The 113,768-nt window shown below is 67.4% G+C and carries 103 protein-coding genes, 2 tRNA genes, 1 other RNA gene and 1 pseudogene (2 of these 107 cut by a window edge); 63 read left to right on the top strand and 44 right to left on the bottom strand.

The genetic code is table 11. From position 1 onward, the window contains the following. The 3 genes from lon to APZ15_RS14555 all read left to right on the top strand — a co-directional run. Positions 1–1,503 carry the 3' portion of an endopeptidase La gene (gene lon, locus APZ15_RS14565; protein WP_011352361.1) on the top strand. Its footprint begins 921 nt before the window's first position, so the window shows 1,503 of its 2,424 coding nt (coding positions 922–2,424); its start codon lies beyond the left edge, outside the window; it ends in the stop codon at positions 1,501–1,503. Positions 1,504–1,707: 204 nt separating this feature from the next. Continuing rightward, a tRNA-Val gene (locus APZ15_RS14560) sits at positions 1,708–1,783 on the top strand. A gap of 23 nt (positions 1,784–1,806) precedes the next feature. Next, positions 1,807–1,883: transfer RNA gene (locus tag APZ15_RS14555), tRNA-Asp, on the top strand. Between the two features lie 228 nt (positions 1,884–2,111). Here APZ15_RS14555 and APZ15_RS14550 read toward each other — a convergent pair. After that, positions 2,112–3,503 carry a DUF1254 domain-containing protein gene (locus APZ15_RS14550; RefSeq protein WP_049096411.1) on the bottom strand — a complete coding sequence of 464 codons (1,392 nt, stop codon included), beginning with the start codon at positions 3,501–3,503 and terminating at the stop codon, positions 2,112–2,114. A 602-nt stretch (positions 3,504–4,105) separates the two neighbouring features. Between APZ15_RS14550 and APZ15_RS14545 the strand changes: the two genes are divergently transcribed. Next, a complete protein-coding gene (locus APZ15_RS14545) occupies positions 4,106–6,040 on the top strand; it encodes a SurA N-terminal domain-containing protein (protein ID WP_027787159.1) in 1,935 nt (644 codons plus the stop codon). 72 nt (positions 6,041–6,112) lie between these two features. Here the strand turns inward: APZ15_RS14545 and APZ15_RS14540 are convergent, their stop codons facing one another. Continuing rightward, complete coding sequence (locus APZ15_RS14540) at positions 6,113–6,787, bottom strand: arylesterase (protein ID WP_027787160.1); 675 nt, start codon at positions 6,785–6,787, stop codon at positions 6,113–6,115. Between APZ15_RS14540 and APZ15_RS14535 the strand changes: the two genes are divergently transcribed. Continuing rightward, complete coding sequence (locus APZ15_RS14535; protein ID WP_021163968.1) at positions 6,786–7,499, top strand: ABC transporter ATP-binding protein; 714 nt, start codon at positions 6,786–6,788, stop codon at positions 7,497–7,499. The genes APZ15_RS14540 and APZ15_RS14535 overlap by 2 nt on opposite strands. A 77-nt stretch (positions 7,500–7,576) precedes the next feature. Here APZ15_RS14535 and pgi read toward each other — a convergent pair whose 3' ends face one another. From pgi to APZ15_RS14520, 3 genes are all read right to left on the bottom strand, one after another. After that, positions 7,577–9,199, bottom strand: coding sequence for a glucose-6-phosphate isomerase (gene pgi, locus APZ15_RS14530; RefSeq protein ID WP_027787161.1), 1,623 nt, complete (start codon positions 9,197–9,199; stop codon positions 7,577–7,579). A 111-nt stretch (positions 9,200–9,310) separates the two neighbouring features. Further along, positions 9,311–10,855, bottom strand: coding sequence for an NAD(P)H-hydrate dehydratase (locus tag APZ15_RS14525; protein WP_027787162.1), 1,545 nt, complete (start codon positions 10,853–10,855; stop codon positions 9,311–9,313). Positions 10,856–10,918: 63 nt separating this feature from the next. Continuing rightward, a complete protein-coding gene (locus APZ15_RS14520) occupies positions 10,919–12,220 on the bottom strand; it encodes an FAD-dependent oxidoreductase (protein ID WP_027787163.1) in 1,302 nt (433 codons plus the stop codon). 331 nt (positions 12,221–12,551) lie between these two features. Between APZ15_RS14520 and purL the strand changes: the two genes are divergently transcribed. Together purL and APZ15_RS14510 are read left to right on the top strand one after the other, a co-directional pair. Beyond that, positions 12,552–16,616 (top strand): phosphoribosylformylglycinamidine synthase, encoded by a 4,065-nt coding sequence (gene purL / locus APZ15_RS14515; RefSeq protein ID WP_027787164.1) that lies wholly within the window; start codon positions 12,552–12,554, stop codon positions 16,614–16,616. 5 nt (positions 16,617–16,621) lie between these two features. Next, a complete protein-coding gene (locus APZ15_RS14510) occupies positions 16,622–17,167 on the top strand; it encodes a GNAT family N-acetyltransferase (protein ID WP_034195869.1) in 546 nt (181 codons plus the stop codon). Between the two features lie 175 nt (positions 17,168–17,342). Here APZ15_RS14510 and APZ15_RS14505 read toward each other — a convergent pair whose 3' ends face one another. From APZ15_RS14505 to APZ15_RS14485, 5 genes are all read right to left on the bottom strand, one after another. After that, on the bottom strand, positions 17,343–18,125 hold the full coding sequence (locus tag APZ15_RS14505) for a peptidylprolyl isomerase (RefSeq protein ID WP_027787166.1): 783 nt from the start codon (positions 18,123–18,125) through the stop codon (positions 17,343–17,345). Between the two features lie 18 nt (positions 18,126–18,143). After that, complete coding sequence (locus APZ15_RS14500) at positions 18,144–18,452, bottom strand: BolA family protein (RefSeq protein WP_027787167.1); 309 nt, start codon at positions 18,450–18,452, stop codon at positions 18,144–18,146. A gap of 1 nt (position 18,453) precedes the next feature. Then, positions 18,454–18,984: a septation protein A gene (locus APZ15_RS14495; protein WP_011352350.1), complete on the bottom strand. Its 531-nt coding sequence runs from the start codon at positions 18,982–18,984 to the stop codon at positions 18,454–18,456. Positions 18,985–19,107: 123 nt separating this feature from the next. Further along, positions 19,108–19,539 carry a peptide-methionine (R)-S-oxide reductase MsrB gene (msrB, locus tag APZ15_RS14490; RefSeq protein WP_021163396.1) on the bottom strand — a complete coding sequence of 144 codons (432 nt, stop codon included), beginning with the start codon at positions 19,537–19,539 and terminating at the stop codon, positions 19,108–19,110. Between the two features lie 44 nt (positions 19,540–19,583). Further along, positions 19,584–21,152, bottom strand: coding sequence for a protein adenylyltransferase SelO (locus APZ15_RS14485; protein ID WP_027787168.1), 1,569 nt, complete (start codon positions 21,150–21,152; stop codon positions 19,584–19,586). 151 nt (positions 21,153–21,303) lie between these two features. Between APZ15_RS14485 and APZ15_RS14480 the strand changes: the two genes are divergently transcribed. From APZ15_RS14480 to APZ15_RS14460, 5 genes are all read left to right on the top strand, one after another. Further along, entirely contained in the window at positions 21,304–22,947 is a 1,644-nt protein-coding gene (locus tag APZ15_RS14480) for a 3-(methylthio)propionyl-CoA ligase (protein ID WP_027787169.1), read from the top strand. Between the two features lie 201 nt (positions 22,948–23,148). Next, the gene (locus APZ15_RS14475) at positions 23,149–25,233 is read left to right on the top strand and encodes a 3-hydroxyacyl-CoA dehydrogenase NAD-binding domain-containing protein (RefSeq protein ID WP_027787170.1); all 2,085 of its coding nucleotides are present in this window, start codon (positions 23,149–23,151) and stop codon (positions 25,231–25,233) included. Positions 25,234–25,273: 40 nt separating this feature from the next. Continuing rightward, positions 25,274–25,906 (top strand): bifunctional nicotinamidase/pyrazinamidase, encoded by a 633-nt coding sequence (gene pncA, locus APZ15_RS14470; RefSeq protein ID WP_027787171.1) that lies wholly within the window; start codon positions 25,274–25,276, stop codon positions 25,904–25,906. 51 nt (positions 25,907–25,957) lie between these two features. Then, entirely contained in the window at positions 25,958–27,136 is a 1,179-nt protein-coding gene (locus APZ15_RS14465; protein WP_027787172.1) for an acetyl-CoA C-acyltransferase, read from the top strand. A 261-nt stretch (positions 27,137–27,397) separates the two neighbouring features. Continuing rightward, on the top strand, positions 27,398–28,798 hold the full coding sequence (locus tag APZ15_RS14460) for a GGDEF domain-containing protein (protein ID WP_027787173.1): 1,401 nt from the start codon (positions 27,398–27,400) through the stop codon (positions 28,796–28,798). Between the two features lie 146 nt (positions 28,799–28,944). On the opposite strand, the gene APZ15_RS14455 is transcribed toward APZ15_RS14460, so the two are convergent. Further along, positions 28,945–31,086: a glucosidase family protein gene (locus tag APZ15_RS14455; protein ID WP_027787174.1), complete on the bottom strand. Its 2,142-nt coding sequence runs from the start codon at positions 31,084–31,086 to the stop codon at positions 28,945–28,947. Between the two features lie 875 nt (positions 31,087–31,961). On the opposite strand from APZ15_RS14455, the gene APZ15_RS14450 reads away from it, so the two are divergent. The 4 genes from APZ15_RS14450 (at position 31,962) to APZ15_RS14435 (ending at position 34,381) form a co-directional block, all read left to right on the top strand. Further along, a complete protein-coding gene (locus APZ15_RS14450; RefSeq protein ID WP_027787175.1) occupies positions 31,962–32,276 on the top strand; it encodes a Dabb family protein in 315 nt (104 codons plus the stop codon). Further along, entirely contained in the window at positions 32,273–32,752 is a 480-nt protein-coding gene (locus tag APZ15_RS14445) for a PaaI family thioesterase (protein ID WP_011352338.1), read from the top strand. Before APZ15_RS14450 ends, APZ15_RS14445 begins: the two co-directional genes overlap by 4 nt. Before the next feature lie 190 nt (positions 32,753–32,942). Next, on the top strand, positions 32,943–33,902 hold the full coding sequence (locus APZ15_RS14440; protein ID WP_021162652.1) for an alpha/beta hydrolase: 960 nt from the start codon (positions 32,943–32,945) through the stop codon (positions 33,900–33,902). A gap of 38 nt (positions 33,903–33,940) precedes the next feature. Continuing rightward, the gene (locus APZ15_RS14435; RefSeq protein ID WP_021162651.1) at positions 33,941–34,381 is read left to right on the top strand and encodes a GNAT family N-acetyltransferase; all 441 of its coding nucleotides are present in this window, start codon (positions 33,941–33,943) and stop codon (positions 34,379–34,381) included. A 20-nt stretch (positions 34,382–34,401) separates the two neighbouring features. On the opposite strand, the gene APZ15_RS14430 is transcribed toward APZ15_RS14435, so the two are convergent. Next, the gene (locus APZ15_RS14430) at positions 34,402–35,247 is read right to left on the bottom strand and encodes an NRDE family protein (protein ID WP_027787176.1); all 846 of its coding nucleotides are present in this window, start codon (positions 35,245–35,247) and stop codon (positions 34,402–34,404) included. Positions 35,248–35,323: 76 nt separating this feature from the next. Beyond that, positions 35,324–36,346, bottom strand: a complete 1,023-nt coding sequence (gene ygfZ, locus APZ15_RS14425; protein ID WP_027787177.1) for a CAF17-like 4Fe-4S cluster assembly/insertion protein YgfZ — start codon at positions 36,344–36,346, stop codon at positions 35,324–35,326. A 77-nt stretch (positions 36,347–36,423) separates the two neighbouring features. Here ygfZ and mltG point away from each other — a divergent pair, with 77 nt between their 5' ends. The 9 genes from mltG to APZ15_RS14380 all read left to right on the top strand — a co-directional run bounded on the left by mltG (position 36,424) and on the right by APZ15_RS14380 (position 45,024). Beyond that, on the top strand, positions 36,424–37,443 hold the full coding sequence (gene mltG / locus APZ15_RS14420) for an endolytic transglycosylase MltG (protein WP_027787178.1): 1,020 nt from the start codon (positions 36,424–36,426) through the stop codon (positions 37,441–37,443). Continuing rightward, positions 37,443–38,063 carry a dTMP kinase gene (gene tmk / locus APZ15_RS14415; protein ID WP_027787179.1) on the top strand — a complete coding sequence of 207 codons (621 nt, stop codon included), beginning with the start codon at positions 37,443–37,445 and terminating at the stop codon, positions 38,061–38,063. Before mltG ends, tmk begins: the two co-directional genes overlap by 1 nt. 18 nt (positions 38,064–38,081) lie before the next feature. Continuing rightward, positions 38,082–39,110: a DNA polymerase III subunit delta' gene (locus tag APZ15_RS14410; RefSeq protein ID WP_027787180.1), complete on the top strand. Its 1,029-nt coding sequence runs from the start codon at positions 38,082–38,084 to the stop codon at positions 39,108–39,110. A 141-nt stretch (positions 39,111–39,251) separates the two neighbouring features. Continuing rightward, positions 39,252–40,031, top strand: a complete 780-nt coding sequence (locus APZ15_RS14405) for a TatD family hydrolase (RefSeq protein ID WP_027787181.1) — start codon at positions 39,252–39,254, stop codon at positions 40,029–40,031. A 43-nt stretch (positions 40,032–40,074) separates the two neighbouring features. Further along, the gene (locus APZ15_RS14400) at positions 40,075–40,785 is read left to right on the top strand and encodes an ankyrin repeat domain-containing protein (RefSeq protein ID WP_027787182.1); all 711 of its coding nucleotides are present in this window, start codon (positions 40,075–40,077) and stop codon (positions 40,783–40,785) included. A gap of 119 nt (positions 40,786–40,904) precedes the next feature. Beyond that, on the top strand, positions 40,905–41,261 hold the full coding sequence (locus tag APZ15_RS14395) for a Rap1a/Tai family immunity protein (RefSeq protein ID WP_006485939.1): 357 nt from the start codon (positions 40,905–40,907) through the stop codon (positions 41,259–41,261). An 89-nt stretch (positions 41,262–41,350) separates the two neighbouring features. Further along, positions 41,351–42,523: a mechanosensitive ion channel family protein gene (locus APZ15_RS14390; RefSeq protein WP_027787183.1), complete on the top strand. Its 1,173-nt coding sequence runs from the start codon at positions 41,351–41,353 to the stop codon at positions 42,521–42,523. A 22-nt stretch (positions 42,524–42,545) separates the two neighbouring features. Next, positions 42,546–43,721, top strand: coding sequence for an AAA family ATPase (locus tag APZ15_RS14385; RefSeq protein ID WP_027787184.1), 1,176 nt, complete (start codon positions 42,546–42,548; stop codon positions 43,719–43,721). Positions 43,722–43,959: 238 nt separating this feature from the next. Continuing rightward, positions 43,960–45,024 carry a glycosyltransferase family 4 protein gene (locus tag APZ15_RS14380; RefSeq protein WP_027787185.1) on the top strand — a complete coding sequence of 355 codons (1,065 nt, stop codon included), beginning with the start codon at positions 43,960–43,962 and terminating at the stop codon, positions 45,022–45,024. A gap of 97 nt (positions 45,025–45,121) precedes the next feature. On the opposite strand, the gene APZ15_RS14375 is transcribed toward APZ15_RS14380, so the two are convergent. The 3 genes from APZ15_RS14375 to APZ15_RS14365 form a co-directional block, all read right to left on the bottom strand. Next, positions 45,122–45,709: a BPSL1445 family SYLF domain-containing lipoprotein gene (locus APZ15_RS14375; protein ID WP_011352325.1), complete on the bottom strand. Its 588-nt coding sequence runs from the start codon at positions 45,707–45,709 to the stop codon at positions 45,122–45,124. 234 nt (positions 45,710–45,943) lie between these two features. Next, a complete protein-coding gene (locus APZ15_RS14370; RefSeq protein ID WP_027787186.1) occupies positions 45,944–46,402 on the bottom strand; it encodes a membrane protein in 459 nt (152 codons plus the stop codon). Between the two features lie 259 nt (positions 46,403–46,661). Next, entirely contained in the window at positions 46,662–46,952 is a 291-nt protein-coding gene (locus tag APZ15_RS14365) for a PsiF family protein (RefSeq protein ID WP_011549641.1), read from the bottom strand. 271 nt (positions 46,953–47,223) lie between these two features. On the opposite strand from APZ15_RS14365, the gene APZ15_RS14360 reads away from it, so the two are divergent. After that, positions 47,224–48,246, top strand: a complete 1,023-nt coding sequence (locus tag APZ15_RS14360) for an asparaginase (protein ID WP_027787187.1) — start codon at positions 47,224–47,226, stop codon at positions 48,244–48,246. Positions 48,247–48,351: 105 nt separating this feature from the next. Here the strand turns inward: APZ15_RS14360 and lysM are convergent, their stop codons facing one another. The 4 genes from lysM to gcl form a co-directional block, all read right to left on the bottom strand. Continuing rightward, positions 48,352–48,822: a peptidoglycan-binding protein LysM gene (lysM, locus tag APZ15_RS14355; protein WP_021162125.1), complete on the bottom strand. Its 471-nt coding sequence runs from the start codon at positions 48,820–48,822 to the stop codon at positions 48,352–48,354. Between the two features lie 483 nt (positions 48,823–49,305). Then, on the bottom strand, positions 49,306–50,196 hold the full coding sequence (locus tag APZ15_RS14350; RefSeq protein WP_027787188.1) for a 2-hydroxy-3-oxopropionate reductase: 891 nt from the start codon (positions 50,194–50,196) through the stop codon (positions 49,306–49,308). A 41-nt stretch (positions 50,197–50,237) separates the two neighbouring features. Beyond that, positions 50,238–51,047, bottom strand: coding sequence for a hydroxypyruvate isomerase (hyi, locus tag APZ15_RS14345; RefSeq protein ID WP_011657073.1), 810 nt, complete (start codon positions 51,045–51,047; stop codon positions 50,238–50,240). Between the two features lie 43 nt (positions 51,048–51,090). Further along, positions 51,091–52,866, bottom strand: a complete 1,776-nt coding sequence (gene gcl / locus APZ15_RS14340) for a glyoxylate carboligase (protein ID WP_027787189.1) — start codon at positions 52,864–52,866, stop codon at positions 51,091–51,093. A 172-nt stretch (positions 52,867–53,038) separates the two neighbouring features. Between gcl and APZ15_RS14335 the strand changes: the two genes are divergently transcribed. The 10 genes from APZ15_RS14335 (at position 53,039) to APZ15_RS14290 (ending at position 60,662) form a co-directional block, all read left to right on the top strand. Further along, positions 53,039–53,950, top strand: a complete 912-nt coding sequence (locus tag APZ15_RS14335) for a substrate binding domain-containing protein (RefSeq protein WP_027787190.1) — start codon at positions 53,039–53,041, stop codon at positions 53,948–53,950. Between the two features lie 163 nt (positions 53,951–54,113). Beyond that, the gene (locus APZ15_RS14330; RefSeq protein WP_027787191.1) at positions 54,114–54,755 is read left to right on the top strand and encodes an RNA polymerase sigma factor; all 642 of its coding nucleotides are present in this window, start codon (positions 54,114–54,116) and stop codon (positions 54,753–54,755) included. Further along, positions 54,745–55,641 (top strand): anti-sigma factor family protein, encoded by an 897-nt coding sequence (locus tag APZ15_RS14325; RefSeq protein WP_027787192.1) that lies wholly within the window; start codon positions 54,745–54,747, stop codon positions 55,639–55,641. Before APZ15_RS14330 ends, APZ15_RS14325 begins: the two co-directional genes overlap by 11 nt. A 242-nt stretch (positions 55,642–55,883) precedes the next feature. Next, positions 55,884–56,258 carry a 30S ribosomal protein S6 gene (gene rpsF / locus APZ15_RS14320; protein WP_006402295.1) on the top strand — a complete coding sequence of 125 codons (375 nt, stop codon included), beginning with the start codon at positions 55,884–55,886 and terminating at the stop codon, positions 56,256–56,258. A 40-nt stretch (positions 56,259–56,298) separates the two neighbouring features. After that, the gene (gene priB / locus APZ15_RS14315) at positions 56,299–56,598 is read left to right on the top strand and encodes a primosomal replication protein N (protein ID WP_011657069.1); all 300 of its coding nucleotides are present in this window, start codon (positions 56,299–56,301) and stop codon (positions 56,596–56,598) included. Between the two features lie 4 nt (positions 56,599–56,602). Beyond that, positions 56,603–56,878, top strand: a complete 276-nt coding sequence (gene rpsR, locus APZ15_RS14310; protein WP_006486248.1) for a 30S ribosomal protein S18 — start codon at positions 56,603–56,605, stop codon at positions 56,876–56,878. A gap of 27 nt (positions 56,879–56,905) precedes the next feature. Further along, a complete protein-coding gene (gene rplI, locus APZ15_RS14305) occupies positions 56,906–57,358 on the top strand; it encodes a 50S ribosomal protein L9 (protein WP_021156519.1) in 453 nt (150 codons plus the stop codon). A 135-nt stretch (positions 57,359–57,493) separates the two neighbouring features. Further along, positions 57,494–58,876, top strand: a complete 1,383-nt coding sequence (locus APZ15_RS14300; protein ID WP_006486249.1) for a replicative DNA helicase — start codon at positions 57,494–57,496, stop codon at positions 58,874–58,876. A gap of 138 nt (positions 58,877–59,014) precedes the next feature. Further along, the gene (locus tag APZ15_RS14295; protein WP_006478627.1) at positions 59,015–59,641 is read left to right on the top strand and encodes a DUF47 domain-containing protein; all 627 of its coding nucleotides are present in this window, start codon (positions 59,015–59,017) and stop codon (positions 59,639–59,641) included. A gap of 10 nt (positions 59,642–59,651) precedes the next feature. Continuing rightward, complete coding sequence (locus APZ15_RS14290; protein WP_027787193.1) at positions 59,652–60,662, top strand: inorganic phosphate transporter; 1,011 nt, start codon at positions 59,652–59,654, stop codon at positions 60,660–60,662. Between the two features lie 137 nt (positions 60,663–60,799). On the opposite strand, the gene APZ15_RS14285 is transcribed toward APZ15_RS14290, so the two are convergent. Together APZ15_RS14285 and APZ15_RS14280 are read right to left on the bottom strand one after the other, a co-directional pair. Further along, positions 60,800–61,900 (bottom strand): C40 family peptidase, encoded by a 1,101-nt coding sequence (locus tag APZ15_RS14285; RefSeq protein WP_027787194.1) that lies wholly within the window; start codon positions 61,898–61,900, stop codon positions 60,800–60,802. Positions 61,901–62,139: 239 nt separating this feature from the next. After that, positions 62,140–63,942, bottom strand: coding sequence for a PhoH family protein (locus APZ15_RS14280; protein ID WP_027787195.1), 1,803 nt, complete (start codon positions 63,940–63,942; stop codon positions 62,140–62,142). On the opposite strand from APZ15_RS14280, the pseudogene APZ15_RS42600 reads away from it, so the two are divergent. Beyond that, positions 63,838–64,082: pseudogene (locus APZ15_RS42600) on the top strand (hypothetical protein); the annotation flags it as partial. The gene APZ15_RS14280 and the pseudogene APZ15_RS42600 sit on opposite strands and share 105 nt — an antisense overlap. A 192-nt stretch (positions 64,083–64,274) precedes the next feature. Here APZ15_RS42600 and APZ15_RS14275 read toward each other — a convergent pair. The 9 genes from APZ15_RS14275 to APZ15_RS14235 all read right to left on the bottom strand — a co-directional run bounded on the left by APZ15_RS14275 (position 64,275) and on the right by APZ15_RS14235 (position 72,636). After that, a complete protein-coding gene (locus APZ15_RS14275) occupies positions 64,275–64,736 on the bottom strand; it encodes a peroxiredoxin (protein ID WP_006756046.1) in 462 nt (153 codons plus the stop codon). A gap of 108 nt (positions 64,737–64,844) precedes the next feature. After that, the gene (locus APZ15_RS14270; RefSeq protein WP_027787196.1) at positions 64,845–65,741 is read right to left on the bottom strand and encodes a polysaccharide deacetylase family protein; all 897 of its coding nucleotides are present in this window, start codon (positions 65,739–65,741) and stop codon (positions 64,845–64,847) included. A 13-nt stretch (positions 65,742–65,754) separates the two neighbouring features. Further along, positions 65,755–66,810 (bottom strand): bifunctional UDP-4-keto-pentose/UDP-xylose synthase, encoded by a 1,056-nt coding sequence (locus APZ15_RS14265; RefSeq protein WP_006482864.1) that lies wholly within the window; start codon positions 66,808–66,810, stop codon positions 65,755–65,757. Next, entirely contained in the window at positions 66,807–67,754 is a 948-nt protein-coding gene (locus APZ15_RS14260) for a formyltransferase (RefSeq protein WP_027787197.1), read from the bottom strand. The genes APZ15_RS14265 and APZ15_RS14260 overlap by 4 nt, the downstream gene beginning before the upstream one ends. Beyond that, positions 67,751–68,788, bottom strand: a complete 1,038-nt coding sequence (locus APZ15_RS14255; protein ID WP_027787198.1) for a glycosyltransferase — start codon at positions 68,786–68,788, stop codon at positions 67,751–67,753. The genes APZ15_RS14260 and APZ15_RS14255 overlap by 4 nt, the downstream gene beginning before the upstream one ends. Before the next feature lie 6 nt (positions 68,789–68,794). Next, on the bottom strand, positions 68,795–69,946 hold the full coding sequence (locus APZ15_RS14250; protein ID WP_027787199.1) for a DegT/DnrJ/EryC1/StrS family aminotransferase: 1,152 nt from the start codon (positions 69,944–69,946) through the stop codon (positions 68,795–68,797). A gap of 130 nt (positions 69,947–70,076) precedes the next feature. Beyond that, a complete protein-coding gene (locus APZ15_RS14245) occupies positions 70,077–70,448 on the bottom strand; it encodes an EamA family transporter (RefSeq protein WP_027787200.1) in 372 nt (123 codons plus the stop codon). Between the two features lie 13 nt (positions 70,449–70,461). Next, on the bottom strand, positions 70,462–72,138 hold the full coding sequence (locus tag APZ15_RS14240) for a glycosyltransferase family 39 protein (RefSeq protein ID WP_027787201.1): 1,677 nt from the start codon (positions 72,136–72,138) through the stop codon (positions 70,462–70,464). A 123-nt stretch (positions 72,139–72,261) separates the two neighbouring features. After that, entirely contained in the window at positions 72,262–72,636 is a 375-nt protein-coding gene (locus APZ15_RS14235) for an Mth938-like domain-containing protein (protein ID WP_027787202.1), read from the bottom strand. A 315-nt stretch (positions 72,637–72,951) separates the two neighbouring features. On the opposite strand from APZ15_RS14235, the gene APZ15_RS14230 reads away from it, so the two are divergent. The 6 genes from APZ15_RS14230 to APZ15_RS14205 all read left to right on the top strand — a co-directional run bounded on the left by APZ15_RS14230 (position 72,952) and on the right by APZ15_RS14205 (position 79,325). After that, positions 72,952–74,190 carry a pyridoxal phosphate-dependent aminotransferase gene (locus APZ15_RS14230; protein ID WP_027787203.1) on the top strand — a complete coding sequence of 413 codons (1,239 nt, stop codon included), beginning with the start codon at positions 72,952–72,954 and terminating at the stop codon, positions 74,188–74,190. Positions 74,191–74,242: 52 nt separating this feature from the next. Continuing rightward, positions 74,243–75,571 (top strand): homoserine dehydrogenase, encoded by a 1,329-nt coding sequence (locus APZ15_RS14225; protein WP_021156505.1) that lies wholly within the window; start codon positions 74,243–74,245, stop codon positions 75,569–75,571. Positions 75,572–75,585: 14 nt separating this feature from the next. Then, positions 75,586–77,037: a threonine synthase gene (gene thrC, locus APZ15_RS14220; protein WP_027787204.1), complete on the top strand. Its 1,452-nt coding sequence runs from the start codon at positions 75,586–75,588 to the stop codon at positions 77,035–77,037. Positions 77,038–77,313: 276 nt separating this feature from the next. Further along, positions 77,314–78,561 carry a molybdopterin molybdotransferase MoeA gene (locus tag APZ15_RS14215; RefSeq protein WP_027787205.1) on the top strand — a complete coding sequence of 416 codons (1,248 nt, stop codon included), beginning with the start codon at positions 77,314–77,316 and terminating at the stop codon, positions 78,559–78,561. A gap of 19 nt (positions 78,562–78,580) precedes the next feature. Next, positions 78,581–78,838: a molybdopterin converting factor subunit 1 gene (gene moaD / locus APZ15_RS14210; protein WP_011352296.1), complete on the top strand. Its 258-nt coding sequence runs from the start codon at positions 78,581–78,583 to the stop codon at positions 78,836–78,838. Between the two features lie 10 nt (positions 78,839–78,848). Continuing rightward, positions 78,849–79,325 (top strand): molybdenum cofactor biosynthesis protein MoaE, encoded by a 477-nt coding sequence (locus tag APZ15_RS14205; RefSeq protein WP_027787206.1) that lies wholly within the window; start codon positions 78,849–78,851, stop codon positions 79,323–79,325. A gap of 79 nt (positions 79,326–79,404) precedes the next feature. On the opposite strand, the gene APZ15_RS14200 is transcribed toward APZ15_RS14205, so the two are convergent. After that, the gene (locus APZ15_RS14200) at positions 79,405–79,965 is read right to left on the bottom strand and encodes a group III truncated hemoglobin (RefSeq protein ID WP_027787207.1); all 561 of its coding nucleotides are present in this window, start codon (positions 79,963–79,965) and stop codon (positions 79,405–79,407) included. A gap of 254 nt (positions 79,966–80,219) precedes the next feature. Here APZ15_RS14200 and APZ15_RS14195 point away from each other — a divergent pair, with 254 nt between their 5' ends. Both APZ15_RS14195 and clpB read left to right on the top strand, forming a co-directional pair. After that, positions 80,220–80,738, top strand: coding sequence for an Rrf2 family transcriptional regulator (locus APZ15_RS14195; RefSeq protein ID WP_027787208.1), 519 nt, complete (start codon positions 80,220–80,222; stop codon positions 80,736–80,738). 157 nt (positions 80,739–80,895) lie between these two features. Beyond that, positions 80,896–83,493 (top strand): ATP-dependent chaperone ClpB, encoded by a 2,598-nt coding sequence (gene clpB / locus APZ15_RS14190; protein WP_027787209.1) that lies wholly within the window; start codon positions 80,896–80,898, stop codon positions 83,491–83,493. 128 nt (positions 83,494–83,621) lie between these two features. Here clpB and APZ15_RS14185 read toward each other — a convergent pair whose 3' ends face one another. Next, positions 83,622–84,053: a YidB family protein gene (locus tag APZ15_RS14185; protein WP_027787210.1), complete on the bottom strand. Its 432-nt coding sequence runs from the start codon at positions 84,051–84,053 to the stop codon at positions 83,622–83,624. An 88-nt stretch (positions 84,054–84,141) separates the two neighbouring features. Next, the gene (locus APZ15_RS14180; RefSeq protein ID WP_027787211.1) at positions 84,142–84,753 is read right to left on the bottom strand and encodes a ComEA family DNA-binding protein; all 612 of its coding nucleotides are present in this window, start codon (positions 84,751–84,753) and stop codon (positions 84,142–84,144) included. A 290-nt stretch (positions 84,754–85,043) separates the two neighbouring features. Here APZ15_RS14180 and APZ15_RS14175 point away from each other — a divergent pair, with 290 nt between their 5' ends. Both APZ15_RS14175 and APZ15_RS14170 read left to right on the top strand, forming a co-directional pair. Then, on the top strand, positions 85,044–85,505 hold the full coding sequence (locus APZ15_RS14175; protein WP_027787212.1) for a MerR family transcriptional regulator: 462 nt from the start codon (positions 85,044–85,046) through the stop codon (positions 85,503–85,505). Next, the gene (locus APZ15_RS14170) at positions 85,489–85,923 is read left to right on the top strand and encodes a carboxymuconolactone decarboxylase family protein (protein WP_027787213.1); all 435 of its coding nucleotides are present in this window, start codon (positions 85,489–85,491) and stop codon (positions 85,921–85,923) included. The genes APZ15_RS14175 and APZ15_RS14170 overlap by 17 nt, the downstream gene beginning before the upstream one ends. Positions 85,924–85,948: 25 nt before the next feature. Here the strand turns inward: APZ15_RS14170 and APZ15_RS14165 are convergent, their stop codons facing one another. After that, positions 85,949–87,862 (bottom strand): sigma-54-dependent Fis family transcriptional regulator, encoded by a 1,914-nt coding sequence (locus tag APZ15_RS14165; RefSeq protein ID WP_027787214.1) that lies wholly within the window; start codon positions 87,860–87,862, stop codon positions 85,949–85,951. A 536-nt stretch (positions 87,863–88,398) separates the two neighbouring features. Between APZ15_RS14165 and APZ15_RS14160 the strand changes: the two genes are divergently transcribed. The 6 genes from APZ15_RS14160 (at position 88,399) to lipA (ending at position 94,501) form a co-directional block, all read left to right on the top strand. After that, the gene (locus APZ15_RS14160; RefSeq protein ID WP_027787215.1) at positions 88,399–89,457 is read left to right on the top strand and encodes an ATP-NAD kinase family protein; all 1,059 of its coding nucleotides are present in this window, start codon (positions 88,399–88,401) and stop codon (positions 89,455–89,457) included. Between the two features lie 59 nt (positions 89,458–89,516). Further along, the gene (locus tag APZ15_RS14155) at positions 89,517–90,293 is read left to right on the top strand and encodes an SDR family NAD(P)-dependent oxidoreductase (protein WP_027787216.1); all 777 of its coding nucleotides are present in this window, start codon (positions 89,517–89,519) and stop codon (positions 90,291–90,293) included. Positions 90,294–90,370: 77 nt separating this feature from the next. Next, positions 90,371–91,354, top strand: a complete 984-nt coding sequence (locus tag APZ15_RS14150) for a thiamine pyrophosphate-dependent dehydrogenase E1 component subunit alpha (RefSeq protein WP_021156490.1) — start codon at positions 90,371–90,373, stop codon at positions 91,352–91,354. A gap of 54 nt (positions 91,355–91,408) precedes the next feature. Beyond that, positions 91,409–92,413 (top strand): alpha-ketoacid dehydrogenase subunit beta, encoded by a 1,005-nt coding sequence (locus tag APZ15_RS14145; protein ID WP_027787217.1) that lies wholly within the window; start codon positions 91,409–91,411, stop codon positions 92,411–92,413. A 4-nt stretch (positions 92,414–92,417) separates the two neighbouring features. Continuing rightward, positions 92,418–93,533 (top strand): acetoin dehydrogenase dihydrolipoyllysine-residue acetyltransferase subunit, encoded by a 1,116-nt coding sequence (locus tag APZ15_RS14140; protein WP_027787218.1) that lies wholly within the window; start codon positions 92,418–92,420, stop codon positions 93,531–93,533. A gap of 2 nt (positions 93,534–93,535) precedes the next feature. After that, the gene (gene lipA / locus APZ15_RS14135; protein ID WP_027787219.1) at positions 93,536–94,501 is read left to right on the top strand and encodes a lipoyl synthase; all 966 of its coding nucleotides are present in this window, start codon (positions 93,536–93,538) and stop codon (positions 94,499–94,501) included. Between the two features lie 11 nt (positions 94,502–94,512). On the opposite strand, the gene APZ15_RS14130 is transcribed toward lipA, so the two are convergent. The 8 genes from APZ15_RS14130 to trxA form a co-directional block, all read right to left on the bottom strand. After that, positions 94,513–95,868: an MATE family efflux transporter gene (locus tag APZ15_RS14130; RefSeq protein ID WP_027787220.1), complete on the bottom strand. Its 1,356-nt coding sequence runs from the start codon at positions 95,866–95,868 to the stop codon at positions 94,513–94,515. A gap of 2 nt (positions 95,869–95,870) precedes the next feature. After that, positions 95,871–97,703, bottom strand: coding sequence for an ArnT family glycosyltransferase (locus APZ15_RS14125; RefSeq protein ID WP_027787221.1), 1,833 nt, complete (start codon positions 97,701–97,703; stop codon positions 95,871–95,873). Between the two features lie 144 nt (positions 97,704–97,847). Continuing rightward, on the bottom strand, positions 97,848–98,108 hold the full coding sequence (locus tag APZ15_RS14120) for a type B 50S ribosomal protein L31 (RefSeq protein ID WP_021156486.1): 261 nt from the start codon (positions 98,106–98,108) through the stop codon (positions 97,848–97,850). Between the two features lie 157 nt (positions 98,109–98,265). Beyond that, on the bottom strand, positions 98,266–99,099 hold the full coding sequence (locus APZ15_RS14115) for a M90 family metallopeptidase (RefSeq protein WP_027787222.1): 834 nt from the start codon (positions 99,097–99,099) through the stop codon (positions 98,266–98,268). Between the two features lie 38 nt (positions 99,100–99,137). Then, complete coding sequence (locus APZ15_RS14110) at positions 99,138–100,694, bottom strand: MFS transporter (protein WP_027787223.1); 1,557 nt, start codon at positions 100,692–100,694, stop codon at positions 99,138–99,140. Continuing rightward, positions 100,691–101,191: a MerR family transcriptional regulator gene (locus APZ15_RS14105; protein ID WP_027787224.1), complete on the bottom strand. Its 501-nt coding sequence runs from the start codon at positions 101,189–101,191 to the stop codon at positions 100,691–100,693. The genes APZ15_RS14110 and APZ15_RS14105 overlap by 4 nt, the downstream gene beginning before the upstream one ends. A gap of 133 nt (positions 101,192–101,324) precedes the next feature. After that, positions 101,325–102,587, bottom strand: coding sequence for a transcription termination factor Rho (rho, locus tag APZ15_RS14100; protein WP_006478662.1), 1,263 nt, complete (start codon positions 102,585–102,587; stop codon positions 101,325–101,327). Between the two features lie 193 nt (positions 102,588–102,780). Continuing rightward, positions 102,781–103,107 carry a thioredoxin TrxA gene (gene trxA, locus APZ15_RS14095; protein ID WP_006402348.1) on the bottom strand — a complete coding sequence of 109 codons (327 nt, stop codon included), beginning with the start codon at positions 103,105–103,107 and terminating at the stop codon, positions 102,781–102,783. A gap of 400 nt (positions 103,108–103,507) precedes the next feature. Here trxA and ffs point away from each other — a divergent pair. The 10 genes from ffs (at position 103,508) to APZ15_RS14050 (ending at position 113,075) form a co-directional block, all read left to right on the top strand. Continuing rightward, positions 103,508–103,606: signal recognition particle sRNA small type (gene ffs / locus APZ15_RS38460), an RNA gene on the top strand. A 127-nt stretch (positions 103,607–103,733) separates the two neighbouring features. Beyond that, positions 103,734–106,091 (top strand): DNA polymerase III subunit gamma/tau, encoded by a 2,358-nt coding sequence (locus APZ15_RS14090; protein WP_027787225.1) that lies wholly within the window; start codon positions 103,734–103,736, stop codon positions 106,089–106,091. Between the two features lie 92 nt (positions 106,092–106,183). Then, on the top strand, positions 106,184–106,510 hold the full coding sequence (locus APZ15_RS14085; protein WP_006482124.1) for a YbaB/EbfC family nucleoid-associated protein: 327 nt from the start codon (positions 106,184–106,186) through the stop codon (positions 106,508–106,510). A 31-nt stretch (positions 106,511–106,541) separates the two neighbouring features. Continuing rightward, positions 106,542–107,138 carry a recombination mediator RecR gene (gene recR / locus APZ15_RS14080; protein ID WP_006478665.1) on the top strand — a complete coding sequence of 199 codons (597 nt, stop codon included), beginning with the start codon at positions 106,542–106,544 and terminating at the stop codon, positions 107,136–107,138. Between the two features lie 48 nt (positions 107,139–107,186). Continuing rightward, positions 107,187–108,392 carry a CaiB/BaiF CoA transferase family protein gene (locus APZ15_RS14075; protein WP_027787226.1) on the top strand — a complete coding sequence of 402 codons (1,206 nt, stop codon included), beginning with the start codon at positions 107,187–107,189 and terminating at the stop codon, positions 108,390–108,392. Between the two features lie 222 nt (positions 108,393–108,614). Further along, positions 108,615–109,376, top strand: coding sequence for a 5'/3'-nucleotidase SurE (gene surE, locus APZ15_RS14070; RefSeq protein ID WP_027787227.1), 762 nt, complete (start codon positions 108,615–108,617; stop codon positions 109,374–109,376). After that, positions 109,373–110,305, top strand: a complete 933-nt coding sequence (locus tag APZ15_RS14065; protein ID WP_027787228.1) for a protein-L-isoaspartate(D-aspartate) O-methyltransferase — start codon at positions 109,373–109,375, stop codon at positions 110,303–110,305. Before surE ends, APZ15_RS14065 begins: the two co-directional genes overlap by 4 nt. Before the next feature lie 5 nt (positions 110,306–110,310). After that, positions 110,311–111,195, top strand: coding sequence for a peptidoglycan DD-metalloendopeptidase family protein (locus APZ15_RS14060; RefSeq protein WP_027787229.1), 885 nt, complete (start codon positions 110,311–110,313; stop codon positions 111,193–111,195). 11 nt (positions 111,196–111,206) lie between these two features. Then, complete coding sequence (rpoS, locus tag APZ15_RS14055; RefSeq protein ID WP_027787230.1) at positions 111,207–112,295, top strand: RNA polymerase sigma factor RpoS; 1,089 nt, start codon at positions 111,207–111,209, stop codon at positions 112,293–112,295. Positions 112,296–112,298: 3 nt separating this feature from the next. Beyond that, positions 112,299–113,075 (top strand): 3'-5' exonuclease, encoded by a 777-nt coding sequence (locus APZ15_RS14050; protein WP_021163110.1) that lies wholly within the window; start codon positions 112,299–112,301, stop codon positions 113,073–113,075. A 30-nt stretch (positions 113,076–113,105) separates the two neighbouring features. On the opposite strand, the gene APZ15_RS14045 is transcribed toward APZ15_RS14050, so the two are convergent. Further along, on the bottom strand, positions 113,106–113,768 hold the 3' portion of the coding sequence (locus APZ15_RS14045) for an endonuclease/exonuclease/phosphatase family protein (protein ID WP_027787231.1). 192 nt of this gene lie beyond the right edge of the window; only the last 663 of its 855 coding nucleotides appear in the window; its start codon lies beyond the right edge, outside the window — the gene reads right to left on this strand; the stop codon is at positions 113,106–113,108.

Here is a 113,768-nt window from a genome sequence, read left to right as displayed (position 1 = left end):
AAGAGCAAGGTCAACAACGACCTGTCGAACGCCGAGCAGGTGCTCGACGAAGATCACTTCGGCCTCGAGAAGGTGAAGGAACGCATCCTCGAGTATCTCGCGGTGCAACAGCGCGTGGACAAGGTCAAGGCGCCGATCCTGTGCCTCGTCGGGCCCCCGGGCGTCGGCAAGACCTCGCTCGGCCAGTCGATCGCCCGTGCGACGAACCGCAAGTTCGTCCGGATGGCGCTCGGCGGCGTGCGTGACGAAGCCGAGATCCGCGGCCACCGTCGTACGTATATCGGTTCGATGCCGGGCAAGATCCTGCAGAGCCTCACGAAGGTCGGCGTGCGCAATCCGCTCTTCCTGCTCGACGAAGTCGACAAGATGGGCATGGATTTCCGCGGCGATCCGTCGTCGGCGCTGCTCGAGGTGCTCGATCCGGAACAGAACCACACGTTCGCCGACCACTACATCGAAGTCGACTTCGACCTGTCGGACGTGATGTTCGTCGCGACGTCGAACTCGCTGAACATCCCGCCGCCGCTGCTCGACCGGATGGAAGTGATCCGTCTGTCGGGCTACACGGAAGACGAGAAGGTCAGCATTGCCCAGCGTTACCTGCTGCCGAAGCAGAAGAAGAACAACGGGCTGAAGGAAGGCGAGATCGAGGTCACCGAGCAGGCGATCCGCGACATCATCCGCTACTACACGCGCGAAGCCGGTGTGCGTTCGCTCGAGCGGGAAGTGTCGAAGATTTGCCGCAAGGTCGTGAAGATGCTGCTGCTGAAGAAGGCATCGGGCGCGATCAAGGTCGACGGCGAGAACCTCGATACCTTCCTCGGCGTGCGCAAGTACGACTTCGGCCTCGCGGCGAAGGAAAACCAGGTCGGTCAGGTGACGGGCCTCGCGTGGACGGAAGTCGGTGGCGATCTGCTGACGATCGAAGCCGCGGTGATGCCGGGCAAGGGCAACGTGATCCGCACGGGTTCGCTCGGCGACGTGATGAAGGAGTCGGTCGAGGCGGCACGTTCGGTCGTGCGCTCGCGTTCGCGGCGTCTGGGCATCAAGGACGAAGCGTTCGAGAAGCAGGACATCCACATCCACGTGCCGGAAGGTGCGACGCCGAAGGACGGTCCGTCCGCCGGGGGTGCGATGACGACCGCGCTGGTGTCGGTGCTGACGGGTATCCCGGTGCGTGCCGATGTCGCGATGACGGGCGAAATCACGCTGCGTGGTGAAGTCCTGCCGATCGGCGGCCTGAAGGAGAAGCTGCTCGCAGCGCATCGCGGTGGCATCAAGCTCGTGCTGATCCCGGAAGAGAACGTCAAGGATCTCGCCGAGATTCCGGACAACGTGAAGAACGCGATCGAGATCGTGCCGGTCCGCTGGATCGACAAGGTGCTTGAACTCGCGCTCGAGCGTTCGCCGACCCCGCTGCCGCCGGAAGAAGAGGCGAAGGCGGCGGCACCGGTCGCCGATGCGGCGAAGGATGCCGGCTCGACGGAATTCGTCAAGCACTGAGCATCGGAGCGCCGTTCTTTCTGACGGTTGTTCACGAAACCCGCGGCCTGGCCGCGGGTTTTTTTATGCGTCCCGGAATCGTATGCGCGAGCGTGGAAAATATTCGCGTCGGGGCTTTGCAAAATGATCGGGGATGAATTAAACTTGCGGGCTCGCTGGTTGTTGATGCCGAAACGCAGATCGCAGCCAGAACGAATCGGAAACGGGTGCTTAGCTCAGCTGGTAGAGCGGCGCCCTTACAAGGCGTAGGTCGGGGGTTCGAACCCCTCAGCACCCACCAGTTTCCAGATTCAGCCAGACCAAGGAGCGGTAGTTCAGTCGGTTAGAATACCGGCCTGTCACGCCGGGGGTCGCGGGTTCGAGTCCCGTCCGCTCCGCCAAACAAACAACAATGCCCGCCTCGTGCGGGCATTGTTGTTTTTGCGTTCGGTTTGCGCCAGATCCCGGGCGCAAACCGAACGCAAAAACGGCGGGGGAAATCGTCTGCGCGGCCTCCGGGGCGCGCCGCCGTCAGAACGGAAAACCCGCGACCGCTTGAACGCGGTCGCGGGTTTTTCATGCTTTCTCGCCGCAGAGGCGCCGGTTTTTCCGGCTCGCGCGGGGCGGTATTACTGAACGCGTATTACCGGCGGCAACTTGTAGGTTCCGTTCAGGAGCGGGGCGTCCGGCAAGTAGGTGCGCAGCGTCAGATTGAACGCGCCGGCAGGAGCCGGCAGCCAGTTGCTGGCGGGTACGCCCGCGGGTCGCACATGGCTGATGGTGAGCACGAGCGAGCCGTCGTTCGCGAACTGAAAGTTCGACGCCGGATAGGACAGCGCATAGATTCGATCGGGATTCGGATAAAAGAAAGCCTGAGCCTGGTTCGTGCCGGCGTACAGCGTCAATGACCAGAAGGCGCGAGCCGGAGGAAGCTGTCCCGCCGGGAACGTCATCTGATAGACGCCGTTGCCGTCGTAATTCGCCCCCGACGTGTTCGCCGCTCCCGTACTGGTGTAGTAGATCGCTTCGCTGCCGGGCAGCGCACCGAGGCCGTTCAGCGCAACGCGCGCCCGTAGCGTGTATTGGGTTCCATAGTTGCCGACGTTGGCCGGGCCGCCTGTCCAGCCATTTGCGTCGGTACTCGTCTGGGCAGCGGCTTGCTGCGTTCCGCCGCCCGTCAGACTCGCCAGCGCCTCTGCCGCGCCTGCGTCGATCGATGCGACGTCGGCAGACGACGCGTTGAAAGTCTGCGCCGGGCCTATACCTGTCACGTCGAGTGCGTTCGTCGCCTCGGCCGTATCCTGCGGCGTCGGCGGACTCTTTTTCAAGAGCCGGTTCACGTACTGAAAATAAGATGGCCAGTTGGCATAACCGGGCGGCTTTTGCGTGTCCACGCTGTCCCACGCAGCGGCACCGGTTCCAGCGGGGCGCGACACGACCAGTTGATTCTGAACGGCCCACGCGGCGGGGTAATCGTTCGCATCGCTCACGTAAGTCCGCGCCAACGCCCACACCGCGTTGGTCGACGAACGGAGCACGGTGACGCCTGCCGGGGCCGTTCCCTGCCAGTTCGGCCCCACGACCCAAAAGACCTTCGCGACACCGTTGTCGGCGCTCGTGCCGCGAATCGCGAAGTTGTTCGTATAGGCGTCCATCAGCGCGAGGGAAAAGTAGCGGGTGCCGCTGGCAGGCGTGTCGATCTGAACGGGGCCGGCGTCCAGTTGAAGCATGGCGACGGAATACAGCGTGTCGTGATTGGGCTTCGTCACCGAGGTGGACGAAGCGTCGGACAGCTGGCGACTGTGCACAAACGTATTCGGCGCAAGGCCCTGAGCGATGTAGCTCTGTCGGGTTGCGTAGAACTGGTACAGCGGAATCGTGAATAGCGTGGCACTGTTTGCGGCATTTTTCGTCGCGACGGGCGAAACGCCCGAGCTATCGACACTTTCCCCATTGCAGCCCGCCAGAAGGCCGACCGAGGCAGCGAATGCGACGAGGCGCGCGTGGTGAAGAAAACTCATCGAGTGGTGCGGTAGGGTTGAATGGTCGAATGGGCCGCACCCGTTCATCGTTTCGTCGACGAGCGTGGCACGGATTGCACGGCGCGAAAAGCGTATCCGGCTTGCGATGCGGCACGAACGATCTATTTTCGATATGCAAAGTCCGACGACTCGTTAGGGCGGTGTCGACCGATCGGCATCGTGCGGTTGATTCTTGTCGCCTTTCCGGTCGTCACGTTTCTCGCGGCCCATGCCGGGACGTACATCCCGGGCTTGTGCCGTGTGCTCCCGTGTCGGGCGCCTTCCGTTGGCTCGATTCGCGGCCCCGGCGGTGCCGTGCGGTCGTCGGCGCGAATGACGCCAGCCCCGCATTAGGCAAGCCGCTCCGCGAACGAGTGATCGTGTGCTGCCGCGAGCCTGGGCGGCCGCGGTGGGGGCGATCATTGGGCGAGCTGCTTTCCGAACTTCGCGAGGAGAGGCGGGTGACGGTGCGTGGTCGGTTCTGAAAGACGGGTATTTTTGCCTGTACTCCCGGTGGCGATCGCCGCGGGCGCCGCCGCTTTTCTCCCGTTCCACCCCGTATGTTGTAATATCGGGCGTTTTGTCCAATTTTCCCGTCACGCATGCTCGATTTCTTCCGTAATCACCAGCGCCTGATGATGGCGCTCCTGCTCCTGATCGTGTTGCCGGGGCTGGGTTTCGTCGGGATCCAAGGCTTCCGCGGCTTCTTCGACGATAGTGCGAACGTCGCGGCAGTCAACGGGCACAAGATCACGCGGGTCGAATTCGACGGCGCGTTCCGCCAGCAGATCGACCAGGCGCGCCAGGCACTCGGCGGGCAGTTCGACATCAAGATGTTCGATACGCCCGAGCACCGCAAGCAGGTGCTCGACGGCCTGATCCAGCAACGCGTGCTGGCCGACGAGACCCAACGTCTGCACCTGACCGCATCGGACAACGCCGTGCGCGACGCATTGATGAGCGATCCGATGATCGCGTCGCTGAAGAAGCCCGACGGGTCGATCGACGTCGAGCGCTATGCGCAGCTGCTGTCGTTCCAGGGGATGACGCCCGAGCAGTATCAGGAGCGCGTGCGCTACAGCCTCGCGCTGCAGCAGATTCCGGCCAGCATCGTGTCGAGCGCGTTCACGCCGAAGAGCCTCGCGCAACGTCTGTCCGAACTCGCCGCGCAGCAGCGCGAAGTGCAGGCGCTCGTGCTGAAGACGAGCGACTTCGCCGCAAAGGTCCAGCCGACCGACGCGCAGCTCACCGCGTACTACGACGCGCACAAGCAGAGCTTCGCGACGCCGGAGACCGCGACGATCCAGTACCTCGTCTATTCGCCGGCGGCAGCGGCCGCGAGCGCGCAGCCGACCGACGCGGACATCAAGAAGTTCTACGACGACAACCCGACGCACTTCCGCACCGAAGCGCAGGTGCGCGTGAGCCACATCTTCATCGCCGCACCGGGCAGCGCAAGCGCGGCCGACAAGACTGCAGCGAAGACGAAGGCCGAGCAACTGCTTGCCGACGTGAAGGCGCACCCGGACCAGTTCGCGCAGATCGCGCAGAAGGACTCGCAGGATGCGCCGTCGGCCGCGAAGGGCGGCGACCTCGGTTTCATCACGCGCGGTTCGACGGCGGGCGGCAAGGCGTTCGACGATGCCGCGTTCGCGCTCAAGCAAGGCGATGTGAGCGGTGTCGTGCAGTCGGATCTGGGCTTCCACATCCTGAAGGCAACGGAAGTGAAGCCGGCGGCTGTCAAGCCGTTCGCGGAAGTGAAGGACCAGATCGCAGTCGACCTGAAGCAGCAGTACGCATCGAAGGCGTTCACGGACAACGCGGAAGGCTTCACGTCCACCGTCTACGAAAAAGCGAAGACGCTGCAGCCGGCTGCGGACAAGTACAAGCTGACGATCCAGACGGCTACCGTCACGCCGACGCCGAATCCGCAGTTGCCGCCGACGAGCCCGCTGAACAATCCGAAGTTCCTGGCCGCCGTGTTCGCAAACGACTCGGTGAAGAACCAGAACAACACGCAGGCGATCGACGTCGGCAACAACACGCTGATCTCGGCGCGTGTGACCGACTACAAGCCGGCTGCCGTGCCCGCGCTCGACGCGATCAAGGACGTCGTGCGCCAGAAGGTGGTCGCCGAGCAGGCTGCCGAACTCGCGAAGAAGGACGGCGCGGCGAAGCTGGCCGAACTGCAGAAGTCGAAGTCGACCGACGGGTTCGCGGCCGCGCAGAAGGTATCGCGTACGCAGTCGCAGGGCCTGACGCCGGCTGCGCTGAGCGCCGTCTACAAGGTCGATGCGAAGACGCTGCCGGCCTACGTCGGTGTCGATCTCGGCGCGGACGGCTATGCGATCTATCGCGTGAACGCGGTGATCCCGGGTTCGGCGGTCGATCCGCAGCAACTGGCGGCCGCGCAGCAGCAGATGGCGCAGGTCGACGCGCAGAGCGAAGGCGAAGCGTATCTCGCCGCGCTGCGCGATCGCTCGAAGGTGAAGCTGTACGGCTCGACGGCCAGCCAGTCGCCGGACGGCGACAACTGAGCATCGTTTCGCCCGCAACAAAAAGCCCCGCTTCACGCGGGGCTTTTTGCTTTCCGGCGGGGCGAGGCGGCGTCAGCCGCGCGGCTTGCCGAGCAGCGGTTTCAGCGCCGGCCAGACGTTGTCGAGCAGAATGCCCTGGGCCTGCTGCGCTGGATGCATCTGGTCGGCCTGGAACATCTCGGGCTTGTTCTCGATGCCGGCCAGCAGGAACGGCACGAGCGGCACGCCGAGATCCTTCGACAGCCGCGTATAGACGGCGTGGAACTTCTGCGTGTAGTCCGGGCCGTAGTTGGGCGGCACGTACATGCCGACCAGCACGACCCTGGCCCGCGCTTGCCGCGCACCGGCGATGATGTCGCGCAGGTTCTGTTCGGTCGTCGCGAGCGGCACGCCGCGCAGCGCATCGTTCGAGCCGAGCTCGACGACGACGATCGACGGCTTGAGCCGCTGCAGCACCGCAGGCAGCCGCGCGCGGCCGCCGCTGGTGGTGTCGCCGCTGACGCTGGCGTTCGCGACGCTATAATCGATTCGCTCGGTCGTGAGCCGTTGCCGCAGCAACGCCACCCAGCCGGTGTCGCGCGGCAGCCCGTATTCGGCCGACAGGCTGTCGCCGAGCACGACGATCACGGGCTGGCCCGATGTCGCGGCCGGTGTCGTCGCGGCGCGTGCGGGCACGGCGGCGGCCAGCAGCGTACCCAGCAGCGCGGCGATCGCCGCGCGTCTTTTCCAGCGAAATGTCGTGTCCATGTTCAAGATTACCGATCCGATCATCGAAGTCCATGACGTGTGCAAGCGGGTCGCCGACGCAACCGGCGAGCTGACGATCCTCGACGGCATCACGCTCGCCGTGCGGCCGGGCAGCAGTCTCGCGATCGTCGGTGCGTCGGGGTCAGGTAAATCGACGCTGCTCGGCCTGCTTGCGGGGTTGGACAGCGCGACGAGCGGCACGGTTCGCCTGCTCGGTCGCGCGCTCGACCAGCTCGACGAGGACGCGCGCGCGGCGCTGCGCAACGGCGCAGTCGGGTTCGTATTCCAGTCGTTCCAGTTGATGCCGCACCTGACGGCGCTCGAGAACGTGATGCTGCCGCTCGAACTGCAGGGCGGCATCAGTGCGCGCGATGCCGCCGATCGCGCCCGGGCGCTGCTCGTGCAGGTCGGTCTCGGCGAGCGCACCGCGCATTATCCGAAGCTGTTGTCCGGCGGCGAGCAGCAGCGCGTCGCGCTTGCGCGCGCATTCGTCACGCGCCCGGCGATCCTCTTCGCCGACGAGCCGACCGGCAGCCTCGATGCGGCCACGGGCCATGCGGTCATTGACCTGATGTTCGAACTGAACCGCACGAACGGTGCAACGCTCGTGCTCGTCACGCACGATGCCGAACTGGCACGCCGCTGCGCGACGACGGTGACGCTCGACGCCGGGCGCATCGTCGAGCCGCGCGCGGCGCAGCGCAACGGCTGAATGCTTTTGCCGGCCGCGCGGCGTGCGCCGAGCGGCCGGCATGGGCATGACGCCGCTGCGTCAGTGCCTCAAACGCCTCAGCGCTTCAACGCCGCGCGGGCGCGCTCGATCAGCGCGGTGGTCGACGAGTCGTGCTTCGCCGGATCGACCGACTCGGCCGACAGGTCGGCTTCCACCACCTTGCCGAGAATCTTGCCGAGCTCGACGCCCCACTGGTCGAACGGATTGATGTCCCACACCGTTGCCTGCACGAGCACCTTGTGTTCGTACAGCGCGATCAGCGCGCCGAGCGTGCGCGGCGTCAGCGCATCGACGAGCAGCGTCGTCGTCGGGCGGTTGCCCGGGAACGTCAGGTGCGGCGCGAGCGCCTCCTTGCCCGGCCCCGCGACCTTGCGTGCTTCCTCCAGCGTGCGGCCGAGCATCAGTGCCTCGCTCTGCGCGAAGCAGTTCGCGAGCAGCTTCGGGTGGTGGCTCGCGAGCGGATGCTCGGGCGTCAGCACCGCGATGAAGTCGATCGGCACGATCGTCGGCCCCTGGTGCAGCATCTGGAAGAACGCATGCTGGCCGTTGGTGCCCGGCTCGCCCCACGTGACGGCCGACGTCGGGTAGTCGACGAAGGTGCCGTCCAGGCGCGCGGATTTGCCGTTGCTTTCCATTTCGAGCTGCTGCAGGTACGACGGCAGGTAGTGCAGCGCTTCCGAATACGGCGCGACGAGATAGCTCTGCGAACCGAAGAAATTCCGGTACCAGATGCCGATCAGGCCGAGCAGCACGGGCAGGTTGCGCTCGAGCGGCGCCTCGCGGAAATGACGGTCCATGTCGTTCGCGCCGGCCAGCAGCTCGTCGAACTGCTCGGGGCCGATCGCGATCATGATCGACAGCCCGACCGCCGACCACAGCGAATAGCGGCCGCCGACCCAGTCCCACATTTCAAACACGTTGTCCGCGGCGATGCCGAACTTCACGACTTCGGCCGGGTTTGCCGACACGCCGACGAAGTGCTTTGCAAGCGCGTCCTCGGGGCAGCCGCGCGCGACGAACCAGTCGCGCAGCGAGCGTGCGTTCGTCATCGTCTCGAGCGTCGTGAAGGTCTTCGACACGATGATCGCGAGCGTTTCCTCGGGATCGACCTGTTCGAGCACGCGTGCGAGATCGGCGCCGTCGACGTTCGACACGAAGTGCGTGGCAATTTCGGGCGTCGCGACGTGGTGCAGCGCGTGCACGACCATCTTCGGCCCGAGATCGGAGCCGCCGATGCCGATGTTGATCACGTGGCGGATGCGTTTGCCGGTGTAGCCCGTCCAGGTGCCGCTGCGCACGGCGCGAGCGAACGTCGCCATCTTCGCGCGCTCGGCGCTCACCTGCGCGTGGAACGGCGCTTGCGGATCGGTCGCGCGCAGCGCGGTGTGCAGGGCGGCACGGCCTTCGGTCGGGTTCACGATTTCGCCCGCGAACATCGCGTCGCGGCGCGCCTCGACACCCGCGTCGCGCGCGAGCTGGACGAGCAGGCGCAGCGTTTCGTCGTTGATGCGGTTCTTCGAGAAATCGGCCGCGAGACCGCCGCCCGGAATCGTGAAGCGTTCGGCGCGGGTCGGCGCGTGGTCGTGTTCCGGCGCGAACCAGTCGCGCAGACGGGCGTGACGGATCTGTTCGAAGTGGGATTGAAGGGCAGTCCAGGCGGGGAGCGAATTCAGCGTCATGGCGGTTCGAGTGAAGCGTGAATCGGGAGGAATGCCGCGCCGGCTCATCGGGATCGGAAGGCCGGCGGACGAGAGGGCCCGCCGTGCGGCGGGGCAGTCAGTATAGCGGCGTTATGTGTCGGCGCGCGGCGACGCATAAAAAAGGCGATTGACCAGCGTGCGGACCATCGGCGCGAGTTCGCCTGCCGTGAGTCCGGCCGGGCCGGTTCCGTTCGCGGTCAGCGTGTCGGCCGCGAGGCCGTGCAGGTAGACGCCTGCCAGCGCCGCTTCGTACGGCGCGACGCGTTGCGCGAGCAGCGCGCCGATCAGGCCGCCGAGCACGTCGCCGGTGCCGCCCGTGGCGAGCGCCGCGTTGCCGGTCGGGTTGATCGTCATGCGGCCGTCGGGCGCCGCAATCACCGTGCCCGAGCCTTTCAGCACGACGATGGCCGCATAACGTGACGCGAGCGCCTGCGCGGCCACGAGGCGGTCGCGCTGAATCGCCGCCGTGTCGCAGCCGAGCAGCCGCGCGGCCTCGAGCGGATGCGGCGTCAGCACGCACGGATAACCGCGCGCACCGCGCGTGGCGACGGCGGCCGCGAGATCCGCATGCGTCGCGACGAGGTTCAGCGCGTCGGCATCGAGCAGCGTTGCGGCGTCGTGGGCAAGCACGTCGCGCACGAGCGTCGCCGCGGCCTCGCGCGTGCCCAGCCCGCAGCCTGCGGCGATGGCGGTCATCGCGCCGGGGTCGAGGGTGTCGGCCGCGTGCAGCATCAGTTCGGGGAACGGCGGATCGTACGGCGGCGCGCCGGTGCCGAGGAAGCCGACATGCACCTTGCCGGCACCGGCGAACAGCGCGGCGCGCGCGGCCAGGATCGGCGCGCCGCACATGCCGGTGTCGCCGCCGAGTACCGCGAGGCTGCCGTACGTGCCCTTGTGGGACGCGAATGCGCGCGCGGGCAGGGCGGCGGCGAACCGCGCGGGCGCGTTCAGTACGATGGCCGGCGCGGCGGGTGGCGCGACGTCGAGCGATTCGACGTCGATTGCGCCGGCGAGATCCCGGCCTTCGCCGGTGTAGAGGCCCGGCTTCGCGCCGATGAAAGTGAGCGTGTGGGTGGCGGCGACGGCGACGCCCGCGCCGACGATCTGGCCCGTATCGCTGTCGAGGCCGCTCGGCACGTCCAGCGCAAGCACGCGGCCGCCGCTGCGCGCATGCGCGGCGATGCGCGCGGCCTGCTCGGCGAACGCACCGTCGAGCGCGCGGCCGAGACCGATGCCGAACAGTCCGTCGACCACCCACGCATAGCCGTCCAGCGAAGCAGGCGGCGTGGCCGACAGCGGCACGCCGGCGGCGCGCGCGAGGCCGAGCGCCCATTGCGCGTCGTCGGGCTTCACCGGCACCGGCATCCACGCCTGGGTCGCGACGCCGAGCTGCTGGAGGTGCGCGGCGGCAACGAGCGCGTCGCCGCCGTTGTTGCCCGGGCCGACCGCGAACCACACGGGGCGGTCGTCGCCGGCCGCGCGTTCGGACAGCCAGCGCGCGGCGGCGGCGCCGGCGCGACCCATCAGCGTATGCGGCGGCAGCGCCGCGGCTGCGTCGGCTTCGGCCGCGCGCAGGTCGGCGACGCGCAGCAGCGCGATCGGAGCGGAATCGGGAAGCGGAAGGGTAACGGTCATCGCGGGGTCATCGCCGGGTCGCGGCGGCTGGCAAGGCGGCCGCCGGGGACGGGCCCGCGGCGGTCAGGTCGTGAAGCGCCCGGCGCTTAGCGCGGCGAGCGTGTCGGCGCGCCAGTGCTGCACGTCGCCGCCCAGGTAGTCGGTCACCACTTTAGCAGACCCGCATGCGAGCCCCCAGCCGGCCGGGCCGTGCCCGAAATTGACGAATACACGCGGATGCGGGGTCGGACCGACGACCGGCAGGCCGTCCGGCGACAGCAGTTGCGTGCCTTGCCAGGACAGCGCGGCCGAGATCCTCGCGGCACCGGGCACCCAGTCGTGGACGGCCTGGCCGAGCAACGCGAGCGCGGCCTCGGACAGCGGCTCGGCGAGCGGCTTAGCGGTGTCGGGCAGGCTCTGCAGCACGGCGCCGCCGCCGACGCGCAGCCGCTGGTGGGTGCGCGTGATCGAGATGCGCTTGATCGAATCGATGACGTTCAGGTGCGGCGCATGTTCTTCGTAGGCGACCGGCGCGGTCAGCGCATGGACCCGCACCGGGTGCAGCGGCAGGCGCCAGCCGAGGCGGTCGAGCAGCGGCAGGCTGCCGGCGCCGGCGGCGACCACGATCGCATCGGCGGAAATCACGTCGACGTCGCGGGCGTTCGACGCGTGGCGGTCGCCGGGCGGGACGAGCTCGACCGCGGCGCGGCCGTTGTCGACGCGGATCGCGGCGACTTCCGCGCCGAAGCGGAACTGCACGCCGTGCTCGTCGAGCGTCTGCTTGACCAGTTTCGCGAACAGCGGGCAATTCCCGGTGCGCTCGGTCTCGAGCAGCACGCCGCCGGCGAAACCGGGCTCGGCCGGCACCGACGGCTCGAGTGCCGCGCATTCGTCTGCGGAGAGCACGCGGTACGGCTGGTCGAGCGTGCGCAGCAGGTCGAGCGCGGGCTGCATCGCTTCCCAGTCGCGCGGATCGCGCACGACGTGCAGGATGCCGGGCTTCTGCTCGAACTCGAGCTCGAGGCGCGTCTCGATGTCGGCGAGCGCGTCGCGCGACGCGTCGATCAGCGGCCGCAGCCGCGTGTACTGCGCGGCGAACGCGTCGGGCTCGCGCAGCCTGCCGAGCTGCTTGACGAAGCGCCGTACGCCGCCGTTGAAGCCGGGCTTGTAGACGATGCCGCTGTCGCGCGGCTGGCGCTGGCGCATGAAGGTCGGGCCGAACCAGACGTCGAGCGGGCTCGGCAGCAGCGCGCCGCCGTCGCCGTAGGTCGCACCCTGCGCGACGGTCGCGTGGCGTTCGACCACGCATACGCGATGGCCGGCCGCGCGCAACTGGTAGGCGGTGGCGACGCCGCTGATTCCGCCGCCGATGACGATGACATCCATGGATTGCTTCGATGACGGGCGGCGCGCAGGCGCTGCCCGGTGAGAATTCGCTGAGGGCCCGGGCCCGGTGAACCCGGAATGATAGCGCCAAAATCGCGGGAGCCGGCGCCGGGGTGGCACGGGCCGTGCCGCCGAGCCGCGGCCGCCGGCTGCCGCGCCCGCGCGGGGCGGCCCGGCGGGCAGGCCGTGCGCGGTGGACATCGCGGCACCGATGCGGTGCATGCGGGTTGCCGATCGGCCGGTCTTGGGCGACCGACTTCCGGGTATAATTACGGCCTTCCTTTCGCCCCACGTCGCCACCTCGCGCGACTCATCGACGTCAGTCCAGCCCATGGCTCACTTCTCGTGTTTTCCCGGCGCTTCGGCCCTCTCCGATTTCCGTCAAACCCGTCTGCTCGACACGCTCAGGCAAATCGACGCCAACATCGTCGCGGTGCGCGGGCAGTTCCTGCACTTCGTCAATGCGGCCGAGCCGCTGTCGGCCGACGACAGCGCGCGTATCGACGCGCTGATGCACTACGGCGCGCCGTTCGAGCCGGCGGCCGAGAAGGGCACGACCGAGACCTTCGTCGTGCTGCCGCGTTTCGGCACGGTTTCGCCGTGGGCGAGCAAGGCGACCGACATCGCCCAGCACTGCGGCCTCACGCACGTGCGCCGCATCGAGCGCGGCGTCGAATTCACGGTCACGCTGAAGTCGGGCCTGCTCGGCGGCAAGAAGGCGCTGTCGGACGACGCGCGCGCGGCCGTCGCGGCCGCGCTGCATGACCGGATGACCGAAAGCGTGGTCGCGGCGCGCGACGACGCGCAGCACCTGTTCGACGAACTGCCGGCCAAGCCGCTCTCGACCGTCGACGTGCTGGGTATCGGCCGCGGCGCGCTCGAGCGCGCGAACGTCGAGCTGGGCCTCGCGCTCGCCGACGACGAGATCGACTACCTGGTCGACGCGTTCCGCAAGCTCGAACGCAACCCGACCGACGTCGAACTGATGATGTTCGCGCAGGCGAACAGCGAACACTGCCGCCACAAGATCTTCAATGCGCAGTGGACCATCGACGGCGAAGCGCAGGACATGTCGCTGTTCGCGATGATCCGCAACACCGAGAAGCTGAGCCCGCAGGGCACGATCGTCGCCTATTCGGACAACTCGTCGATCATGGTCGGCGCCGAAGCCGAACGCTGGTTCCCGCGCAACGCAGGCGCGGCCGGCGAGCCGGGCGAGCGCTACGGCCGCCACACCGAGCTCACGCACACGCTGATGAAGGTCGAGACGCACAACCACCCGACGGCGATCTCGCCGTTCCCGGGGGCGGCGACCGGCGCGGGCGGCGAGATCCGCGACGAAGGCGCGACGGGCCGCGGCGCGCGTCCGAAGGCCGGCCTGACGGGCTTCACCGTGTCGAACCTCGACCTGCCGGACGCCCGCCAGCCGTGGGAAAACGCGCGCGACGCCGCGCAGCCCGTCGGCGAGCGCAACCCGAACGACGCGCACGGCCCGTACGGCCGTCCGGATCGCATCGCGTCGCCGCTGCAGATCATGATCGACGGCCCGCTCGGCGGCGCCGCGTTCAACAACGAATTCGGCCGCCCGAACCTCGGCGGCTACTTCCGCGTGTACGAGCAGAACGTCGGCGGGAAGGTGCATGGTTATCACAAGCCGATCATGATCGCGGGCGGCCTCGGCAACATCGCGGATCAGCATACGCACAAGCACGACGTGCCGGCCGGCTCGCTGCTGATCCAGATCGGCGGCCCCGGCATGCGGATCGGGATGGGCGGCGGCGCCGCGAGCTCGATGGCGACCGGCGCGAACACGGCCGAGCTCGACTTCGACTCGGTGCAGCGCGGCAACCCGGAAATCGAACGTCGCGCACAGGAAGTGATCAACGGCTGCTGGCAGCTCGGCGCGGAAAACCCGATCCTGAGCATCCACGACGTCGGCGCGGGCGGCCTGTCGAACGCGTTCCCCGAGATCGTCGACGGCGCGGGCAAGGGCGCGCGCTTCGAGCTGCGCAAGGTCGCGCTCGAGGAATCGGGCCTGTCGCCGCGCGAAATCTGGTCGAACGAAGCGCAGGAGCGCTACGTGCTGGCGATCGCGCCGGCCGACCTGCCGCGTTTCGAGGCGATCTGCGCGCGTGAACGCTGCCCGTTCGCGGTGGTCGGTGTCGCGACCGACGAACGCCAGCTGAAGCTCGTCGACGACGAAGCGACGGGCGCCGACGAATACCCGGTCGACATGCCGATGGAAGTACTGCTCGGCAAGCCGCCGCGCATGCATCGCGACGTCACGCGCGTGACGACCGAGCGCGCGCCGGTCGACGTGACGGGCATCGCGCTGTCGGAAGTCGCGATCGACGTGCTGAAGCACCCGACGGTCGGCAGCAAGTCGTTCCTGATCACGATCGGCGACCGCTCGGTCGGCGGCACGTCGGTGCGCGACCAGATGGTCGGCCCGTGGCAGGTGCCGGTGGCCGACTGCGCGGTCACCGCGCTCGACTACGCGGGTTTCAAGGGCGAGGCGATGACGATGGCCGAGCGCACGCCGCTCGCGGTGATCGACGCGCCCGCATCGGGCCGCATGGCGGTCGGCGAGGCGATCACGAACATCGCGAGCGCGCCGATCGCGTCGCTCGACAAGCTGAAGCTGTCGGCGAACTGGATGGCCGCGTGCGGCACGGCCGGCGAGGACGCCGCGCTGTTCGACACGGTCAAGGCGATCGGCATGGAGCTGTGCCCGGCACTCGGGATCGGCATCCCGGTCGGCAAGGACTCGCTGTCGATGAAGACGAAGTGGGACGAGCAGGGCGTCGCGAAGGAAGTGGTGTCGCCGGTGTCGCTGATCATCTCCGCGTTCGCGCCGGTCGAGGACGTGCGCCGTCACCTGACGCCGCAACTGCGCCGCATCGCCGATGCGGGCGACAGCGTGCTGATCGCGATCGATCTCGGCCGCGGCAAGAACCGGATGGGCGGCAGCATCTTCGCGCAGGTCACGCAGCAGGTCGGCGACACGACGCCGGACGTCGACGATGCGGAAGACCTGAAGCGTTTCTTCAACGCGATCCAGTCGCTCAATGCGCAAGACAAGCTGCTCGCGTACCACGACCGCTCGGACGGCGGCCTGTGGGCGACGGTGTGCGAAATGGCGTTCGCGGGGCACGCGGGCGTGTCGCTGAACGTCGACATGCTGACGCTCGACCCGAATCACGAATCCGACTACGGCGACGCGAAGGACTGGGCGAAGCAGACGAGCGGCCGCCGCGAGGATCGCACGCTGCGCGCGCTGTTCTCCGAGGAACTGGGCGCTGTCGTGCAGGTGCGCGCGACCGACCGCGACGCGGTGCTGGGCGCGCTGCGCGAGTTCGGCCTGTCGGCGTGCTCGCACGTGATCGGCTCGGTCAACGATCGCGACGTGATCGAGGTGTACCGCGACGCGAAGAAGATTTTCGACGCACCGCGCGCCGAACTCCATCGTGCGTGGAGCGAAGTGAGCTGGCGCATCGCGCGCCTGCGCGACAACCCCGCGTGCGCGGATGCCGAATACGACGCGCTGCTGGACGTGGCCGACCCGGGCATCTCGCCGGTGCTGAGCTTCGATCCGGCCGACGACATCGCGGCGCCGTTCATCGCGACGGGCGCACGGCCGCGCGTCGCGATCCTGCGCGAGCAGGGCGTGAACTCGCATCTCGAAACGGCCTACGCGTTCGACCGCGCGGGCTTCGATGCGCACGACGTGCACATGAGCGACCTGCTGGCCGGCCGCGCGAATCTCGCCGATTTCGCGGGTGCGGTCGCATGCGGCGGCTTCTCGTACGGCGACGTGCTGGGCGCGGGCGAAGGCTGGGCGAAGACGATCCGCTTCAACGCGAATCTCGCCGACATGTTCTCGGCGTTCTTCGCGCGTCCCGACACGTTCGCGCTCGGCATCTGCAACGGCTGCCAGATGCTGTCGAGCATCTCGTCGATGATCCCGGGTGCGGAAGCCTGGCCGAAGTTCACGCGCAACAAGTCCGAGCAGTTCGAGGCGCGTTTCTCGTTCGTCGAAGTCGAGAAATCGCCGTCGATCTTCTTCGCGGGGATGGAAGGCTCGCGGATTCCGGTCGCGGTCGCGCACGGCGAAGGTTATGCGGACTTCTCGCAACAGGGCGACATCGACCGCGTCGCGGTCGCGATGCGCTTCGTCGACCACCGCGGCGAAGCAACCGAGCGTTATCCGTTCAACCCGAACGGCTCGCCGGCCGGCATCACGTCGGTCACGACGGCCGACGGCCGCTTCTCGGTGCTGATGCCGCACATGGAGCGCGTGCATCGTACGGTCGCGATGAGCTGGCACCCGGAAAGCTGGGGTGAAGCGAGCCCGTGGATGCGCGTGTTCCGCAACGCGCGCCGCTGGATCGGCTGATCGGGATGATGTTCGACCCGAACGCGCCGGTCGAGGTCGTCACGCTGCGCGACGAGCGCGCGAGCGAGGCCGACGCGATCGGCCGCGTGATCGTCGCCGCGTTCGCAGGCGAGCCGGAAGGCGGGCAGTTCGAACGACGGATCGTCGACACGTTGCGTGCGGACGGTGCGTTGAGCGTCTCGCTCGTCGCGGAACGCGACGGCCGCCTGATCGGGCACGTCGCGTTCTCGCCGGTGTCGATCGGCGGCGAGGCGCCCGGCAGCCGGGGCTGGTACGGGCTCGCGCCGCTCGCGGTGCTGCCCGACTGCCAGCGGCAGAGCATCGGCACGGGGCTGGTGCGCACGGGGCTCGACGCGTTGCGCCGCCTCGGTGCGCGCGGCTGCGTCCTGCTCGGGGAGCCCGCGTACTACACGCGTTTCGGCTTTGCGCCGTCCGGCGACATCGTGTTCCCGGGCGTACCGCCCGAGTATTTCCTTGCGCTGTCGCTCGACGACTCGGCGCCGCGGCCGTCAGGCGACGTTCGCTATCACGACGTGTTCCATCCCGCCTAAGTCTGCGGCGCGAGCCGATCAGGCATATGGCAAAGGCCGCTCTTCGGAGCGGCCTTTTCTTTGGTGGGAACGCCGCACATCGTGATGCGCTGGCGGCCTGCCTGCGGGCACTGCGGGCAACAAAAAAGCCGCTCCAGGGAGCGGCTTTTCGATGCGCGAGCGGCGAGCGCCTGCGTTACTGGATCTTTGCCTGCTGGCGCAGACCTTCCTCGAACGCCTGCAGCTTCTGCTGCACGAGCTGCTGCGCGATCTGTGCCTTCACCTGATCGAGCGGCGGCGGCGCGATGTCGCGGATGTCGTCGACGCGGATGATGTGCCAGCCGAACTGCGTCTTCACCGGCGTGTCGGTCATCTGGCCTTTCTGCAGCTTCTGCGCGGCCGCCGCGAATTCCGGCACGTACGCCTTCGGGTCGGACCAGTCGAGATCGCCGCCGTTCTTGCCCGAGCCCGGATCCTTCGAGAACTGCTTCGCGAGATCCTCGAACTTCGCGCCGGCCTTGATCTTCGCGATCAGGTCCTTCGCCTGCTGCTCGTCGCTGACGAGGATGTGGTGCAGGTGGTATTCGCGGTTGCCGCCGGCGCCCTTGACGAGGTCGTCGTAGCGCGCCTTCACTTCGGCGTCGGTCGGCTGGTTCTTCTTCAGGAAACTCTCGATCATCGAACGCAGCACGACGGTCTGCTGCGCGACGGCGACCTGCGCCTTCACGTCCGGACGGTTCGGGATGCCTTCACGGATTGCTTCCTGCATCAGGATTTCGCGGTTCACGAGTTCCTGGCGCACGGCCTGCTGCAGCTGCGGGCTGTCGGTCTGGCCTTGCTGCACGAGCTGGGCGACCATCGCGTCCGCGCGCGACTTCGGAATCGGCGTGCCGTTGACGACGGCGATGTTCTGGGCAAATGCCGGTGCCGCTGCGAAAGCAGCCGCCGCGACCCACAGGCGGGGGGATTTCAGGATCATCGGGAATTCCTAATGAGACTAGATTGAAGATTCGTTGAATTCTTCGGGCGTGTAAGCCACGATCGCGAGCGCGTGAATGCCGCGCTGCATCGCATCAGCGAGCGCATCATACACCAGCCGGTGCCGCGCGACGCGCGGCTTGCCCGCGAACGCGGCCGACACGATCGTGACCGTGAAGTGGCCGCCGGCGGCCGCGCCGGCGTGGCCCGCGTGCTGCGCGCTGTCGTCGCGCACGGTGAGCGACAGCGGGGCGAGCGCTGCGGTGAGGCGCGCCTCGATCAGCGCGATGCGTTCGTCGGGCGACGCGTGGAGAAAGGCGTCCGTCATGTCACTCGTCCTTCAGGTATTTCGTGAGCCACAGGCTCTGCAGGATGATGAATACGACCATCGCGCCCGTCGTGCCGAACAGCTTGAAGTTCACCCATTGCGACTCGGTGAAGTTGTGCACCACGTACAGGTTCGCGACGCCGAGCACCGCGAAGAACAGCGCCCACGCGACGTTCAGTTTGTCCCACACGGGGTGCGGCAGCGTGAGCTGCTTGCCCATCATCTTCTCGATCAGGTTGTTGCCGAACGCATAGCGCGCGGCGAGCAGCCCGATCGCAAACAGCCAGTACAGCACAGTCGGTTTCCATTGAATGAATTTCTCGTCGTGCAGGACGAGGGTGGCACCACCGAAAACGACGATCACGCCCAGGCTGACCCACAGCATCGTGTCGACCTTCCGGTGCCGGAAGGCGACCCACGCGACCTGGGCCAGCGTCGCGACGATCGCGACGGCGGTGGCGGTAAAGATGCCCCAGACCTTGAAGGCGGCAAAAAACAGGATGATCGGAAACAGATCGAACAGGAATTTCATGGCGCTCGCAGCTGCGTGAAAGGCCGCTTGCGCGGCCTTTCACCGTTGTAGGGACCCGCCAGGCACCGCCGGAGCGGATCGGGGCGGCGGCGCGGGGTGCCCCGCCGATCCGCCCGGCGCCGCTCATTCGTTTTCGGGTCGGGACTCGAAGTTTAACGCAGCCGAATTGATGCAGTAGCGCAAACCGGTCTTGTCGCGCGGGCCGTCCTCGAAGACGTGGCCGAGATGCGCGCCGCAGTGGTTGCAGCGGACCTCGACGCGCACCATCCCGTGCGAGTAGTCGACCTTCTCGTCGATCACCTCGCCGTTGAGCGGCTTGAAGTAGCTGGGCCAGCCGCAGCCCGAGTGGAACTTGGAGCCGGATTCGAACAATGGCGTGCTGCAGACGACGCACTTGTAGATGCCGGCGTCTTCGGTGTCGGTGTATTCGCCGGTGAACGCACGCTCGGTTGCCGCGTGCTGCGTGACTTCGTACTGCATCGGCGTGAGCCGCCGGCGCAGCTCGGCGTCGTCCTTCTGGTACGGGAAGGTCTTGTCGTCGGAATCGTGGGACATGGGGTTCTCCTGATCGGTCGGTCGATACGCGCGGGTTGCGGGCCTCAGGACGAGCAGCTCACTTCGAGCGACCCGGCCCAGTCGGGCGGCAACGCCGCGTACGCTTCATGCTCCGGTTGTTCGTCGAACGGCCGGCGCAGGATCTGCGCGAGCCGCTCGACCTCCGAAAAATCCTTTTCCTTCGCGCGCCGGATCGCGACTTCGGCCAGATGGTTGCGCAACACGTATTTCGGGTTCGCGCGATTCATCGCGGCCGCGCGTGTCGCGTCGTCGCGCGTTTCCTCGGACAGCCGCGCGCGGTAGAGGTTCGCCCACGCATCGAACGCGTCGCGGTCGATGAACAGGTCGCGCACGGGGGCGTCGCGGCTCGCGTCGTGCTTCGAGACCTGTGCGAGCCGGCGGAACGTCAGCGTGAAATCCGCGTGGCTCGCATGCATCGTCTCGAGCAGCTTGTTCGCGAGGTCGGCATCGTTCTCGCGCTCGAGCTCGAGGCCGAGCTTCGCGCGCATCGCGCGCTCGAGCGCGGGGCCGAAACGTTCCGGGAACTTCGCGAGCACGGCCTGCGCGTCGTCCACCGCGCGCTCGGCGCGCGCATCGTCGTCGGCGATGCCGTGCTGCAGCCCGATCAGCGGCAGCAGCGCCTGCGCGAGGCAGTAGCAGTTCCAGTGCGCGATGCGCGGCTGCATCCGGTACGCGTAGCGGCCGTTCGTATCCGAGTGGTTGCAGATGTGGTTCGCATCGAACGCATCGGCGAAACCGAACGGGCCGTAGTCGATCGTCACGCCGAGGATCGACATGTTGTCGGTGTTCATCACGCCGTGGCAGAAGCCGACGGCCTGCCACTGCGCGACGAGATCCGCCGTGCGCAGCGTCGCCGCTTCGAGCAGCGCGAGGTACGGATCGTCGGCGTGGCGGCAATCCGGATAGAAGCGGTCGATCACGTGATCGGCGAGCTGGCGCAGCAGGTCGGGGCGATCGTTCGAGAAGAAGTGTTCGAAGTGGCCGAAGCGCACGAAGCTCTCCGACACGCGCGTGACGACGGCCGACGTCTCGATTTCCTCGCGCACCACCGGCTGGTCGGAACCGATCACCGTCAGGGCGCGCGTGGTCGGGATGCCGAGGTGATGCATCGCTTCCGAGCACAGGAATTCGCGGATCGACGAGCGCAGCACCGCGCGGCCGTCGCCCATCCGCGAATACGGCGTGCGGCCGCTGCCTTTCAGCTGCAATTCGTAGCGGCGGCCGTCGGTGCCGGTGCGCTCGCCGATCGTCAGCGCGCGGCCGTCGCCGAGCTGGCCCGCCCACACGCCGAACTGGTGGCCGGAATACACCGATGCGTACGGCATCGCGTGCGCGGGCCAGTCGCGCGTCGGGTTGCCGGCGAACAGCTCGGCGAAGCCGGGCTGCGCGGCGAGCGACGGCGGCAGGTCGAGCAGGTGCGCGACTTCGCCGGAAAAGCCGACGACGTACGGCGCGGCAAGCGGCGCGGCCGGCAGCCGCGTATGAAACGCGTCGCCGAGCGCGACGAACGCGCCGGCGGCGGGCGCGCCGAGCGTGGCGGCGAGGTCGGGGAGGGTGTCAGCCGTATCGGCTGCGCTTCGGGAAAACGACATGTTGAGCGCCTCTGGGTAAGCCGATATTGTAAGGCGGCGCCGCGCCGCCCGCATGGCGGCCCGCGCGCCATGCGCGACGCCCGTCCGGGGCCGCTGACGGGCGCGCCGCAGAGGCTGGTCACCGATTCGCATCCTCACGGAGAACAAGACGATGGGTAAGCCGTTGCTGGGCCAGATGATGGACATGCCGTTGCTGGTGTCCTCGCTGATTTCTCATGCCGCGCGACATGCCGGCGACACGGAGATCGTATCGAGGCGCGTGGAAGGCGATCTGCATCGCTACACGTACCGCGATTGCGAACGCCGCGCGAAGCAACTGGCGCAGGCGCTCGCGCGGCTCGGCGTCGAAACCGGCGATCGCGTCGGCACGCTGGCGTGGAACGGCTACCGGCATCTGGAAGCGTATTACGGGATCGGCGGCATGGGGGCCGTGTGCCACACGATCAACCCGCGCCTGTTCCCCGAGCAGATCGCGTACATCGTCAATCACGCGGAAGACCGCTACGTCTTCTTCGACCTCAATTTCGCCCCGCTCGTCGATGCGATCGCGCCGCAGTGCCCGCACGTGAAGGGCTGGGTCGCGATGACGGACGCCGCACATCTGCCGTCCGGCACGACGCCGTTCCTGTGCTACGAAACGCTTGTCGAAGCGGAGGACGGCCGCTACGACTGGCCGCGCCTCGACGAGCAGCAGGCGTCGGGGCTCTGCTACACGTCGGGCACGACCGGCAACCCGAAGGGCGTGCTGTATTCGCACCGCTCGACCGTGCTGCACGCGTACGGTGCCGCGTTGCCGGACGCGATGAACCTGTCCGCGATGGACGCGGTGCTGCCCGTCGTGCCGATGTTCCACGTCAACGCGTGGGGGCTGCCGTACGCGGTGCCGCTCACGGGCGGCAAGCTCGTGCTGCCCGGCAAGGATCTCGACGGGAAATCGCTGTACGAGCTGATGGAAGCCGAGCGCGTGACGTTCTCCGCGGGCGTGCCGACCGTGTGGCTCGGCCTGCTCAACTACATGCGCGAGGCCGGTGTGCGCTTCTCGACGCTGAACCGCACGGTGATCGGCGGCTCCGCGTGCCCGCCCGCGATGCTGCGCACCTTCGAGGACGAATACGGCGTGCGCGTGATCCATGCCTGGGGGATGACCGAACTGTCGCCGCTCGGCACGCTCGCGAAGCTCAACTGGGCGCAGTCGCAGCGGCCGCTCGACGCGCAGCGCAAGCTGCTCGAGAAGCAGGGGCGCGTGATCTGCGGCGTCGACATGCGCATCGTCGGCGAGGACGGCCACGAGCTGCCGTGGGACGGCGTCGCGTTCGGCGAGCTGCAGGTGCGCGGCCCGTGGGTGATCGACCACTACTTTCGCGGCGACACGTCGCCGCTGTCGGACGGCTGGTTTCCGACCGGCGACGTCGCGACGATCGACCCCGACGGCTTCCTGCAGATCACCGACCGCAGCAAGGACGTGATCAAGTCGGGCGGCGAGTGGATCAGCTCGATCGACATCGAGAACGTCGCGATCGCGCACCCGGGCGTGGCCGAGGCCGCCTGCATCGCCTGTGCGCACCCGAAATGGACCGAGCGCCCGCTGCTCGTCGTGGTGCCGCGCGAAGGGGCGAACCTGAACCGTGACGCGCTGCTCGCGTTCTACGAAGGCAAAGTCGCGAAATGGTGGATTCCCGACGACGTCGTGTTCGTCGACTCGCTGCCGCACACCGCGACCGGCAAGCTGCAGAAGCTGAAGCTGCGCGAGACATTCCGCGATTACGTGTTGCCGACGGCGGCCGGCGGGTCGTAACGCGAGCCGTAACGTCTGCGCCCGGGCCGCAAGCGGCTCGCGAAACGGTCGCCCGATCCGTCCCCGGATCGGCAGCAAAATTCAAATTGAACGACCGTGCTTTTTCGTTGTATGCTGCCTGCGTTCAACCGGACATGCGGCTGTTCGACCGCGCACAATGAAGCGCAGCCACCCCGGCGCGCGATGCATGGAGGCAGGCAGATGGCAGTGGATTACTCGACTCGCGACGGCGTGGCCGTCCTTACGCTCAACAATCCGCCCGTCAACGGGCTCGGCCTGTCGACCCGTCAGGGCGTCATGGACGCGCTCGATCGCGCCGCGCAGGACCCGTCGGTCACGGCCATCGTGCTGACCGGCGCAGGACGCGCATTCTCGGGCGGCGCCGACATCACCGAATTCAATACGCCGAAGGCGCTCCAGGAGCCGACGCTGCACACCGTGATCCGCGCGGTGGAGGCGAGCGCGAAGCCCGTCGTCGCGGCGCTGCACAGCGTCGTGATGGGCGGCGGCCTCGAGCTCGCGCTCGGCGCGCATTACCGTGTCGCGGCACCCGGCGCGCAGGTCGCGCTGCCCGAGGTGAAGCTCGGCCTGCTGCCGGGCGCGGGCGGCACGCAGCGCCTGCCGCGTGCGGTGGGGCTCGAAACCGCGCTGAACATGATCGTGTCGGGCGCGCCCGTGCCGTCGGAGCAGCTCGCGAAGAGCGGTCTGTTCGACGAGATGGCCGACGGCGACCTGCTCGACGCGGCCGTCGCGTTCGCGCGCAAGGCCGGTGCGCAGAAGGGGCCGCATCCGCGCGTGCGCGATCGCAAGATCGTCCACGCGAACGCCGCGGGCTTCATCCAGTTCGCGCGCAACTCGGCCCGGGCCGCCGCACCGAATTTCCCCGCGCCGCACAAGTGCATCGACGCGATCGAGGCCGGCGTGCTGCACGGCTTCGACAAGGGCAGCATCGCCGAGCGCGAGGGTTTCGTCGCGCTGATGATGACGCCGGAAAGCCGCGCGCTGCGGCATGCGTTTTTCGGTGAGCGCGCGGCGAGCAAGATTCCCGACGTGCCGTCCGATACGCCGCTGCGCGAGATTCGCCGTGTCGGCGTGATCGGCGCGGGCACGATGGGCGGCGGCATCGCGATGAACTTCGTGAATGCAGGGCTGCCCGTCACGCTGCTCGAAACGAAACAGGAAGCGCTCGAGCGCGGCGTCGCGACGATCCGCAAGAACTACGACGCACAGGTGAAGAAGGGCAAGCTCACGCAGGAGAAGCTCGACGCGCGCATGGCGCTGATCACGCCGACGCTGTCCTACGACGACCTGAAGGATGCCGACCTGATCGTCGAGGCCGTGTTCGAGGAACTCGGCGTGAAGGAGCAGGTGTTCAGGAAGCTCGACGAAGTCGCGAAGGCGGGCGCGATCCTCGCGTCGAACACGTCGACGCTCGACGTCGACAAGATCGCTGCATTCACGAAGCGTCCGCAGGACGTCGTCGGCATGCACTTCTTCAGCCCGGCGAACGTGATGAAGCTGCTCGAGGTCGTGCGCGGCGCGCAGACCGCGAAGGACGTGCTCGCCACCGTGATGGCCGTGGCGAAGAAGATCCGCAAGACGGCGGTCGTGTCGGGCGTGTGCGACGGCTTCATCGGCAACCGGATGATCGAGCAGTACATCCGCCAGGCGCTCTTCATGCTCGAGGAAGGCGCGCTGCCCGCGCAGGTCGATCGCGCGATCGAGAAATTCGGTTTCGCGATGGGTCCGTTCCGGATGAGCGACCTCGCCGGCAACGACATCGGCTGGGCGATCCGCAAGCGCCGCTATGTCGAGCAGCCCGGCCTGCAGTACTCAAAGATCGCCGACCGCCTGTGCGAGCAGGGCCGCTTCGGCCAGAAGACGGGCGCCGGCTGGTACGACTACGTGCCGGGCGAGCGCAAGGCAAAGCCGTCGTCGCTCGTCGACGAGATGGTCGTCGCGTATTCGAAGGAGCGCGGCGTCGAGCGGCGCAAGATCGGCGACGACGAGATCGTCGAGCGGCTCGTGTTCGCGCTGGTGAACGAAGGCGCGAAGATCCTCGAGGAGAAGATCGCGTCGAAGGCGTCCGACATCGACATGGTCTACCTGACCGGCTATGGCTTCCCGCTGTGGCGCGGCGGCCCGATGCTGTACGCGGACGTGGTCGGCCTCTACAACGTCGAGCGCGCGATTCGCCGCTACGCGGCCGCGCCGAACGGCGACGCATGGCAGCTCGCGCCGTCGATCGCCGAGCTCGCGAAGGCCGGCCGCGGGTTCAACGGCTGACGCGCCGGATCGCGGCGCGACGAACACCCGGAGAAACGCAATGAGACACACCGACGACGTACTGCTCGTGATCGACGTGCAATACGACTTCATGCCGGGCGGCGCGCTCGCGGTGCCCGACGGCGATGCGGTCGTGCCGGTGATCAACGCGCTGGCGCGGCGCTTCGACCAGGTCGTGCTGACGCAGGACTGGCACCCGCGCGAGCACGTGTCGTTCGCGGCGAACCATCCGGGCCGCGAACCGTTCTCCACGCTCGCGCTGCCGTACGGCGAGCAGGTGCTGTGGCCCGTGCACTGCGTGCAGGACACCGACGGCGCGGCGCTGCATCGCGACCTCGACATCCCGCATGCGCGGCTCGTCATCCGCAAGGGCGGCGACGCGCAGGTCGACAGCTATTCCGCATTCGTCGAAGCGGATCGCACGACGCGCACGGGGCTCGCGGGCTATCTGCGCGAGCTCGGCGCGAAGCGCGTGTGGTGCTGCGGGCTCGCGACCGACTATTGCGTCGCGTGGTCGGCGCTCGACGCGCGTGCGGCCGGTTTCGACGCCGCGGTGATCAACGATGCGTGCCGCGCGATCGACCTGAACGGGTCGCTCGCCCACGCATGGCAACAGATGCAGGCAGCGGGCGTCGCGCATGTGACGTCCGCGGGCGCGCGCCCGGCGGCGTAGCGCATTTCCCCATTCGATGCAGGACATGAAGCAGGACCGAAGGAGACTCGCATGACCGAAGCCGTAATCGTATCGACCGCCCGCACGCCGCTGGCGAAATCCTGGCGCGGTGCTTTCAACATGACGCACGGCGCGACGCTCGGCGGCCACGTGGTCGCGGCCGCGCTCGAACGCGCGAAGCTCGACCCCGCGCGCGTCGAGGACGTGATCATGGGGTGCGCGAACCCCGAAGGCGCGACCGGCGCGAACATCGCTCGGCAGATCGCCTTGCGCGCGGGGCTGCCCGTGAGCGTGCCGGGGATGACGGTGAACCGCTTCTGCTCGTCGGGGCTGCAGACCATCGCGCTGGCCGCGCAGCGGATCATCGCGGGCGAAGGCGAGGTGTACGTCGCGGGCGGCGTCGAATCGATCTCGTGCGTGCAGAACGAGATGAACCACCACATGATCCAGGAAGGCTGGCTCGCGCAGCACAAGCCCGAGATCTACTGGAACATGCTGCAGACGGCCGAGAACGTCGCGAAGCGCTACGGCATCTCGAAGGAGCGGCAGGACGAGTACGGCGTGCAGTCGCAACTGCGTGCCGCGGCCGCGCAGGAAGCCGGACGCTTTCGCGACGAGATCGTGCCGATCACGGTGCTCGCGGGCATCGCCGACAAGGCCACGGGCCGTCTGTTCACGAAGGAAGTGACGGTATCGGCCGACGAAGGGATCCGCCCGGACACGACGCTCGAAGGCGTGTCGAAGATCCGGTCGGCCGTGCCGGGCGGCGTGATCACCGCCGGCAACGCCAGCCAGTTCTCGGACGGCGCGTCGGCTTGCGTCGTCATGAGCGCCGACGCCGCGCAGCGCGAAGGGCTGCAGCCGCTCGGCGTCTTCCGCGGTTTCGCGGTGGCGGGCTGCGAGCCGGACGAGATGGGCATCGGCCCCGTGTTCGCGGTGCCCAAGCTGCTGAAGCAGGCGGGGCTGAAGGTCGACGATATCGGCCTGTGGGAACTGAACGAAGCGTTCGCGGTGCAGGTGCTGTACTGCCGCGACACGCTCGGTATTCCTGAGGATCGCCTGAACGTGAACGGCGGCGCGATCGCGGTCGGCCATCCGTACGGCGTGTCGGGCGCGCGCCTGACGGGCCACGCGCTGATCGAAGGCAAGCGGCGCGGCGTGAAGTACGTGGTCGTCACGATGTGCATCGGCGGCGGGCAGGGCGCGGCCGGCCTGTTCGAAATCCTCTGATCTTTGGCGGGTGGCGGCCGCGGCTTCGCTTCGGCGAGGCAGGCGGCCGCGATGCGAATCGGCGCGACTGAACCGCCATTCGAAACAATCGGGAAGCAAAAGGCGTGCGCCGGGCAATGCCGTTTCCCCTTACTTGTCAAACAATTTGCCCCACCTATACTTGCTCTGACATTTGCCTTTCGGCACGATGGGCCGGATCGTGCGTCGCACGATCCGTGCCGCGAAGGTTCGAACCAACGCAGCAGACCGACCGGGGACCGAATGAGTACGACCTATGCAGCCGGGGAACCGCCGCGCGTCGTCAGCGCGGCCGCGAGGCTCTACGCGAAATGCCTGCTGGTCGGATTCGCGTTGCTGCCCGCCTATCTGATCGCCTATCTGTGGTTCTTCAGCGACCCGCACGCGGTGTTCGAGAACCACGCGTTCCATGAAATCGCGATCGCGGCCGCGACCCTCGAGGGCGGGTTCGTTACCTACGTGACGTGGGTGTGCTACCGGTCATCCGGCGAACCGCTGCTGCGCTGGCTGACACTCGGCTTTCTCGGCTTCGCGATGATCTACGCGCTGCACGGTGCGTTCACCGGGATGGCGCATCACAATATCTGGCTGTTCCTGCTGTACGGACCCGCGTCGCGGCTCGTGATGTCGATCCTGCTGCTCACGGGCCTGCTGTCCTATGCCCGTCCGCCCGATCGCTTCGACAAGCGCACGAGCGTGCGCACGTGGCTGCCGTGGATCGTGTTCTTCGTGATCGTCAACGTCGTCGTGGCGTACATCGCGTATTCGCCGGTCGCGGGCGCGCCGGGCACGCGGCTGTCGATGGAAGGCGGCGCGCTCGTGTTCTCGCTGCTGAACGTCGCCGTGCTGCTCGCGCGCCGGATCCGCTCGCCGCTGATGGTGATCTACGGCGTGTCGATCATGGCGTTCGCGCTGTCGTCGCTGGCGTTCATTCTCGGCAAGCCGTGGAATCACATGTGGTGGCTCGCGCACGCGATTTTCGCGGGCGGCTTCTTCCTGCTCAGCTACGGCGTCGTGCAGGCGCTGCAGACGACGCGCTCGTTCTCGGCGATCTACAGCCAGGAAGACCTGATGAGCCGGCTGTCGGAATCGATGGCGCGCACCGAGAGCGCGCTGCAGGAATTGCGGCGCACGAACCAGAAGCTCGAATACATGGCCGCGACCGATCCGATGACGGGCGCGTCGAACCGCCGGCAGTTCATCGCGCAGGTCGAGCGCGAGATGGTGCGGGCCGAGCGCGACGGCACGCCGTTCTGCCTGCTCGCACTCGATCTCGACAATTTCAAGAACATCAACGATGCGTACGGGCACCAGATCGGCGACGAGGTGCTGCGCGGCGTCGTGCGTCAGTGCCTCGACGCGATCCGGCCGGCCGGCGGGCTCGCGCGGGTCGGCGGCGAGGAGTTCATGGCGCTGCTGCCCGAGATGCCGCTCGAAGGCGCGCGGATGACGGCCGAGCGCGTGCGCTCGTCGATCGCGAGCTCGCCGTTCGGGCTCGATTTCAAGCGCGTGCAGGTGACGGTCAGCGTCGGCGTCGCGCAATACGGGGTCGACGGCAGCACGGTCGACGCGTTGCTGCGCGTGGTCGACGAACGGTTGTACCAGGCGAAGCGGGAAGGGCGAAACCGCGTCGTGTCGCGGTGACGCGCGGTGGCGCGGCACACGGGACGTTCGGCAACGCGGCCGTGCCGAAAGCGTGTCGATCGTTTCGGTTTCCGCCCAAGCCCCGGGCGAGGTAACGTACCCGGGGCTTCGGCATGCCCGGTCGGCATGCGACGGGCGATACGCAGCTAGCGCGATGCCAGGGCCGCCGCGTTTTCCGGCTGCGCATCCTGCATCTGCCGCGACGCCTGCCACCAGTACTTGCCCGCGCGCTGCTGCGGATCGCGGATCGCGAGATACGTCGTACTCCAGAGCTGTGCCGCGTTGGCTTCGGTCGCATCGGCGCTGCGCGTGCCGAACGCGTCGGTCTGGTACTTGCCGTTCACGTAGGACCACGTCCACATCTCCGACGTCCGCATGTCGCGCCCGTTCGAGATCACCTGCCAGATCGTCTGCCGCGCCTGCGCGAGCAGCGTGCGGGTCGCGGCCGACAGGTCCTGGCGCGCGAGCTGGCGATCGAGCCCGGCCACCCACATCGCCTGCTGCCACGACCAGATCACCGTGCCGTGATACGCGGAACTCGTGAATTTCGGCCACAGTGCCTGGCTCGCATACGCAGGGTTCGCGATCAGCATGCCGGCATCGGTCACGAGCCCGGTCGGGAACGGCCGCGTGACGTCGGCGACGATCCGCTGGAGCTGGTCGTCCGGCGGTGTGCCGAACAGCAACGCGAAGCCGCCGTCGGAGTTCATCACCGGAATCGGGTTGCCCTGCTGATCGAGCGACAGCGCGTAAAAGGCCAGCGGTGCGCCAGGCGCGGCACCGGCCGGCACGCCGGCGGACGGTGCATAGGCCGACACGTCGGCGGTCGCCTGCGCGGCCGGCACGCTGACCTGGAACAGTGGCGGCGCCTGCGTTTCCCACGTGGCCGCCTGGTTCGCGGTGTTGGCGAGCGTCGCGCGCTGTCCGGCATCCAGGTACGGATCGAGCAGGCCGCGCGTGAGGAACGCGTTCGCCGCGCGCAACGCGGCCGGCACGAGCACCGCGTTCACGTCGTACGGGTAGACGCCGCCGCCGAGCCCGTCGGTGCTGTCGCGCCAGTTGCCGACGATCTCGCCGGGCCGCAGGTGGATCAGGTTCGCGACCGACGGCTGCTGCGCGAACGGCTGCGCGGTGGTCGCGACATGCAGCAGGTTGACGACCAGGCGGGCGCCGTTGGTCTGCCCGTCGCTGCCGCGCTGGGCCAGATACGCAGCCGCACGCGCCTGGCCGCGCGTATCGTCGATCAGCCACGCGGCCGCGATCGGCGCGAGCAGGTAGTCGCTGTCGATCATCTTGTAGTCGTAGGTCGGCGTCGGATCGTTCGGCTTCCCGTTCTTCTGGTTGTCGACGAGTGCGAACTCGCCGATGCCTTCCTCGTGCGCGACCTTGCCGTCGGCCGACAGCCGGCTCAGCACCGACGACAGGCCGGCCTCGATCGCCGCGGGTTCGAGCACGGGCATCAGCATGCGAACCGAGATCAGCGTGTCGCGGCCGAAGTAGGTGTCGTACTGCCACGAGCCCGCCAGCAGCTTGTCGTGGAAGCTCAGGAATTCGAGCACGTTCTGGCTCACGGGGTCGGGGTTCACCGACGGCGCGAGCAGATCGTCGCGCGTGATCGGCGACAACGGCGTCTCGCCCGAAAGCGCATCGACATGCAGCCGCAGCGTGTGCGAGCCCGCCGGTGCGCTCAGGACGAGCTTGCCGCCCGCAGCCGGCACGATGCTGCCACCGTCGCGCAACGTGATGCGCAGCGAATAGCCGGGCGCGCCGTCGATCCGGTCGCGTTGCCATTGCGCGGCGCTGCCCTGGACCGTCGGCGCGGCGAGAATCTGTTGCGGAATCGTTGCGCCGCCGTTGAAGTCGCGCAGGAAGCGCACGTTGCTGAGCACGCCCTGGCGGATCGTCAGCGTGCCGGTGTCCACCGACACGTCGGCGCCGATGCCGTACAGCGGGCGGCCGTGCGCGTCGGGTGCCGACAGCGCGGACGGCGGTGTGTCGAGGCTCCAGTTCACCGGCTGCGGGGTGTCGTCGAACCACAGCCCCGTGCCGCTGTTGCCGGCGGGGAAGACCACGAGCAGGCGCGGTTTCGTCGATGAACGCACCAGCAGGTGCGCGGCGACCTTGTCCTGCCGGTAGAACGCGTTGATCTGGCCGCCGGCGTCCATGCGGAACGACAGCGCGGCGTTGTTCGACGGCGGGCTGTTCGATTCGACGTCGTCGTCGTTGCAGGCCGCGAGCAGGCCGGCGCAGATGATTCCGAGGCACAGCGACTTCACAAGGCGATGCATGTTGATGTCCCTCCTGATGACTGGCGATTTTTTATCGGGATGGTCGAATGAACGGATCTGTTGTCCGTTTGGTACCGTGTCGCGGGCATTCAAGTGAATGCCGGGTGTTAATCAGGATGTGATGCTGTTGCGGTGAGTGAATCGAGCAGGAAATCGGCAAACAGGCGATAAATGCCGAAAGCTGAAACGGCAAGGGACGCCGCCCCGACGTGAAGCGAGAAAAGGCAAGGCGGACGGCGTTCGTACAGGTGCGTGCCGGCTTGTGTGCGGCGGGAGAAAATCAATCGTAAGCCGCTGTAGGGGATTCTAAATTTTCGGAAGAATCGAAGTCAATCACGTTTTCCTGATTTCAGGCGGTTTTGCGAAAAGGCGATCGTAACTATTACTCATTGAATCGGTAAATTATGCGATTTAATGAAGGCGGGTATTGGAATCCGGATATTCGGTGAATAAATAATCGGCAATGACGTTTCATTTTGCCGATTGCTGCCGTGCCGGAATTGAATCATCGAGTTTGCGCGGGCGATTGCCGAGGCATGCAGGCCTGCGCCGAAGCGGCGCGCGCGAAGCCGGGCAAGCCGCGTTCCCGCGATTCAATGGAAGGCTGCGCGATCGTTCCATCGGAGCCTTCAAGTTTGGTAGGCTTGGCGATTGCCGCCGCTTGCGCGGATCGCGCCGTCGGTGAGCGGACACGGTGAAAATGCGCGTATCGTCGCCGGAAAGGCCGGACGACAGCCGATTCGATACGCGTTTTTTCCCCCGTTGCCGCGACCGCGTGCAAGCGAAGCGGGCAGACGACCGGCCGGGTATCACCCGGCCGGCCACGAAGCGGGCCGAGCCCGCATCGTGAACACCAACGAACAGGAGCAACCGAAGTGATCCGTCATATCGTCATGTGGAAGTTGAAAGAATCGGCCGAAGGCGCGACGCGCGCGCAGAACGCGCTGAAGCTGAAGGAAAAGCTCGAAGGCTGTCGCGACCTCGTGCCGGGCACGCTGCAGATCGACGTCGGCGTGGCAACGCCCGGCCTCGACGCGACCGCCGACATCGTGCTCGTGTCCGATTTCGCGGACAAGGCCGCGCTCGATGCCTACCAGGTGCACCCGGTTCACCAGGAAGTGAAGAAATTCGTCGTCGCGGTGGCCGAGTCGCGCGAATGCGTCGACTACATCGTCGACAGCGCACGATGAGCGACGCGGCAACCCCGACGGACGGCCCGTCGATCGAAAGCCCGTTCGTCGACCTGCTCGGCGTGCAGCTCGTGTCCGCGAAGGACGGGGCGAGCGAGCTCGTGCTGCCGCTCGAAGAGCGGCACATGAACACGTGGAGCATCGCGCACGGCGGCGTGACGATGACGCTCGCGGACATCGCTCTCGCGATGGCCGCGCGCAGCCTGACCGACGACGGCGTCGGCGTCGTGACGGTCGAGATGAAGGTGAACTTCATGCAGCCGGGGCGCGGCGAGTTGCGCGCTTACGGGCGCGTGATGCATCGCTCGACGACGATGGCCTACTGCGAAGGCGAAGTGCGCGACAGCGACGGCAATTTCGTCGCGAAGGCGCTCGGCACGTTCAAGTACATGCGGCGGCTCGCGGTGGGCCGCGACATCAAGCGGCAACGCTCGCGCACGGCGCCGGACGCCCAGCCCGGCCCGAGCGACGCGTAAGCGCCGGAACGCACGGCCCTGCCGCTTTGCCGGCAGGGCCGTTTTGTTTTTCATGGCGCAGGTGTGCCGTCGAACGCGTTCACGGCAGGCCGAGAGAGGGCCGGGATTGCGCACCGCGCCTGCACGACGAGGGCGTGGCATCATGTGACGCTTGTCCGTTCACGGCGTCGCACCGGCGCCGTCCTTATCGATGCCGCTGAATCCGAAGATCGCCCAGGTGCTCGACATGATCGAGCGCGCGAAACGTCCGTCCTACCATCACCAGACGCCGCAGCAGGCGCGCGCCGCGTACGAGAAGAGCGCGCCGATCCTCGACGTCGCACCGGCGCCGATGCATTCGGTCGAGGAGTGCGTGGTCCCGACGCGCGATGGCCGCACGATCGGCGCGCGGCTGTACCTGCCGGTCGCGCCGAGCCTCGCGGAGCCGCTGCCTGCGCTCGTGTACTACCACGGCGGCGGTTTCACGGTGGGCAGCGTCGATACCCACGACGCGTTGTGCCGGATGTTCGCGCACGACGCGCAGTGTGCGGTGCTGTCGGTCGGCTACCGGCTCGCGCCGGAGCACCGGTTCCCGACCGCGGTGAACGACGCCGACGACGCGTTGCAATGGCTGCATCGCGAGGCCGCCACGTTCGGCATCGATGCCGAGCGGCTGGCCGTCGGCGGCGACAGCGCGGGCGGTACGCTCGCGACCGTCTGCGCGGTGCTCGCACGCGATGCGGGCATTCGCCTCGCGCTGCAGATGCTGATCTATCCGGGCGTGACGGGCTACCAGGACACCGGATCGCACGCACGGCTCGCGAATGGCTACTTGCTGACGCAGGACACGATCCAGTGGTTCTTCACGCAATACGTGCGCGATCGGGCGGACCGCGACGACTGGCGTTTCGCGCCGCTCGACGGCACGCGCGATGCGCCGTCGTTCGCGGGCGTCGCGCCGGCGTGGATCGCGACGGCCGAATACGATCCGCTAAGCGACGAGGGGGCCGCGTATGCGGAGAAGTTGCGTGCGGCGGGCAATGCGGTCACGCTGGTCTGCTATCCGGGGATGATCCACGAATTCTTCAAGATGGGCGGCTACATCCCCGAGGTGCGGGCCGCGCATGCCGACGCGGTCGCGGCACTGAAGGCCGCATTCGACGACGTTTGACCGCATTTGACGGCGCGCGCGCCGCGTGGAGGGCTGCGATGACGGACGGCGTGGTGGAAACGGGCGACTGGGCGGTGCTGGGCGGCGACGCCGCGCGGATCCGCGACGCGGTGTTCGTGCGCGAGCAGCAGATTCCGCCGGAATGGGAGCTCGACGACGACGATCCGCTGTCGCTCCATGCGGTGGCGTACCGGGTCGACGCCGCGACCGGCGTGCGCCGCGCGGTCGCGACGGGGCGGCTGCTGCCGTCGGGCACGATCGGCCGCGTCGCGGTGCTGGCCGATGCACGCGGCCAGGGCGTCGGGTCGGCCGTATTGGACGCGCTGCTGGACGCGGCGCGGCGCCGCGGCGAAATCGTCGTGCGGCTCTATGCGCAGGATTCGGCCGTGTCGTTCTACTTGCGGCACGGCTTCACGGCGGTCGGTGAACCGTTCGTCGAAGCTGGCGTGCCGCACGTCGAGATGGCGCGCGCGCCGTAGCACGGCGCCCGCACGCGTGCTCAGCGCGGCGGGGTCGCGTCGAGGTCGAACGTGAACGCGCGCTCGAACGAACCCGGCCGCACGGTACGGTGCGAACCGTCGTCGTCGCAGCGCTCCTTGATCTCGACCGTGAGCCGCACGCCTTCCTTCATCGTGACGCGCAGCGCGGTCGTGCCGCGCGTGCCGTATTCGGGCGTCTCGATGAACGCGGCCGACAGCGCACGCTCGCGCTCGATCGGAATGCCGGTGTGCGGCAGCGCGTCGTCGGCCGCGACATGCGGGTCGCGCATCAACGCGATCAGGTCGTCGAGCGACGGGGTCGGATTATCGGTAAGCAGCGTGCCGAGTTCCGCGCGTTTGCGCACCACTTTCGGCCAGGGCGTATCGAGCCGCGCATTCGACAGCGCATGCACGCCGGGCGCGATCGCGACGGGGGCGGCGACACGGCTTTCGCCTTCGGGCGCACGATTGCAGAACCACGCGAGTTCGCGCCGCCTCCAGTCGCCGACGAGCAGGTTGAAGCCGTTGTAGACGGCCGCATGCTCGGCCAGCTGCCCGAGATAGTCGAGCGGCGCAACGGACGGGCCGCCGAGGAAATCGGACACGAGCTTGCCGCGGGTCGGCGCGCCGGCGCGGATGTCGAACGGCGCGCGGTAGTTCGTCAGCGCGGCGAACCGGCCGTCGCGCGAGACGCCGAGCCACGTGCCGCCCGCTTCGAGATCGCGGCCGGCCAGTACGCCCGGGACATCTTCCCACCACGAAACCGGCGCGCTCGTCCGGCGAAAGAACTCGTCGCGGTTGGCGGTGAGGGTAAAGACGGGACCGGCGGCGGCATCGGGCTGCCAGTCGAAGGCAATCAGACACATCGGGCGAATCTCTCGCAGGAAACATCGGGCGCCGGCTGCGACTCGCGAGCCGGCGCGCGAACGGGTTGTCAGTGCGTCACGCTTCCGTCGGCCATGCGTACGGCAGCGCGTCGAACGCGAGCACCGGGCCGTCGGCCGAACCGAGGTGCACCGTGCCGTTGTCGAGCGCGGCGAGCTTGATCTCGACGAGCGCGTCGATGCCGCCCGCGGGCGCGGCCGCCGCGTTGACGATCATCCCGCACGGCTGGCCGGGATCGTCGCTGTGGAACAGCTCGACGCCGGCATGCACGGTATCGGTCTCGCCGGCGACGTGCGCGAGCGCCGTGCGGCGCTTGATCGTGCCGCGGTACTGGCTGCGTGCGACGATTTCCTGGCCCGGGTAGCATCCCTTGCGAAAGTTAACGGCGCCGATCACGTCGAAGTTGACCATCTGCGGCACGAACTGTTCGACGGCAGGCTGCGTGATGCGCGGTTCGCCCGCGCGGATGTCGAGCCAGTCCCATACGGCCGGCGACACGACCGGCAGCGTACCGCCGAGCGCGTCGACTTCCGCACGCGGGCCGATCCACAGATAGCGCTTGCGGCCTGCTGCATCGGGCACGCGGATCAGCGTGCCGGCCGGGCCGTCGACCTTCACGTGCACGCCGTCCGGCAGCGCGTCGAAGATGCCCGACAGCACGTCGCGCACGTCGCCCGCGAAGCCGACCACCGCGAGCGTGTCGCTCGCGTCCGTCAGTTTCGCCTTCGCGCGCAGCACGAACATCGACAGCCGCTTCTGCACGGCGGGCTGCACGTCCTTCGACACCAGCAGGCGCACGGCGTGGCCGGCGCGCCACGCGAGGAACGACCCGAGGAGGCGCCCCTTCGGCGAGCAATAGCCGGACAGCCGCGCGCTCGCGGCGTCGAGATGCTCGATGTCGTTGGTGAGCTGGCTGTGCAGGAACGTCGCGGCGTCGTCGCCGGCCACGTCGATCACGCCGAACTGCGGCAGCGGCATGCAGGCGCCCGGCGCGTCGAAATCGGCGGCGGACGGGCGGGGAAAAACGGGGAGCGAGGCAGATGCGGCCTGGGCAGCCGGTGAAGCGAACGGTGTGCTCATGGAATGAGGGAACAGTCAACCCTGACTTTGACGAAGGCGAGCAAGTATTATATGGGTCTTACCTGAGTCACGTTTCCATGTCCCTACTGAAGAAATGCGCCGCGACGATCGTGGCGCTGGCCGTCGTTGTGGCCGCTGCCGGCGCGGGCGGCGGGTATTACTGGGCGACCCGGCCACTGCTGCTGGGTTCCGCATCGCTCGACGTCACGATCAAGCCGCGCAGCAGCGTGAAGAGCGTCGCGCTGCAGCTCAGGCGCGGCGGCGTGCCGGTCGAGCCGCTCGGCTTCGTCGCGATGACGCGCGTGCTCGGGCTGTCGAGCCGGCTCAAGTCCGGCAACTACGAATTCAAGACCGGCATCACGCCGTACGAGGTACTCCAGAAGATCGCGCGCGGCGACGTGAACGAATACGTCGCGACGGTCATCGAAGGCTGGACCTTCAAGCGGATGCGCGCGGAACTCGATGCGAACCCCGATCTTGCCCACTCGACGGCCGGCATGAGCGACGCCGAGTTGCTGCGCGCGATCGGCGCGTCGGACAACGCGGTGCAACGCGGCAGCGGCGAGGGGCTGTTCTTCCCCGATACCTACCTGTTCGACAAGGGCACGAGCGACCTGAACATCTATCGGCGCGCATACCATCTGATGCAGACGCGTCTCGACGAGGCCTGGGCCGCGCGCGTGCCGGGCCTGCCGTACAAGACGCCTTACGAAGCGCTGACGATCGCGTCGATCGTCGAGAAGGAAACGGGCCATGCGGCCGATCGCGCGTTCGTCGCGGCCGTGTTCGCGAACCGGCTGCGCATCGGCATGCCGCTGCAGACCGATCCGTCGGTGATCTACGGGCTCGGCGACGCGTACGACGGCCGCCTGCGCAAGCGCGACCTGCAGGCCGACACTCCTTACAATACCTACACCCGACGCGGGCTGCCGCCGACGCCGATCGCGTTGCCGGGCGTCGCCGCGCTGCAGGCGGCGATCAATCCGGCCCAGACGAGCGCGCTCTATTTCGTCGCGAAAGGCGATGGCACGAGCGTGTTCTCGGACACGCTCGGCGACCACAACAAGGCCGTGGACAAGTACATACGAGGTCAATAATGGCGAGCGGTAAATTCATCACGTTCGAAGGCATCGACGGGGCGGGGAAGACCACCCACCTGCAATGGTTCTGCGAACGCCTCCAGGGCAAGCTGGCCGCGGCCGGCCGGCAGGTCGTCGTCACCCGCGAGCCGGGCGGCACGCAGCTCGGCGAGAAACTGCGCGAGATCCTGCTGAACCAGCCGATGGATCTCGAGACGGAAGCGCTGCTGATGTTCGCCGCGCGTCGCGAGCATCTCGCGCTCGTGATCGAGCCGGCGCTCGCGCGCGGCGACTGGGTCGTGTCCGATCGCTTCACCGATGCGACGTTCGCGTACCAGGGCGGCGGCCGCGGGCTGCCGCGCGACAAGCTCGAGACGCTCGAGCGCTGGGTGCAGGGCGGCTTCCAGCCCGACCTGACGGTGCTGTTCGACGTCGCGCCCCAGGTCGCGAGCGAGCGGCGCGGCGCCGCGCGCATGCCCGACAAGTTCGAAAGCGAGTCCGACGCGTTCTTCGCGCGCACGCGCGGCGAATACCTGCGGCGTGCGGAAGAGGCGCCGCACCGTTTCGCGATCGTCGACGCGACGCGGACGATTCCCGAGATTCGCCAGCAGCTCGAGCGCGTGCTCGCCGCGCTGTAATTGCAAGGAACGCACCACATGATCTATCCGTGGCAGACCGACGACTGGAACCGCCTGCAGCAACTGCGTGCGCAATGGCCACACGCGCTGCTGCTGCACGGCCAGGCCGGGATCGGCAAGCTGCAGTTCGCGCAGCATCTCGCGCAGGGCTTCCTGTGCGAATCGCCGCAGCCGAACGGCGAGCCGTGCGGCGCCTGTGCGGCCTGCACGTGGTTCTCGCAGGGCAACCATCCGGACTACCGGATCGTGCTGCCCGAGGCGCTGGCGGGCGAGGCGCCGGGCGCCGCGGACGACCCGAAAGCGGCCGACGCGGACGAAGGCGGCAAGAAGACCCGTGCGCCGAGCAAGGAAATCAAGATCGAGCAGGTGCGCGCGCTGCTCGATTTCTGCGGGGTCGGTTCGCACCGCGGCGGCGCGCGCGTCGTCGTGCTGTATCCGGCCGAGGCGCTCAACGTCGCCGCGTCGAACGCGCTGCTCAAAACGCTGGAGGAGCCGCCGTCCGGCGTCGTGTTCCTGCTCGTGTCGGCGCGTATCGACCGCCTGCTGCCGACGATCATCAGCCGCTGCCGGCAGTGGCCGATGACCGTGCCGGCGCCCGACGCGGCCGCGGCCTGGCTCGCGGCGCAGGGCGTCGAGCATGCGGACGCGCTGCTCGCCGAGGCCGGCGGCGCGCCGCTCGCCGCGCTGGCGCTCGCGAGCGACGAGAACCGCCCGCTGCGCGACTACACGCTCGGGCAGCTCGCGGCCGGTGCGGCATGCGACCCGTTCGCGTGCGGCGAGACGCTGCAGAAACTGCCGGTGCCGCTGGTGCTCGGCTGGCTGCAGCGCTGGCTGTACGACCTGCTCGCGCAGCGGATGGCGGGCGCGCCGCGCTACTTCCCGATGCATGCGGCGGCGCTCGCGCGGTGCGCGGAAGCGGTCGATGCGAACGCGCTCGCGCGTTTCATGAAGGCCGTGACGCGGCAGCGGACGGTCGAGAACCATCCGCTCAACGCGCGGCTCGTATTCGAGGAATTGTTTCTCGGGTACCGGGAAATCTTCGCGTGATCCGGCATTGTTTCCCGTGGGTTGCGAAACGATGACCGGCTCACGCCGCGACACGACCGTGGCCGGCCGGCCCGCGAACGCCGCCCGTTGCCGCATGCCGGCGCGCGCATGAGCGCACGCCTTACGAATTCAGGAAACACGATGTTCGTCGACTCTCACTGCCATATCAATTTCAAGGGCCTGGCCGACCGCCTGCCGGCCGTCCTCGAGAACATGCGCGAGCACGACGTCACGCACGCACTGTGCGTGTCCGTCGATTTCGAGACGCTGTCGGAGGTCCTTGCGATCGCGGACGCGCACGACAACGTCTATGCGTCGGTCGGCGTGCATCCCGATCACGAGGACGCGCGCGAGCCGACACTCGCGGAGCTCGTCGAGCTGGCCGCGCACCCGAAGGTCGTCGCGATCGGCGAAACGGGCCTCGACTACTACCGCCTCGAAGGCCGCTCGATCGCCGACATGGAGTGGCAGCGCGAACGCTTTCGCACGCACATTCGCGCGGCGACCGCGACGATGAAGCCGCTGATCATCCACACGCGCTCGTCGTCGGAGGACACGCTGCGGATCATGGCCGAGGAGCGCGCGGACGTGCCGGGCGGCGTGATGCACTGCTTCACCGAGCCGTGGCCGGTGGCCGAGCAGGCGCTCGCGCAGAACTTCCATATCTCGCTGTCGGGCATCGTCACGTTCAAGAACGCGACCGACGTGCAGGACGTCGCGCGGCGCGTGCCGCTCGACCGGCTGCTGATCGAGACCGACTCGCCGTACCTCGCGCCGGTGCCGTATCGCGGCAAGCCGAATGAACCTGCGTACGTCAGCCATGTCGGACGCTTTATCGCGTCCGAGCGCGGGATCGCCGTCGAGGCACTGGCCGACGCGACGACGCAGAACTTTTTCCGGCTGTTCAAGATCGCCCGCTAACGACGGGCGCGCAGCCGACAACCCAGGGAAGGAGCCCACAACAATGACGAAGCCGACCAACCATCTGCCGAAACGTGCACTCGTTGCCGCCGCGCTCGTCGCGAGCGGCCTGTTCGCGGCAGCCGGCGCGCATGCCGAATCGCTCGACGCGATCGTCAAGGCCGTCAAGTTCGACGACATCGCCGACATCGGCAAGCAGCTCAAGAGCGGCAAGCTCGACCCGAACACGATCGCGCCGAATGGCGACCCGCTGATCGTGATCGCCGCGCGCGAGAAGTCCGACAAGGTCGCGGCGGCGCTCGCCACGACGCCGAACGTCGACCTCGAGAAGGAAGACAAGGCCGGCGAAACCGCGCTGATGCTCGCCTCGCTGAACGGCGACCTCGGCCTTGCGAAGCTGCTGGTCGACAAGGGCGCGGAAGTCAGCAAGAAGGGCTGGGCGCCGCTGCACTACGCGGCCACCAACGGCCAGGACGCGGTCGTGAAGCTGCTGCTCGACCACGACGCGTATATCGATACCGCATCGCCGAACGGCACGACGCCGCTGATGATGGCCGCACGCGGCAACCATGCGTCGACGGTGACGCTGCTGCTCGACCAGGGCGCCGATCCGCAGGTGAAGAACCAGCTCGGCATCACCGCGCTCGAATTCGCGAAGCACTACAACGCGCCGGACGCGATCGAGATCCTGAGCAAGCGGACGACGCGCATCGGGGCGTCGACGCCGGCAGACGCGCAAAAGAGTGCAAAATAACGGTTTTCGGTGCGGCAGGCGGTGCCCGCCCGGCCGGATGCCGGCCGGAGCAGGGCATCCCGGCGCCGCGCCGGCCAGGGCAGCAGGCGGTCTCGGGCCGCATTGACATAAGGAACACCATGTTGCGCGCAATGTTTTGTGCCGCGGCGTTTGCCGTGCCGTTGTCGGCGGCGGCTTTCACGGGCGCGGATCTCGACCGGCTGTGCGCGAAGACGGACGTCAAGTCGCGGGCGTCGTGCGCGGCCTACATCGAAGGCGCCGCCGACGGCGTCTACAACACCATCGATGCGATCGGCGGCACGACGGGGCCGCGGGTCGGCCAGTATTTCTGCCTGCCGCCCGACATCCGGGCGCAGCAGATGACCGACGCGGTGCGCAAGTACATCGCGGAAAATCCGAAGCTGGCCGACTACAACGCGAGCACCGCGGTGTCGCTCGGTCTCGGCAAGGCGTTTCCCTGCAGGAGCGGCAACTGACCTGACGCCGTGTGCGGGCACGCGCGTGGCCCGGACGTCGCCGACGCATCCAGGACGAGGCATGCACGCCTCATCACCCAAGGGCGCCGATGATTTCAATCGAGGAACTGCAGCGCATCGCCGATGCGCCGCTGCATTCGTGGCTCGGCACGCTGGCCGTGTCGGTCATCGTCATGCTGGTCGTCACGGTCGTGCACCGCCTCGGCGCACGCATCGTCAAGCGCCTCGCGCAGCCGTATCCGCTGATGAGCGCGATCCTGCGCTACATCGACAAGTCGTCGCTCGTCGTGCTGGCGCTGCTGGCGCTCGAGTTCGTGTGGGTCCAGGCGGACGACGGCATGTCGTTCGTGCGCGGCATGCGCACCGCGGCCGCGGTCGGCTCGATCGTGTCGCTCACGTGGCTGCTGGTGCGGCTCGCGGCGGGCGTCGGCGACGCGATCATCCAGGCGCATCCGATCGATACGGCCGACAACCTCCAGGCGCGGCGCATCCATACGCAGGCCAAGGTGCTCGTGCGGACCGTGATGGTGCTGATCGTGATCATCGGCACCGGCGCCGCGCTGATGACGTTCCCGAACGTGCGCCAGGTGGGCGCGAGCCTGCTGGCGTCGGCCGGCGTCGCGGGCCTGGTCGCCGGTATCGCCGCGCGGCCGGTGCTCGGCAACCTGATCGCCGGGCTGCAGATCGCGCTCACGCAGCCGATCCGGCTCGATGACGTGGTCGTGATCCAGGGCGAGTGGGGGCGCATCGAGGAAATCACCGGTTCGTTCGTGTCGGTGCGGCTGTGGGACCAGCGGCGCCTCGTCGTGCCGCTGCAATGGATCATCGAGAACCCGTTCACGAACTGGACGCGCAGCAGCTCGGAGATCATCGGCACGGTTTACCTGTCGGTCGATTACCGTACGCCGCTCGCACCGCTGCGCGAGGAGCTCGCGCGGCTCGTCCATGCGGCGCCCGAGTGGGACGGCCGCGTGCAGGTGCTGCAGGTGACCGACGCGACGGAGCGCACGATGCAGTTGCGCGCGCTCGTCAGCGCGGCCGACGCGTCGTCGTGCTGGGACCTGCGTTGCCGCGTGCGCGAAGGGTTGATCGCCTATCTGCAGGACCGCTATCCGCAATGCCTGCCGCGCAGCCGGATGGAACTGTATCCGCACGATTCCGCGCCGGATGCGCCGAATCCCGAACGGCCGCACGCGCGCGCCCCTGCCGCCAGTACGGCGGCCAACACCGCGGCCGACCCGCAGGCCGTCGAAGGCCGCTGAACGCGGCTCTCCCGCCATCGTCATGACCGTGCTGAAAACGCTTGCCATCGCCAATTACCGCTCGCTGCGCGAGCTGATCGTGCCGCTCGCGGCGCTCAACGTCGTCACGGGGCCGAACGGCAGCGGCAAGTCGAGCGTGTACCGCGCGCTGCGACTGCTCGCCGACACTGCACAGGGGCGGGTGATCCCGTCCCTCGCGCGCGAAGGCGGGTTGCCGTCGACGCTGTGGGCCGGCCCCGAGCGCTTCTCGCGGGCGATGCTGGACGGCGACGCGCCGGTTACCGGTACGGTGCGCAAGGGGCCCGTGAGCCTGAAGCTCGGTTTCGCCTGCGACGATTTCGGTTATTCGATCGATCTCGGCATGCCGATTCCGAGCCGCTCGCAGTTCTCGCTCGATCCGGTCGTCAAGCGCGAGTGCATCTGGGGCGGCGCGGTGCTGCGTCCGTCGACGCTGCTGGTCGACCGGCAGGGCGCGCAGATCCGTGCGCGCACCGCGACCGGCGTCTGGCAGACGATTCCGCAGCCGGTGGCGAGCTTCGACAGCATGATGACCGAGTTCGCCGATCCGACCGGTGCGCCGGAAATGATCGCGGTGCGCGAACGGATCCGCTCGTGGCGCTTCTACGACCATTTCCGCACCGATGCGCAGGCACCCGCGCGGCAATCGCACGTCGGCACCCATACGCCGGTGCTCGCGGACGACGGCGCCGATCTGGCCGCCGCGCTGCAGACGATTCGCGAAATCGGCGACGGCGCGGCACTCGATGCGGCGATCGACGACGCATTTCCGGGCGCGTCGGTTGAGATCGACAATCCGGGCGGCCGTGGCCGCTTCGACGTGCTGATGCGCCAGCCGGGGCTGCTGCGGCCGCTCGCGGCGGCCGAGCTGTCGGACGGCACGCTGCGTTACCTGCTGCTCGCGGCGGCACTGCTGACACCGCGGCCGCCGGCGCTGATGGTGCTGAACGAACCCGAAACCAGCCTGCACCCCGATCTGCTGCCGGCGCTCGGCCGCCTGATCGCGCAGGCGGCGCAGCGTTCGCAGGTGCTGGTCGTGTCGCACGCGGCGCGGCTCATCGCGACGCTCGAGCGCGAGGCCGGCTGCGAATCGCTGGTGCTCGACAAGCAGCTCGGCGCGACGGGGCTCGTCGACGCGGGCACGCGCGACCTGCCGCCATGGAAGTGGCCGTCGCGCTGACGGGCGGCGCGGCGTGCGTTCGGGCGCGATCGTCGTGTCGGGGGCCATATCGGCATGGCAGGCGGAATGTATCCTGCCTGTAACAACACCCATAAAATGAAAGACGGGCGGTTCCGGGCAACCGGATCGCGAATAATGAGGAGATATCCGGCGGGCGCTGCATCGGGGCGAGCCGCGCGCGAAAGCGCAAGGGCCCGCCGGCCGTGCCGCAACGGACAGGACACAGGAGACGTGGACCATGAGAATTGCCCAGATCGCGCCGCTGACCGAATCGGTGCCGCCGAAGCTGTACGGCGGCACGGAGCGCGTCGTGTCCTACATCACCGAGGCGCTCGTCGAGCTCGGTCATGACGTGACGCTGTTCGCCAGCGGCGATTCGACGACGCGGGCGAAGCTCGAGCCGGTCTGGCCGCGTGCACTGCGGCTCGACTCGTCGATCCGCGACCGGGTCGCGCCGCACATGCTGCTGATGGAGACGGTCGCGCGCCGCGCGAAGGACTTCGACGTGCTTCATTTCCACATGGATTACTACTCGTTCTCGGTCTTCAACCGGCAGGAAACGCCTTACGTGACGACGCTGCACGGCCGGCTCGACCTGCCCGAGCAGCAACCGGTGTTCGACACGTTCAACACGGCGCCGGTGATCTCGATTTCGAACTCGCAGCGCCAGCCGCTGCCGCAGGCGAAATGGCTGACGACCGTCTACCACGGGCTGCCCGATACGCTGTACATGCCGCAGCCCGTCGAGCCGCGCTATCTCGCGTTCCTCGGCCGCATCTCGCCGGAAAAGCGCGTCGACACGGCGATCCGCATCGCCCGTCAGTGCGGGTTGCCGATCAGGATCGCCGCGAAGGTCGATGCGGCCGACCAGGAATACTTCGAGCGCGAGATCAAGCCGCTTTTCGCGTTGCCGCACGTCGAATACATCGGCGAGATCGCCGATCACCAGAAGGCCGAGTTCCTGTCGGGCGCGCATGCGCTGGTGTTTCCGATCGACTGGCCGGAGCCGTTCGGCCTCGTGATGATCGAGGCGATGTCGTGCGGCACGCCGGTGATCGCGTTCAATCGCGGCGCGGTGCCCGAAGTGGTGGACGAGGGCGTGTCGGGTTTCATCGTCGAGGATGAAATCAGCGCGGTGGCCGCCGTGAACCGGCTGCACCTGCTGCCGCGCGCGCGCGTGCGGCAGCGCTTCGAGGCGCGCTTCACGTCGCGCCGCATGGCGCAGCAGTATGTCGACGTCTACCAGTCGGTGATCCGCGCACAGAAACGCTCGCGCTTCAAGGTCATCGACTCGACGACCTGACGCGCGTCGCGCGCGGATAAAAAAAACGGCGATGCCCGCGAGGACATCGCCGTTTGTGCGTGGCCCGCGCGCGGTGCGCACGGGCGGCACGCGAGCGTCAGATCTTCAGCTTCGAGACCTTCGTGCCGTTGATCGACACGTCGCCCATCAGGCCCGCGTTCGTCAGCACGACGACCTGGACCGGTGCGGTGGCCGTGGTCGTGTCGACCGCGCCGTTCGCGCCCATCTTCACGAGCGCGACCGACGCGCCGGCGCCGGCGGCCCAGCCGTCCGAGCCGCGGAATTCGTCGAGCGCTTCCTGCGTCATGAACAGGAACACGATCGCCTTCGACTGCGCACCGGCCTGCAGGCCGACCGACAGCGACGACGTGTTGTAGTAGCCGACCGTGCTGCCGCCGACGCGCAGTGCGCCGTTGCCGGACTGGCCGCCGACGATGAAGCCGGCCTGGATCACGTCCGGGAAGACAAGCACGCCGCGCGACTTCGCGACGAGTTCCCGCGAACCCTTGACCGTGGAGTACATGCGCGACAGCGTGGCGTCGACGCTCGAGTCGATTGCCTGGCGCTTCGACGCGTTGGTCGCGGCGTTGTCCGGCTTGTCCGGGGTGGTGGTGCAACCGGTGAGCGCGAGGCTACCGACGATGAGCGCAGCGGCGGCTTTCAGCACAAGATTCCGTTTTTGCATCGTTCTTCTCCATCGGATGACGTTCGGAGTGAGTCTCGCTCAGGGAGCGGATCACGTCGGCAGTTATATCACAATGGATTACACCCCCTTTTCGTCCGCGCAACAAAAAGCGTCAAATCGCGCGAGGGTGTCGCGGCGTGCCAACGGACGATCAGGCGCCCGCGCGCCGCCGGGGGCGGGGCGGCATGCGGGCGCAGCGGTCGATCGTGCGGTGGGTGGCGCCTGCGGCGCGCATCAGTGCGTGACGGGCGGAACGGGTGGAGCCGGCGGCTTGATCGGCGGGCGGCGCAGCACGCGGCGGATCAGCGCGATCACGACGCCGCACGCGAACAGGAACGCGGCCGGCACGACCCAGTAGCCGACGAACGCATGCCACAGGTAGCCCGCGAGCGTATTGCGGCGCAGCACGTATTCGTCGCGGGCCGCCTGCTGGCGCGGCGCGTTGGCGGCGAGCACGTCGGCCGGGCAGCCGGCCGCGCGCGCCTCGTCAGGATCCCCGTGGCACTTCGCGGCGGCGCCGGCGGCCTGCTGCGCATCGGTGAGCTGCCAGGTGGTCAGCGCGAGCTGCAGGTCCGCCTTGTTGTAGGCCATTTCCTCGCGGATCTCGCGGACGGCGACGATCGCGACGGGCACGGCCCAGAACACGATCACGATCAGCCAGCGGCGGAACCAGCGGTGTTGTCTCCATGCCATCCATGCCTCCGTTTGACGCGCGTGCGCGTCCGTCTCGAGGGCGGCCCGATGGCGCTTCTTGTACTTGGATGGGCCGCGTTGCAGCCATCATAGAAGAAATCGCGGCGAATTGCCGCACCATGTGGCGGCGCCGGCACGGCGGGCCGGGAAAGCGGGGCGGGAGAGGTCGGGGCCGGGCGCGTCGATGCGCGTGCAACGAAAACAAAAATGCCGCGCCCGCCGAAGCGGTGCGCGGCATTCGATACGGGAGCGCCGGAACTCAGGCTGCCGGCTGATTGCTCAGGCAGCTCTTCATGAACGCCTTGCGGTCGTCGCCCTTCTTGCCGGTGGCCTGCGTGTTGCATGCCTTCATCTTTTCCTGCTGCGTCATCGCCTTCGCGGGCTTCGCCGACAGGCAGTCCTTCATGAACGCCTTGCGTTCATCGCCCGTCTTGCCGGCTGCCTGGGTGTTGCAGGCCTTCATCTTGTCCTGCTGGCTGTTCGCCGCGAATGCGGGGGAAGCCAGCATGCCGCCGAGAAGCACTGCGGCTACGAGCGATTGGATTTTCATTTCGACACTCCCATGGGGTGAATTGCGTTTTATCGACGCCGTCACGACGCACCGCACGATGAGCATGGGGCCGCATCGCGCGGGGCGATCCGATTATGGCCAATCAATGTGAAAACACCAAAACGGCACTTCCTATAACGTTGCAGATACCACGTCCGTTGACGGCGCACCCGGCCGGACGATCGGGGCAAACCATGATGTGCGGCGGCCGGCCCCGGCCGCCGTGCCGGAACCTGCCGGATACCGGCCGCAAGCCTTTACAATCGCGGCCATGAATACTCCGAATCCCGCATCCCCTTCGTCCGCGGCGGCCCTGCCGCGCATCGCCGTGCTCGCCACCGGCGGCACGATTGCCGGCGCCGCGCCCGACGCGGCCAGCACGGCCGGCTACCAGGCCGGCGCGCTCGGCGTCAATTTCCTGGTCGACGCGGTGCCGGCGCTCGCGTCCGTCGCGCGCATCGACGCCGAGCAAGTCGCCAGCATCGACAGCAAGGATCTCGCGCTGCCGCTGTGGAACACGCTCGCCGCGCGGATCGACGCGCTGATGGCCGACCCGGCGGTCGACGGTATCGTGATCACCCACGGTACCGACACGCTCGAGGAAACCGCGTATGCGCTGCACCTGGTCGTCAGGGGCGACAAGCCCGTTGTGCTGACGGCCGCGATGCGGCCGGCGACCGCGCTGTCGTCCGACGGCCCGCTGAACCTGCTGAATGCGGTGACGGTGGCCGCGCATCCGTCCGCGCGCGGGCAGGGCGTGCTGGTCGCGTTCAACAACCGGATCCACGGCGCGCGCGACGTGGTGAAGACGAGCACCTATGCGGTCGACGCGTTCCAGTCGCCGGAACTCGGTGCACTCGGCTGGGTGCAGGACGGCCGGGTCGAATTCGCGCGCCACGTCACGCGTTCGCGCGACGCGCAACTGGCGATCGCGGCAACCTGGCCGCCGGTCGAGGTCGTTGCGAGCTACGCGGGCGTGACGCGCACGGCCGTCGACGCGCTCGTCGCGGCCGGCGTACGCGGTCTCGTCGTCGCCGGCACCGGCAACGGCTCGATCCATGCGACGCTGCAGGCGGCGCTCGCCGAGGCGGTGAACGCGGGCGTGGCGGTGGTGCGCGCGTCGCGCGTCGGGTCGGGGCACGTGATGCGCAACGGCGCCGCGAGCGACGATGCACTCGGTTTCGTGAGCGCGGGTTCGCTGCACCCGTTCAAGGCGCGCGTGCTGCTGATGCTCGCGCTCGCGAACGGCATTCACGATCGCGACGCATTGCAACGCGCGTTCGATACGCTGTGATTCGATGACGCGATGACCGACACGCGCCGATTGCACGGCGCGCGTCGCCCATGAAAAAGGCAGGCCGAGCGGCCTGCCTTTTTTGCGTCAGTGCTGCACGAATGCTCAGGACTGCGGCGGAATCACGAGCTTCTGGCCCGGGTAGATCCGGTCCGGGCTCGACAGCATCGGCTTGTTCGCCTCGAAGATCGCCGGGTACTTGTTCGCGTCGCCATATACTTCCTTGGCGATCGCCGACAGCGTGTCGCCCGGCTTCACGTCGTGGTACTGCACTTCCGGATCGTCCGGTTGCAGATCGTCGTCGTTGACGCCCGCGACGCCCTGCACGTTGCCGGCCGCGACCTTGACCTTCGCTTTCGTGTCGAGGTCGGCGACGCTGCCCGACAGCGTCACGGTGCGCGATGCGCCGTCGAACGCCACGGTCAGGTTCGACGTATCGAGACCCTGCGTGTTGATGTAGTTCTTGATGGCATCGGCCGCGGTCTGGTTTGCGGCATTCGGATCTTCCGCTGCTTGCGCGTCGGCATGACCCAGCAGTTTTTCACCCGCCTCTTTGATAAACGAAAGAAGACCCATCGTTGCACTCCTTGGGTGGTTGAAAAGAAAACGCGCCGTGAAGTGGCGAAAAAAACACCGCGCTGGGCGCGGTCACCGGAAGTGACCGCAAGCGCGGCGGTTTTCTCGAAAGGCGTGGCGAAAGTGTAGGCGTTCATCGCGACGATTGCATGAAAAATCGCACGCTCGAACGTAAAGAAATGTAATACGCGAAATCCGACAGGCGGACACCCGACGACGACGTCTGACCGACCAAGGCTTCCCCGGCGTCGCCGGGTGCCGCTGCGGACCCCACCACGCCGCTCTCAGCCCAGAGCGGCGTTTTTCGCCCCGTCCCGCATGCCGTCGGCAGTGCAGGGCGGGGCGCCCCACCGTGATGCGCGCGTGTCTCGCGCATCGATGCGACCGGCCGTGCCGGTCGCGTGTGTCATTCGCGTGTCCGTCATCGCGACGGACCGCGCGTTACTGCATCATCGGAAGCAAGCCGCGCCAGGCGGCATGCGTTCAGCCCGCCGTCTTCTCGATCTCGAAGTTCGACATGATCTCGAGCGCGCGCACGAGTGCCGAGTGATCCCATGCCTTGCCGCCGTGCGATGCGCACACGCTGAACAGCTGCTGCGCGCTCGCGGTATGCGGCAGCGCGAGGCCGAGCTTGCGTGCGCCGTCGAGCGCGAGGTTCAGGTCCTTCTGGTGCAGCTCGATGCGAAAGCCCGGATCGAACGTGCGCTTCGTCATCCGCGCGCCGTGCACTTCGAGGATGCGCGACGCGGCGAAGCCGCCCATCAGCGCCTGGCGCACGCGCTCCGGATCCGCGCCCGAACGTGCGGCGAACAACAGCGCTTCGCCGACGGCTTCGATGTTCAGCGCGACGATGATCTGGTTCGCGACCTTGCAGGTCTGGCCCGCGCCGTTGTCGCCGACGAGCGTGATGTTCTTGCCCATCTTCTCGAACAGCGGCTTCGCGCGCTCAAATGCCGCCTCCGGGCCGCCGACCATGATCGTCAGCGTCGCTTCGCGGGCGCCGACTTCGCCGCCGGACACCGGCGCGTCGAGGTAGTCGCAACCGAGCGCGTTGATCTGCTTCGCGAATTCCTGCGTGTCGAGCGGCGAGATCGAGCTCATGTCGATCACGAGCTTGCCGGCCGTCAGGCCCTTCGCGACGCCGTCGTCGGCGAACAGCACGTCACGCACGTCCGGCGTATCCGGCACCATCGAGATGATGATGTCCGCGTTCCGTGCGACTTCGGTCGAATTCGCGACGACCTTCGCGCTCGTGCGCAGGTCGTCGGGAATCGGGAACGCGCCGTTCACGACGAGCTGGTGGTCACCCTTGAGCAGGTTGCGCGCCATGTGCGCGCCCATGATGCCGAGGCCGATGAAACCGATGGTTGCCATGTGAAAGTCTCCTATAGGGGCGTATGCGGAAAGGGCGGATCTCAGGCGGCGCGACGCGCCGAGCCCGGTGCGCAGCCGGCGACGCTTTGCAGCCAGCCGAGGCCTTCCGTCGTGGTGGTGCGGGGCTTGTATTCGCAGCCGACGTAGCCGGCATAGCCGAGCCGGTCGAGCAGCGCGAACAGGAATGCGTAGTTGATCTCGCCCGTGCCCGGCTCGTTGCGGCCCGGGTTGTCCGCGAGCTGGACGTGGCCGATCGATGCGAGGTTGCGTTCGATCGTCGCGGCCAGTTCGCCTTCCATGCGCTGCATGTGATAGATGTCGTACTGCAGGAACAGGTTGTCCGAGCCGACCGCGCGGATCACGTCGAGCCCTTCCGACGAGCGGTTCAGCGCGAAACCCGGGATGTCGAAGCTGTTGCACGGCTCGACGAGCAGGCGGATGCCTTCGCGCTTCAGCGCGTCGGCGGCAAAGCGCAGGTTGTCGACGATCGTGACGAAAGTCTTGTCGCGCGCCGTGCTCGCCGACGGAATCCCGACGAGGCAGTTCAGCTGCGGCACCTTCAGCGCCTTCGCGTACTCGATCGCGCGGCCGACACCTTCCTGGAACTCGCCGACGCGATCGGGCAGGCACGCGATGCCGCGCTCGCCCTGGTCCCAGTTGCCGGCGGGCAGGTTGTGCAGCACGAGGCGCAGGCGATGCGTCTCGAGCCGTTCGGCGAGTTCCTCTTTCGCGTACGGGTACGGGAACAGGAACTCGACGGCGTCGAAGCCCGCATCGGCGGCCGCCTTGAAGCGGTCGAGGAACGGCACTTCGTTGAACAGCATGGTCAGGTTTGCAGCAAACTTCGGCATGAGCTAAGCCTCTTCGGTCGGTCAGTCAAAAATGTCGTGCGGTTCAGTCGAGCATCGAGATCGCGGTCGGTGCGTGCTCGGCCTTTTCGGCGAGATCCTCGAATTCGTTGATCGCGTCGATTTCGGTACCCATCGAGATGTTCGTCACGCGCTCGAGGATCACTTCGACGACCACCGGCACGCTGAATTCTTCCGCGAGCGTTTGCGCCTGGCGCAGCGCCGGCTCGATCTCTTCCGGCTTGAACACGCGCAGCGCCTTGCAGCCGAGGCCTTCCGCGACGGCCACGTGGTCGACGCCATAGCCGTTCAGTTCCGGCGCATTCACGTTGTCGAACGCGAGCTGCACGCAGTAGTCCATGTCGAACGCACGCTGCGCCTGACGGATCAGGCCGAGGTACGAGTTGTTCACGACGACGTGCACGTACGGCAGCTTGAATTGCGCGCCGGCTGCGAGTTCCTCGATCATGAACTGGAAGTCGTAGTCGCCGGACAGCGCGACGATCGGGCGGCTCGGGTCGGCGGCACGCACGCCGAGCGCGGCGGGGATCGTCCAGCCGAGCGGGCCCGCCTGGCCGCAGTTGATCCAGTTGCGTGCCTTGAACACGTGCAGGAACTGCGCGGCGGCGATCTGCGACAGGCCGATCGTGCTGACGTAGCAGGTATCGCGGCCGAACACCTTGTTCATCTCTTCGTACACACGCTGCGGCTTGACCGGCACGTTGTCGAAGTGCGTCTTGCGCTGCAGCGTGCGCTTGCGTGCCTGGCAGTCGGCAACCCATGCGCTGCGATCCTTCAGCTTGCCGGCGGCCTTCCATTCCTGCGCGACCGCGACGAACAGTTCCAGCGCGGCCCTGGCGTCCGACACGATGCCGAGATCCGGGCCGAACACGCGGCCGATCTGCGTCGGCTCGATGTCGACGTGCACGAACTTGCGGCCCTTCGTATAGACCTCGACGCTGCCCGTGTGACGGTTCGCCCAGCGGTTGCCGATGCCCAGCACGAAGTCCGAGGCGAGCAGCGTCGCGTTGCCGTAGCGGTGCGACGTCTGCAGGCCGACCATGCCGGCCATCAGCGGGTGGTCGTCCGGAATCGCGCCCCACGACATCAGCGTCGGGATCACCGGCACGCCGATCGTTTCGGCGAACTGGACGAGCAGGTCTTCCGCCGCCGCGTTGAGCACGCCGCCGCCCGACACGATCAGCGGCTTGTCCGCGTCGTTGAGCATTGCGAGCGCCTTCTCGATCTGCGCGCGGGTGGCCGCGGGCTTGTAGACCGGCAGCGGTTCATAGGTGTCGATGTCGAACTCGATTTCGGCGAGCTGCACGTCGATCGGCAGGTCGACCAGCACCGGGCCCGGGCGGCCCGAGCGCATCAGGTGGAATGCCTGCTGGAACACGCGCGGCACCAGCGCCGGTTCGCGCACGGTGACGGCCCACTTGGTGACGGGCTTCGCGATCGATTCGATGTCGACGGCCTGGAAGTCTTCCTTGTACAGGCGGGCACGCGGTGCCTGGCCCGTGATCGCGAGGATCGGGATCGAGTCGGCGGATGCGGAATAGAGACCGGTGATCATGTCGGTGCCGGCCGGGCCCGACGTGCCGATGCACACGCCGATGTTGCCCGGGGCCGCACGCGTGAAGCCTTCGGCCATGTGCGACGCGCCTTCGACGTGGCGGGCCAGCACGTGGCTGATGCCGCCGGACTTGCGCATCGCCGAGTAGAACGGGTTGATCGCCGCACCCGGCACGCCGAACGCGGTCTGGATGCCTTCCTTCTCGAGCACGAGCACAGCTGCGTCGACGGCTCTCATCTTGGCCATGAATGTCTCCTTGAATGGGTTGGATCTTGCGAATGGGTCTGTTGGGGACACTTTAGGGATGCAGGAAAGGTTTGATAAGATCCGCCGAAGTCGCTTTTTTCGAAACTAAAAGTATGGAATGACGGCCGGGCGGGGCTTTCCGCCGGAGCCGGAACAGAGACGGAGACGGGAGATGGATCGCTTCAAGCAGATCGAGACGTTCGTGCGCGTGGCCGATGCCGGCAGCCTCGCGGCGGCGGCGCTCGAGGAGGGCGTGTCGCCGGTCGTGCTCGGGCGGCGCATCGACGCGCTCGAGAAGCGGCTCGGCGTGAAGCTGATGTACCGCTCGACGCGGCGGCTGGTGGTCAGCGAGGAGGGCGCGGCGTTCCTCGAGCGCTGCCGCGGGCTGCTGTCCGAATGGGACCAGGCCGAGAACGAACTGGCCGCCGGGCGGCGCGCGGTCAGCGGGCACCTGATCGTGTCGGCGCCGGCCGCATTCGGGCGCAAGCACGTCGCGCCGCACGCGCCGGGCTTTCTGGCCGACAAGCCCGAGATGCAGCTGTCGTTCAACCTGACCGACCGCGTCGTCGATCTCGTGCGCGAAGGCTACGACCTGTCGATCCGGATCGGCGGTGCCGTCGATCCGAACTTCGTCGCGGTGAAGCTCGCGTCGAACCGGCGCGTCGTGTGCGGCACGCCCGAGTATTTCCGCCAGCACGGCCGGCCGAAGTCGCTCGACGACCTGCTCAGGCACAACTGCCTGGCGTTCAACCTGCAGGGCGGGCAGAACCGCGGCTGGTATTTCCAGCGCCATGGCAAGATCGCGACGATGCGCGTGGCCGGCAACCTCGACTGCAACGACGGCGAGCTGCTGCACCGCTGGGTGGCCGAGGGGCTCGGGCTGGGCTGGCGCTCGACGTGGGAAATCGCCGCGCAGCTCGAGACGGGCGAGCTCGAGACCGTGCTCGACGAATACGCGCTGCCCGATTACGACATCCTCGCGGTCTATCCGCAGCAGCGCTACGTGCCGGCGCGCGTGCGCTATTTCATCGACTACCTGCGCGCCGCGTATGCGCGCCCCGGTTACTGGAGCACCACGCCGTAACGGCAGGCGGGAGGCCCGGCGATTTTTTTACGCTTCATGCGCCCGGCGCGGGAATAAACTCGACGCAGCAACGGTATGGTCATCGAGCACGCACGTTGCCGGTCTGTCCGGGCGCCGTGCGCGGAACGGGCGCGGCATCGGCCGCCGGGACCAGGGAGGCCATGTGGGGCAAGCCGGACAGGCGGTCGAAGAACGGGTGGCAGACGACGCGGTCGCGCGCGGCGAGCGGTTTCGCGCGCTCGTGCTGCCGCATCTCGACGCCGCGTACAACCTCGCACGCTGGCTGAGCGGTAACGCCGGTGATGCGGACGACGTCGTCCAGGACGCGTGCATGCGTGCGTTGCGCTTCGTCGATTCGTGTCGCGGCGACAACGCGCGGCCGTGGCTGCTGACGATCGTGCGCCACACCTGGTACACGGAGTGGCGGCGCCGCACGCATGCGCACGAGGTCGCGCTGCCCGACACGCTGGACGACACCGACGTGCCCGACGACTGGCAGCCCGCCACCGACGACCCGCTCGCGCACCTGCTGCGCGGCGAGAACGTGCGGCTCGTGAACGCGGCGCTCGCGAAGCTGCCGCCCGAATACCGCGAGGTGCTGGTGCTGCGCGAGATGGAGGACCTGAGCTACCGCGAGATCGCGGCGATCGCGGATGTGCCGGTCGGCACGGTGATGTCGCGGCTCGCACGCGGCCGGCGCAAGCTCGCCGCGCTGCTGGGCGGCCCGCCGGCACCGGCGGCCGAAGGCAGGCCGGGCCGTACGCCGGCAGGCGGAACCGCATCGGAGGCTATCGATGGACTGTAACGAAGCGCGAGCGTTGCTGGACGCGGACGTCGACCGCGAGCTGTCGGCGCCCGACGCGTTGCGGGTCCAGCAGCATGTCGAAGGGTGCGACGTGTGTCGCCAGGAACGCGAACGGATCGTCACGCTGGTGCAGGCCGTGCGTCAGGCCGACTATCACCGTGCGCCGGATGCGTTGCGGGCGAGCATTCTTGCGAGCCTGCCTGCCGCGGCCGACGCGCCTGCCCGCGAGCAGGCGCGGGCGGAGCCGCAATCCGGATCCCGATCGCAGCCGCAGCGGCGGCCGCGCGGGCGTAACGGGTTGTCCTGGTTGCCGGGGCTTGGCGGGGCGGCACGCCCGGCCACGGCCGGCGCCGGGCCGCGCTTCGCGGCATTGCCCGGCCTCGGCTGGGGCGTCGCGTTGCTGGTGGCGCTTGCCGCGGCCGGCGGGATGGTGGTGTCCGCGCGTCACGCCGACACCGATCGCACGATCGACGAACTCGTGTCGAGCCACGTGCGTGCCGACCTGTCGGCACGCGACATCGACGTGATCTCGACCGACCGGCACACGGTCAAGCCGTGGTTCAACGGCCGGCTCGACTATGCGCCGCCGGTCGAGGATCTCGCGGCGAACGGCTTCGCGCTGGTCGGCGGCCGGCTCGACTACGTCGGACGCCGCCGTGTCGCGGTGCTAGTCTACCGTTACCGGCAGCACGTGATCGACGTCTATGTGCGGCCGGCCGGGGAAGGGCCGGGGGCGCCGTACTCGACCGTGTCGCAGGGTTATGCGCTCGACCGCTGGGATGCGGCCGGGATGACGTGGTGGGCCGTGACCGACGCCGAGCCGTCGGCACTTGCGGCGTTCAGGACCGCGCTCGACGCGCGGCTGGCCGGCACGCGCAGCGAATGACGCCACGACGGCGGGCTGCGGGCCCGCCGCACGCTTGCGTTCCGACCCTGACCGGGGAAAAGGCCGAAGAACGGTCCGGCTGTCCGGTCTCGCCCCTTCAAGTCTTTGAAAACATGGCCGAATCCGCGCGCCAATCGTCGATTGGTCTTGCATGCGCCCCGTATCCGGGTTAGAATCTTCGGCTTCTCACTTGCCACACCGGTTCAGACGCCCGGGTGGCTTTAATCCACAAGGAGTGTGTAATGCGTCATTACGAAATCGTATTCATCGTGCACCCCGATCAGAGCGAGCAAGTGCCCGCGATGATCGAGCGTTACAAGACCACGATCACGTCGCACGGCGGCCAGATCCACCGTGTCGAAGACTGGGGCCGTCGCCAACTGGCCTACATGATCGAGAAACTCGCGAAGGCTCACTACGTCTGCATGAACATCGAGTGCGACCAGACGACGCTCGACGAACTCGAACACGCGTTCAAGTTCAACGACGCCGTGCTGCGCCACCTCATCGTCAAGATGAAGAAGGCCGAAACCGGCCCGTCGCCGATGATGAAGGAAGTTCAGCGCGAAGAAGCCAAGAAGGCGGCTGCAGCTCAGCCGACCGAAGCGCAGGCTTAAGTTCGTCATTCATTAAGCCATCAAGGAGCGCGCCACTCACGTGAACAGGTTGCAATTGACGGCAAGCGTCGTCGAACGCGCACCGGTGCGATATACGCCGGCAGGTGTTCCGATCGCAAGCGCCACATTGCATCACCGCACGGAAGTCGTCGAAGCAGGCATTCCCCGTCAGGTCGAAATGACGATCGAGGCGGTGGCGGCCGGTGAGGCGAGCGGCAGGCTGGAAAGCCGTGAAATGGGCGTCGAAACGCTGTTCACGGGCTTCCTGGCAAAGAAAAGCCGCAACGCGAGAACCTTGGTGTTTCACATCACAGCATTGCAGGACATTGGAAAGGACTGAAATCATGCCCCGCCCGACTGGTAAGAAATTCGACAAGCGTCGTCAGCAACAAAACCCGCTCTTCAAGCGCAAGAAGTTCTGCCGTTTCACGGCCGCAGGCGTCGAGCAGATCGACTACAAGGACACGGAAACGCTGAAGGACTTCATCGGCGAAAACGGCAAGATCACGCCGGCGCGTCTGACGGGTACGAAGGCGCACTATCAGCGTCAGCTCGACACGGCAATCAAGCGTGCGCGTTTCCTCGCGCTGCTGCCGTACACCGATCAGCACAAGGCGTAACTCGGCGACGCCATAAGGAGAATTCGAATGCAAATCATTCTGTTGGAAAAAGTCGCCAATCTGGGCAACCTCGGCGACATCGTCAAGGTCAAGGACGGTTACGCTCGCAACTTCCTGATCCCGAACCGCAAGGCTCGCCGTGCAACGAAGGAAGCGATCGCCGAATTCGAAGTGCGCCGCGCTGAACTCGAAAAGATCGCCGCTGAAAAGCTGGCAGCATCGCAGGCAGTCGGCGAGAAGCTGAACGGCCAGTCGTTCGAAATCACGCAGAAGTCGGGCGTTGACGGCCGTCTGTTCGGCTCGGTCACGAACGGCGACGTCGCGGAACTGCTGAAGAAGGCAGGTTTCGAAGTCGAGAAGCTGCAAGTTCGCATGCCGGAAGGCCCGCTGAAGATGATCGGCGAGCACAACGTCCAGGTCGCGCTGCACACGGACGTCGTCGTCGACGTCACGATCAACGTGATCGGCGACCACGCGTAAGCGTATGCAAGCTTTCCGGGCGGCTTCCGTCGTCCGGACAAGGGCAGGCGCCCGGGCAACCGGGGCCTGCCTTTTTTATTGCCCGATCGCCGGAGCGGTAGCGCTGCCGTGATCTATTCGCGATAATCCCAACCCATGAACGCGCCGCAAGATCCCCAAATCGAATCGCTGAAAGTCCCGCCGCATTCGGTCGAAGCCGAACAGTCGGTGCTCGGCGGCCTGTTGCTCGACAACGCGGCATGGGACCGGATTGCCGACTTCCTGTCGCAGGGCGATTTCTATCGCTACGATCACCGGATCATCTACGAGCACATCGGCCGGCTGATCGCGTCGACGCGCCCGGCCGACGTCGTGACCGTGTACGAAGCGCTGACCACGTCCGGCAAGGCCGACGACGTCGGCGGCCTCGCGTACCTGAACGCCCTCGCGCAGAACACGCCGAGCGCCGCGAACATCCGCCGTTATGCGGAAATCGTGCGCGACCGTGCGGTGCTGCGCCGGCTCGTGTCGGTTGCCGACGAAATCTCGGCCGATGCGTTCAACCCGCAGGGCAAGGAAGTCCGCCAGCTGCTCGACGAGGCCGAGTCGAAGGTGTTCTCGATCGCCGAAGAGGGCGCGCGGGGCAATCAGGGCTTCCTCGAGATCGGCCCGCTGCTCACGCAGGTCGTCGAGCGCATCGATACGCTGTACCACACCGCGAACCCGAGCGACGTCACGGGCACGCCGACGGGCTTCGTCGACCTCGACCGGATGACCTCCGGGATGCACGGCGGCGAACTGATCATCGTCGCGGGACGACCGTCGATGGGTAAGACCGCCTTTTCGATGAACATCGGCGAATACGTCGCGGTCGAGTACGGCCTGCCGGTCGCGGTGTTCTCGATGGAAATGCCGGGCACCCAGCTCGTGATGCGTATGCTCGGCTCGATCGGCCGGCTCGACCAGCACCGGATGCGTACCGGCCGCCTGACGGACGAGGATTGGCCGAAGCTGACGCACGCGGTGCAGAAGATGAGCGAGGCGCAGCTCTTCATCGACGAGACGGGCGGCCTGAACCCGATGGAATTGCGCTCGCGCGCACGGCGTCTGGCGCGGCAGTGCGGCAAGCTCGGCCTGATCATCGTCGACTACCTGCAGCTGATGTCGGGTTCGTCGCAGGGCGAGAACCGCGCGACCGAAATCTCGGAAATCTCGCGATCGCTGAAGAGTCTCGCGAAGGAACTCGACGTGCCGGTGATCGCGCTGTCGCAGTTGAACCGCGGCCTCGAACAGCGCCCGAACAAGCGTCCGGTGATGTCCGATTTGCGCGAATCGGGCGCAATCGAGCAGGATGCGGACGTGATCCTGTTCATTTACCGTGACGAAGTTTACAACCCGGACAGCCCCGACAAAGGCACGGCCGAAATCATCATCGGCAAGCAACGTAACGGCCCGATCGGCCCCGTTCGACTCACGTTCCTGGGGCAATACACGAAGTTCGACAATTTTGCGGGGGCGCAGACTTTCTACGGCGAGTAGCGCCGGTTGTAAAGCCCTAAATCGCCAAACGTTGTATCCAATCCCGGCGTGCGCATGTGCGCGCGTCGCGGCGCGACCGAAAACGGTACAATGTCGCCCGTTTTCGTGACAGTAGTTTGACAATCTCTCAGGAATCCCATGTTCGGTCGATTCATGCCCACCGAGGGCAAGTTCTTTGAACTCTTCAACGCGCACGCGAAGCACATCGTTTCCGGTGGCCGCGAGCTCGAACTGCTGATCGACAATCTCGCCGACGCCGAGATTCACAAGCAAAACGTGCAAATTGCCGAGAAGGCCGCTGACAAGCTCACGCACGAGGCGATCGATCTGCTGCACAAGACTTTCATCACGCCGCTCGATCGCGACGAGATCCACAAGCTGATCACGACGATGGACGACATCCTCGACCTGATGGAAGACGTCGCGACCGCCGTGTCGCTGTACGACGTGCAGTCCGTCACGTCCGAGGCGAGCCAGCTCGCGCACATCGTCACGCAGTCCGCCCAGCACGTGCAGCAGGCGGTCGGGTTGCTTTCCGACATGAAGCAGTCCGCGCAGATCCTCAAGCAGTGCGAGGAGATCGACCGCTGGGAATCGGAGGCCGATCGCGTGCTGCGCGCGGCGATGTCGAAGCTGTTCCGCGAGGAAGACGACGTGAAGACGCTCATCAAGCTGAAGGCGATCTACGAGCTGCTCGAAGAGATCACCGACAAGTGCGAGGACGTCGCGAACATCATCGAAGGCATCGTGCTGGAAAACGCCTGAGCGGACCACGATGCATTCGATACAACTCGCCCTCTGGATGGTCGCGACGCTGGTGCTCGTCGCGCTCGTATTCGACTTCATGAACGGCTTTCACGACGCGGCGAACTCGATCGCCACCGTCGTGTCCACCGGGGTGCTGAAGCCCCAGCAAGCCGTGGTGTTCGCGGCGGCGTTCAACGTCATCGCGTATTTCATCTTCCACCTGAAAGTCGCGCAGACCGTCGGTAAAGGCACCATCGATCCCGAGATCGTCGACCACTATGTGGTGTTCGGCGCGCTGGTCGGTGCGATCGGCTGGAACGTGATCACGTGGTACTACGGGATCCCGTCGAGTTCGTCGCATGCGCTGATCGGCGGCCTCGTCGGCGCGGCGCTCGCCAAGTCGGGCTGGGCTTCGCTGAACATCGACGGATTGCTGAAGACCATCGCGTTCATCTTCATTTCGCCGCTGCTCGGCTTCATTCTCGGTTCGCTGTTCATGCTCGGCGTGTCGTGGCTGTATTTCCGAACCGCGCCCAGCAAGGTCGACCGGCGTTTCCGCCGGCTGCAGCTGCTGTCGGCCGGGCTGTACAGCCTGGGCCACGGCGGCAACGACGCGCAGAAGACGATCGGCATCATCTGGATGCTGCTGATCGCATCGGGCTATGCATCGGCGACCGCCGATGCGCCGCCCGCGTGGGTGATCGGCGCGTGCTACCTGTCGATGGGTCTCGGCACGCTGTTCGGCGGCTGGCGCATCGTGCGCACGATGGGCCAGAAGATTACGAAGCTCAAGCCGGTCGGCGGTTTCTGCGCGGAAACCGGTGGCGCGATGACGCTGTTCCTCGCATCGTTCCTCGGCATTCCGGTGTCGACCACGCACACGATCACCGGCGCGATCGTCGGCGTCGGCGCGACGCAGAAGCTGTCGGCCGTGCGCTGGGGTGTGGCCGGCAACATCGTGTGGGCGTGGGTGCTCACGCTGCCGGCGGCCGCGCTGTTCGCGGCCGGTGGATGGTGGCTCGGCCACCAGATCTTCTGATCGACCGCACTGTCGAACGGACATGAAATGCGCCGCAAGCCGAAAGGCTGCGGCGCATTTTCCTTTTTGGGCAGCGGAAATATGCGGCGAATGGCGGGTTTGTAGTCGCGCGTGATCGCAGGCGAACGCGAAGCGGGCTAGTAACTTCCGTTCGCGAACCGGGCAATCGGATCGTCTGCGCTGGCTGTGCGCGGGCTGACGGGGGCAGATTGCGTCGACGCGCGCAATACCTGCACGGGGGCTGGTTCGGTGCCGCGCGGTGACGTCGCCGCGACGGCGGGTGGCGGCTCCGCATCGAAGGCGGCAGCCTGGGCGGCCGTCAGTGCCGTCGTCGGAATCTGGGTGCCGACCTCGGCCGGACCGGCTGGCGCTGCATTCGCGGTCATGGTGGCGGCGGCTGTGCCCGTGCCGTCGCTCACGGAAGTTGCCTGCTGCTGAGCCGTCTGCATGCGCGCCGGCGGAGGTTCATACGGATCGGCCGCCGCGGCTGCGGGCGCGACCGCGGCGGTCGACACGGCCTGCGCGGCCGGCATGACCGGGGCAGGCGCCCGGGTCACGGCGGCTTGCGACTGCGTATAGGCCGGCTGCCGCGGCGCGGCGGCAGTCACGACGACAGGGGCGGGCGCAACGACCGGCGCGCTGCGCGGCTCGTCGCGCTTTGCCTCGTAGGTCGGCGCATCGAACGGCGTAGGTGCCCCGCGCGGCGGCGCGACGCGGCGAATGCCGTCGAAACGCTTGGCCCAGTACGGGTTCGTCAGATAGTCGAGCCGCACGGTGCCGCCCGTCGACGGTGCGTTGACGAAGCGCAGCTTGCCGACGTAGATGCCGACGTGCGAATGCGGCCGTCCGGTCGTGTTGAAGAAGATCAGGTCGCCCGGCGCGATCTGGTCGGGCTCGACCGATATGCCGCGGCCGCTCATGTCGGCGGTCGTGCGCGGCAGGTTCACGTCCGCTGCGCGGCCGATCACGTAGCGCACGAGCCCGCTGCAGTCGAAGCCGCTCGTCGGCGTGTTGCCGCCCCAGCGATACGGGACGCCGACGAGGCTCATCGCCTGGATCGAAATTTCTTCCTGGCCGACGCTGTGATCGACGAACTTCGGGAAATTGGCGGGGGCGGGGAATGCGCGCGGCGTCGTGATCTTCATGCCCGACGCGGGGCGCGATGCCGACTGCGGCGGCACGCTGGAGCAGGCCGCAAGCAGTGAAACGACAGCAACGGGAACCCAGATTCGAAGCATGACAAGGCGGGCGAGCGCGGGACGCTCGCGAATCGTATGACAACAGACAGACCCGATGGTAGACGTTCCGGCGGGGCTTAAGCAACCGTTCCTGAGAATTTACTTGAAGTTTCGCGCGTAAGTGCGGCTGTTGCGTAACGATGCATGACCAACGTTTCAGACCCCAAAAATAAAAACGGCGCTCCGGAAACGGAGCGCCGCGATGCGTCGACAGCCGGCCGACGGGCCGGCCTGTCGCGTTACAGGATGTCCGACGCGTAGTCGGCGAGTCGCGAGCGTTCGCCGCGCGCGAGCGTCACGTGGCCGCTGTGGCCCCAGCCCTTGAAGCGGTCGACGACGTACGTGAGCCCCGAGCTGCCTTCGGTCAGGTAAGGCGTGTCGATCTGCGCGATGTTGCCGAGGCACACGATCTTCGTGCCCGGGCCCGCGCGCGTGACGAGCGTCTTCATCTGCTTCGGCGTCAGGTTCTGCGCCTCGTCGATGATCAGGTACTTGTCGACGAACGTGCGGCCGCGCATGAAGTTCATGCTCTTCACCTTCAGGCGTGAACGGATCAGTTCCTGCGTCGCGGCACGCCCCCATTCGCCGGCGGCGTCGTCGGTCTTCTGCAGCACTTCGAGGTTGTCGTCGAATGCGCCCATCCACGGCTGCATCTTCTCTTCCTCGGTACCGGGCAGGAAGCCGATGTCCTCGCCGACGGGCACGGTCGCGCGCGTCACGATGATCTCGTTGTAGCGCTTGTCGTCGAGCACCTGCGCGAGGCCGGCCGCGAGCGCGACGAGCGTCTTGCCGGTACCGGCCTGGCCGAGCAGCGTGACGAAGTCGATCTCCGGGTTCATCAGCAGGTTCAGCGCGAAATTCTGCTCGCGGTTGCGCGCGGTGATGCCCCACACGTTGTTCTTGTGGTGGCTGTAGTCGCGCAGCGTTTGCAGCAGCGCCGTCTTGCCGTTCAGTTCGCGGACGATCGCATGGAACGTCGGCTCGCCGTTCTGCGGCTCGAGATAGACGAACTCGTTGACGAGCATCGACGCGACGAGCGGGCCCGTCACGCGGTAGTACGTGGTGCCCGTCTTCGTGTCCTGCCAGCTCTCCATGCCCTTCGCATGCTTGGTCCAGAAATCCTGCGGCAGCTCGCGCACGCCGTTGTACAGGAGATCCGAATCCTCGAGCACCTGGTCGTTGAAGTAGTCTTCAGCGGGTAGGCCGAGCGCATGCGCCTTGATCCGCATGTTGATGTCTTTCGACACCAGCACGACCTGACGGTCCGGCCGGTCGCGCTGCAGCGCGCGCACGACGCCGAGGATCTGGTTGTCGGCCTTGCCTTCGGGCAAGCCTTCGACGGGCGCGATGTCGGTGAGCTTCGTCTGGAAGTACAGGCGGCCGACCGCCTCGCGGCTGCCGAGGCGTGACAGCGGAATGCCGGCCGTGATCGGGCCCGCGTCGGCGACCAGCGCGTCGAGCGTGCGGCTGACCTGGCGTGCGTTGCGCGCGACTTCGGACATCCCCTTCTTGTGGTTGTCGAGTTCCTCGAGCGTCATCATCGGCAGATAGACGTCGTGTTCCTCGAAGCGGAAGAGGCTGCTCGGGTCGTGCATCAGCACGTTGGTGTCGAGCACGAACAGTTTCTGCTGTTCGGCTTCGGCGGCCTTGCGGCTGCGCGATTTCGTCGCAGCGCCCGTGTCGCGCGCGGGTGCCGCGGCCGGTTTGCCGGCGGCCGGCTTGTCGTTGCGCGCGACGACCGGCGCCGCGGGTTCGGCGGGTGTCGGCATCGGTTGCAACAGTGCGGCCGTCTGTTTGGTCTTGCGACCGCGCGCGGGTGCGCTCGCGGTTTCCTGCGCCGAAGACGCGACGGCGCGCAGCGGCGCGGCCGTGTTCGCGGCTTCGATCATCGGTTGGGCCACGCTCGCCGGACCGTAGTCACCGGCTGTGGATGCGTCCCCTTCGGCGGATTTCTTCGCGGCTTTCGCGGGCCGCGCTTTCACCTTGTATTCGTCGGGCGGCAGCAGGCTGCCGAGCTTGCTGGGGGGAGTAGGCAAAGGCATGGTGTCCCTCGGGAGGAATCGTGTCGCATGGCGTGCGCCGCTGATCGCATCCTGCGTGACGTAGACGCATGCAGTTTGCGCGCGGTGGCGCACAGGAAGTTCGTCTAGCCGGTTCGCCTAAGTGTCGATCAGCTCCTTGACGGGGTGAGGGCCGGACCGAGGGCCGGCGCGCAATCCATAAAAAAAGCCGCTGCCCCGTCGACAGGGACATGCGGCTCGGCTGATACGGTCGTGATGCGCGTCAAGTGCCGGAAAGCATCGCATCGAGCACCGGCGCAGCTACGAGAAATATGGGGCGAACTGGCATTCATTGCGGCCCAATATAACGCGCCTCAAAGCGCTTGTACAGCACTTAGCACGTCGTCCACATGGCCCGGTACCTTGATGCCGCGCCATGCCTGGCGAAGCACGCCGTCGGCGTCGATCAGGAACGTCGAGCGCTCGATTCCGCGCACTTCCTTGCCATACATTTTCTTCATCTTGATGACATCGAACAGCGCGCACAGCGCTTCGTCGGCATCGGAAATCAGCGGGAACGGCAGTTCGAGCTTTGCCTTGAAGTTGTCATGCGAGCGCAGGCTGTCGCGCGACACGCCGATGACTTCCGCACCGGCTTTCTTGAACTTCGGATAGAGATCGCGGAACTGCAGCCCTTCGGTCGTGCAGCCCGGCGTGTTGTCCTTCGGATAGAAGTACAGCACGAGTTTCTTGCCCTTCAGGTCGGACAGCGAAATGTCGCCGCCCGTGGCCGGTGCGGTGAAATCGGGAACTTGACGGTCAACTTCGACGGACACGTGTTTCTCCTGTTGTTATGGAAAGGCGCCGCTGCGGCGGCGCGGTTCGGCGGGGCGTCGCGGCAGCGCGCCGCATGGGCGGCGCGGGCGACGCCGGCGCGCGCGAACTCAGTCGGGCTGGACGATCAGTTCGCCGGAGCGGCCGGGAATTTCGCCCCACGTGACAGGGTACGATGGCAGCGAGTCGCGGTCCAGCGTCGCGTGGTAGTCGCCCATCGTCGCAAACGTGTGGCCTTGCGCGCGCCAGCCGGCGAGCAGTTGCTCGAACACGGGCGCGAGCTTCTGGCCTTCCAGTTCCGCATGCAGCGTGAACACCTGGTCGTGCGGATTGGTTTCGGTGAACTTGAGGATGTGCGCGGCGACGTTGCGCGTGTCGACGCCGTCGATGCCGAGCACTTCGTCGAGCGTCGGCAGCGTGGTCGGCATCTGCACGTGCGACAGCGTGCGGCCGTCGACGACGGGGAGGTACGGCGAATGGCCGCGGCCGTCGGATGCGTAGCGCATCCCCCATGCGTCGATCTGCTCGAACGCGGAATCGTTCATCTGCCAGCCGGCCGCGCCGTGCGTGACGGGCGGCGCGCCGAAGATCTCGATGAAGCGCGCGTGACTCTTCTGCATTTCACGCGCGGTCCAGTCGCGATCGCGCGCACGGACGTTGTCCTGCCAGTACACGTGATCCCACGTGTGGATCCCGCATTCGAAGCCGGCCTCGTGGATCGCGCGCATGTCGGCGATCGCGCGGCGGCCGATGTCGGGGCCCGGCAGCAGCACGCCGTACATCAGCTGCTTCACGCCGTAGTGTTCGACCACCGACGTGCGCGACACCTTCTTCAGGAAGCCGGGGCGGAACACGCGCCGCAGCGCCCAGCCCGTGTGATCGGGTCCGAGGCTGAAGAGGAAGGTCGCGCGCGCACTGAAGCGGTCGAAGATCCGCGCGAGGTTCGGCACGCCTTCGCGCGTGCCGCGCAGCGTGTCGACGTCGATCTTGAGGACGATGCGAGCCAAGCGAACGTCCCGCTCAGCCTTGCTGCTCGACGAGCGCGCGCGCGTCGGCGACGTGGCCGCGATACGCTTCGAAGATGTTGCGCAGCGCGTCGTCGAACGTGGCCTGCGGTGCCCAGCCGAGCTCCTGCATCGTGTTGTCGATCTTCGGCACGCGGTTCTGCACGTCCTGGTAGCCGTTGCCGTAGTACGCGCCGGACGTCGTCTCGACGAGCTTCACCTGCTTGGCCGAATCGGCGTATTCGGGGAATTCCGCCGCCAGTTCGAGCATCTTGTGCGCGAGTTCGCGAACCGAGAAGTTGTTCTTCGGATTCCCGATGTTGTAGATCTTGCCCGACGCGACGCCGTCCTTGTTCTCGATGATCTTCATCAGCGCGCTGATGCCGTCGCCGATGTCGGTGAACGCGCGCTTCTGCGAGCCGCCGTCGACGAGGCTGATGTTTTCGCCGCGCACGATGTGGCCGAGGAACTGCGTGACGACGCGCGAGCTGCCTTCCTTCGGCGTGTAGATCGAGTCGAGGCCCGGGCCGATCCAGTTGAACGGGCGGAACAGCGTGAAGTTCAGGCCTTCCATCCCGTAGCCCCAGATCACGCGGTCCATCAGCTGCTTCGAGCACGCGTAGATCCAGCGCGGCTTGTTGATCGGGCCGTAGGTGAGGGCCGATGCATCCGGGTCGAACTGCTCGTCCGAGCACATGCCGTAGACCTCGGAGGTCGACGGGAACACGAGGTGCTTGCCGTACTTGACGGCCGAACGCACGATCGGCAGGTTCGCCTCGAAGTCGAGTTCGAACACGCGCAGCGGTTGCTGGACATAAGTGGCGGGCGTCGCGATCGCGACGAGCGGCAGGATCACGTCGCACTTCTTCACGTGATACTCGACCCACTCCTTGTTGATCGTGATGTCGCCTTCGAAGAAATGCATCCGCTCGTGGTTGACGAGGTCGCCAAGCCGATCGGTCTGCATGTCCATGCCGAACACTTCCCAATCGGTGGTTTCAAGAATGCGCTTCGACAGGTGATGGCCGATGAAGCCGTTCACACCCAGGATCAGGACTTTTTTTGCTTTCATGAATGACGGGAAGAATGAATGAACTGCGCGAATTCCGCGGGCGTCACGACGGTTTCGCTGCCGTCGCGCTGCTGCCACAGCTCGAGAATGGATAGAGCGCGGCTGTCGCCGCAGACGCCGAATAGCGCATTATCGCTTACGTGCAGGCCGGGCGGCAAATCTGCCGCGGCGGCCGCTGCCGCGCTGCCGGGCGCCGCGAGGCGCGCGCGCGCGATCACGAAACGCGTGCCGTCGACGTCCGTGAACGCGCCCGGATACGGGGGCGCGACCGCGCGCACCAGGTTGTAGACCTGCGCGGCCGGCTTCGTCCAGTCGACGCGGCCGTCTTCGGGCTTGCGCCCGCCGTAGTAGCTGCCGGTCGCGAGATCGTTCGGCAGGTGCGGCGCCTCGCCCGCGAGGAGCGCGGGCAGTACGCGCCAGAGCGTCTGCTCGGCGGCCACCGTGACCTTGTCGAACACCTGCGTGGCCGTGTCGTCCGGCAGGATCGGCACCGCGGTCTGGGCGATGATCGCGCCCGCGTCGGGCTTCGCGGCCATCTCGTGCAGCGTCGCGCCGGTTTCGGTCTCGCCGTTCAGCACGGCCCAGTTGGTCGGTACCCGACCCCGGTATTTCGGCAGCAGCGAACCGTGCATGTTGTACGCGCCGCGCGGCGCGATCGCGAGCAGGTCCACCGGCAGCATGTGACGGTAGTAGAACGAGAAGATGAAATCGGGCTGCGCGTCGGACACCGCGCGGCGCAGCGCCGGATCGGCGGGATCGGCCGGCGTGACGACCGGGATCCCGTGCTCGGCGGCGACCGATGCGACGCTGCCGAACCAGATGTTCTCGTTCGGGTTGTCCTCGTGCGTGACGACGAGCGCGACGTCGACGCCGCGCGCGAGCAGCACCTGCAGGCAGCGCACGCCGACGTTGTGATACGCGAAGACGACTGCGCGCGGTTTCATTGCCCGGCTCCCGTGCGGTTCGTGCCGGCCGGCACCGGCGGCACGCCGTCGTGCTGCTCGAGCACGGCCTGGATCAGGTAGCGCGGCCGCGCGCGCACCTGCTGGTAGATGCGGCCGACGTACTCGCCGAGCAGGCCGAGCGCGAAGATGATCACGCCGAGCAGGAAGAACGTGATCGCGAACAGCGTGAACACGCCTTGCACTTCCGCGCCGACGATGAAGCGTCGCACGAGCAGCAGCACGAACAGCGCGGCGGAACCGAGCGACAGGATCACGCCGATGAACGAGAGCCACTGCAGCGGCACGACCGAGAAGCCCGTCACGAGGTCGAAGTTCAGCCGGATCAGGCTGTACAGCGAGTACTTCGATTCGCCGGCGAAGCGCTCCTCGTGCGCGACCTCGATTTCGGTCGGCTTCTGCGCGAACGTATAGGCAAGCGCGGGGATGAACGTGTTGACTTCGCCGCACACGTTGATCGTATCGATGATGCGGCGGCTGTACGCGCGCAGCATGCAGCCCTGGTCGGTCATCTTGATGCGCGTGATGCGCTCGCGCAGCCGGTTCATCATCTGCGACGCCTTGCGTCGCCACAGGCTGTCCTGGCGCTGCTTGCGGATCGAGCCGACGTAGTCGTAGCCCTCGCGCATCTTCGCGATCAGCTTGCCGATTTCCTCGGGCGGGTTCTGCAGGTCGGCGTCGAGCGTGATGACGATCTCGCCGCGCGATTGCGCGAAGCCGGCGAGGATCGCCATGTGCTGGCCGTAGTTGCCGTTGAGCAGCACGATGCGCGTCGTGTCGGGACGCACGTGGAACTGATCGGCGAGCATCGCGGCCGAGCGGTCGCGGCTGCCGTCGTTGATCAGGATCACTTCGTATGACGTGTCGAGTGCGTCGAGCGCCGGATACAGCCGCGCGAACAGCGCGGCGAGGCCGTCTTCCTCGTTGTACACGGGGATGATGACCGATACTTCGGGACGGCCTGCGTCCAGGTGCCCGGCGCCCGGATGCCCGGCGCGTGCTTCAAGGTGACTCATGTACGCTTAATTTCCGTATTGTTCGCAAATCTGGTTGATGGCGTCGACCACGCGACGCACATCGCCTTCCGTCATCTGCGTGAAGAGCGGCAGCGTGACGGTCGACGCGCCGTACCGTTCGGCGTGGGGGAACATGCCCTCCTTGAAGCCGCGCGCACGGTACAGCGTGAAAAGATGGATCGCCGGGTAGTGGATGCCCGTGCCGATGCCGCGTTCCTTCATCTGCGCCATGAACTCGGCGCGGGTGATCGTCAGCCGCTCGAGCGGCAGCGTGATCAGGAACATGTGCCAGTTGCCGTTCTCGAATTCGGCGACCGGCAGGCCGACGCCGAGCTTCACGGCCGCGCTGCCGTCGAATGCGGCGAAATACGCGCGGGCGAGCGCGCGGCGCTGGGCGGTGAAGCGTTCGAGGTGCGGCAGCTGGCCCAGGCCGACGCGCGCGGCGACGTCGGTCAGGTTGTACTTGCCGCCGAGCACGTCGCAGTCCATTCCGTCGAAGCCCGTGCGCGTGATGCCCTGCAGCCGGTACTTCTGCGCGAGCGTCGCTTCTTCCTCGTTGTTCAGCACGAGCGCGCCGCCTTCGATCGTCGTGAGGTTCTTGTTCGCGTGGAAGCTGAACGACACGATGTCGCCGATCGCGCCAATGCGCTTGCCGTTCCACGTCGAACCGAACGCCTGCGCGGCGTCCTCGATCACGCGCAGCTTGTGTGCGCGCGCGATCGCGTACAGGCGGTCCATGTCGACCGGCAGGCCGGACAGGAACACCGGGATGATCGCCTTCGTGCGCGGCGTGATCGCCTGCTCGAGCTTGTCGAGGTCGATGTTGCGCGTGACGGGATCGATGTCGGCGAACACGGGCGTCGCGCCGGTCTCGAGGATCACGTTGCTGGTCGAGACCCACGACGCCGGCGTCGTGATCACCTCGTCGCCGGGGCCGACGCCCGCGATGCGCAGGCCGATCTCGAGCGTGCAGGTGCCCGAGTTGAACGCGCGGACGGGACGGCCGCCGCAGTATTCGGACAGCGCCGCTTCGAATTTCTGGCTTTGCGGGCCCGTGGTGATCCAGCCCGAACGCAGCACTTCGACGACGCCCTGGATGGTTTCCTCATCGATCTCGGGGCGGGTGAACGGCAGAAACGGAGCGGTAGTCTGGCTCATGTACGCTTTGGCCTGTAATGGCGTGTAATAAAAGGGTCGGGCGATCCCGGCCGAAACCGGCATTAAACACCGGTTGGCGGAAACGCACCGTGATTTTTTGTAGGCGGACGCTTAACGCGGCGGGGCATGCTCAGCTTCGCGCGAGCACCAGCACGCCGATCAGGATGATGCCGATGCCGACGAGCCGCTGGACCGACAGCACCTCGCCGAACAGGTACCAGGCCGCGAACGCGTTGACGACGTAGCCGAGCGACAGCATCGGGTACGCGATCGACACGTCGACCCGCGACAGCCCGAGGATCCAGACCACGACGCTCAGCACGTAGCAGCCGAGGCCGCCGATGATCGGCAGCTGGGTGGCGATCTTCAGCCCGACCGGGATGATGTTCGCACGGCTGAACTCGAAGTGCCCGACGGCGTTGACGCCGGCCTTCAGCAGCAGTTGCGCAACGGCGTTGAGCATCACGCCGGTGACGATGCAGACGAGCGAAACGGGATTCATGCGATGGGCGTCCTTACGATTGCGGTTTCTCGACGATCACGCGACGGTTGTCGCGCGCAATCACGCGCATCGGCACGCCTTGCTTGACCAGGGCGTCGTACTGGCCGGGCGGCATGATCGCGAGCGCATGGGTTTCCTGCTTCCAGCGCGTGATCCATTCGTCGACGGTCGGAATCCACTTGTTCGGCTCCATCGAGATGCCGAACCCGAGCTCGTCCTGGCGCTGGACCATGATCGTCGTGTGGCCCATGTAGAACGGGAACGTGTGATCGAGCATCTCGATCGAGTAGAACGGCGTGTCGGGCGGCAGTTTCGCCAGCTCGGCGCGCACCGTCGGCGCGAGCAGCGCGCCCGAGCTGTAGCGGCCGAACTCGTCGTGCCCGGTGCCGCCGATCGTGCCGAAGGCGAGCCACGCGGCGCCGAACGCGGCTAGCGCGGCGGCGACGCCCGCGCGGCGGTTCAGCCAGGCGGCCGCGAGCGTCAGCGCGGCCGCGACCGCGAGGCCCGCGTACAGCCACATCTGGAACGCGCGGTACAGCGCGTTCGGCGTGCGGGCATCGCCCTGGTACGCGAGGAAGATGATCCCGAACGCCGCGGCGACGAAGAACACGAGGTAGCCGAGCAGGTGGCGGCGGAACCGGTCGGCGGTCATCAGCGGCAGGTACGCGCCGATGATCAGCGCGAGCGCCGGCGCGACCGGCAGCACGTACGAGATCAGCTTCGAATGCGACGCGCTGAAGAACAGGAAGATGAATGCGCTCCAGATCAGCAGCACGAGCATCGGCGAGAAGCCGTTCGGCTGGCGCGGCATCCGCAGCGCATGGCGGATGCTCTGCCACGCAACCGACAGCCACGGCAGGAAGCCGACCAGCAGCACGGGCACGAAGTAGTAGAGCGGGCCCGGACGGTTCTGTTCCGGGGTCAGGTACCGGCGGAACTGCTGGACGATGAAGAAGAAGTTGAAGAATTCGGGGTTGCGCTGCTGGACGAGCACGAACCACGGCGTGACGATCGCGAAGAAGATCACGAGGCCGCTCACCAGGTACAGGCGCTTCCAGAGCGCCCAGTCGCGCGCGATCAGCGTATAGAGCACGAGCACGGCGCCGGGCAGGATCAGGCCGACGAGGCCCTTCGACAGCACCGCGAAGGCCATCGCGGCCCAGCACGCCCACATCCAGCCGCGCGCCGCGGCCGGGCGCAGCCCGGGCCGCTGCGCGAGCAGCAGCGAGCACAGCGACAGCGCCATCCAGAACGCAAGGCCCATGTCGAGCGCGTTGAAGTGGCCCATCAGGTTCCAGTACGGCGACGCCGCGAGCACGACGGCGGCGAGGAAGCCCGACAGCGGGTTGAACAGGCGCGCGCCCGTGAAGCCGACCAGCAGCACGCCGGCGAAGCTCGCGAGGGCCGTGTAGAGGCGCGCCTGCCATTCGCCGATGCCGAACCACGCGAACGTGAGCGCGTTCATCCAGGTCTGCAGCGGCGGCTTCTCGAAGTACTTGTAGCCGTTGTAGCGCGGCGTGATCCAGTCGCCGGTGACAAACATCTCGCGCGCCATTTCCGCGTAGCGGCCTTCGTCGCTCGGGATCAGGTGGCGCAGCCCGAGCGGCGCGAACCAGACGATCGCGAGCGCGACGACGAGGAGGACGAGCGTGATGCGGTTGAGCGGTAGCCTCGACGGCGTATCGTTCATGGATTTTCAGCCTGTTGGTTGTTGTGACGAGCCGCCGGCGGGTTGCGCCGGGGGCGGGCGGCCTGGCCGGGCCGATCCGGGGATCGACCCGCTGCGCCGGCCCGAGTTTTACCGCATCGGGGATTAACGTTCAATTAAGAGCGCGGCGGCGACTTTGCGGCCTTCGGCCATCAGGATGTTGTAGGTGCGGCAGGCAGCCTGGAAATCCATCGTCTCGACGCCGATCCGCTTGGCCGTGAGCGCCGCGACGAGCCGCGGGTGCGGGAAGCGCAGCCGTGCGCCGCTGCCGAAGATGACGAGTTCGGGCGTCGGGTCGAGCAGCATCGCGAAATGCTCGGGCGCGAGCGCGTCGAACGACGACACCGGCCACATCTGGACCGGCGCGCCGGGCAGCACGATGACGCTCGTTTCATGGCGTTCGAGATTGACGTCGACATAATCGGGGCCGTAGCCGGTGACGGTGTTGAGCGCGCCGCTCGTGTCCTGGTGCAGTTTCAAATCGGTATTCCGCGGTTCCGTAGGGGAATGTGTCGCAGGGCCACAGGGGCCCGGAGGGCCGGTTTCGCTTGCCCGGGCACGCGGGACGCCTGACGGCGTGGGCCCGGCGCGGCTATGGTGCATTGCGAAAGTCGGCCAAAATCCGCTAAATTATAACTTTTTGGTCGCCCCCGGGCGCCACTTGCGTCGCGCGTCGCCACAAGCCGCGCCCGACCGCCCGCTTTTCCCCAGTCTAGACAGCGCGCACAGACCGGCCGCTTTCCAGTTTTGATCCCGTCCCCCCGGCCGCAAGGCCAACCCAGGAACCGTGTCGTCGTGAAACCGATTCAGAAGTCGAACAAGCTGCTCAACGTCTGCTACGACATCCGTGGCCCGGTGCTCGAGCACGCGAAGCGCCTCGAGGAAGAAGGCCACCGCATCATCAAGCTGAACATCGGCAACCTCGCGCCGTTCGGTTTCGATGCGCCGGACGAGATCATCCAGGACATGATCCGCAACCTGCCGACGTCGTCCGGCTATTCGGATTCGAAGGGCGTGTTCTCGGCGCGCAAGGCCGTGATGCACTACACGCAGGAAAAGGGCGTCGTGGGCGTCGGCCTCGACGACATCTACATCGGCAACGGCGCGTCCGAGCTGATCGTGATGGCGACCCAGGCGCTCCTGAACGACGGCGACGAGGTGCTGCTGCCCGCGCCCGACTACCCGCTGTGGACGGCGGCGGTCAGCCTGTCGGGCGGCACGCCGGTGCATTACATCTGCGACGAGCAGAACGCGTGGATGCCCGATCTCGACGACATCCGCCGCAAGATCACGCCGAACACGAAGGCGATCGTCGTGATCAACCCGAACAACCCGACGGGCGCGCTTTATTCGGACGAATTGCTGCTCGAACTGCTCGAGATCGCGCGCCAGCACGGGCTGATCGTGTTCGCCGACGAGGTGTACGACAAGATCGTCTACGACGGCCTCGAGCATACGGCGCTGGGTTCGCTGTCGGAGGACGTGATCACCGTCACGTTCAACAGCCTGTCGAAGAGCTATCGCTCGTGCGGCTACCGCGCGGGCTGGATGGCCGTGTCGGGCCTCGGCGGCGACAACCGCCGGCGCGCGAAGGATTACCTCGAGGGGCTCGGCATCCTGTCGTCGATGCGGCTGTGCGCGAACGTGCCCGGGCAGTTCGCGATCCAGACGGCGCTCGGCGGCTACCAGAGCATCAACGAGCTGATCATGCCGAGCGGGCGCCTGTACAAACAGCGCGAACTCGCGTACGACATGCTCACGTCGATCCCGGGCGTGACCTGCGTGAAGCCGCAGGCCGCGCTGTACATGTTCCCGCGCCTCGACCCGAAGCTTTATCCGATCCAGAACGACCAGCAGTTCATTCTCGACCTGTTGCTCGAGGAGCGCGTACTGCTCGTGCAGGGCACGGGCTTCAACTGGACGACGCCGGACCACTTCCGCGTGGTCTTCCTGCCGAATCTCGACGACCTGACCGATTCGATCAACCGGATCGCACGCTTCCTCGACGGCTACCGCAAGCGCCATTCGGCCTGAGCGGCAGGACCACACGGCACTCACTACTTCTTACTCATCGATCACACGCAGCATGGAACCGATCAAAGTTGGCCTGTTGGGCTTCGGCACGGTGGGCAGCGGCACCTTCACGGTGCTGGGCCGCAACCAGGAAGAAATCAAGCGACGCGCGGGGCGCGGCATCGAGGTGACGCGCATTGCGGTGCGCAACCCGGCCAAGGCGCTGGCTGCGCTCGGCGGCGATGCCGGCGCTGCGCAGATCACCGACGATTTCAACGCGGTCGTCGATGATCCGTCGATCGCAATCGTCGCCGAGATGATCGGCGGCACGGGCATCGCGCGCGACCTCGTGCTGCGCGCGATCGCGAACGGCAAGCATGTCGTGACGGCCAACAAGGCGCTGCTCGCGGTGCACGGCACCGAGATCTTCGAGGCCGCACGCGCGAAGGGCGTGATGGTCGCGTTCGAGGCGGCCGTCGCCGGCGGCATCCCGATCATCAAGGCGCTGCGCGAGGGCCTGACCGCGAACCGCATCCAGTACATCGCAGGCATCATCAACGGCACGACCAACTACATCCTGTCGGAAATGCGCGATCGCGGGCTCGACTTCGCGACCGCGCTGAAGGCCGCGCAGGAGCTCGGCTACGCGGAAGCCGATCCGACCTTCGACATCGAAGGCGTCGACGCCGCGCACAAGGCGACCATCATGAGTGCGATCGCGTTCGGCGTGCCGGTTCAGTTCGACCGCGCATACGTCGAGGGCATCAGCAAGCTCGACGCGACCGACATCCGCTACGCGGAAGAACTCGGCTACCGGATCAAGCTGCTCGGCATCGCGCGCCGCGCCGCAAACGGCATCGAGCTGCGCGTGCACCCGACGCTGATCCCGGAAAAGCGCCTGCTCGCGAACGTCGAGGGCGCGATGAACGCGGTCGTCGTGCATGGCGATGCGGTCGGCACGACGCTGTATTACGGCAAGGGCGCGGGCGCGGAGCCGACCGCGTCGGCCGTGGTCGCGGATCTCGTCGACGTCACGCGCCTGCACACGGCGGACCCAGAGCATCGCGTGCCGCATCTCGCGTTCCAGCCGGACAGCCTGTCGAACACGCCGATCCTGCCGATCGAGGAAGTGACGAGCGGCTACTACCTGCGCCTGCGCGTCGCCGACCAGACGGGCGTGCTGGCCGACATCACGCGCATCCTCGCCGCATCGGGCATCTCGATCGACGCGCTGCTGCAGAAGGAATCGGAGCAGATCGACGGCGCGAACGGCGAGACCGACATCATCCTGATCACGCACGAGACGGTCGAGAAGAACGTCAACGCGGCGATCGCGCAGATCGAGAGCCTCTCGACGGTGGTCTCGAAGGTAACGAAGCTGCGCATGGAAGCGCTGAACTGAGGACGGAAGGCGACATGAACTACATCTCCACGCGCGGCGCCGGCATCGGCGAGCGCCACACGTTCTCCGACATCCTGCTCGGCGGCCTCGCGAAGGACGGCGGGCTGTACCTGCCGTCCGAATATCCGAAGGTGTCGGCCGACGAGCTCGCGCGCTGGCGCACGCTGTCGTATGCGGATCTCGCGTTCGAGATTCTGTCGAAGTTCTGCGACGACGTGCCGGCCGACGACCTGCGCGCGATCACGCGCCGCACGTACACGGCCGACGTGTACCGCAACACGCGCCATGGCGAGAACGCGTCCGACATCACGCCGCTGAAGACGCTCGGCACCGAGAACGGCGCGGCGCTGTCGCTGCTCGAACTGTCGAACGGCCCGACGCTCGCGTTCAAGGACATGGCGATGCAGCTGCTCGGCAGCCTGTTCGAGTACACGCTCGCGAAGCACGGGCAGACGCTGAACATTCTCGGCGCGACGTCCGGCGACACGGGCAGCGCGGCCGAATACGCGATGCGCGGCAAGGCCGGCGTGCGCGTGTTCATGCTGTCGCCGCACAAGAAGATGAGCGCGTTCCAGACGGCCCAGATGTTCAGCCTGCAGGATCCGAACATCTTCAACCTCGCGGTCGAAGGCGTGTTCGACGACTGCCAGGACATCGTGAAGGCGGTGTCGAACGATCACGCGTTCAAGGCGCGGCAGAAGATCGGCACGGTCAACTCGATCAACTGGGCGCGCGTCGTCGCGCAGGTCGTGTACTACTTCAAGGGCTACTTCGCGGCGACGCAGTCCAACGACGAGCGCGTGTCGTTCACGGTGCCGTCGGGCAACTTCGGCAACGTCTGCGCGGGCCACATCGCGCGGATGATGGGCCTGCCGATCGCGAAGCTCGTGGTCGCGACCAACGAGAACGACGTGCTCGACGAGTTCTTCCGCACGGGCGCGTATCGCGTGCGCAGCGCCGAGAACACCTATCACACGAGCAGCCCGAGCATGGACATCTCGAAGGCATCGAACTTCGAGCGCTTCGTGTTCGACCTGCTCGGCCGCGATCCGGCGCGCGTGATGCAGCTGTTCCGCGACGTCGAGGAGAAAGGCGGCTTCGATCTCGCGGCGAGCGGCGATTTCGCACGGGTCGCCGAGTTCGGTTTCGTGTCGGGCCGCAGCAGCCACACGGACCGCATCGCGACGATCCGCGACGTGTTCTCGCGTTACGACACGATGATCGATACGCACACGGCCGACGGCGTGAAGGTCGCGCGCGAGCATCTCGACGCGGGCGTGCCGATGGTCGTGCTCGAGACCGCACAGCCGATCAAGTTCGGCGAGACGATTCGCGAGGCACTCGATCGCGAAGCCGAGCGTCCGGCCGCATTCGACGGGCTCGAGGCGCTGCCGCAGCGTTTCGAGGTCGTGAAGGCCGACGCGCAGCAGGTGAAGGACTTCATCGCCGCCCATACGGGCGCATGACGCATGGCCGGGCCGCGGGCCCGGCTGTGCAGGACGGCCGGAATGCCGATTCGTCGAACGGATCGGGGTTCCGGCCGTTTCGTTTGGCGGTGCCGCTCCGTGCAGGCGTTCGGCATCCCGCCGCGCGGCTGCCGTCAAACCGGCATCGCGCGTGAAACAAGTGCCAGACCCGCGCGCTCGCGCGAATCACAGTTTCCGCATGTCCGCCATATCGCGCGCCCGCGCGACGGCGTCGCTACAATGGCGTATTGCATCCAACGATCCCCGATTCCATCGATGTCGAACCCCAATCCCGCGGCGCCGCGCGCGCCGATGCTGTCGACCGCCGAGGCGCTCGCCGCGCTGCTCGACGCCGCGAAGCCGTTGCCCGGCGTCGAAACCGTCGCCACGCTCGATGCGCTCGGCCGCGTGCTGGCGGCCGACGTGAGCTCGCCGCTCGACGTGCCGCCGATGCATACGAGCGCGATGGACGGCTATGCGGTGCGCGTCGCCGACCTGCTGCATGGCGAGCGGCGTTTGCCGGTGTCGCAGCGCATTCCGGCCGGCCATCCGGCCGCGCCGCTCGCAGCCGGCACGGCCGCGCGGATCTTCACCGGCGCGACGGTGCCGCCCGGCGCCGACGCTGTCGTGATGCAGGAGCAGGCGTCGGCCGACGGCGACGCGGTCGAGATCCTGCACACGCCGAAGGCCGGCGAATGGATCACCGCGCAGGGCGCGGATATCCGGCAGGGCTCGGTGATCCTGCCGGCCGGCACGCGGCTCACGCCGCAGGCGCTCGGTCTTGCCGCATCGGTCGGCTGCGCGCAGTTGCCGGTCGCGCGGCGGATTCGCGTCGCGGTGTTCTTCACCGGCGACGAACTGACGATGCCGGGCGAGCCGCTGAAGCCCGGCGCGATCTACAACTCGAACCGCTTCACGCTGCGCGGGCTGCTGGAGCGGCTCGGCTGCCACGTGACCGACTACGGGATCGTGCCCGATTCGCTCGCCGCGACGCGCGACACGCTGCGCGCGGCCGCGCGCGATCACGACGTGATCCTGACGAGCGGCGGCGTGTCGGTCGGCGACGAGGATCACGTGAAGCCGGCCGTCGAGGCCGAAGGGCGGCTCGCGCTGTGGCAGATCGCGATGAAGCCCGGCAAGCCGCTTGCCTACGGCGCGGTGCGCCGTGGCGACGATCGCCCCGATGCGCACTTCATCGGGCTGCCCGGCAACCCGGTATCGAGTTTCGTCACGTTCCTGCTGTTCGTGCGGCCGTTCCTGCTGCGCCTGTCCGGCGTGCGCGACGTCGCGCCGCGCGCGCTGTCGCTGCGCGCCGACTTCTCGCAAGGCAAGGGCGACCGCCGCAACGAATTCCTGCGTGCCCGCGTGAACGCCGCCGGCGGCCTCGACCTGTTCCCGAACCAGAGTTCGGCGGTGCTGACGTCGACGGTGTGGGGCGACGGCCTGATCGACAATCCGCCGCAGCACGCGATCAGCGCCGGCGAGACCGTGCGTTTCATTCCGTTTTCCGAACTGCTGTCGTAACGCGACGGCTTCCCGAACCATGAAGATTCAGCTGAAATTTTTTGCAAGCGTACGCGAGGCACTGGGTGTTGCCGACGAGCAGGCCGACGTGCCGGACAGCGTCACGACCGTGGGCGACGTGCGCGCATGGCTGCGCGTGCGCGGCGGGGCATGGGCCGAGACGCTCGCGGAAGGGCGCGCGCTGCGCATGGCGTGCAATCACGAGATGACCGATCCCGATACGCGGCTCACCGAAGGCTGCGAAGTGGCGTTCTTTCCGCCGGTGACGGGCGGTTGAGGCACCGGCGATGGCAACGGTACGAATCCAGACCGACGACTTCGACCTGAACGCCGAGGTCGCGGCATTGCGTGCGCGCAACCCGAAGATCGGCGCGGTCGCGTGCTTCGTCGGCACGGTGCGCGATCTGAACGAAGGTGATGCGGTTGCCGCGATGGAACTCGAGCACTATCCGGGGATGACCGAGAAGGCGCTCGAGAAGATTGCGGCCGAGGCCGGCCTGCGCTGGCCGGGCATCGACGTCGCGATCGTGCATCGCGTCGGCAGGCTTCTGCCGCTCGACCAGATCGTGATGGTCGCCACGGTTGCGTCGCACCGCGGCGACGCGTTCGCGTCGTGCGAGTTCGTGATGGACTACCTGAAGACCGAAGCGCCGTTCTGGAAGAAGGAAACCACGCCGGACGGCGAGCGCTGGGTCGACGCGCGCAGCACCGACGATGCCGCGCTCGCGCGCTGGGGGATCGAATCGGGCAATACGCGGCGCTGAGCGCGGCGTCGGCATCGTGCGGCAAGGTGCTGCATGCGCGCAAGCGCCGCGCGTGACGGCAACCCGTGATGGCAATCCGTTACGCGTCCGGATCGGTGCTGCGCCCGATGATCTTCGTTGGAAACGGCTCGCCGCGGGCACGCGACGGCAACGCGTGCGGATCGTCGTCCCCGCCGCGGCGGCGCGGTGCGATCGCGTCGAGCAGCGCCTGCTGCTCGGGCGGAATCCGGTAATCCCAGCCGAAGCGGCTCAACTGCAGGCTCTGTGCGATCCGCAGCGCCGGCTCCATGAAGCGGACCGCCGCGGGCGGTGCGTAGCGCGCCTCGACGGTCTTCAGGAACAGCGACAGCCAGCGGCTGAAATGGGCCGGCTCGATCCCGTCGAGCGGCTGGTGCGCCTGCTGCACGTTGCCGCGATAGCCCTTGGTGCCGAGCACGAGGCTCGACCAGAACGTGACCATCTTCGGCAGGTGGTCGTCCCAGCGGCCGGCCAGCTTTGCGTCGAACACGGGCCCGAGCAGCGGATCGGTGCGCACGCGGTCGTAGAACGCGTAGACGAGATCGCGGATGTTCTCTTCGGTCGGCTCGGCGTCGCGAGGGCGGGCCGGTGCGGTATCGGGCGAGGCGGGCAGGACGGTCATGGCAAAAAGGGGGCCGGGAGAGACAGACAACGACGGGGCGGCGGCGCGGGCATCGTGCAGGACGCCGGCCGGATTTTGACGCAAAATAGCGACCAACGACCCCTGAAAAACGTGTAGATGTCACGCATCTTATTGCGCGCGCGCCCTCCCGGCAACCCGGGGCCGCGGAACAGGGCTGTCGACCGGCCCCGTGCGCATCCCGATCGGCCCGGCTCACGTAATTGGGACACGATCGATCTCTTCCGTATTCACCCATGAGACTCACCGACTACACCGACTATTCGCTGCGCGTGATGCTTTACCTTGCCGTGCGCGGCGAGGGACTCGCGACGATCCAGGAGATCTCGGACGCCTACGGCATCTCGAAGAACCATCTGATGAAAGTCGTGCAGCAGCTCGGCGAGCTGGGGTGGGTCGACACCGTTCGCGGCCGCAATGGCGGGCTGAGGCTGTTCCCCGAATCGCTGCAACTGACCGTCGGTGAGGTCGTGCGCGCAACCGAGAGCGACTTCGCGCTGGTCGGCTGCTTTGCGGCCGAAGGTGAGTCGCGCGGCTGCGTGATCGAGCCGCAGTGTCGCCTGAAGGGCGTGCTGGCGGCCGCGCGCGATGCGTTCTTCGCCGAACTCGACCGTCACACGCTCGGTGAACTGGTCGAACCCGCTGCGCCGCTCATGGCGCTGCTCGGCATTCGCCCGGTCGTGCGCGTGCATCCCGCCGCGCCGTTGCCGGAAGACGCGCCCGTGTCCGTCGAGCCGCCGTCGACGGCCGGCTGATACGCGAGCGCCGCGCTCCGCGGCCCGGCAGCGGCCCGTCCCGGGGCCGCTTCGAGGATATCCATCGATTTTTGCGCTGAATCAACCCAAATTTCGCTTGAAAGCCGCATAACCATCCTTATCTTGGTGTTAATCGAAAATTGGAGGTCTCGACAAAATGAGAATCGACAAGCTCACCACCAAGTTCCAGGAAGCACTCGCTGACGCGCAAAGCCTTGCGGCTGGCCGCGACAATCAATACATCGAACCCGTTCACGTGCTGGCCGCGCTGGTCGCGCAGCAGGACGGTTCCGCCCGCTCGCTGATGTCGCGCGCGGGTGTTCACATCCAGGCGCTGCAAGGCGCGCTGAACGAAGCAATCTCGCGCCTGCCGCAAGTGACGGGTACGGGCGGCGACATCCAGATCGGCCGCGAACTGGCCGGGCTGCTGAACCAGGCCGACAAGGAAGCGCAGAAGCTCAACGACACGTTCATCGCGAGCGAGATGTTCCTGCTCGCCGTGTCCGACGACAAGGGCGAAGCCGGCAAGCTCGCGCGCCAGCACGGCCTCACGCGCAAGTCGCTCGAAGCCGCGATCGCCGCGGTGCGCGGCGGCTCGCAGGTGCATAGCCAGGATGCGGAAAGCCAGCGCGAGGCGCTGAAGAAGTACACGGTCGACCTGACCGAGCGCGCCCGTGCGGGCAAGCTCGATCCGGTGATCGGCCGCGACGACGAAATCCGCCGTTCGATCCAGATCCTGCAGCGCCGCACCAAGAACAACCCGGTGCTGATCGGCGAGCCGGGCGTCGGCAAGACCGCGATCGTCGAAGGGCTCGCGCAGCGGATCGTCAACGGCGAAGTGCCCGAGACGCTGAAGGGCAAGCGCGTGCTGTCGCTCGACATGGCCGCGCTGCTCGCCGGCGCGAAGTATCGCGGTGAATTCGAGGAGCGCCTGAAGGCGGTGCTCAACGACATCGCGAAGGACGAAGGCCAGACGATCGTCTTCATCGACGAAATCCACACGATGGTCGGCGCGGGCAAGGCCGAAGGCGCGATGGATGCGGGCAACATGCTGAAGCCGGCGCTGTCGCGCGGCGAGCTGCACTGCATCGGCGCGACCACGCTCGACGAATACCGCAAGTACATCGAGAAGGATGCCGCGCTCGAGCGCCGCTTCCAGAAGGTGCTCGTCGACGAGCCGAGCGTCGAGGCGACGATCGCGATCCTGCGCGGGCTGCAGGAGAAGTACGAACTGCACCACGGCGTCGACATCACCGATCCGGCGATCGTCGCCGCGGCCGAACTGTCGCACCGCTACATCACCGATCGTTTCCTGCCCGACAAGGCAATCGACCTGATCGACGAAGCCGCTTCGAAGATCAAGATGGAAATCGATTCGAAGCCCGAAGAGATGGACAAGCTCGACCGCCGGCTGATCCAGCTGAAGATCGAGCGCGAAGCCGTGAAGAAGGAGCAGGACGAAGCGTCGCAGAAGCGCCTGCAGCTGATCGAGGAAGAGATCGAGCGCCTCGGCCGCGAATATGCGGACCTCGAGGAGATCTGGACCGCCGAGAAGGCCGCGGTGCAGGGCAGCGCGCAGTTGAAGGAAGAGATCGAGAAGGTGCGTGCGGACATCGCGCGGCTGCAGCGCGACGGCAAGCTGGAGAAGGTCGCCGAACTGCAGTACGGCAAGCTGCCGCAGCTCGAGGCGCAGCTGAAGCAGGTCACGCAGGCCGAAGAGCAGGAGCAGCACAACCCGACGCGGCCGCGCCTGCTGCGCACGCAGGTCGGCGCCGAGGAAATCGCGGAAGTCGTGTCGCGTTCGACCGGGATTCCGGTGTCGCGGATGATGCAGGGCGAACGCGAGAAGCTGCTGCACATCGAGGAAAAGCTGCACGAGCGCGTGGTCGGCCAGCATGAGGCGATCGGTGCGGTGGCCGACGCGATCCGCCGTTCGCGCGCGGGTCTCGCCGATCCGAACCGTCCGTACGGCTCGTTCCTGTTCCTCGGTCCGACGGGTGTCGGCAAGACCGAACTGTGCAAGGCGCTGGCGTCGTTCCTGTTCGATTCGGAAGAGCACCTGATCCGCATCGACATGAGCGAGTTCATGGAGAAGCACAGCGTCGCGCGGCTGATCGGCGCGCCGCCGGGCTATGTCGGTTACGAGGAAGGCGGCTACCTGACGGAAGCCGTGCGCCGCAAGCCGTACAGCGTGATCCTGCTCGACGAGATCGAGAAGGCGCATCCGGACGTGTTCAACGTGCTGCTGCAAGTGCTCGACGACGGCCGCATGACGGACGGGCAGGGGCGCACGGTCGACTTCAAGAACACGGTGATCGTGATGACGTCGAACCTCGGCTCGCAGGTGATCCAGGCGATGACGGGTGCGCCGCAGGAAGAGATCAAGGACGCGGTGTGGCTCGAGGTGAAGCAGCATTTCCGCCCCGAGTTCCTGAACCGGATCGACGACGTCGTCGTGTTCCATGCGCTCGACCGCAGCAACATCGAGTCGATCGCGAAGATCCAGCTCGCCCGCCTGCACGACCGGCTCGCGAAGCTCGACATGGCGCTCGACGTGTCGCCGGCGGCGCTCGAACAGATCGGCAAGGTCGGTTACGATCCGCTGTTCGGTGCGCGGCCGCTGAAGCGCGCGATCCAGCAGGAGATCGAGAACCCGGTCGCGAAGCTCATCCTCGCGGGCCGTTTCGGTCCGAAGGACGTGATTCCGGTCGACGTCAACGACGGCAAGTTCGTGTTCGACCGCGTCGTTCACTGATCGCCTGCCATCGGCTGCCCGCCCGGTTCGCGCCGGGCGCGCAAAAACAAACACCCCGCCTCGGCGGGGTGTTTGCTTATGGGGCGGCCGAAACCGCCGCCGGGGCTGTCAGCCGGCGCGGTGCGGGCTCAGCCCTGCTTGTTGCCGCCGAACATGCCGGCGAGTTGCGTGAGCGCGCCGAGCACGTTCGACGTATCGATCTGGCCGCCTGCCGGCACTTCGCCGTTCGGCGTCGCGCCGTTGACGACGTGCGGCAGCACCTGCGCGAGGATCGACGAAGCCTGCGACGGATCGATGCCGACCTTGCTCGCGAGCGAGCCGACGACGTCGGAGCCGAGCACGTTCTGCAGCGTGTCTGCCGAGATCGGCTGGTTTTCGCCGTTGCCGACCCACGAGCCGATGATGTCGCCGGCGCCGCCCGCCTTGAACTTCTCGATCAGGCCGTTCAGGCCGCCCGGCTGGTTGTTGATGAATTCGAGCGCGGTCGTGATCAGCGCGCTTTGCGAGTTGCCGCCGGCCTGGCCGCCGAGCAGACCGCCAACGATGTCGAGGAGACCCATGGTGCTTCACCTTTACTGAAAAGGGCGTCGTGACGACGACGCCCGTTGAACGAATGCCGCGCGCACGCCGTCGCGCGCGCGGCGCACATCAGGCGCCCGACGCCGCGGCGGCGGAGGCTGCCTTGTCCTTCTTGCTTTTCTTCTTCGAACCCTTCGTCGCCTTGGCCGACGACGCCGCGGCGGGTGCGCTCGCACCCGCGTCGGCGGATGCCGCCGCGGCCGCGGCGGCCTTTTCCTTCTTCGATGCGCGCTTGGCCTTGGCCGGTTTCGCCGCCGTGTCCGGCGCGCTTGCCGCCGGTGCCGGCGCAGTGGCCGTCGTACCGGCCGTCGTGGTCGTGGACGTCGACGCGGTGCCTGCCGACGTCGTTGCCGACGGGGTCGCCGGTGTCGTCGCGGCCGGCTTCGACAGCTTCACGCCCTTCGGCGGCGTCGACGAGCCGCCGATCGTCAGGCCGTTTTCCTCGAGATGGCCGACCGACTTCGTGCCGAGGCCCTTTACGCGGTTCGCGAGATCGTCCGCGTCCTTGAACGGGCCGTTCTTGGTGCGTTCGTCGATGATTGCCTTCGACTTCACGGGCCCGAGACCCTTCACGGATTCGAGCGCGGCCTGGTCGGCCGTGTTGACTTCGACGGCCGCGGCAAGGCCTGCGGCGAGTGACAGCGACAGCGCGACGAACAGCATCAGCAGCTTTTTCAGCATGGCAAAGGCTCCCTGGTTCTGATTCTGACGGATGAATGGCTGTTGCAACGGACGGCGGGCGAGACTTGGCCGGGCGTCGCCGTTAAGCATAGGACAAATGCGTGCCCTTTTTAAGACAGGCTGACCGAATCTTGCTGAAGGCTTGCGGCGCTGTAAAGACCGAAACCCGCGCCGGGCAGCGGTTTTGACCATTCTTTACGGTGTCGCGGGGTGTCGTGGGTCGTCGTCGCGCTGGCCGTTCGAAAGCGCTTGACTTAGAGTTGACTCTAACTCCTAACCTTGTTCCTGCCATGTCGAAAACCGTATCCAAACCTTCCGCCACCGGTCCGCTGACGATCGGGCAAGTCGCCGAGCTGACCGGCTTGTCGACGCATACGCTGCGGTACTACGAGCAGGCCGGCCTGCTGCGTGCGATTTCGCGCACGGCGGCCGGGCACCGGCTCTATGCGCCGGCCGACCTTGACTGGCTGGCCTTCGTGATGCGCCTGAAGGCGACCGGCATGCCGATCGCGCAGATGCAGGAATTCGCGGCGCTGCGCGCGCAGGGCGAGCTGACCTTCGGTGAGCGGCGCCGCCTGCTGGTCACGCATCGCGACGCGGTGCGCGCGCATCTCGCGGAGCTGCAGGCGAGCCTCGACGTGATCAGCGACAAGATCGCGTACTACGAGGCACAGGAGCGCGATGCGGCACGACGGGCAAAACCCTCTCACTCCCCATCGGAACAGGACGGACACCATGGAACGACTCGTTGAAGACCGCTACACGCGCGGCTGGAACAAACTGAAGGAAATCGACGGGGAGGCGGGCGAACGCGTGATCGCGGCGCTCGCGCCGATCGCCCCGGACTTCGCACGGCTGCTGGTCGAGTTCGGCTTCGGCGACATCTACAGCCGGCCGCAACTCGACCTGAAGGCGCGCGAGATTGCGACGATCTCGGCGCTGGCCGCGCTCGGCAACGCGCAGCCGCAGCTGAAGGTGCATATCGAGGCCGCGCTGAACGTGGGCTGCACGCGCGACGAGATCGTCGAGGTGTTCATGCAGATGTCCGTGTACGCGGGTTTCCCGGCGGCGCTCAACGCGCTGTTCGCGGCGCGCGAGGTGTTCGCGCGGCTCGACGAAGCGGCCGGAGAGACAAGCGACGCGAACGACGCGGTCGGGCAGCTCGCGTGACGGGGCGCGCGCCGGCACCCGCACGTCACGCGCGGTGCGGCGCGACGATCCGATGCTTCGCGATGCGCCGGTACAACGTCGCGCGCGAGATGCCGAGCGCCTGCGCGGCGGCGTCGGGCCGCCAGCGGTGCGCGGTGAGCGCGGCGACGATGCGGCCGCGCTCGTCGTCAGGCAGGGCAGTCGATGCGCCGCCGAGCTGCGCGGCGATATCGGCCGGCAGATCCTGTCGCGTCACGCGCGCGGCGTCGCACACCGCGCACGCATAGCGCAGCACGTTGCGCAGCTGCCGCACGTTGCCGGGCCACGGGTACGCGGCGAGCTGTTCGGCGAGCGTTGCATCGAGTGTCAGCACGTGGCCGGTTGCCTGCGCCTCCTCGGCGAACACGGTGGCGATCACGTCGCGCACGTCCGCGCGCTCGCGCAGCGGCGGCAGTTCGAACGTCGCGCCGCTCAGCCGGTAGTACAGATCCTCGCGGAACGTGCCGTCGGCCACCATGCGCGCGAGATCGCGGTGCGTCGCGCAGATCACGTCGAGATCGACGCGCACGGGCGTATCGCTGCCGAGCGGCACGACCTCGCCATCGGCGAGCACGCGCAACAGGCGGGTCTGCAGCGCGAGCGGCATGTCGCCGATTTCGTCGAGGAACAGCGTGCCGCCGTCGGCGAGTGCGATCTTGCCGCGCGCGCCGTGCTTGCGCGCGCCGGTAAACGCGCCGGCCGCATAGCCGAACAATTCACTCTCGATCAGTGCTTCCGGCAGTGCGCCGCAGTTGACGGCGACGAACGGCCGCGCGCGCCGCGCGCCGGCGTCGTGGATCGCGCGCGCGAACACTTCCTTGCCCGCACCGGTCTCGCCGAGCACGAGAATCGGCAGCCGCTTGCTTGCGACACGCAACGCGAGTTCGGCCTGTTGTGCGATATGCGCGTCACTGCTGTGCAGGAACGGCGTCAGCGCGCCGACGTGGCGTTGCGTGGTGCCCGGGCGGCGCGAGGCCGTGCCGGGCTCGCGGCCGGTGCGCCGTAGCGGCGCGCGCAGCCGCGCATAGAGCGGCGCGCCGGTCGCGCGCAACCGCAGCGCGACGATCGCATCGAGCCGCGCGGCATCGCGCAGCGGCATCTCGGTCGCATCGAAGATCTCGTCGATATGGCGCGGTTCGCGCAGCGCCGGCAGTGCGTCGCGCGCCTGCCGGTTCGCGGCGACGATATTGCCGCATTCGTCGAACGCGATCAGCCACTCGGGTTGCGCTTCGACGTAGTGACGATTCGGATGCCCGAACAGGATCCAGTGCTGCGCGGTGCTGTGCACGAAGTAGCCGTCCTCGATCAGCGCCGCGCTCTGCCGTACGAGCTGATAGACGAGACGCTGGCTGTCGCGGCCGTCGGGCGATTGAACGGCCGACGCGTCGAGCACGCCGATCAGCTCGCCGCCCGGCGAGAAGATCGGCGCCGCGCTGCAGGTGAGCGTCGTGAAGGCCGCGCGAAAGTGATCGGTCTTGTGCACGGTGATCGGCGCGAGATCGGTCAGCACGTTCGCGACACCGCAGGTGCCTTCCTCGCTTTCCGACCAGCACGAGCCGATGTGCAGCCCCGCGTGGCGGAAGTCGTTGCGGCGCTCGCGGTCGATCCGGTAGTCGATCGTCACGCCGTGCGCGTCGGTCAGCATCACGCAGTAGTCGGCGACGCGGATCATGTCGTGCAGCCGCGTCAGGCACTGGCCCGACGCGCGCAGGAAGGCCTCTTCCTTGTCGCGCACTTCGCGCAGCTCCGCCGCGGTCAGCACGCGCGGGCCGATCGACGAAGCGGGGTCGAGACGGTAGCGCTCGAGCGACCGTTGCCACGATGACACGAGGCGCGTGGATTCGGCCGGCGCGGGCAGGCGTCCGGCGAGCGCGCCGAGCACACGGTCGGCGTGCTGGGCCTGGGGGACGGCGTAAGGCATGGTCGGCTCCGGTTCCGTACGGCGGGGAATGCGATGTTCTTGTAGCACATCCCGTTCGACGGATCACATTGCATCGCAGCACGCGGCGGGCGTGAGACGTTCGTCTCACCGGTATCGCGCGCTGTCTCGTGTCGCTGAGACGCGCGCATGTGCGGCATGCGCGGATCGTCCGGCATGACGCGGCCCGCGCGGCGCCGCGACAGCGCGGGGTTTGCGGGCGCAACGGCGCGCTTGCACCGGCGTCGCGGCGGCCGTTTCGTCGCATCGACGGGGTGAGACGAACGGGCGGAATTGCCGCGCGCGCCGTGGCTCCGGCAGCGAACCGGCGGCGTCGACATGCCCGCCGCGCCAGCGTGCACACGGGTTTCACGGACATCGCACGCTCGATGGCACGCCGCTTGCAGAGATCACGGGCAGGTCGGCGCGGTCGCGTCGACGATGAAGATCCGCCGCCCGGCGATGGCAGCGGACGAGACGGGCAGGGCCGCGGCGTACAGCAATGCGCCGGGGCCGGCCAACTGGATGGAGACGAACCCGTGACGACGCCCGTTACCGTCGGCGTGATCGCGAACCCCGCATCGGGGCGCGACATCCGCCGCCTCACGACGCATGCCTCCGTGTTTCCGACGGCGGAGAAGGCGAACATGATCGTGCGCCTGCTGGCCGGCCTCGGCGCGATGGGCGTCGAGCGCGTGCTGACGCTGCGCGACCGCACGGGCATCGCGACGCTGCTGCTGCGCGCGATCGACACGCATCGCGCGGTCGCGCCGCACGAGCGCTGGCCCGAGGTCGAATTCGTCGACCTGCCGATCACCGATACCGTCGCCGACACACAGGCCGGTGCCGCGTACCTGCACCGCATGGAAGTCGCGCTGATCGTCGTGCTCGGCGGCGACGGCACGCATCGCGCCGTGGCCGCGCACTGTGGCGCGACACCGCTCGTCGCGCTGTCCACCGGCACCAACAACGCGTTTCCCGAACATCGCGAGGCAACCGTCGCGGGCGTCGCGGCAGGACTCGCCGCGACCGGCGCGGTGCCGGCCGAAGTCGCGTTCACGCGCAACAAGCGGCTCGTCGTGCGCTGCGTGGCGGGCGCGCAGCCGGGGCGCGAGGAGATCGCGCTCGTCGACGTGTGCGCCGCGCGCCAGCGCTTCATCGGCGCCCGTGCGATCTCGGGGTCCGACGACATCGATTCGCTCTACCTGACGTTCGCGGAACCGGACGGGATCGGCCTGTCCGCGCTCGGCGGCGCGTGGGCGCCGCTCGAACGCAGCGCGCCGCACGGGCTCGCGATGCGCTTCGCGGCCGAAGGCAAGGCGGCCGGCACGCCGCTCGTCGCGCCGATTGCGCCGGGCCGCATCGATCGCGTCGTGATGCGCAGTTGCGAACGGCTCGAGCCGGGCGCGTGGCAGACGATCCCGTTCGAGCGCGGCACGCTCGCGTTCGACGGTGAACGCGAGATCGAGGTCGCGCGCGGCGATCGCTACGAGATCTCGCTCGACTGGCGTGGGCCGCTGACGGTCGATGTCGGCCGCACGCTGCGCTACGCGTCGTCGCGGCAACTGCTGCGCGATGCCGGCGCGTGGCACGACTGAGTCGCTGCTGTTTCGCATGACGTTTCGACTTCCATAACGATCCTCAAGGAGACATTGCCATGACGGCTTCACTCGAAGGACAGGTCGCCATCGTCACGGGCGGCGCGCGCGGCATCGGCCGCGGCATTGCGCTGACGCTTGCCGGCGCGGGCGCCGACGTCCTGCTGGCCGACCTGCTCGACGACGCGCTCGACGCCACCGCGCGCGAGGTACGCGCGCTCGGCCGGCGGGCGGCGGTCGCGAAGGTCGACGTCACGCAGGCCGCGCAGGTCGACGCGATGGTCGCGCAGGCGCTCGCCGAACTCGGCCGGCTCGACATCCTCGTGAATTGCGCGGGCGTGATCAGCATTCATCCGGTCGCCGAACTGACCGAGCGCGACTGGGATGTCGTGATGGACGTGAACGCGAAGGGCACCTTCCTCGGCTGCCGCGCGGCGCTCGCGCACCTGAAGGCGCAGGGCCGCGGCCGGATCATCAACGTCGCGTCGATCGCCGGCAAGGAAGGCTTTCCGAATCTCGCGCACTACAGCGCATCGAAATTCGCGGTCGTCGGCTTCACGAACGCGCTCGCGAAGGAGCTTGCGCGCGACGGCGTGACCGTCAACGCGATCTGCCCCGGCATCGTCCGTACCTATATGTGGGACCGGCTGTCCGACGAATGGAAGGCCGACGGCGAAACGGTCGAGGAATCGTGGCAGCGGCACCAGTTGACGCTGATCCCGCAGGGCCGCGCGCAGACGCCGGAGGACATGGGCCGGCTCGCGCTGTTCTTCGCGACGATGGACAACGTGACGGGCCAGGCCGTGAACGTCGACGGCGGCTTCACGTTCCACTGACGGCCGCAGGCCGTGCAATCCGTCGCCACGGCATCGCCGCGGCGGCATTCGCAGTCAGACCTACCCAGGAGACACACATGACCGTTTCGACACAGCTCAGCAGGGACAAGCTGCTGGACGCCTACCGGCTGATGCGCACGATCCGCGAATTCGAGGAGCGCCTGCACGTCGAATTCGCGACCGGCGAGATCCCCGGCTTCGTTCACCTGTACGCGGGCGAGGAGGCGTCCGCGGTCGGCACGATACTGCACCTCGGCCTCGACGACTACGTCGCGACCACGCACCGTGGCCACGGCCATTGCATCGCGAAGGGCGTCGACGTGCACGGGATGATGGCCGAGATCTACGGCAAGAAAACCGGCGTCTGCCACGGCAAGGGCGGCTCGATGCACATCGCCGACCTGTCGATGGGGATGCTCGGCGCCAACGGGATCGTCGGCGCGGGCGGCCCGCTCGTGTGCGGCGCGGCGCTCGCGGCGAAGCACAAGAAGACGGGCGGCGTCGGCGTGTGCTTCTTCGGCGACGGCGCGTCGAACCAGGGCGTGATCTTCGAATCGATGAACCTCGCGTCGGTGTGGCGGCTGCCCGCGATCTTCGTCGCCGAAAACAACGGTTATGCGGAGGCGACGTCGTCGAGCTGGTCGGTCGCGACCGACAACATCGCCGATCGCGCGAACGGGTTCGGGATGCCGGGCGTGATCGTCGACGGCTTCGACTTCTTCGCGGTGCACGAAGCGCTCGGCGAAGCCGTCGAGCGCGCGCGCAACGGCGGCGGCCCGACGCTCGTCGAGGTGAAGTTCACGCGCTATTTCGGCCACTTCGAAGGCGACGCGCAGACCTATCGCGCACCCGGCGAGGTGCAGAAGCTGCGCGACGAGAAGGACTGCCTGAAGCATTTCGAGACGCGCGTCGTGCGGGCCGAAGCGTTGACGACCGCCGATCTGCGCGCGGTCGATGCCCAGGTGAAGGCGCTGATCGACGACGCGGTCGCGCAGGCCAAGGCCGCGCCGCTGCCGGACGCAGCGGACCTGCTGACCGACGTCTACGTGTCGTACCCGTGAGCGCGGCCTGACACCGCGGCCGACACGGCGAACCGAACATTCCAGGAGACAGACATGGCAAGGAAGATTACTTATTCGCAGGCGATCAACGAGGCGCTCGCGCAGGAAATGGCGCGCGACGACAGCGTGATCGTGATGGGCGAGGACAATGCAGGCGGCGCGGGCGCGCCGGGCGAGGACGACGCGTGGGGCGGCGTGCTCGGCGTGACGAAGGGGCTGTTCCACAAGTTTCCGGGCCGCGTGCTCGACACGCCGCTGTCGGAGGGCGGCTACATCGGCGCGGCGGTCGGTGCGGCCGCATGCGGGATGCGGCCGGTCGCGGAGCTGATGTTCATCGATTTCATGGGCGTGTGCTTCGACCAGATCTTCAACCAGGCCGCCAAGTTCCGCTACATGTTCGGCGGCAAGGCCGTGACGCCGGTCGTGATCCGCGCGATGTACGGCGCCGGGCTGCGCGCGGCCGCGCAGCACTCGCAGATGCTCACGTCGCTGTTCACGCACATCCCGGGGCTGAAGGTCGTGTGCCCGTCGACGCCGTACGACGCGAAGGGGCTGCTGATCCAGGCGATCCGCGACAACGATCCCGTGATCTTCCTCGAACACAAGCTGCTCTATACCCGCGAAGGCGACGTGCCGGAGGAGTCCTATGCCATTCCGTTCGGCGAGGCAAACGTGATGCGCGACGGCAACGACGCGACGATCGTCACGTACGGCCGGATGGTGCATCTCGCGATGGACGCGGCCGCGAAGCTCGCGAAGGACGGCATCCAGGTCGACGTGATCGATCTGCGCACGACGTCGCCGCTCGACGAGGAAACGATCCTCGAAAGCGCGGAGCGCACCGGGCGCGTCGTGGTCGTCGACGAAGCGAACCCGCGCTGCTCGATCGCGACCGACATTGCCGCGCTCGTCGCGCAGCGCGCGTTCCATGCGCTGAAGGCACCGATCGAGCTCGTGACCGCGCCGCACACGCCCGCGCCGTTCGCGAGCGTGCTGGAAGACCTGTATATCCCGTCCGCCGATGCGATTGCGCAGGCGGTCCTGAAGACGAGGAGCTGACACGATGTCGATTCACATGATCACGATGCCCAAGTGGGGGCTGTCGATGGAGCAGGGGCAGGTCAACGGCTGGTTGAAGACGATCGGCGAACGCGTGACGAAGGGCGACGAAGTGCTCGACGTCGAGACCGACAAGATCTCGTCGGGCGTCGAATGCGCGTTCGACGGCACGCTGCGCCGGCAGGTCGCGCAGGAAGGCGAGACGCTGCCGGTCGGCGCGCTGCTCGGCGTCGTCGCGGCGGCCGATGCGAGCGATGCGGACATCGACGCGGCGATCGCCGATTTCCAGCGCGATTTCGTGCCGAGCGCGGCCTCCGACGAAGCGGCCGGCCCGCAACCCGAGAAGGCGCAGATCGGCGGCCGGACGGTGCGCTTCCTGAAGCTCGGCGAAGGCACCGGCACACCCGCCGTGCTGATTCACGGCTTCGGCGGCGACCTGAATAACTGGCTGTTCAATCACGCGGATCTCGCCGCGCACCGGCCCGTGTGGGCACTGGACCTGCCCGGCCATGGCGAATCGGGCAAGGCGGTCGAGACGGGTAGCCTCGACGAACTGGCCGACGCGGTGCTCGCGCTGCTCGATGCGAAGGGCATCGACCAGGCGCACCTGATCGGCCATTCGATGGGCGGCGCGGTTGCGATGGCGGCCGCGGAACGCGCGCCGCAACGCGTCGCGTCGCTGACGCTGATCGCGAGCGCGGGGCTCGGTACCGACATCAACCGCGCTTACATCGACGGTTTCGTCGCCGGCAACAGCCGCAACACGCTGAAGCCGCACCTCGGTGCGCTGTTCGCGGACAACGCGCTGGTCACGCGGCAGCTCGTCGAGGATCTCGTCAAGTACAAGCGGCTCGAAGGCGTGCAGGCCGCGCTCGAGAAGATCGCGAACGCGGCGTTCGACGGCGCCGCACAGCGGCGTGTGTTCCGCGGCCGGCTCGCGACGCTTGCGCCGCGCACGCTCGTGATCTGGGGCGAGCGCGACCAGGTGATCCCGGCGCATCACGCGCAGGCTTTGCCCGACGGCGTGCGTGCCGAAGTGATCGCCGGCCGCGGGCACATGGTGCAGATGGAGGCGGCCGCCGACGTGAACCGCCTGATCGTCGCGTTCCTCGGAGACTGACGATGGCCGCCGCGCTCGAACGACCCAGTCTCACGGCGCTCGGCCAGCCGGGCGCGAGAAGCCGCGACAAGCTCGCGCGCATTCCGGTGCGCGTCGAGCCCGCGGCAGGCGCGGCGCTGCCGAAGCCGCCGTGGCTGCGCGCGCGGCCGATGATGAGCGCGGCGGTGGCCGACATGGCTGCCGTGCTGCGCGACCATCGGCTGCATTCCGTCTGCGAGGAGGCGATGTGCCCGAACATCGGCGAGTGCTTCGCGCAGCGCACCGCGACCTTCATGATCATGGGCGGCCTGTGCACGCGGCGCTGCCCGTTCTGCGACGTCGCGCACGGTCGTCCCGAGCCGCTCGATCCCGACGAGCCGGCGCGGCTGGCCGACACGGCCGCGGCGCTCGGCCTGCGCTACGTCGTGATCACGTCGGTCGACCGCGACGACTTGCGCGACGGCGGCGCCGCGCATTTCGCCGCGTGCATCGCGGCGGTACGTGCGAGTGTGCCGGGCATCGGCGTCGAAGTGCTGACGCCGGACTTCCGCGGCCGCGTGGCCCGTGCGCTCGATGCGCTGTCGACGGCCTGGCCCGACGTGTTCAACCACAACATCGAGACGGTGCCGTCGCTGTATCGCGCGGCGCGACCGGGCGCCGACTATCGCGGCTCGCTCGAATTGCTCGCGCAGGCGAAGGCCGCGCGGCCGACGCTCGTGACGAAGTCGGGACTGATGCTCGGGCTCGGCGAGCGCGACGACGAGGTGCGCGACACGCTGCGCGACCTGCGCGCGCACGAAGTCGACGTGCTGACGCTCGGCCAGTATCTGGCGCCGTCGGCGCATCACCTGCCGGTGCGACGCTACGTGAGCCCGGAGGCATTCGCCGCGTGGCGCGACGACGCGCTGGCGCTCGGTTTCAGGGAAGTCGTCGCCGGCCCGCTCGTGCGGTCGTCGTACCATGCGGCCGACGTGCTGGAGGACAGGTAGCGGGCGGCGCGTCAGGCCGGCGCCGGAGTGCGCGCGCGACTCACCCGGCGCAGGTACAGCACGAGCCCGGCGCCCGCGAGCATCAGGCTGACCGTGTTCGCGAACCAGAAGCCGCGCGCGCCGGTCAGCCACGCGGGCGCGATGCCGCCCACGTCGAAGCCGAGCACGTAGCCGCCGCTGAGCCCGACGCCCCACAGCGCGACCGCATAGATCACGGTCGGCACGACCGCGACCTTGTAGGCCCGCAGCACGAACGCCGACGTGACCTGCAGCGCATCGAAGACGTGGTAGCACGCGACGATCGCGACGAGCGGCATCGCGGCCGCGGCGACGGCCGGGTTCGGCGTATAGCCGCCGATGATCAGCGGTCGCAGCACGAACACGAGCAGGCCGTATGTCGCGGCAATGCCGCACGCGAAGATCACGCTGTGGCGGCCGAGCAGTCGGGCTTCTTCGGGCCGTCCGGCGCCGAGCGCGCGCGCGACCAGCGTCGACGCCGCCACGCCGATCGACAGCGGCGTCATGTACAGCACCGCGCCGATGTTGCCGGCGATCTGGTGGCCGGCGAGCGTCGTCGTGCCGAATTGCGCGATGAACAGCGCCATGCACGTGTACGACGTGACCTCGATCAGGTACGACAGGCCCATCGGCACGCCGAGTTTCAGGATCGCCTTCTGGCGTTCCCAGACCGGCCAGCAGAAGCGCGAGAAGATCGCGAGCGGCGCGAACACGTCGAGCTTCGCGAGCAGCGTGTAGCCGATCAGTGCGAGCGCCCAGTTGATCAGCGTGCTCGCGAGCCCGCAGCCGGGGCCGCCGAGGGCCGGTACGCCGAACCCGCCGAAGATGAACCACACGTTGAGCGGAAACTTGAGCACCAGCGCGCCGATCTGCAGGATCATCGCGAGGCGCGGCTTGCCGGCCGCGTTGGTCAGCGCGTTGTAGATGCGGAAGACGAGGCTGGCGGGCAGCCCGTACGACAGGATGCGCAGGTAGTCGACGGTGCGGTCGTGCAGCGCGGCGGGTGCGTGCGCGACGCGCAGCAGCGGTTCGGGAAAATGCAGCAGGAGAAAGCCGGGCACCGCGAGCAGCAGCGCGAGCCACAGCGCCTGGCGCACTTCCTCGCCGATTTCGGCATAGCGTCGCGCACCGTACAGTTGCCCGGTGATCGGCTGCAGCGCGGACAGGATGCCCGTCAGGCCGATGTAGATCGACACGTAGATCGACGAGCCGAGCCCGAGCGCGGCCAGATCGACGGCCGAGTAGCGGCCGACCATCGCGGTGTCGATCACGCCGAACGCGATGATCGCGAGCTGGCCGACGAGCACCGGCCATGCGAGACCGACGATTCGGCGGATGTCGCCGAACATCGTCAGTCGGCCGGCTGACGGCGCGGCGGACGCCGCTTGACGGGCGTCTTCGGCCGTTCGATGCGCTCGTACAGGCGGAAGCGCTCGTCGCGGTCGGCGACGCGGCGGCCTTCCCACACGAGACGCCACACGTATTGCGACATGGAGCTCGGCTCGCCGAAGTCCGCGCGGTCCTGGCGCAGGATCACGTCGCAGTCGCCGGAGAAATCGAAGCGCATGTTGCCGAAATACGCGAAGGTCGCGATCTGCGCGTCACCGAGCCGCACGGGCGCGATGCACTCGTAGTCGGACGGCAGGTGCACGGCGATCTGCTGCGCGACGTCGCGATAGGTCCGGCCGTAATTGACGATCGGCAGCCACAGCGTCATCAGCAGCACCCACATCAGCGTGGTGCCGGCACCCGACAGCACGACGCTGCGCCACAGAACCTTCGGCTGCCGCGAGATGCGCCAGCGCACGAGGAAGCACCAGCACACCGTGGCGATGACCGCGCAGACGAACGACAGGATCTTGAAGTGCGGCTCGTAGCCGGGCACGAGGCGCGCGAGGTTGCGGGCGAGCGGATGCGGGAAGCCCGTGAGCGAGGCAAGCCACACGAGCCACACGAAGGTGCCGATGATCGTGAAGCTCAGCACCGCGAACCAGTCGATCGCGTTGATCGCGCCGCGCTTGAGGGTCGGCAGCGCGAACGTCGCGAGCACCGCGAGCGGCGGCATCAGCAGCATGTACATGCGGTTCGACTGCTGGCTCTGCAGGATCACGAGCGCGACGAGCGGCACGGCGACCGACAGCGGAATCGCGACGTGCGCGCGGCGGCGCATGCCGGCCCAGCTCCACCATGCCCAGATCGCGAGCGGCCACGCGGGCCACGTGAACAGCGGCAGGTTCTTTGCCGCATAGCCGAGCACGGCGGTCGGCGGGCCGGAAAAGCGCATCAGGCTGCCGTGAATCCACTGGTTGAAGAACCATGCGGCGTCGTCGGGCGCCGCGACGAACGCGGCAAGCGGCCACAGCGCGAAGATCGCGGCCGCGAGCGGTACGCCGACCAGCGGCAGGCGCAGGTTGCGCATCTCGGGCGTGACGAGCCACAGCACGGCCGTGCCGGCGAGCAGGGCGACGACGAGCACCGGGTTGCCGGACAGGGCGACGAGGCCGATCGCGAGCCCCCACCACAGTGCGCCCTGCATCGGCTTGTCGATGCCGCGGACGATCCCGTAGACGAGCATGGCGATCCAAGCGAACTGCGCGAGCTGCGGCGTCGTTTCGTGCCCGCGCTCCGCGAGGCCGAAGCAGGCGACGAGCACCAGCAGCGCGCCGTCGGCGAGCGTGCGGCCGTAGTCGCGCGGCTCGGGTTCGCCGCCGAATGCGTATTTGAACGGCTGGACCTCGGCACGCCGGCCGAGCAGGTAGGCTGCGTACCAGACGAACGCGCACGCGACGCAGAACAGCACGCCGGTATCGACGCGCGACGCGTTGCTCGCATCGACCCACGGGCCGAGGCCGCGGATCGACAGCGCGCCGAGCCAGTAGCCGAGCGGCCCGTCGGTCGTGATGAACTTGCCGACGAGGTTCGGCAGCAGCCAGTCGTGCCAGCCGCCCTTGGCCATCGTCCACATCACGCCGAAGCCCGCCGCGTCCTCGTTCTTCCACGGGTCGCGGCCGAACAGGCCGAACGCTGCGTAGACGAAGCAGAGGGTAAGCAGCAGCCAGCGCGGCAGCGCACGCGTGGCGGAGGCGGTGAGACGGACGACAGGCTTCATGCAGATGAGCGATTTGTTATGGGCGGGCGGCCGGCGCGGGTGCGCGCGGTCGAGCCGGTTTCGAGCATCCGGCATTGTAGACGCGCCGGCAGTTGCGCGTCAGGCCGATGCCCGGACGCCGGCCGGTGCTTTCCCGGCGAGCAGAGACAAAAAAGGGCAGCCTGGGCTGCCCTTTTGTGCGATACCGGTGCGTTGCAACCACCGGATGCGGTGCGAAGCTTACTTCGCCTTGCCGCTGGCGCGAACGCCGAACTTGTTCTTGAACTTCTCGACACGGCCGGCCGTGTCCATGATCTTTTGCTGACCCGTGTAGAACGAGTGCGATTCCGACGACACTTCGATCTTGGCGAGCGGGTAGGTCTTGCCGTCGAGTTCGATGTTTTCACGCGTCTGGATCGTCGAGCGCGTGATGAACTTGAAGCCGTTCGACATGTCTTGGAAGACGACTTCGCGGTAATCCGGGTGAATGCCAGGTTTCATGATTTTCCTTGGTGAGAGCGGTAGCCAACCCGCCGCTTGCCGTGCCGTGCCGCACAAAGTTGCGCGATCCGGCCGACGTCAAGCCCGGCGCGAGCCACTTGCCTAAGGTCGAAAAACGGCGATTATGCCAGAAAATCAGATGGTTGACGAATTATTTTCACGGTGCGTCGAGTGCGCCGGTGCCGGCCGGATCCTGCCGGTAGTAGCGCGCGAGCAGCCGGTATAGCTCCGGAAATTCGGACTCGAACGCTTTCGGCCGTACGAACAGCGCTTCGCTGCACACCGCGAAGAATTCGGACGGGTGGTCGGCCGCATACGGATCGATCAGCGATTCCCGCTCGAAGCGTGCCCACGCGCGGTCCGGCACTGCGTCGACGCGCGCGCAGAACTGGTCGTACGCGTGCTCGAACACGTCGGCCCAGGCCTGCGCATCGAGGTACGGCGCGTGCCAGCGGCGAAAAAGGGGCGGATAGCCGTCGGCTGCGCCGTTGACCATGTCGATCTTGTGCGCGAACTCGTGGATCACGACGTTGTACGCGTCGCGGCCGTCCGTCATCTGCGCATCCTCCCACGACAGGATCACGGGGCCGCCTTCCCAGGCCTCGCCGCTCGCGTCCTGCTCCACTTCGTGGACGACGCCGTCCTCGTCCTGCACCGTCTTGCGGATCACGAATTCGCCCGGATACACGACGACGCCGACCCAGCCGTCGTACAGCGACAGGTCGAGATTCAGCACGGGCAGGCAGGCCTGCGCGGCGATCGCGACGATCATCGCGTCGGTCAGCTCGAGCCCGTGCGCGGTCGAGAACGATTTCTTCGCGACGAACAGGCTCGTCAGTTCGCGCAGCCGGCCGAGCGCGTCGGGCGACAGCGCCGCGAGGAACGGCAGGCGCTCGACGGTGTCGTGCCATAGCGCGTCGGGGATCGGATGGCTGCGCAGCGCGCGGTCGCGGCGGCGGTCGTCGAACCAGCGGGTCAGTTTCGAGAGCATGAAGGCGGCTCGCGGAAATCCAAAGCCTGTCTTTTAACTCAATCGATCTCTTTTTGCCATGCCGCGAAGAGGCCGCCGACGAGCGCCACGCCGGCCAGGAAGTAAAAGCCGTCGAGCGACGCGAGAAACGACGCCTGTTGCGCGACCATGCGCGCGATCGACGCGATCGCGAGCCCGTGCGCGTCGCTCAGCGCGTGGCCGGCGGCCGCATAGCTGCGCGTCAGCGCATCGGCGGTCTGCTGGAACAGCGGATCGAACACGTTCGCACGCTCGACGAGTCGCGTCTGGTGCACGGCCACGCGGTGCTGTTCGACGATGATCACCGACGACGTCGCAAACGAGATCGTCAGTTGCCGCACGATGTTCTTCAGCCGGTAGCCGTGCGTATATTCGTCGATCGCGAAGATCCGGAACGTCAGGTTGGCCACCGGCAGCACGATGAAGAGCAGGAGCAGCCCGCGCAGCAGCAGCGGGACGATCAGCGCGGCTTCGCCGACCTGCGGCGTCATTCGCGTCATCCACAGCGCGGCCGTGATGGCGATCGCGAACCCCGGCACGACGAACCACTTCTTGTGCGTGACGAATTTCGCGTAACGCAGGTAGGCGAACAGCGCGGTGGCCGAAATCAGCGACATCGTGCCGACGAGCCGCCCGGCGTTCTCGACCGGATAGCCGAGCCCGCCTTCGAGAAGCCGCGAGGTCAGGTAACTGAAGCCTGTCGACTCGTAGTAATAGAACATGTAGAGCAGCAGCCCGACCTGGAACGTCCGTTCGCGGAACGCGTGAAGGCGCACGAGCGGCGTCGGATGGTTCCACTGGTGATACGCGAACCACGCGAGCGCGCCGATCCCCGCGATCGTCAGCAGGATCAGCATCGGCGAGCCGCTGTAGAGCTGGTAATGCACCTGCTGCAGCACGATCTGCAGCGCACCTTGTGCGAGTGCGAACACGACGTACGGCCAGAAGTGTCCGGAACCGCGTTCGTCGTCCGGCGTCCGGCCCGAGTCGGGCAGCGTGAGCAGCGCGAGGATCGCGAACGCGATGCCGGCCGGCGCCGTGCATGCAAACAGTGCGCGCCATGTCGAATGCGCGACGAGCAGGCCACCCACGATCGGCGCGAGCGCGCTGCCGAGCAGGATCATGATGAGGAACGCGCGCGTCGCGGGCGGCCGTTCCTGCGGCTTGAAACTGATCTGGATCAGGATCCGGCACGCGCCCATCATCGGGCCGATGAAATATCCCTGGAAACCGCGCGCGAACGCGAGTTCGAGCGACGTGTCGGCGATCGCGGCCGCGATCGCGCCGAACGAGAACATCAGCATGCAGCCGGCGACGTAGCGGCGATGGCCGAGCCGGTCGACCCACCATTGCTGCTGCAGGATGCCGAGTACGGCTGTGACCGCGTAAGCGCTCGACGACCACACGAGTTCGTCGGGCGAAGCGTTGATGCCGCCCGCGATGTAGCTCGCGAAGAACGAGAAGGCCGCGTTGTCGAAATAGTCGATGCCGGTGACGAGCGCGAGCGCCCACGGGAACAGGTCCGCGCGCAGGTTCGCGCGGCTCCATAGCGGCGGGCGACCGGGCATCGCGTTCATTCGCGAGCCTTGCGCGCGCGCCGCGTGCCGCTTTCGGCCTGCCGCTGCGCGATCAGCGCGTCGGCGTTTTCGCCGGCAAGACGCCGCTCGACGTAGTCGATGTCGTGCTGCAGTTCCTTGCGCAGCGCGACGGCTTCCTTCAGCTCGCGCTGGACGGCCGCGATCCGCCGGTCGAGCGTATCGATCTGCTCGGCGAGGCCGGTACGGATATCGCGCAGCGACGCTTCCGAGTAGCGGCGCCGGCCGTCGGCCGTTTCTTCGAGCGGGCGCTTCAGCATTTCGGTGATGCCGTGCAGCGAGAAGCCGAGCGCGCGCAGCCGCAGGATGCGCGCGAAGCGCTCGAGGTCGGCTTCGTCGTAGAGGCGGTAGCGGCCCTCGCTGCGCGACGGCGTGACGAGTCCGCGCTCCTCGTAATACTTCAGCGTGCGCGGCGTGACGCCGAGTCGCGACGCGGCATCGCTCACGGTCAGCAACGGGTTGGAGGTGTCGTTCGGCATGGGGCGTGGAGGGAATTCGATCCGGGCGATGGCGCGATTGTAGATCAACCTGTGCGTTCACGTTCAGGTTGGCGCCGAAAAACGGCCGCCGGGCAGGATGCGCGGGCGGCCGTTCGGTGCGGGGCGGGGGCGCTTAGCCGCCGCGGCGCATCAGGTCGAAGAACTCGGAGTTGCTCTTCGTCTGGCGGATCTTGTCGAGCAGAAATTCCATTGCCTCGACTTCGTCCATGTCGTGGATGAACTTGCGCAGCACCCAGATCTTCTGGAGGATCTCGGGCTTGATCAGCATTTCTTCGCGGCGCGTGCCCGACTTGTTCAGGTTGATCGACGGATAGACGCGCTTTTCCGCGAGGCGGCGCTCGAGGTGCACTTCCATGTTGCCGGTGCCCTTGAACTCTTCGTAGATCACGTCGTCCATGCGGCTGCCGGTTTCGATCAGTGCGGTGCCGATGATCGTCAGCGAGCCGCCTTCCTCGATATTGCGCGCCGCGCCGAAGAAGCGCTTCGGACGCTGCAGTGCGTTCGCGTCGACACCGCCCGTCAGCACCTTGCCCGACGCCGGGATCACGGTGTTGTATGCGCGTGCGAGACGCGTGATCGAGTCGAGCAGGATCACGACGTCGTGCTTCATTTCGACGAGGCGCTTGGCCTTCTCGATCACCATTTCGGCGACCTGGACGTGGCGCGTGGCCGGTTCGTCGAACGTCGAGGCGATCACTTCGCCCGCGACCGAGCGCTGCATTTCGGTCACTTCTTCAGGGCGCTCGTCGATCAGCAGCACGAACAGGATCACGTCCGGGTGGTTCTGCTTGATCGCGTGCGCGATGTGCTGGAGCATCACGGTCTTGCCCGACTTCGGCGATGCGACGAGCAGGCCGCGCTGGCCTTTGCCGATCGGCGCGATCATGTCGATGATGCGGCCCGTGACGTTCTCTTCGCCGCGCATTTCGCGTTCGAGCGAGAGCGGCTTGTTCGGGTGCAGCGGCGTGAGGTTCTCGAACATGATCTTGTGTTTCGAGGCCTCGGGCGGCTGCCCGTTGACTTTGTCGACCTTCACCAGCGCGAAGTAGCGTTCGCCGTCCTTCGGCGTGCGGACTTCACCTTCGATGGTGTCGCCGGTGTGCAGGTTGAAGCGGCGGATCTGCGACGGGCTGATGTAGATGTCGTCGGTGCTCGCGAGGTACGACATTTCCGGTGAGCGCAGGAAGCCGAAACCGTCCGGCAGCACTTCGAGCGTACCGTCACCGAAGATCGTCTCTCCCGTCTTGGCGCGCTTTTTAAGAATGGCAAACATCAACTCCTGCTTGCGCAGGCGGTTCGCGTTTTCGATCTCGAGGCCATTGGCCATTTCGATCAGTTCGGACACGTGCAGAGACTTGAGCTCGGATAAATGCATACGGAGAACCCGCCAGGGAGGAGACGACGAAAGAAATAAAGGGAGGAGGGCGAGCGGAAGCGCTCAGAGACTTAAATGCGTCTTGTAGACGTTTTTTGATTCTAGCATAGGCCGATTCGCGCTTGAGCGAGCGAACGGCGGCTTGACGGCGGACGTGTTGCCGGTTGACAACACGTCCGCGGAACTGCCGGTATTACAGGTGGCTGTCCAGGAATGCGGTGAGCTGCGACTTCGACAGCGCGCCGACCTTCTGCGCGGCGGCCGCGCCATTCTTGAACAGGATCAGCGTCGGGATGCCGCGCACGCCGAACTTGGCGGGCGTTGCCTGGTTGTCGTCGACGTTGATCTTCGCGATCTGCAGCTTGTCGCCGTAGTCCTTCGCGACTTCGTCGAGGATCGGGGCGATCATCTTGCACGGGCCGCACCATTCGGCCCAGAAATCGACGAGCACGGGCTTGTCGGACTTGACGACGTCCTGTTCGAACGATGCGTCGCTGATGTGTTTGATCTGTTCGCTCATTGGGTCAATACCTCTTACGGTTCGGGGACTGCCTGCTTGCGCGTTGCGGCGTACCGGCCGCCGTTGGCTGCCGGCCGCTGCGGCAGGTCACTCCGCTCTCCGGACAGGAGGGGTGTAAGCGCTGCATGCCGCGGCTCGCGGGTCGTTCGGGCGTCATATTAGCTTAAATTGCTATCTGCTGCGGGCGGCGATAGTAGCCGCTACGCGAGTAGGGGTACGACGCGCCGTTCGACCGTTGTGCCCTGCAGGTGGAGGCCGGCCCGTAAATTACAAGGGGACGCAGGCAATTCGATGCGGGCGAGCGTCGTGCGACCCGATGCGCGCCGGTTTGTCCGGTCATATTCGCATTGGTGCGAACAAACGGTCGCATTCATCCGGAAGCGGTGATAGAATATGCCGTGACGGGCCTCCTCGCATGGTGGGGCGGTGAACCTGGTCAGGTCGGGAACGAAGCAGCCACAATCGTTTTCCGCCAGTGCCGAGGGTCGGGCTCGTCACCTTCCTTCTCGCCCCGTTCGCCGGGCGTTTTTTATTTCTGCACCACACTCCGTTTTACCTGCGCGTTGCCTGTCTTTCGCACCGTTTCGCGTGTCGGCGCGACGCAGCGTTACTGATACAATTTCCCGATGACCTATCAAGTTCTCGCACGCAAGTGGCGTCCGAAGGATTTCGCTTCGCTCGTCGGCCAGGAGCACGTCGTCAGGGCGCTCACGCACGCGCTCGACGGCGGGCGTCTCCATCACGCCTATCTGTTTACCGGAACCCGCGGTGTCGGCAAGACGACGCTGTCGCGGATCTTCGCCAAGGCACTCAACTGTGAAACCGGCGTCACGTCGCAGCCGTGCGGCGTGTGTCGCGCCTGTCGCGAGATCGACGAAGGGCGTTTCGTCGATTACGTCGAGATGGATGCCGCGAGCAACCGCGGCGTCGATGAAATGGCCGCGCTGCTCGAGCGCGCCGTGTACGCGCCCGTCGATGCGCGCTTCAAGGTCTACATGATCGACGAAGTGCACATGCTGACGAATCACGCGTTCAACGCGATGCTGAAGACGCTCGAAGAGCCGCCGCCGCACGTCAAGTTCATCCTTGCGACGACCGATCCGCAGAAAATTCCCGTCACCGTGCTGTCGCGCTGTCTGCAGTTCAACCTGAAGCAGATGCCGGCCGGGCATATCGTGTCGCATCTCGAACGGATTCTCGGCGAAGAACACATCACGTTCGAGCCGCAGGCGCTGCGCCTGCTCGCGCGTGCCGCGCAGGGCAGCATGCGTGACGCGCTGTCCCTCACCGACCAGGCGATCGCCTATTCGGCAAACGAGGTGACCGAGTCGGCCGTGTCGGGCATGCTCGGCGCGCTCGACCAGACTTACATGGTGCGTCTGCTCGACGCGCTTGCCGCGGGCAGCGGCCCCGAAATCCTTGCGATTGCCGACGAGATGTCGCTGCGCAGCCTGTCGTTCTCGACCGCGCTTCAGGATCTCGCGAGCCTGCTGCACCGGATCGCGTGGGCGCAGTTCGCGCCGGGCTCGGTGCTTGACGAATGGCCCGAAGCGGGCGACCTGCGCCGCTTCGCGGAGACGCTGAGCCCCGAGCAGGTCCAGCTGTTCTATCAGATCGCGACGGTCGGCCGCGCGGAACTCGGCCTGGCGCCGGACGAATACGCCGGTTTCACGATGACGCTGCTGCGGATGCTCGCGTTCGAGCCGGCTGTGGCAACCGGCAGCGCGCCGGGCGGACAGCCGTCCGTGCCGCGTGCGGTGCCGGGGCCGCGCGTGGCGGCGGCGTCGGCTGCCGTGGCGAAGCCGGTATCCGCCGCACCTGTCGAGGCAGCGCGGCCGCAGGCTACGGCAACGGCCGCGCCAGCGGCGCCGGTTGTGCGTGCGGCGCCGGCACCGGCTGGCGGCGAAGCAGACCAGCCGGCTGAGAAGCCGGCTGCCGTCCCGGCATCCCCGGCCCAGGTTGATGAGCCGGTCGTCGATACGCCGCAGCCGCGCGTGGCCGCAGTACCGCAAGCGGAGCCGGCCAGCGAGAGGCCGACACCCGCCCGCAATGAACCCGAGCCGCCGGCTGCGGTTGTGCAGCGAAGCGACACGCCGGCTGCGCCGGCCGAACCGGTGCCGCGCGCTGCGTCGCCCGAGCCCGCCGCCCGTCCGGCAGCGCGTTCCGGGGGAGCCGCCGCCGCGCTGGACGTGCTGCGCAATGCGGGGATGCGCGTGTCGTCCGACCGCGGTCGTGCAGGCGCCGCCGCGAAACCGGCCGCCCAGCCGGCCGCCGAGAAGCCCGTCGCGCCGCGTCCCGCCGCCGTACAGGTACCGACGCCGCGCGCGGCGGCCCGTGCGCCGCAGGCAGCCGATGCACGTCAGGCCCCGCCGCCGTGGGAGGACATCCCGCCGGACGAATACGTGCCGCTCAGTGCCGACGAGATGTTTGGCGGCCCGCCCGACGACGGCTTCGTGCCGGTATTCGACAGCGGCCCCGACGATGTGCGCGTGACGCCGAAGCCGGCGGAAGCCCGCCCGTCCGCTCCGGTCGACACGCGTCCGCTGCCGCCCGCGATCGCGCTCGATCCGGTCGGCTTCGATGGCGAGTGGCCGGCGCTGGCCGCGCGGCTGCCGCTCAAGGGCGTCGCGTACCAGCTCGCGTTCAACAGCGAGCTGACGGCCGTCGATGCGACTACGTTGAAACTTTCAGTGCCGGTGCCGCAATATGCGGACGCTGCGCAGGTGGCGAAGCTGAAGGCCGCGCTGGCCGATGCGCTCGGCAAACCGGTCGAGGTGGCCGTCGAAATCGGGCCCGCCCGGCGTACGGCGGCGGCACTCGATGCGGCTGCGCGCGCAGCACGCCAGCGTGAGGCCGAGCAGGAGATTCACGGCGATCCGTTCGTCCAGCAGCTCGTGCGCGACTTCGGTGCGCGCATCGTCGAGGGTTCGGTGCGCCCGCTCGCCGACGCGGCGCCGGACGGCCCGCCGCCGACGCTGCATTGAACTGAGCGCCCCGCGACAGGCACAATCACGCCCACACATTGGCCGGCACGCGCCGCGTGCCGGTTTTCACACGATCAAGAAGGAGTATTCCCATGTTGAAAGGCAACCTCGCCGGACTGATGAAGCAAGCGCAGCAAATGCAGGAAAACATGAAGAAGATGCAGGAGCAGCTTGCGCTGATCGAAGTCGAAGGACAGTCGGGCGCCGGCCTCGTCAAGGTGACGATGACGTGCCGCAACGAAGTGCGTCGCGTGTCGATCGACCCGAGCCTGCTCGCGGACGACAAGGACATGCTCGAGGATCTCGTCGCGGCTGCGTTCAACGACGCCGTGCGCAAGGCCGAAGCGACGTCGCAGGAAAAGATGAGCGGCATGACGTCCGGCCTGCCGCTGCCCCCGGGCTTCAAGCTGCCGTTCTGAACGCGGCGTCCGTGCCACTTTTTGCCGCCGTATGAAACAGCCGTCCGCCCTGTCCGCTCTCGTCGAAGCGTTGCGCGTGCTGCCCGGTGTCGGGCCGAAATCCGCCCAGCGTATGGCGGTCCACCTGATGCAGCACGATCGGGAGGGCGCGGAGCGGCTCGGCCGGTCGCTGCTGTTCGCGACCGAGCACCTGCAGCATTGCGAGAAGTGCAATACGTTCACCGAAGCGCAGATCTGCGAGGTCTGCAGCGACGAAGAGCGTGATCCGACGCTGCTGTGCGTCGTCGAGACGCCCGCCGACCAGATCATGCTCGAGCAGACGATGACTTACCGCGGGCTGTATTTCGTGCTGATGGGCCGGTTGAGCCCGCTCGACGGGATCGGCCCGAAGGAAATCCATTTCGACCGCCTCGTGCGGCGCGCGTCCGACGGGGTCGTCAAGGAGGTCGTGCTCGCGACCAACTTCACGAACGAGGGCGAGGCCACCGCGCACTACCTCGGCCAGACGCTGAAGGCGCGCGGGCTCGCGGTCACGCGCCTCGCGCGTGGCGTGCCGGTGGGCGGCGAGCTCGAATATGTCGACGCGGGCACCATCGCCCGCGCGATGCTCGACCGCCGCACGATGTAAGCCGGGCGCCGCCGGTCGGCGGCGCCGTTCCTCATGCCAGGGAGACACATGAGCACCAGCCAGGGCCCGCTCGCGGGCGTCAAAGTGCTCGAATTCGGAACATTGATCGCGGGGCCGTTCGCGTCGCGGCTGTTCGCCGAATTCGGCGCGGAAGTGATCAAGATCGAGGATCCGAACGGCGGCGATCCGCTGCGCAAGTGGCGCAAGCTCCATCCGGAGCAGGGCGGCACGTCGCTGTGGTGGTCCGTGCAGGCGCGCAACAAGAAATCGGTCACGCTCAACCTGAAGGCCGACGCCGGCAAGGCGATCGCGCGGCAACTCGCGCGCGAGGCCGACATCGTGATCGAGAATTTCCGCCCGGGCCTGCTGGAAAAGCTCGGGCTCGGCTACGACGTGCTGTCGGCCGAGAACCCGGGCCTCGTGATGGTGCGCCTGTCCGGCTACGGGCAGACGGGCCCGTACCGCGACCGGCCCGGTTTCGGCGCGATCGCCGAATCGATGGGCGGCCTGCGCCACATCACCGGGTATCCCGACCTGCCGCCGCCGCGCATCGGCATCTCCATCGGCGATTCGATCGCCGCGCTGCATGGCGTGATCGGCGCGCTGATGGCATTGCATCACCGCAAGGTCAACGGCGGCGCGGGGCAGGTGGTCGACGTTGCACTGTATGAAGCCGTTTTCAACATGATGGAAAGCGTGGTGCCCGAATACGGTGTGTACGGGATGGTGCGCGAGCGCACCGGCGCGTCGCTGCCGGGTATCGTGCCGTCGAACACGTATGCATGCCGCGACGGCAGTATCGTGATCGGCGGCAACAGCGACCCGATCTTCAAGCGGCTGATGAAGGCGATCGAGCGCGACGACCTCGCCGACGATCCCGCACTCGCGCAAAACGACGGGCGCGTGCCGCGCACGCAGGAGATCGACGACGCGATTGCCGCATGGCTCGCGCCGCGCACGATCGATGAAGCGCTCGTCGTGCTCAACGCGGCCGACGTGCCTGCCGGGCGCATCTACAGCGCCGCCGACATGTTCACCGATCCGCAGTTCGTCGCGCGGCAGATGATCCAGCGCTTCAAGCTGGCCGACGGCACCGACATTCCGTTGCCGAACATCACGCCGAAGCTGTCGGACACGCCGGGCGAAACGCGCTGGCTCGGGCCCGAACTCGGCGAGCATACCGACGAGGTGCTGCGCGGCCTCGGCTACGATGCGCAGGCGATTGCCGCACTGCGCGACGCGGGGGCGATCTGAACGCCCCTGGACCTGTCGCCTCGCGCCGGGCTCCCCGAAGGGCACATTCCGCAAGCGAGCGCCGTTGGTGCTGGAAAACCCGGGGCGGCGAGGCGTTTTCCTGAACCCGCAGAACGCCGCCGCGCAACGCGGCGGTGCAGCGTGTACGGTCGCCCGCAACCGTCCTTCCGCAGTCGCCGGACTGTCGCTCTCGCGCCATCTTTCCTCGGTTACAATCGCCGGATGCGAATCCTACTCAGCAACGACGACGGCTATCTCGCCCCCGGTCTCGCCGCGCTCAGCGACGCGCTGCGGCCGCTTGCCGAACTCACGGTGATCGCGCCCGAGCAGAACTGCAGCGGCGCGTCGAATTCCCTCACGTTGTCGCGGCCGCTGTCGGTGCAGCGCGCAGCGAGTACGGGTTTTTTCTACGTGAACGGCACGCCGACCGATTCGGTGCACGTCGCGTTGACAGGGATGGCCGACGCCAGGCCGGACCTCGTCGTTTCCGGGATCAACAACGGCCAGAACATGGGCGAAGACACGCTCTATTCGGGGACAGTTGCGGCCGCCACCGAAGGCATCATGTTCGGCGTGCCGGCCATTGCGTTCTCGCTGGTCGACAAGGGCTGGGCCCATCTCGCGGACGCGGCGCGCGTCGCCGCGGAGATCGTCGAGCACTCCCTCGCGCATCCGCTGCCGGGACAGCCGCTGTTGAACGTCAATATTCCGAACCTGCCTTACGACGAACTGAAAGGCTGGAAAGTCACGCGTCTCGGCAAACGTCATCCGTCGCAGCCGGTGATTCGCCAGACCGACCCGCGCGGCGAACCGATCTACTGGATCGGTGCGGCGGGCGAAGCGCTGGACGCCAGCGAAGGCACCGATTTTCACGCGGTGGCAAACGGTTTCGTATCGATCACGCCGCTGCAGCTGGACCTCACGCATACGCAGATGCTGCCCGCGACGCGCGAATGGGCGCGCGCCGGAGGGCGGGCTTCATGAGCGGCGAGCGCGCGAAGCGGTTCCCGCTCGCGCTCGAAGATCTCAAGCGAGCGCCACGCAAGTCGGAAGGTCGGGCCGGTGAACGCCATGCGGCGGTCGCGGCATCGAAGGCCGCCGACAAGCCCGCGGCCGTGCTGAAACCGGTTGCGGTGAAACCCGCTGCCCCGCGCACAGCCATGCCCGGTTCCCCCGCCGCGAAGCCCGCGACCGCACCGAAGCCGACCGCGCTGAAGCCCGCGATGCCGAAGCCGGCCGCGCCGAGCGTCGCGCCGGCCGGCGCGTTCGCGCTCACGTCGGAACGCGTGCGCGAACGGATGGTCGAACGGCTGCGCGCGAACGGCGTGACCGACGCGCGCGTGCTGGAGGCGATGGCCGCGGTGCCGCGCCACCTGTTCGTGGATCCGGGGCTGGCGACGCAGGCCTACGAGGATTCCGCGCTGCCGATCGGCCACCAGCAGACCATTTCAAAGCCGTCGGTTGTCGCGCGCATGATCGAGCTCGCGATGGCCGGCCGCACGCTCGAGCGCGTGCTCGAGATCGGCACGGGCTGCGGCTATCAGGCCGCCGTGCTGAGCCACGTGGCACGCGACGTGTATTCGATTGAACGCATCAAGCCGCTCTACGAGCGCGCGAAGCTGAACCTGCGGCCGCTGCGCGTGCCGAACATCCGTCTGCACTACGGTGACGGGCGTGTCGGCCTGCCGTCCGCGGCCCCGTTCGACGCGATCGTGATCGCGGCGGCGGGGCTCGACGTGCCGCAGGCGCTGCTCGAGCAGCTCGCGATCGGCGGGCGCCTTGTCGCGCCGGTCGGCGCGCAGAGCGGGCAGCACCAGGTGCTCACGCTCGTCGAGCGCGTCGCGCACGCGCAATGGCGGGAGTCACGGCTTGATCGCGTTTTCTTTGTCCCTTTAAAATCCGGAGTAATTTGAAACCGATGAGTATGTTGCGCGCGATGCAAAACAACCGTTCCAGGGAACCGCTCACGCTCGCCCAGCGCGCGATCTGCGTAGCTGCGTTCTCCACGCTACTGGCCGCCTGTGCGACGCGGCTCGACAACGCGCCCGTCGTCGATCGCTCCGGTTCGCTCGGCACGACTGCCGCCGCGCAGCCCGCGGTACCGCTTCCGCCGGCGCCGCCGGGTTACTACCGGGTAAAGCCGGGCGACACGCTATACCGGATCGCACTCGAAAACGGGCAGAACTATCGCGACATCGCCGCGTGGAACAACCTGGCGAACCCGAATCAGATCGAAGTCGACCAGCTGCTGCGCGTGTCGCCGCAGGCCGGTGCCGCTGTCGCGGGCACCCAGGTCGCCGCGCCGATCGGGGGCGCCGCCGTCGCTACCGCGCCGCTCAGTAGCGGCCCGGCAACGCCGGCTGCCGGTACGTCGTCGGTCGCGCCGCCGCCCGCCGCGGCAGCCGCATCGAGCGACACGGCAGCTGCACCGAGCGGCCCCGTGACGTTTGCGTGGCCGGCGCGCGGCCCCGTGCTGAACGGGTTCGACGACGCGAAGAACAAGGGCGTCAATATCGGCGGTACGGCCGGCGAGGCCGTGAAAGCGGCAGCCGATGGCCGCGTCGTCTATTCCGGCAATGGCCTGCGTGGCTACGGCAACCTCATTATCATCAAACACGATGCAACTTACCTCACGGCGTATGCACACAATCGCGCTTTGATGGTAAAAGAGGGGGACGCGGTGACGAAGGGGCAGAAGATCGCCGAGATGGGTAACAGCGACTCCGACCGCGTGATGCTGCATTTCGAGGTTCGCCGGCAGGGTAAGCCTGTCGATCCGCTGAAGTATTTGCCGCCTCAATAACCGAGACGACCATGCCGAAATCGAAGCGCCACGAGCCGCAAGCCGAGTCTGAGAAGATCAGTCGTGCCACGCAAGCATCGGTGGGGCGAGCAGGTGCTTCGACGGACGACGAAGACGACAACGCGGATAACGAACGCGATCTCGAGGCGCGCGACGCCGAGGCGGACGGTGGCGACGACGAGCGCGAAGGCCGGGCCGAGGCGTCGCCCGACGTCGACGATTTCCGCACGCTGCTGCAGGCCGAACTGACGGCCGACACGATCCAGCATTACCTGAACCGCATCAGCGTGAAGCCGCTGCTCACCGTCGAGGAGGAGCAGCGCTATTCGCGTCTGGCCAAGGCCGGTGAATTCGAGGCGCGGCAGGTGATGATCGAGCGCAACCTGCGCCTCGTCGTCAGCATCGCGAAGGGATACCTGAACCGTGGCGTGCCACTGCTCGACCTGATCGAGGAAGGCAACCTCGGCCTGATGCATGCGATCGAAAAATTCGACCCGACGCGCGGCTTCCGTTTTTCGACCTACGCGACGTGGTGGATCCGCCAGAGCATCGAGCGGGCGATCATGAACCAGGCCCGCACGGTCCGCCTGCCCGTGCACGTGATCCGCGAACTGAACCAGGTGCTGCGCGCGAAGCGCCACCTCGAAAAGAATTCGATGTCGACGGGCGAAGCGGCCGAGCGCCGCGAAGCCAGCATCGACGACATCGCCTATCTCACCGGCAAGACCGCCGAGGAAGTCACCGACATCCTCGCGCTCAACGAGCACACGGCGTCGCTCGACGCGCCGCTCGACCTCGATCCCGCGAGCAGCCTGCTCGACCTGTTGCCCGACGACCAGAGCCAGTCGCCCGACGCCGAAGTGCAGCACCGCGAACTCGAGACGCTCACTCGCGCGTGGCTGTCGCGGCTGTCCGACAAGCACCGCCACGTGATCGAGCGCCGCTTCGGCCTGAATCACATCGAACCGGCGACGCTCGAGGAGCTGGCCGACGAGATGGGGCTCACGCGCGAGCGCGTGCGCCAGATCCAGCAGGAAGCGCTGGTGCGCCTCAAGCGGTTTTTCGCCTCCAACGGCGTGCGCAAGGACGCCGTTCTGTAACTGATGACTCCGATTCTTGTTTTTGACATCGAGACGATTCCCGATGTCGACGGCATTCGCCGTCTGGAAGACCTGCCCGCGACGCTCGACGATGCCGCGGTGGCCGAACATGCGTTCGCCGCGCGCCGCGAGAAGACCGGTGGCGATTTCCTGCCGCACCACCTGCAGCGCATCGCGGCGATCTCGTGTGTGTTCCGTGACAACAACGGGTTTCGCGTACGCTCGCTCGGCACGCCGCAGGACAACGAAGCCACGCTGATCCAGTCGTTCTACCGCGTGATCGAGAAATACACGCCGCAGCTCGTGTCGTGGAACGGCGGTGGCTTCGATCTGCCGGTGCTCCATTACCGCGCGCTCGTGCACGGCATTCCCGCGACCCGCTACTGGGATCTCGGCGAGGACGACCGCGAATTCAAGTGGAACAATTACATCTCGCGCTATCACTCGCGGCATACCGACCTGATGGATGTGCTCGCGATGTATCAGGCGCGCGCGAACGCGCCGCTCGACGCACTCGCCAAGATGTGCGGCTTTCCGGGCAAGCTCGGGATGGACGGCAGCCAGGTGTGGCCGGCGTTCCTGGACGGACGGATCGAGGAAATCCGCAACTATTGCGAAACCGACGTCGTCAATACCTACCTGCTGTATTGCCGGTTCCAGTTGATGCGCGGCGGCCTGACGCCGAGCGAGTATGCGGACGAGATCCTGCTCGTGAAGAACTCGCTTGCGCAGGAGCCGGCGTCGCACTGGGCCGAATACCTCGCCGGCTTCACCGCGTAGCGCAGGCGGGGTGCGCCGAGGCCGGCGCGATCAATCGAGTTCGAGCAGCACCGGCTGGTGATCCGATGCGCGGACGTCGCCGTCGATTTCGCAGCGCATCACGTGCGGCAGCAGCGTATCGGTCACGAATACGAAGTCGCACGCGAGCGGCCCCTCCGACCATTGCACCGTATCGTAGACACCTGCCGTCGGCGGCGGCGTGCGGCCGGGGTGCCGGGCGACCCATGCGTCGACGAAGCGCGGCGCGTCTGCGATCGGCGCCAGGAATCGACAATAGGCATCGCTGCCGAACGCGCTGTTGAAATCGCCGCAGACGATCGCATCGCACGGCTGGCCGGTCGTGCTGAACGGCCCCTCGGCAGTTTCGGCGGGCGCTGGTCGTGCCGCGTGTGCGCAGGCCTCGCGGTGCCGGTCGCGCAGTGCGTCGACCTGAGCGAGCCGCTGGCGCGCCGAATAGTATTCCAGATGCGTGGTGACCACGCGCAGCGGCCCGAAGGGCGCCTGCAGCTCGACGTCGAGCGCGACGCGCGGCATCGACGGCGCACCGGCGTCGGCCGGCCACGGCAGCAACTGGCGGAGCACGCGCCCGACCGGCAGCCGGGTCGCGATCGCATTGCCGAACTGGCGACGCGGTGCGCCGGCTTCGATCGGCGGCAGGTCGGCGCCGATCGCTTCGACGATCGTATGGCCGGG

This window comes from Burkholderia cepacia ATCC 25416, assembly GCF_001411495.1.
Taxonomy (GTDB): Bacteria; Pseudomonadota; Gammaproteobacteria; order Burkholderiales; family Burkholderiaceae; genus Burkholderia; species Burkholderia cepacia.
The sequence above is the reverse complement of the archived record's forward strand: the minus strand, read 5'-3'. Positions and strand labels throughout refer to the sequence as shown.

Bases quoted from the DNA above. Each gene is read 5' to 3' on its own strand.
- APZ15_RS14550 (WP_049096411.1), bottom strand. From the start codon at position 3,503: ATGAGTTTTCTTCACCACGCGCGCCTCGTCGCATTCGCTGCCTCGGTC.
- APZ15_RS14545 (WP_027787159.1), top strand. From the start codon at position 4,106: ATGCTCGATTTCTTCCGTAATCACCAGCGCCTGATGATGGCGCTCCTG.
- APZ15_RS14535 (WP_021163968.1), top strand. From the start codon at position 6,786: ATGTTCAAGATTACCGATCCGATCATCGAAGTCCATGACGTGTGCAAG.
- APZ15_RS14540 (WP_027787160.1), bottom strand. From the start codon at position 6,787: ATGGACACGACATTTCGCTGGAAAAGACGCGCGGCGATCGCCGCGCTG.
- pgi (WP_027787161.1), bottom strand. From the start codon at position 9,199: ATGACGCTGAATTCGCTCCCCGCCTGGACTGCCCTTCAATCCCACTTC.
- APZ15_RS14525 (WP_027787162.1), bottom strand. From the start codon at position 10,855: ATGACCGTTACCCTTCCGCTTCCCGATTCCGCTCCGATCGCGCTGCTG.
- APZ15_RS14520 (WP_027787163.1), bottom strand. From the start codon at position 12,220: ATGGATGTCATCGTCATCGGCGGCGGAATCAGCGGCGTCGCCACCGCC.
- purL (WP_027787164.1), top strand. From the start codon at position 12,552: ATGGCTCACTTCTCGTGTTTTCCCGGCGCTTCGGCCCTCTCCGATTTC.
- APZ15_RS14510 (WP_034195869.1), top strand. From the start codon at position 16,622: ATGATGTTCGACCCGAACGCGCCGGTCGAGGTCGTCACGCTGCGCGAC.
- APZ15_RS14505 (WP_027787166.1), bottom strand. From the start codon at position 18,125: ATGATCCTGAAATCCCCCCGCCTGTGGGTCGCGGCGGCTGCTTTCGCA.
- APZ15_RS14500 (WP_027787167.1), bottom strand. From the start codon at position 18,452: ATGACGGACGCCTTTCTCCACGCGTCGCCCGACGAACGCATCGCGCTG.
- APZ15_RS14495 (WP_011352350.1), bottom strand. From the start codon at position 18,984: ATGAAATTCCTGTTCGATCTGTTTCCGATCATCCTGTTTTTTGCCGCC.
- msrB (WP_021163396.1), bottom strand. From the start codon at position 19,539: ATGTCCCACGATTCCGACGACAAGACCTTCCCGTACCAGAAGGACGAC.
- APZ15_RS14485 (WP_027787168.1), bottom strand. From the start codon at position 21,152: ATGTCGTTTTCCCGAAGCGCAGCCGATACGGCTGACACCCTCCCCGAC.
- APZ15_RS14480 (WP_027787169.1), top strand. From the start codon at position 21,304: ATGGGTAAGCCGTTGCTGGGCCAGATGATGGACATGCCGTTGCTGGTG.
- APZ15_RS14475 (WP_027787170.1), top strand. From the start codon at position 23,149: ATGGCAGTGGATTACTCGACTCGCGACGGCGTGGCCGTCCTTACGCTC.
- pncA (WP_027787171.1), top strand. From the start codon at position 25,274: ATGAGACACACCGACGACGTACTGCTCGTGATCGACGTGCAATACGAC.
- APZ15_RS14465 (WP_027787172.1), top strand. From the start codon at position 25,958: ATGACCGAAGCCGTAATCGTATCGACCGCCCGCACGCCGCTGGCGAAA.
- APZ15_RS14460 (WP_027787173.1), top strand. From the start codon at position 27,398: ATGAGTACGACCTATGCAGCCGGGGAACCGCCGCGCGTCGTCAGCGCG.
- APZ15_RS14455 (WP_027787174.1), bottom strand. From the start codon at position 31,086: ATGCATCGCCTTGTGAAGTCGCTGTGCCTCGGAATCATCTGCGCCGGC.
- APZ15_RS14445 (WP_011352338.1), top strand. From the start codon at position 32,273: ATGAGCGACGCGGCAACCCCGACGGACGGCCCGTCGATCGAAAGCCCG.
- APZ15_RS14440 (WP_021162652.1), top strand. From the start codon at position 32,943: ATGCCGCTGAATCCGAAGATCGCCCAGGTGCTCGACATGATCGAGCGC.
- APZ15_RS14435 (WP_021162651.1), top strand. From the start codon at position 33,941: ATGACGGACGGCGTGGTGGAAACGGGCGACTGGGCGGTGCTGGGCGGC.
- APZ15_RS14430 (WP_027787176.1), bottom strand. From the start codon at position 35,247: ATGTGTCTGATTGCCTTCGACTGGCAGCCCGATGCCGCCGCCGGTCCC.
- ygfZ (WP_027787177.1), bottom strand. From the start codon at position 36,346: ATGAGCACACCGTTCGCTTCACCGGCTGCCCAGGCCGCATCTGCCTCG.
- mltG (WP_027787178.1), top strand. From the start codon at position 36,424: ATGTCCCTACTGAAGAAATGCGCCGCGACGATCGTGGCGCTGGCCGTC.
- tmk (WP_027787179.1), top strand. From the start codon at position 37,443: ATGGCGAGCGGTAAATTCATCACGTTCGAAGGCATCGACGGGGCGGGG.
- APZ15_RS14410 (WP_027787180.1), top strand. From the start codon at position 38,082: ATGATCTATCCGTGGCAGACCGACGACTGGAACCGCCTGCAGCAACTG.
- APZ15_RS14405 (WP_027787181.1), top strand. From the start codon at position 39,252: ATGTTCGTCGACTCTCACTGCCATATCAATTTCAAGGGCCTGGCCGAC.
- APZ15_RS14400 (WP_027787182.1), top strand. From the start codon at position 40,075: ATGACGAAGCCGACCAACCATCTGCCGAAACGTGCACTCGTTGCCGCC.
- APZ15_RS14395 (WP_006485939.1), top strand. From the start codon at position 40,905: ATGTTGCGCGCAATGTTTTGTGCCGCGGCGTTTGCCGTGCCGTTGTCG.
- APZ15_RS14390 (WP_027787183.1), top strand. From the start codon at position 41,351: ATGATTTCAATCGAGGAACTGCAGCGCATCGCCGATGCGCCGCTGCAT.
- APZ15_RS14385 (WP_027787184.1), top strand. From the start codon at position 42,546: ATGACCGTGCTGAAAACGCTTGCCATCGCCAATTACCGCTCGCTGCGC.
- APZ15_RS14380 (WP_027787185.1), top strand. From the start codon at position 43,960: ATGAGAATTGCCCAGATCGCGCCGCTGACCGAATCGGTGCCGCCGAAG.
- APZ15_RS14375 (WP_011352325.1), bottom strand. From the start codon at position 45,709: ATGCAAAAACGGAATCTTGTGCTGAAAGCCGCCGCTGCGCTCATCGTC.
- APZ15_RS14370 (WP_027787186.1), bottom strand. From the start codon at position 46,402: ATGGCATGGAGACAACACCGCTGGTTCCGCCGCTGGCTGATCGTGATC.
- APZ15_RS14365 (WP_011549641.1), bottom strand. From the start codon at position 46,952: ATGAAAATCCAATCGCTCGTAGCCGCAGTGCTTCTCGGCGGCATGCTG.
- APZ15_RS14360 (WP_027787187.1), top strand. From the start codon at position 47,224: ATGAATACTCCGAATCCCGCATCCCCTTCGTCCGCGGCGGCCCTGCCG.
- lysM (WP_021162125.1), bottom strand. From the start codon at position 48,822: ATGGGTCTTCTTTCGTTTATCAAAGAGGCGGGTGAAAAACTGCTGGGT.
- APZ15_RS14350 (WP_027787188.1), bottom strand. From the start codon at position 50,196: ATGGCAACCATCGGTTTCATCGGCCTCGGCATCATGGGCGCGCACATG.
- hyi (WP_011657073.1), bottom strand. From the start codon at position 51,047: ATGCCGAAGTTTGCTGCAAACCTGACCATGCTGTTCAACGAAGTGCCG.
- gcl (WP_027787189.1), bottom strand. From the start codon at position 52,866: ATGGCCAAGATGAGAGCCGTCGACGCAGCTGTGCTCGTGCTCGAGAAG.
- APZ15_RS14335 (WP_027787190.1), top strand. From the start codon at position 53,039: ATGGATCGCTTCAAGCAGATCGAGACGTTCGTGCGCGTGGCCGATGCC.
- APZ15_RS14325 (WP_027787192.1), top strand. From the start codon at position 54,745: ATGGACTGTAACGAAGCGCGAGCGTTGCTGGACGCGGACGTCGACCGC.
- rpsF (WP_006402295.1), top strand. From the start codon at position 55,884: ATGCGTCATTACGAAATCGTATTCATCGTGCACCCCGATCAGAGCGAG.
- rpsR (WP_006486248.1), top strand. From the start codon at position 56,603: ATGCCCCGCCCGACTGGTAAGAAATTCGACAAGCGTCGTCAGCAACAA.
- rplI (WP_021156519.1), top strand. From the start codon at position 56,906: ATGCAAATCATTCTGTTGGAAAAAGTCGCCAATCTGGGCAACCTCGGC.
- APZ15_RS14300 (WP_006486249.1), top strand. From the start codon at position 57,494: ATGAACGCGCCGCAAGATCCCCAAATCGAATCGCTGAAAGTCCCGCCG.
- APZ15_RS14295 (WP_006478627.1), top strand. From the start codon at position 59,015: ATGTTCGGTCGATTCATGCCCACCGAGGGCAAGTTCTTTGAACTCTTC.
- APZ15_RS14290 (WP_027787193.1), top strand. From the start codon at position 59,652: ATGCATTCGATACAACTCGCCCTCTGGATGGTCGCGACGCTGGTGCTC.
- APZ15_RS14285 (WP_027787194.1), bottom strand. From the start codon at position 61,900: ATGCTTCGAATCTGGGTTCCCGTTGCTGTCGTTTCACTGCTTGCGGCC.
- APZ15_RS14280 (WP_027787195.1), bottom strand. From the start codon at position 63,942: ATGCCTTTGCCTACTCCCCCCAGCAAGCTCGGCAGCCTGCTGCCGCCC.
- APZ15_RS14265 (WP_006482864.1), bottom strand. From the start codon at position 66,810: ATGAAAGCAAAAAAAGTCCTGATCCTGGGTGTGAACGGCTTCATCGGC.
- APZ15_RS14260 (WP_027787197.1), bottom strand. From the start codon at position 67,754: ATGAAACCGCGCGCAGTCGTCTTCGCGTATCACAACGTCGGCGTGCGC.
- APZ15_RS14255 (WP_027787198.1), bottom strand. From the start codon at position 68,788: ATGAGTCACCTTGAAGCACGCGCCGGGCATCCGGGCGCCGGGCACCTG.
- APZ15_RS14250 (WP_027787199.1), bottom strand. From the start codon at position 69,946: ATGAGCCAGACTACCGCTCCGTTTCTGCCGTTCACCCGCCCCGAGATC.
- APZ15_RS14245 (WP_027787200.1), bottom strand. From the start codon at position 70,448: ATGAATCCCGTTTCGCTCGTCTGCATCGTCACCGGCGTGATGCTCAAC.
- APZ15_RS14240 (WP_027787201.1), bottom strand. From the start codon at position 72,138: ATGAACGATACGCCGTCGAGGCTACCGCTCAACCGCATCACGCTCGTC.
- APZ15_RS14225 (WP_021156505.1), top strand. From the start codon at position 74,243: ATGGAACCGATCAAAGTTGGCCTGTTGGGCTTCGGCACGGTGGGCAGC.
- thrC (WP_027787204.1), top strand. From the start codon at position 75,586: ATGAACTACATCTCCACGCGCGGCGCCGGCATCGGCGAGCGCCACACG.
- APZ15_RS14215 (WP_027787205.1), top strand. From the start codon at position 77,314: ATGTCGAACCCCAATCCCGCGGCGCCGCGCGCGCCGATGCTGTCGACC.
- moaD (WP_011352296.1), top strand. From the start codon at position 78,581: ATGAAGATTCAGCTGAAATTTTTTGCAAGCGTACGCGAGGCACTGGGT.
- APZ15_RS14205 (WP_027787206.1), top strand. From the start codon at position 78,849: ATGGCAACGGTACGAATCCAGACCGACGACTTCGACCTGAACGCCGAG.
- APZ15_RS14200 (WP_027787207.1), bottom strand. From the start codon at position 79,965: ATGACCGTCCTGCCCGCCTCGCCCGATACCGCACCGGCCCGCCCTCGC.
- APZ15_RS14195 (WP_027787208.1), top strand. From the start codon at position 80,220: ATGAGACTCACCGACTACACCGACTATTCGCTGCGCGTGATGCTTTAC.
- clpB (WP_027787209.1), top strand. From the start codon at position 80,896: ATGAGAATCGACAAGCTCACCACCAAGTTCCAGGAAGCACTCGCTGAC.
- APZ15_RS14185 (WP_027787210.1), bottom strand. From the start codon at position 84,053: ATGGGTCTCCTCGACATCGTTGGCGGTCTGCTCGGCGGCCAGGCCGGC.
- APZ15_RS14180 (WP_027787211.1), bottom strand. From the start codon at position 84,753: ATGCTGAAAAAGCTGCTGATGCTGTTCGTCGCGCTGTCGCTGTCACTC.
- APZ15_RS14175 (WP_027787212.1), top strand. From the start codon at position 85,044: ATGTCGAAAACCGTATCCAAACCTTCCGCCACCGGTCCGCTGACGATC.
- APZ15_RS14170 (WP_027787213.1), top strand. From the start codon at position 85,489: ATGGAACGACTCGTTGAAGACCGCTACACGCGCGGCTGGAACAAACTG.
- APZ15_RS14165 (WP_027787214.1), bottom strand. From the start codon at position 87,862: ATGCCTTACGCCGTCCCCCAGGCCCAGCACGCCGACCGTGTGCTCGGC.
- APZ15_RS14155 (WP_027787216.1), top strand. From the start codon at position 89,517: ATGACGGCTTCACTCGAAGGACAGGTCGCCATCGTCACGGGCGGCGCG.
- APZ15_RS14150 (WP_021156490.1), top strand. From the start codon at position 90,371: ATGACCGTTTCGACACAGCTCAGCAGGGACAAGCTGCTGGACGCCTAC.
- APZ15_RS14145 (WP_027787217.1), top strand. From the start codon at position 91,409: ATGGCAAGGAAGATTACTTATTCGCAGGCGATCAACGAGGCGCTCGCG.
- APZ15_RS14140 (WP_027787218.1), top strand. From the start codon at position 92,418: ATGTCGATTCACATGATCACGATGCCCAAGTGGGGGCTGTCGATGGAG.
- lipA (WP_027787219.1), top strand. From the start codon at position 93,536: ATGGCCGCCGCGCTCGAACGACCCAGTCTCACGGCGCTCGGCCAGCCG.
- APZ15_RS14130 (WP_027787220.1), bottom strand. From the start codon at position 95,868: ATGTTCGGCGACATCCGCCGAATCGTCGGTCTCGCATGGCCGGTGCTC.
- APZ15_RS14125 (WP_027787221.1), bottom strand. From the start codon at position 97,703: ATGCCGGATGCTCGAAACCGGCTCGACCGCGCGCACCCGCGCCGGCCG.
- APZ15_RS14120 (WP_021156486.1), bottom strand. From the start codon at position 98,108: ATGAAACCTGGCATTCACCCGGATTACCGCGAAGTCGTCTTCCAAGAC.
- APZ15_RS14115 (WP_027787222.1), bottom strand. From the start codon at position 99,099: ATGCTCTCGAAACTGACCCGCTGGTTCGACGACCGCCGCCGCGACCGC.
- APZ15_RS14110 (WP_027787223.1), bottom strand. From the start codon at position 100,694: ATGAACGCGATGCCCGGTCGCCCGCCGCTATGGAGCCGCGCGAACCTG.
- APZ15_RS14105 (WP_027787224.1), bottom strand. From the start codon at position 101,191: ATGCCGAACGACACCTCCAACCCGTTGCTGACCGTGAGCGATGCCGCG.
- rho (WP_006478662.1), bottom strand. From the start codon at position 102,587: ATGCATTTATCCGAGCTCAAGTCTCTGCACGTGTCCGAACTGATCGAA.
- trxA (WP_006402348.1), bottom strand. From the start codon at position 103,107: ATGAGCGAACAGATCAAACACATCAGCGACGCATCGTTCGAACAGGAC.
- APZ15_RS14090 (WP_027787225.1), top strand. From the start codon at position 103,734: ATGACCTATCAAGTTCTCGCACGCAAGTGGCGTCCGAAGGATTTCGCT.
- APZ15_RS14085 (WP_006482124.1), top strand. From the start codon at position 106,184: ATGTTGAAAGGCAACCTCGCCGGACTGATGAAGCAAGCGCAGCAAATG.
- recR (WP_006478665.1), top strand. From the start codon at position 106,542: ATGAAACAGCCGTCCGCCCTGTCCGCTCTCGTCGAAGCGTTGCGCGTG.
- APZ15_RS14075 (WP_027787226.1), top strand. From the start codon at position 107,187: ATGAGCACCAGCCAGGGCCCGCTCGCGGGCGTCAAAGTGCTCGAATTC.
- surE (WP_027787227.1), top strand. From the start codon at position 108,615: ATGCGAATCCTACTCAGCAACGACGACGGCTATCTCGCCCCCGGTCTC.
- APZ15_RS14065 (WP_027787228.1), top strand. From the start codon at position 109,373: ATGAGCGGCGAGCGCGCGAAGCGGTTCCCGCTCGCGCTCGAAGATCTC.
- APZ15_RS14060 (WP_027787229.1), top strand. From the start codon at position 110,311: ATGAGTATGTTGCGCGCGATGCAAAACAACCGTTCCAGGGAACCGCTC.
- rpoS (WP_027787230.1), top strand. From the start codon at position 111,207: ATGCCGAAATCGAAGCGCCACGAGCCGCAAGCCGAGTCTGAGAAGATC.
- APZ15_RS14050 (WP_021163110.1), top strand. From the start codon at position 112,299: ATGACTCCGATTCTTGTTTTTGACATCGAGACGATTCCCGATGTCGAC.